The 113551-nt window shown below is 65.3% G+C and carries 105 protein-coding genes, 2 tRNA genes and 2 pseudogenes (2 of these 109 running past the window's edge); 67 read left to right on the top strand and 42 right to left on the bottom strand.

The features are described from left to right. The 8 genes from gltX to CVN68_RS24035 form a co-directional block, all read left to right on the top strand. On the top strand, window positions 1-770 hold the 3' portion of the coding sequence (gltX, locus tag CVN68_RS14740; protein WP_100282870.1) for a glutamate--tRNA ligase. 565 nt of this gene lie to the left of the window's left edge; the window shows 770 of its 1335 coding nt (coding positions 566-1335); the start codon falls outside the window, past its left edge; it ends in the stop codon at window positions 768-770. A gap of 297 nt (window positions 771-1067) precedes the next feature. Beyond that, entirely contained in the window at window positions 1068-1646 is a 579-nt protein-coding gene (locus CVN68_RS14735) for an energy transducer TonB (protein WP_233503370.1), read from the top strand. Window positions 1647-1733: 87 nt separating this feature from the next. Beyond that, window positions 1734-2081 (top strand): hypothetical protein, encoded by a 348-nt coding sequence (locus CVN68_RS14730; RefSeq protein WP_100282869.1) that lies wholly within the window; start codon window positions 1734-1736, stop codon window positions 2079-2081. Beyond that, window positions 2078-3022 (top strand): bifunctional diaminohydroxyphosphoribosylaminopyrimidine deaminase/5-amino-6-(5-phosphoribosylamino)uracil reductase RibD, encoded by a 945-nt coding sequence (gene ribD, locus CVN68_RS14725; RefSeq protein ID WP_407695551.1) that lies wholly within the window; start codon window positions 2078-2080, stop codon window positions 3020-3022. Before CVN68_RS14730 ends, ribD begins: the two co-directional genes overlap by 4 nt. Next, window positions 3022-3630, top strand: coding sequence for a riboflavin synthase (locus tag CVN68_RS14720; protein WP_100282868.1), 609 nt, complete (start codon window positions 3022-3024; stop codon window positions 3628-3630). The genes ribD and CVN68_RS14720 overlap by 1 nt, the downstream gene beginning before the upstream one ends. Beyond that, on the top strand, window positions 3617-4753 hold the full coding sequence (gene ribB, locus CVN68_RS14715; protein ID WP_100282867.1) for a 3,4-dihydroxy-2-butanone-4-phosphate synthase: 1137 nt from the start codon (window positions 3617-3619) through the stop codon (window positions 4751-4753). Before CVN68_RS14720 ends, ribB begins: the two co-directional genes overlap by 14 nt. Then, window positions 4753-5172, top strand: coding sequence for a 6,7-dimethyl-8-ribityllumazine synthase (ribH, locus tag CVN68_RS14710; RefSeq protein ID WP_100282866.1), 420 nt, complete (start codon window positions 4753-4755; stop codon window positions 5170-5172). The genes ribB and ribH overlap by 1 nt, the downstream gene beginning before the upstream one ends. A 228-nt stretch (window positions 5173-5400) precedes the next feature. Then, on the top strand, window positions 5401-5652 hold the full coding sequence (locus CVN68_RS24035; RefSeq protein WP_233503368.1) for a hypothetical protein: 252 nt from the start codon (window positions 5401-5403) through the stop codon (window positions 5650-5652). On the opposite strand, the gene CVN68_RS14700 is transcribed toward CVN68_RS24035, so the two are convergent. Further along, entirely contained in the window at window positions 5640-6749 is a 1110-nt protein-coding gene (locus tag CVN68_RS14700) for an alkene reductase (protein ID WP_100282865.1), read from the bottom strand. The genes CVN68_RS24035 and CVN68_RS14700 overlap by 13 nt on opposite strands. Window positions 6750-6807: 58 nt before the next feature. On the opposite strand from CVN68_RS14700, the gene CVN68_RS14695 reads away from it, so the two are divergent. From CVN68_RS14695 to feoB, 4 genes are read left to right on the top strand one after another with little or no spacing between them, the layout of a single operon-like run. Next, the gene (locus tag CVN68_RS14695; protein WP_100282864.1) at window positions 6808-7758 is read left to right on the top strand and encodes a DMT family transporter; all 951 of its coding nucleotides are present in this window, start codon (window positions 6808-6810) and stop codon (window positions 7756-7758) included. Further along, window positions 7758-8414, top strand: coding sequence for a COQ9 family protein (locus CVN68_RS14690; protein ID WP_100282863.1), 657 nt, complete (start codon window positions 7758-7760; stop codon window positions 8412-8414). The genes CVN68_RS14695 and CVN68_RS14690 overlap by 1 nt, the downstream gene beginning before the upstream one ends. Before the next feature lie 55 nt (window positions 8415-8469). Further along, window positions 8470-8748, top strand: a complete 279-nt coding sequence (locus CVN68_RS14685; protein ID WP_100282862.1) for a FeoA family protein — start codon at window positions 8470-8472, stop codon at window positions 8746-8748. After that, window positions 8745-10601 carry a ferrous iron transport protein B gene (gene feoB / locus CVN68_RS14680; protein WP_100282861.1) on the top strand — a complete coding sequence of 619 codons (1857 nt, stop codon included), beginning with the start codon at window positions 8745-8747 and terminating at the stop codon, window positions 10599-10601. Before CVN68_RS14685 ends, feoB begins: the two co-directional genes overlap by 4 nt. Window positions 10602-10738: 137 nt before the next feature. On the opposite strand, the gene CVN68_RS14675 is transcribed toward feoB, so the two are convergent. Continuing rightward, a complete protein-coding gene (locus CVN68_RS14675; RefSeq protein ID WP_100282860.1) occupies window positions 10739-10912 on the bottom strand; it encodes a DUF4169 family protein in 174 nt (57 codons plus the stop codon). A 41-nt stretch (window positions 10913-10953) separates the two neighbouring features. Between CVN68_RS14675 and ssb the strand changes: the two genes are divergently transcribed. Together ssb and CVN68_RS14665 are read left to right on the top strand one after the other, a co-directional pair. Next, entirely contained in the window at window positions 10954-11523 is a 570-nt protein-coding gene (ssb, locus tag CVN68_RS14670) for a single-stranded DNA-binding protein (protein WP_100282859.1), read from the top strand. A gap of 46 nt (window positions 11524-11569) precedes the next feature. Further along, complete coding sequence (locus tag CVN68_RS14665; protein ID WP_233503367.1) at window positions 11570-12016, top strand: hypothetical protein; 447 nt, start codon at window positions 11570-11572, stop codon at window positions 12014-12016. Here the strand turns inward: CVN68_RS14665 and CVN68_RS14660 are convergent. The 5 genes from CVN68_RS14660 to CVN68_RS14640 form a co-directional block, all read right to left on the bottom strand. After that, on the bottom strand, window positions 12013-12870 hold the full coding sequence (locus tag CVN68_RS14660) for a pirin family protein (RefSeq protein ID WP_100282857.1): 858 nt from the start codon (window positions 12868-12870) through the stop codon (window positions 12013-12015). The two genes, CVN68_RS14665 and CVN68_RS14660, sit on opposite strands and share 4 nt — an antisense overlap. Further along, window positions 12867-13460, bottom strand: coding sequence for a methionine biosynthesis protein MetW (gene metW / locus CVN68_RS14655; RefSeq protein WP_100282856.1), 594 nt, complete (start codon window positions 13458-13460; stop codon window positions 12867-12869). The genes CVN68_RS14660 and metW overlap by 4 nt, the downstream gene beginning before the upstream one ends. Beyond that, the gene (locus CVN68_RS14650) at window positions 13457-13876 is read right to left on the bottom strand and encodes a GNAT family N-acetyltransferase (protein WP_100282855.1); all 420 of its coding nucleotides are present in this window, start codon (window positions 13874-13876) and stop codon (window positions 13457-13459) included. The genes metW and CVN68_RS14650 overlap by 4 nt, the downstream gene beginning before the upstream one ends. Then, entirely contained in the window at window positions 13873-15009 is a 1137-nt protein-coding gene (metX, locus tag CVN68_RS14645; RefSeq protein WP_100282854.1) for a homoserine O-acetyltransferase MetX, read from the bottom strand. Before metX ends, CVN68_RS14650 begins: the two co-directional genes overlap by 4 nt. A gap of 189 nt (window positions 15010-15198) precedes the next feature. Next, window positions 15199-16764, bottom strand: a complete 1566-nt coding sequence (locus tag CVN68_RS14640) for a flavin monoamine oxidase family protein (RefSeq protein ID WP_100282853.1) — start codon at window positions 16762-16764, stop codon at window positions 15199-15201. A gap of 66 nt (window positions 16765-16830) precedes the next feature. Here CVN68_RS14640 and hisC point away from each other — a divergent pair, with 66 nt between their 5' ends. Next, window positions 16831-17925, top strand: a complete 1095-nt coding sequence (hisC, locus tag CVN68_RS14635) for a histidinol-phosphate transaminase (protein ID WP_100282852.1) — start codon at window positions 16831-16833, stop codon at window positions 17923-17925. Then, window positions 17925-18833: a prephenate/arogenate dehydrogenase family protein gene (locus CVN68_RS14630; protein WP_100282851.1), complete on the top strand. Its 909-nt coding sequence runs from the start codon at window positions 17925-17927 to the stop codon at window positions 18831-18833. Before hisC ends, CVN68_RS14630 begins: the two co-directional genes overlap by 1 nt. Before the next feature lie 10 nt (window positions 18834-18843). On the opposite strand, the gene CVN68_RS14625 is transcribed toward CVN68_RS14630, so the two are convergent. From CVN68_RS14625 to ftsE, 5 genes are read right to left on the bottom strand one after another with little or no spacing between them, the layout of a single operon-like run. Continuing rightward, window positions 18844-19224, bottom strand: a complete 381-nt coding sequence (locus CVN68_RS14625) for a DUF3060 domain-containing protein (RefSeq protein WP_158298905.1) — start codon at window positions 19222-19224, stop codon at window positions 18844-18846. Between the two features lie 34 nt (window positions 19225-19258). Beyond that, window positions 19259-19987, bottom strand: coding sequence for a lysophospholipid acyltransferase family protein (locus CVN68_RS14620; RefSeq protein ID WP_100284426.1), 729 nt, complete (start codon window positions 19985-19987; stop codon window positions 19259-19261). After that, window positions 19987-20529, bottom strand: coding sequence for a YdcF family protein (locus tag CVN68_RS14615; protein ID WP_100282849.1), 543 nt, complete (start codon window positions 20527-20529; stop codon window positions 19987-19989). Before CVN68_RS14615 ends, CVN68_RS14620 begins: the two co-directional genes overlap by 1 nt. Next, a complete protein-coding gene (locus CVN68_RS14610; RefSeq protein WP_100282848.1) occupies window positions 20526-21410 on the bottom strand; it encodes a cell division protein FtsX in 885 nt (294 codons plus the stop codon). The genes CVN68_RS14615 and CVN68_RS14610 overlap by 4 nt, the downstream gene beginning before the upstream one ends. After that, the gene (gene ftsE / locus CVN68_RS14605) at window positions 21407-22108 is read right to left on the bottom strand and encodes a cell division ATP-binding protein FtsE (RefSeq protein ID WP_100282847.1); all 702 of its coding nucleotides are present in this window, start codon (window positions 22106-22108) and stop codon (window positions 21407-21409) included. Before ftsE ends, CVN68_RS14610 begins: the two co-directional genes overlap by 4 nt. A gap of 174 nt (window positions 22109-22282) precedes the next feature. Between ftsE and CVN68_RS14600 the strand changes: the two genes are divergently transcribed. Further along, a complete protein-coding gene (locus CVN68_RS14600) occupies window positions 22283-23104 on the top strand; it encodes an MJ0042-type zinc finger domain-containing protein (protein WP_100282846.1) in 822 nt (273 codons plus the stop codon). On the opposite strand, the gene CVN68_RS14595 is transcribed toward CVN68_RS14600, so the two are convergent. Further along, window positions 23085-24434, bottom strand: a complete 1350-nt coding sequence (locus CVN68_RS14595) for an MATE family efflux transporter (protein ID WP_100282845.1) — start codon at window positions 24432-24434, stop codon at window positions 23085-23087. The genes CVN68_RS14600 and CVN68_RS14595 overlap by 20 nt on opposite strands. A 130-nt stretch (window positions 24435-24564) precedes the next feature. On the opposite strand from CVN68_RS14595, the gene CVN68_RS14590 reads away from it, so the two are divergent. Together CVN68_RS14590 and CVN68_RS14585 are read left to right on the top strand one after the other, a co-directional pair. Next, window positions 24565-24651 (top strand) — tRNA-Leu (locus CVN68_RS14590). A 130-nt stretch (window positions 24652-24781) separates the two neighbouring features. Continuing rightward, window positions 24782-27760, top strand: a complete 2979-nt coding sequence (locus CVN68_RS14585; RefSeq protein WP_100282844.1) for a TonB-dependent receptor — start codon at window positions 24782-24784, stop codon at window positions 27758-27760. A gap of 12 nt (window positions 27761-27772) precedes the next feature. On the opposite strand, the gene CVN68_RS14580 is transcribed toward CVN68_RS14585, so the two are convergent. The 13 genes from CVN68_RS14580 to flgB all read right to left on the bottom strand — a co-directional run bounded on the left by CVN68_RS14580 (window position 27773) and on the right by flgB (window position 38431). Next, entirely contained in the window at window positions 27773-28732 is a 960-nt protein-coding gene (locus tag CVN68_RS14580) for a flagellar motor protein MotB (RefSeq protein ID WP_100282843.1), read from the bottom strand. A 4-nt stretch (window positions 28733-28736) separates the two neighbouring features. Further along, window positions 28737-29600, bottom strand: coding sequence for a flagellar motor stator protein MotA (motA, locus tag CVN68_RS14575; RefSeq protein WP_100282842.1), 864 nt, complete (start codon window positions 29598-29600; stop codon window positions 28737-28739). A gap of 102 nt (window positions 29601-29702) precedes the next feature. Beyond that, window positions 29703-30596: a flagellar hook-associated protein FlgL gene (gene flgL / locus CVN68_RS14570; protein ID WP_100282841.1), complete on the bottom strand. Its 894-nt coding sequence runs from the start codon at window positions 30594-30596 to the stop codon at window positions 29703-29705. Window positions 30597-30605: 9 nt separating this feature from the next. Then, window positions 30606-31946 carry a flagellar hook-associated protein FlgK gene (gene flgK, locus CVN68_RS14565; protein WP_100282840.1) on the bottom strand — a complete coding sequence of 447 codons (1341 nt, stop codon included), beginning with the start codon at window positions 31944-31946 and terminating at the stop codon, window positions 30606-30608. After that, window positions 31943-32275: a rod-binding protein gene (locus CVN68_RS14560; protein WP_233503366.1), complete on the bottom strand. Its 333-nt coding sequence runs from the start codon at window positions 32273-32275 to the stop codon at window positions 31943-31945. Before CVN68_RS14560 ends, flgK begins: the two co-directional genes overlap by 4 nt. After that, window positions 32272-33366, bottom strand: coding sequence for a flagellar basal body P-ring protein FlgI (locus CVN68_RS14555; RefSeq protein WP_100282838.1), 1095 nt, complete (start codon window positions 33364-33366; stop codon window positions 32272-32274). Before CVN68_RS14555 ends, CVN68_RS14560 begins: the two co-directional genes overlap by 4 nt. Window positions 33367-33380: 14 nt before the next feature. Then, on the bottom strand, window positions 33381-34076 hold the full coding sequence (locus tag CVN68_RS14550; RefSeq protein ID WP_100282837.1) for a flagellar basal body L-ring protein FlgH: 696 nt from the start codon (window positions 34074-34076) through the stop codon (window positions 33381-33383). 10 nt (window positions 34077-34086) lie between these two features. Then, window positions 34087-34875, bottom strand: coding sequence for a flagellar basal-body rod protein FlgG (gene flgG / locus CVN68_RS14545; RefSeq protein WP_100282836.1), 789 nt, complete (start codon window positions 34873-34875; stop codon window positions 34087-34089). Window positions 34876-34891: 16 nt separating this feature from the next. Beyond that, complete coding sequence (locus CVN68_RS14540) at window positions 34892-35635, bottom strand: flagellar basal body rod protein FlgF (protein ID WP_100282835.1); 744 nt, start codon at window positions 35633-35635, stop codon at window positions 34892-34894. Window positions 35636-35643: 8 nt separating this feature from the next. Further along, on the bottom strand, window positions 35644-36948 hold the full coding sequence (locus tag CVN68_RS14535; RefSeq protein ID WP_100282834.1) for a flagellar hook protein FlgE: 1305 nt from the start codon (window positions 36946-36948) through the stop codon (window positions 35644-35646). A gap of 18 nt (window positions 36949-36966) precedes the next feature. Next, window positions 36967-37662: a flagellar hook assembly protein FlgD gene (locus tag CVN68_RS14530; RefSeq protein WP_100282833.1), complete on the bottom strand. Its 696-nt coding sequence runs from the start codon at window positions 37660-37662 to the stop codon at window positions 36967-36969. Window positions 37663-37664: 2 nt separating this feature from the next. Next, window positions 37665-38075 carry a flagellar basal body rod protein FlgC gene (flgC, locus tag CVN68_RS14525; protein ID WP_100282832.1) on the bottom strand — a complete coding sequence of 137 codons (411 nt, stop codon included), beginning with the start codon at window positions 38073-38075 and terminating at the stop codon, window positions 37665-37667. Window positions 38076-38077: 2 nt separating this feature from the next. Beyond that, a complete protein-coding gene (gene flgB, locus CVN68_RS14520) occupies window positions 38078-38431 on the bottom strand; it encodes a flagellar basal body rod protein FlgB (RefSeq protein WP_100282831.1) in 354 nt (117 codons plus the stop codon). A 211-nt stretch (window positions 38432-38642) separates the two neighbouring features. On the opposite strand from flgB, the gene CVN68_RS14515 reads away from it, so the two are divergent. From CVN68_RS14515 to CVN68_RS14480, 8 genes are all read left to right on the top strand, one after another. After that, window positions 38643-39290 (top strand): motility protein A, encoded by a 648-nt coding sequence (locus CVN68_RS14515; protein WP_100282830.1) that lies wholly within the window; start codon window positions 38643-38645, stop codon window positions 39288-39290. Further along, entirely contained in the window at window positions 39244-39780 is a 537-nt protein-coding gene (locus CVN68_RS14510) for a flagellar motor protein MotB (RefSeq protein WP_233503365.1), read from the top strand. Before CVN68_RS14515 ends, CVN68_RS14510 begins: the two co-directional genes overlap by 47 nt. 53 nt (window positions 39781-39833) lie before the next feature. Next, the gene (locus CVN68_RS14505) at window positions 39834-40355 is read left to right on the top strand and encodes a flagella basal body P-ring formation protein FlgA (protein ID WP_100282829.1); all 522 of its coding nucleotides are present in this window, start codon (window positions 39834-39836) and stop codon (window positions 40353-40355) included. A gap of 68 nt (window positions 40356-40423) precedes the next feature. Further along, window positions 40424-40714 (top strand): flagellar biosynthesis anti-sigma factor FlgM, encoded by a 291-nt coding sequence (gene flgM / locus CVN68_RS14500; protein ID WP_100282828.1) that lies wholly within the window; start codon window positions 40424-40426, stop codon window positions 40712-40714. Further along, window positions 40701-41012 carry a flagellar protein FlgN gene (locus tag CVN68_RS14495; protein WP_100282827.1) on the top strand — a complete coding sequence of 104 codons (312 nt, stop codon included), beginning with the start codon at window positions 40701-40703 and terminating at the stop codon, window positions 41010-41012. The genes flgM and CVN68_RS14495 overlap by 14 nt, the downstream gene beginning before the upstream one ends. Before the next feature lie 61 nt (window positions 41013-41073). Further along, the gene (locus tag CVN68_RS14490; RefSeq protein WP_100284424.1) at window positions 41074-41961 is read left to right on the top strand and encodes a flagellar biosynthesis protein FlgJ; all 888 of its coding nucleotides are present in this window, start codon (window positions 41074-41076) and stop codon (window positions 41959-41961) included. A 42-nt stretch (window positions 41962-42003) separates the two neighbouring features. Further along, a complete protein-coding gene (gene flhA / locus CVN68_RS14485; protein ID WP_100284423.1) occupies window positions 42004-44043 on the top strand; it encodes a flagellar biosynthesis protein FlhA in 2040 nt (679 codons plus the stop codon). A gap of 29 nt (window positions 44044-44072) precedes the next feature. Further along, window positions 44073-44807, top strand: coding sequence for a sigma-70 family RNA polymerase sigma factor (locus CVN68_RS14480; protein ID WP_100282826.1), 735 nt, complete (start codon window positions 44073-44075; stop codon window positions 44805-44807). 2 nt (window positions 44808-44809) lie between these two features. On the opposite strand, the gene CVN68_RS14475 is transcribed toward CVN68_RS14480, so the two are convergent. Further along, a complete protein-coding gene (locus CVN68_RS14475) occupies window positions 44810-47452 on the bottom strand; it encodes a glycoside hydrolase family 3 protein (protein WP_199560088.1) in 2643 nt (880 codons plus the stop codon). A gap of 187 nt (window positions 47453-47639) precedes the next feature. Continuing rightward, complete coding sequence (locus CVN68_RS14470; RefSeq protein ID WP_100284422.1) at window positions 47640-48470, bottom strand: flagellin N-terminal helical domain-containing protein; 831 nt, start codon at window positions 48468-48470, stop codon at window positions 47640-47642. Between the two features lie 214 nt (window positions 48471-48684). Between CVN68_RS14470 and CVN68_RS14465 the strand changes: the two genes are divergently transcribed. From CVN68_RS14465 to CVN68_RS14370, 20 genes are all read left to right on the top strand, one after another. Next, complete coding sequence (locus tag CVN68_RS14465; protein ID WP_100282824.1) at window positions 48685-49929, top strand: sigma-54 interaction domain-containing protein; 1245 nt, start codon at window positions 48685-48687, stop codon at window positions 49927-49929. Further along, entirely contained in the window at window positions 49926-50276 is a 351-nt protein-coding gene (fliE, locus tag CVN68_RS14460) for a flagellar hook-basal body complex protein FliE (protein ID WP_233503364.1), read from the top strand. Before CVN68_RS14465 ends, fliE begins: the two co-directional genes overlap by 4 nt. 4 nt (window positions 50277-50280) lie before the next feature. After that, window positions 50281-51933, top strand: a complete 1653-nt coding sequence (gene fliF, locus CVN68_RS14455; RefSeq protein WP_100282823.1) for a flagellar basal-body MS-ring/collar protein FliF — start codon at window positions 50281-50283, stop codon at window positions 51931-51933. After that, a complete protein-coding gene (gene fliG / locus CVN68_RS14450; protein WP_100282822.1) occupies window positions 51930-52940 on the top strand; it encodes a flagellar motor switch protein FliG in 1011 nt (336 codons plus the stop codon). Before fliF ends, fliG begins: the two co-directional genes overlap by 4 nt. Beyond that, window positions 52933-53661, top strand: a complete 729-nt coding sequence (locus CVN68_RS14445; RefSeq protein ID WP_100282821.1) for a FliH/SctL family protein — start codon at window positions 52933-52935, stop codon at window positions 53659-53661. Before fliG ends, CVN68_RS14445 begins: the two co-directional genes overlap by 8 nt. After that, window positions 53655-54983 carry a FliI/YscN family ATPase gene (locus tag CVN68_RS14440; protein ID WP_100282820.1) on the top strand — a complete coding sequence of 443 codons (1329 nt, stop codon included), beginning with the start codon at window positions 53655-53657 and terminating at the stop codon, window positions 54981-54983. Before CVN68_RS14445 ends, CVN68_RS14440 begins: the two co-directional genes overlap by 7 nt. Further along, entirely contained in the window at window positions 54976-55404 is a 429-nt protein-coding gene (locus CVN68_RS14435; RefSeq protein ID WP_100282819.1) for a hypothetical protein, read from the top strand. Before CVN68_RS14440 ends, CVN68_RS14435 begins: the two co-directional genes overlap by 8 nt. A gap of 91 nt (window positions 55405-55495) precedes the next feature. Then, on the top strand, window positions 55496-56926 hold the full coding sequence (locus tag CVN68_RS14430; RefSeq protein WP_100282818.1) for a flagellar hook-length control protein FliK: 1431 nt from the start codon (window positions 55496-55498) through the stop codon (window positions 56924-56926). Between the two features lie 17 nt (window positions 56927-56943). After that, a complete protein-coding gene (locus CVN68_RS14425) occupies window positions 56944-57564 on the top strand; it encodes a flagellar basal body-associated FliL family protein (RefSeq protein ID WP_100282817.1) in 621 nt (206 codons plus the stop codon). Window positions 57565-57570: 6 nt separating this feature from the next. Then, window positions 57571-58515, top strand: coding sequence for a FliM/FliN family flagellar motor switch protein (locus CVN68_RS14420; RefSeq protein WP_100282816.1), 945 nt, complete (start codon window positions 57571-57573; stop codon window positions 58513-58515). Beyond that, entirely contained in the window at window positions 58512-58811 is a 300-nt protein-coding gene (gene fliN / locus CVN68_RS14415) for a flagellar motor switch protein FliN (protein ID WP_100282815.1), read from the top strand. Before CVN68_RS14420 ends, fliN begins: the two co-directional genes overlap by 4 nt. Further along, window positions 58811-59062: a flagellar biosynthetic protein FliO gene (locus CVN68_RS14410; protein ID WP_233503363.1), complete on the top strand. Its 252-nt coding sequence runs from the start codon at window positions 58811-58813 to the stop codon at window positions 59060-59062. The genes fliN and CVN68_RS14410 overlap by 1 nt, the downstream gene beginning before the upstream one ends. After that, entirely contained in the window at window positions 59062-59877 is an 816-nt protein-coding gene (fliP, locus tag CVN68_RS14405) for a flagellar type III secretion system pore protein FliP (protein WP_100282813.1), read from the top strand. Before CVN68_RS14410 ends, fliP begins: the two co-directional genes overlap by 1 nt. Before the next feature lie 3 nt (window positions 59878-59880). Then, window positions 59881-60150, top strand: a complete 270-nt coding sequence (fliQ, locus tag CVN68_RS14400) for a flagellar biosynthesis protein FliQ (protein ID WP_100282812.1) — start codon at window positions 59881-59883, stop codon at window positions 60148-60150. Between the two features lie 136 nt (window positions 60151-60286). After that, a complete protein-coding gene (gene fliR / locus CVN68_RS14395; protein ID WP_100282811.1) occupies window positions 60287-61054 on the top strand; it encodes a flagellar biosynthetic protein FliR in 768 nt (255 codons plus the stop codon). Continuing rightward, window positions 61054-62190, top strand: a complete 1137-nt coding sequence (gene flhB, locus CVN68_RS14390) for a flagellar type III secretion system protein FlhB (protein ID WP_100282810.1) — start codon at window positions 61054-61056, stop codon at window positions 62188-62190. The genes fliR and flhB overlap by 1 nt, the downstream gene beginning before the upstream one ends. A gap of 43 nt (window positions 62191-62233) precedes the next feature. Then, on the top strand, window positions 62234-63640 hold the full coding sequence (gene fliD, locus CVN68_RS14385; RefSeq protein WP_100282809.1) for a flagellar filament capping protein FliD: 1407 nt from the start codon (window positions 62234-62236) through the stop codon (window positions 63638-63640). Window positions 63641-63644: 4 nt separating this feature from the next. Next, the gene (locus CVN68_RS14380) at window positions 63645-64043 is read left to right on the top strand and encodes a flagellar export chaperone FliS (protein ID WP_100282808.1); all 399 of its coding nucleotides are present in this window, start codon (window positions 63645-63647) and stop codon (window positions 64041-64043) included. A 54-nt stretch (window positions 64044-64097) separates the two neighbouring features. Further along, the gene (locus CVN68_RS14375; protein ID WP_100282807.1) at window positions 64098-64946 is read left to right on the top strand and encodes a LytTR family DNA-binding domain-containing protein; all 849 of its coding nucleotides are present in this window, start codon (window positions 64098-64100) and stop codon (window positions 64944-64946) included. An 80-nt stretch (window positions 64947-65026) separates the two neighbouring features. Then, the gene (locus tag CVN68_RS14370) at window positions 65027-65779 is read left to right on the top strand and encodes a TraB/GumN family protein (protein ID WP_100282806.1); all 753 of its coding nucleotides are present in this window, start codon (window positions 65027-65029) and stop codon (window positions 65777-65779) included. A gap of 93 nt (window positions 65780-65872) precedes the next feature. Here CVN68_RS14370 and CVN68_RS14365 read toward each other — a convergent pair whose 3' ends face one another. From CVN68_RS14365 to CVN68_RS14330, 8 genes are all read right to left on the bottom strand, one after another. Beyond that, complete coding sequence (locus CVN68_RS14365) at window positions 65873-66544, bottom strand: glutathione S-transferase family protein (protein ID WP_100282805.1); 672 nt, start codon at window positions 66542-66544, stop codon at window positions 65873-65875. A gap of 45 nt (window positions 66545-66589) precedes the next feature. Then, a complete protein-coding gene (locus CVN68_RS14360) occupies window positions 66590-67012 on the bottom strand; it encodes a hypothetical protein (RefSeq protein ID WP_100282804.1) in 423 nt (140 codons plus the stop codon). A gap of 65 nt (window positions 67013-67077) precedes the next feature. Further along, complete coding sequence (gltB, locus tag CVN68_RS14355; protein ID WP_100282803.1) at window positions 67078-71583, bottom strand: glutamate synthase large subunit; 4506 nt, start codon at window positions 71581-71583, stop codon at window positions 67078-67080. Beyond that, window positions 71580-72347: a DUF2059 domain-containing protein gene (locus CVN68_RS14350; RefSeq protein ID WP_100282802.1), complete on the bottom strand. Its 768-nt coding sequence runs from the start codon at window positions 72345-72347 to the stop codon at window positions 71580-71582. The genes gltB and CVN68_RS14350 overlap by 4 nt, the downstream gene beginning before the upstream one ends. Further along, window positions 72344-73063 (bottom strand): hypothetical protein, encoded by a 720-nt coding sequence (locus tag CVN68_RS14345; RefSeq protein WP_233503362.1) that lies wholly within the window; start codon window positions 73061-73063, stop codon window positions 72344-72346. The genes CVN68_RS14350 and CVN68_RS14345 overlap by 4 nt, the downstream gene beginning before the upstream one ends. Next, entirely contained in the window at window positions 73060-74502 is a 1443-nt protein-coding gene (locus CVN68_RS14340) for an NAD(P)-dependent oxidoreductase (RefSeq protein ID WP_100282800.1), read from the bottom strand. Before CVN68_RS14340 ends, CVN68_RS14345 begins: the two co-directional genes overlap by 4 nt. Before the next feature lie 122 nt (window positions 74503-74624). Next, the gene (locus CVN68_RS14335; RefSeq protein WP_100282799.1) at window positions 74625-75425 is read right to left on the bottom strand and encodes an undecaprenyl-diphosphate phosphatase; all 801 of its coding nucleotides are present in this window, start codon (window positions 75423-75425) and stop codon (window positions 74625-74627) included. Window positions 75426-75494: 69 nt separating this feature from the next. Then, on the bottom strand, window positions 75495-76433 hold the full coding sequence (locus CVN68_RS14330; protein WP_100282798.1) for a complex I NDUFA9 subunit family protein: 939 nt from the start codon (window positions 76431-76433) through the stop codon (window positions 75495-75497). 151 nt (window positions 76434-76584) lie between these two features. Between CVN68_RS14330 and CVN68_RS14325 the strand changes: the two genes are divergently transcribed. From CVN68_RS14325 to CVN68_RS14300, 5 genes are all read left to right on the top strand, one after another. Then, a tRNA-Leu gene (locus CVN68_RS14325) sits at window positions 76585-76671 on the top strand. Window positions 76672-76900: 229 nt separating this feature from the next. After that, window positions 76901-78121: a tyrosine-type recombinase/integrase gene (locus CVN68_RS14320; RefSeq protein WP_100282797.1), complete on the top strand. Its 1221-nt coding sequence runs from the start codon at window positions 76901-76903 to the stop codon at window positions 78119-78121. Between the two features lie 865 nt (window positions 78122-78986). Beyond that, a complete protein-coding gene (locus CVN68_RS14315; RefSeq protein ID WP_100282796.1) occupies window positions 78987-80888 on the top strand; it encodes a hypothetical protein in 1902 nt (633 codons plus the stop codon). A gap of 11 nt (window positions 80889-80899) precedes the next feature. Then, window positions 80900-83548 carry an RHS repeat domain-containing protein gene (locus CVN68_RS14310; protein WP_100282795.1) on the top strand — a complete coding sequence of 883 codons (2649 nt, stop codon included), beginning with the start codon at window positions 80900-80902 and terminating at the stop codon, window positions 83546-83548. Between the two features lie 592 nt (window positions 83549-84140). Further along, on the top strand, window positions 84141-84683 hold the full coding sequence (locus tag CVN68_RS14300) for an RNA 2'-phosphotransferase (protein ID WP_100282793.1): 543 nt from the start codon (window positions 84141-84143) through the stop codon (window positions 84681-84683). 45 nt (window positions 84684-84728) lie between these two features. Here CVN68_RS14300 and CVN68_RS14295 read toward each other — a convergent pair whose 3' ends face one another. Further along, entirely contained in the window at window positions 84729-84938 is a 210-nt protein-coding gene (locus tag CVN68_RS14295) for a helix-turn-helix transcriptional regulator (protein ID WP_100282792.1), read from the bottom strand. Window positions 84939-85345: 407 nt separating this feature from the next. Continuing rightward, window positions 85346-86125 (bottom strand): LuxR family transcriptional regulator, encoded by a 780-nt coding sequence (locus tag CVN68_RS14290; RefSeq protein ID WP_158298902.1) that lies wholly within the window; start codon window positions 86123-86125, stop codon window positions 85346-85348. Between CVN68_RS14290 and CVN68_RS24490 the strand changes: the two genes are divergently transcribed. Both CVN68_RS24490 and CVN68_RS24485 read left to right on the top strand, forming a co-directional pair. Beyond that, window positions 86041-86484, top strand: a complete 444-nt coding sequence (locus CVN68_RS24490) for a transcriptional regulator domain-containing protein (protein WP_407695509.1) — start codon at window positions 86041-86043, stop codon at window positions 86482-86484. The genes CVN68_RS14290 and CVN68_RS24490 overlap by 85 nt on opposite strands. Window positions 86485-86599: 115 nt before the next feature. Further along, window positions 86600-87031, top strand: a complete 432-nt coding sequence (locus CVN68_RS24485; protein WP_407695508.1) for a DNA -binding domain-containing protein — start codon at window positions 86600-86602, stop codon at window positions 87029-87031. 80 nt (window positions 87032-87111) lie between these two features. Here CVN68_RS24485 and CVN68_RS14280 read toward each other — a convergent pair whose 3' ends face one another. Beyond that, the gene (locus tag CVN68_RS14280) at window positions 87112-88197 is read right to left on the bottom strand and encodes an IS110 family RNA-guided transposase (RefSeq protein WP_100282789.1); all 1086 of its coding nucleotides are present in this window, start codon (window positions 88195-88197) and stop codon (window positions 87112-87114) included. Between the two features lie 722 nt (window positions 88198-88919). Between CVN68_RS14280 and CVN68_RS14275 the strand changes: the two genes are divergently transcribed. From CVN68_RS14275 to CVN68_RS14265, 3 genes are all read left to right on the top strand, one after another. After that, on the top strand, window positions 88920-90671 hold the full coding sequence (locus CVN68_RS14275) for a ParB/RepB/Spo0J family partition protein (RefSeq protein WP_100282788.1): 1752 nt from the start codon (window positions 88920-88922) through the stop codon (window positions 90669-90671). A gap of 55 nt (window positions 90672-90726) precedes the next feature. Further along, window positions 90727-90948: a sigma factor-like helix-turn-helix DNA-binding protein gene (locus CVN68_RS14270; protein ID WP_100282787.1), complete on the top strand. Its 222-nt coding sequence runs from the start codon at window positions 90727-90729 to the stop codon at window positions 90946-90948. Window positions 90949-91031: 83 nt separating this feature from the next. Next, window positions 91032-91937, top strand: coding sequence for a HEPN domain-containing protein (locus CVN68_RS14265; protein ID WP_100282786.1), 906 nt, complete (start codon window positions 91032-91034; stop codon window positions 91935-91937). A gap of 126 nt (window positions 91938-92063) precedes the next feature. On the opposite strand, the gene CVN68_RS24030 is transcribed toward CVN68_RS14265, so the two are convergent. After that, window positions 92064-92141, bottom strand: coding sequence for an excalibur calcium-binding domain-containing protein (locus tag CVN68_RS24030; RefSeq protein ID WP_233503719.1), 78 nt, complete (start codon window positions 92139-92141; stop codon window positions 92064-92066). 554 nt (window positions 92142-92695) lie between these two features. Between CVN68_RS24030 and CVN68_RS23680 the strand changes: the two genes are divergently transcribed. The 5 genes and pseudogenes from CVN68_RS23680 (at window position 92696) to CVN68_RS14240 (ending at window position 97920) form a co-directional block, all read left to right on the top strand. After that, the gene (locus CVN68_RS23680; RefSeq protein ID WP_199560086.1) at window positions 92696-92953 is read left to right on the top strand and encodes a hypothetical protein; all 258 of its coding nucleotides are present in this window, start codon (window positions 92696-92698) and stop codon (window positions 92951-92953) included. Continuing rightward, window positions 92950-93933, top strand: a pseudogene (locus CVN68_RS24480) (DUF3363 domain-containing protein). The gene CVN68_RS23680 and the pseudogene CVN68_RS24480 overlap by 4 nt, the downstream one beginning before the upstream one ends. A gap of 508 nt (window positions 93934-94441) precedes the next feature. Continuing rightward, window positions 94442-95887, top strand: a complete 1446-nt coding sequence (locus CVN68_RS14250; protein WP_100282784.1) for a Shedu immune nuclease family protein — start codon at window positions 94442-94444, stop codon at window positions 95885-95887. A gap of 262 nt (window positions 95888-96149) precedes the next feature. Further along, window positions 96150-97031 (top strand): type IV toxin-antitoxin system AbiEi family antitoxin domain-containing protein, encoded by an 882-nt coding sequence (locus tag CVN68_RS14245; RefSeq protein WP_100282783.1) that lies wholly within the window; start codon window positions 96150-96152, stop codon window positions 97029-97031. Next, window positions 97024-97920 (top strand): nucleotidyl transferase AbiEii/AbiGii toxin family protein, encoded by an 897-nt coding sequence (locus CVN68_RS14240; protein WP_100282782.1) that lies wholly within the window; start codon window positions 97024-97026, stop codon window positions 97918-97920. Before CVN68_RS14245 ends, CVN68_RS14240 begins: the two co-directional genes overlap by 8 nt. Before the next feature lie 153 nt (window positions 97921-98073). On the opposite strand, the gene CVN68_RS14235 is transcribed toward CVN68_RS14240, so the two are convergent. Further along, window positions 98074-99528 (bottom strand): RES domain-containing protein, encoded by a 1455-nt coding sequence (locus CVN68_RS14235; RefSeq protein ID WP_100282781.1) that lies wholly within the window; start codon window positions 99526-99528, stop codon window positions 98074-98076. A gap of 208 nt (window positions 99529-99736) precedes the next feature. Between CVN68_RS14235 and CVN68_RS14230 the strand changes: the two genes are divergently transcribed. The 5 genes and pseudogenes from CVN68_RS14230 (at window position 99737) to CVN68_RS24330 (ending at window position 105304) form a co-directional block, all read left to right on the top strand. Beyond that, on the top strand, window positions 99737-101113 hold the full coding sequence (locus CVN68_RS14230; RefSeq protein ID WP_100282780.1) for a ferredoxin reductase domain-containing protein: 1377 nt from the start codon (window positions 99737-99739) through the stop codon (window positions 101111-101113). Between the two features lie 319 nt (window positions 101114-101432). Then, window positions 101433-103133, top strand: a complete 1701-nt coding sequence (locus tag CVN68_RS14225; RefSeq protein ID WP_100282779.1) for a DNA methyltransferase — start codon at window positions 101433-101435, stop codon at window positions 103131-103133. 953 nt (window positions 103134-104086) lie between these two features. Beyond that, a complete protein-coding gene (locus CVN68_RS24335) occupies window positions 104087-104338 on the top strand; it encodes an Arm DNA-binding domain-containing protein (RefSeq protein WP_324869982.1) in 252 nt (83 codons plus the stop codon). An 18-nt stretch (window positions 104339-104356) separates the two neighbouring features. Next, a pseudogene (locus tag CVN68_RS24475) lies at window positions 104357-104608 on the top strand (phage integrase central domain-containing protein); the annotation flags it as partial. 75 nt (window positions 104609-104683) lie between these two features. After that, complete coding sequence (locus CVN68_RS24330) at window positions 104684-105304, top strand: tyrosine-type recombinase/integrase (RefSeq protein ID WP_324869980.1); 621 nt, start codon at window positions 104684-104686, stop codon at window positions 105302-105304. 166 nt (window positions 105305-105470) lie between these two features. Here the strand turns inward: CVN68_RS24330 and CVN68_RS24210 are convergent, their stop codons facing one another. Beyond that, window positions 105471-113551, bottom strand: the 3' portion of a protein-coding gene (locus tag CVN68_RS24210; protein WP_100282777.1) for a calcium-binding protein. The gene runs 1483 nt beyond the window's last position; only the last 8081 of its 9564 coding nucleotides appear in the window; the start codon falls outside the window, past its right edge — the gene reads right to left on this strand; it ends in the stop codon at window positions 105471-105473.

Raw genomic sequence — 113551 nt, 5'->3', positions numbered from 1 at the left:
CGGTGGTCGACGATATCGACATGGCCATCACCCATGTCGTGCGCGGCGAGGACCATGTCTCGAACACAGCGACCCAGCTCCAGATGTTCGCTGCGCTGGGCAGCAATCCGCCCGCGTTCGCACACGAAGCATTGCTCGTCGGCAACGAAGGCAAGCTGTCCAAGCGGCTCGGCTCGCTCGGCGTCGATCATTTCCGCCAGAGCGGCATCGAGCCACAGGCGCTGGTCGCTTTGCTCGCGCGAATCGGTACCAGCGATCCGGTCGAACCGCATGTCGATCCCGCGCCGCTGATCGCCGGCTTCGATTTCGCCCGATTCGGCCGTGCACCTGCGCGATTCGACGAAGCCGAGCTCGCCCAGCTCAACGCGCGCATCGTTCACCAGCTCGGTTTCGACGCCGTCGCGCAACGCCTGCCGGACGGCGTGACGTCGGAAGCGTGGGAGGCGATACGGCCCAATCTGGCCAGTATCGCCGAAGCCGCGGACTGGTGGCGCGTGGTCGAGGGGCCGATCGAGCCCGCCGATCTCTCGCCTGAGGATCGCCCCTTTCTGGCCCAGGCGGCGGAGACGGCGGCGCAGATCGATTGGTCGGCCGATCCGTGGCATGCGCTCACCGGCGCGCTCAAGGGAGCGACCGGGCGCAAGGGGAAGGCCTTGTTCCTGCCGTTGCGGCTCGCGCTCACCGGGCGCGAACATGGGCCTGACATGGCCAGGCTGCTCCCGCTGATCGGTCGCGACGCCGCGCTCGCACGGTTGCAGGCAGCGCGCTGAACGGCCGGGACTCGTCCTCCCCGTCGTCCGGCGAAGGCCGGGATCCCGAACCGCAAGCGCCCGCGTGACTCGGGGCTTCGCCTTCGCCGGGTCACGATTGGCGCGCCGATTTCGTCCTCGCATGAAATCTGTTTACGGCTTGAATGTAACGTTGTATCATAACAACGGCCGGCGATCAGACCGGCGCAGGAGATGGAGTGCAACGTCATGTATGCAGAACATCGTTACATGCCGCGCCAGTCGCGCGGGGTCAGCTTCGGCGCCGCTTTCGCGATCAACGGGGCGATCGTCGCGGGAATGCTCTTCTACCTCGCGCCCAACGTGATCGCCATGGGGCCGGAAAAGCCGATCCCGGTCATCGACATCTCCAAACCGCGGGTGCCACCCCCCGAAAAATCCAGAGAACTGCCGAAAACGGAGCGCATGGAACCGACTGCGCCACTTCCGACGATCCCCAAGCCGATCATCCTCACGCCCACCGGCCCGATCATTGACGGCACCGACAAAATCTATCCGCCGCAGCCGCCATTGCCACCCGCGCCGACCGGCGAGCCGAACGTCGGCGAGCCCCCGGCCCCGTTGCCGCCGCTCATGGCCGCGGCGCAGGATCCGCGCTTCATCAAGGACTTCCAGCCAGCCTACCCCGCCAGTGAGCTTCGCGCCCAGCGCGACGGCGCGGTCAAGATTCGGGTGCTGATCGGAGTGGACGGGCGAGTGAAGGCGGCCGAATCGGTCACCGCCACCAGCGACGCCTTTTTCGAGGCGACGCGGCGTCAGGCGCTGTCGAAATGGCGCTTCAAGCCGGCTACCCGTGGCGGCGTGCCGCAGGAAAGCTGGAAGACGCTGAGCGTGCGGTTCGAGATCAAGAACCAGTGATTCACGCCTCGAAATGCCGGTCGCAATAGCGCCCGGCCGGCGCGGGGGTTTGCCCTGGAGCCCCCGCGTCCTTATCTTCCCGAGCAAATGACCTTTCTCAACAGATTCTCGCCGCTCGTGGCCTATCGCGACCTGCGTTTCTTCCTCGCGGCGCGCAAGCGCCACGAGCTCGGCTTCATGGCGCTCTCGCTCGCGTTGACGCTGCTGATCCTCTGGGCGTTCGTGAAGGATTCGCATTTCGAGAAGGCGTACGAACGCAATATCATCTATGTCGAACAGTGGCCGATCACGCGCACCGACGAACAGATCCGCGCGCAGCAGAAGATCGATCAGGCCAAGAAACACATCCAGCAGGCCGAGCTGAAGAAGCGGCGCGAGGCCAAGAAGGCCGAGTTCAAGCGACTCGACGACAAGCTCGAATCGTGGGGTTTCTGAGCGACGCGCGCTGGATAAGCGCGGCGCTGGCGCTTTCGGAACGCACGCGGGGGCGCACTGCTCCCAATCCGAATGTCGGCTGCGTGCTGGTGAAGGACGGTCGCGTCGTCGGACGCGGCTGGACCCAGCCCGGCGGTCGCCCGCATGCCGAAGCGATGGCATTGGCGGAAGCCGGCGAAAAGTCGCGCGGCGCGACTTGCTACGTCACTTTGGAGCCGTGCGGGCATGTCTCGCCGCGCGGTCCTGCCTGTGCCGAGCTGCTGGTCGCTGCCGGCGTTGCCCGGGTGGTGATCGCGCTCGGGGATCCTGATCCGCGCACCAATGGTCAGGGCGTCGCGAAGCTACGCGGTGCCGGGCTCGTGGTGATCGAGCGCGTCGCGGAAGATGCCGCCCGCGCGGCGATGGCCGGCTTTCTGACGCGGCAGGTACGGGGCCGCCCCTTCGTCACGCTCAAGCTCGCCACGTCGCTCGACGGCCGCATCGCCTTGCCCTCAGGCGAGAGCCGCTGGATCACCGGACCCGAGGCGCGCGCCCACGCGCATCTCGAACGCGCCCGGCACGAGGCGATCCTCGTCGGCCGCCGCACGTGGGAAGTCGATCGACCTCGCCTCGACGTTCGATTGCCAAGCCTCGAAGGGCGCGCGCCGCGCCGCCTCGTGCTTTCGTCCACGGGAGACCTCACCCGTCCGTCGGATATCGCCAGCCTCGAGGGCGTCGACCATCTCCTTGTCGAGGGCGGTGCCGAAACCGCGGCCGGATTCCTGCGCGAAGGTCTCGTCGATCGCCTGCTGCTCTATCGCGCGCCGATCCTGATCGGCAGCGGCAAAGCCGCGCTCGGCGATATCGGTCTCACCGATCTGCCCGCCGCGCATGGCCGCTGGCGGTTGATCGATACGCGCACGCTTGGCAGCGACCGGCTCGAAGTCTACGCGAGCAACTGATGTTCACGGGAATCGTCACCGATATCGGCACCGTAGCCGCCGCCACGCAGCAGGGCGACATGCGCGTCGAGGTCTCCACCCATTATGACGTCGACACGATCGATCTCGGCGCGTCGATCTCCTGCTCCGGCGTATGCCTGACAGTGGTCGACAAGGCGCCTGGCCGCGTCGCGTTCGACGTTTCGGCCGAAACCGTCTCGCGCACCGCCGCAGATATGTGGACCCAGGGGCGTCGGCTCAACCTCGAACGCGCGCTCAAGCTGGGCGACGAGCTGGGCGGGCATATCGTCACCGGCCATGTCGACGGGATCGGGACCGTTTCCGAATGGCGCGAGGAAGGCGGCTCGCACCGGTTGACGATCGCCGCCGACAAGGAACTCGGCCCCTATGTGGCCGCCAAGGGCTCGCTCACCGTCGACGGCGTCTCGCTCACCGTGAATTCGGTGGAAGACACGCCTGCGGGCGTAAATCTCATGCTCAACATCATTCCCCATACCGCCGCCGTCACTACATTCGGAGCATTGCAACCCGGGCAGGCGGTCAACCTCGAGATCGACGTGCTTGCCCGTTATCTCCAGCGCATGGAGTCGCTTCGTGGCAAAGCCTGAACTCGCCCTTCTCAAGCACGGTTTCCTGTCCTCGCCCGAGGAACTGATCGACGAGGCCCGCAACGGCCGGATGTTCATCCTGGTCGACGACGAGGATCGCGAGAATGAAGGCGACCTCATCATCCCCGCCCAGATGGCGACTCCCGACGCGATCAACTTCATGGCGCGGTTCGGCCGCGGGCTGATCTGCCTCGCGCTCACCAAGGAACGCGTCGACCAGCTTGGCCTCGACTTGATGTCGCGCAACAACGGCACCCGCCACGAGACGGCGTTCACGATCTCGATCGAGGCGAAGGAAGGCGTCACCACCGGCATCTCCGCCGCCGACCGCGCCCGCACCGTATCGGTGGCGATCGATGCGTCGAAGGGCGCCGAGGCGCTCGTCTCGCCCGGTCACGTCTTTCCGCTCGTCGCGCGCGACGGCGGCGTACTGGTCCGCACCGGGCACACCGAAGCCGCGGTCGACGTCGCCCGGCTGGCCGGGCTCAATCCCTCCGGCGTGATCTGCGAGATCATGAAGGATGACGGGACGATGGCGCGGCTCGACGATCTCGTCGCCTTCGCGCAGTTCCATAACCTCAAGATCGGCACGATCCGCGATCTGATCGCCTATCGCCGCCGGCACGACCATCTCGTCGAAAAGCGTGCCGAGGCGCGGTTCACCAGCGAATGGGGCGGCGAATGGACTGCGCTCACTTTCTGGAACAAGGCAACCGAGAGCGAGCAGGTCGCCCTCGTCAAGGGCAAGATCGATCCGGCCAGGCCCACCTTGGTGCGGATGCATGCGATGTCGCCGTTCAGCGACCTCTTCGGCGAAGGCGGCTGTCGTGGCGGGCTGCTCCGGCGCTCGATGGAGATCATCGGCGAAGAGGGCGCCGGGGTGGTCGTGGTGATCAACAAGCCGCGCCCCGACCAGTTCAGCGTCGCGCTCCAGGCCAGGGCCGGGACGCTCGAGCCCAAGGACATGGACGAATTGCGCGATTACGGCGTCGGCGCGACGATCCTCACCGAACTCGGCGTGCAGGACATGATCCTCCTCACCAATACCCACCACACGCTCATCGGGCTCGACGGCTATGGCCTGTCGATCGTCGGCGAGCGCGCAATCGATACGGATGTTTGATGGCCCGCATTCTCATCGTCGAAGCCCGTTTCTATGCGGAGCTCAACGACATGCTGCTCGACGGCGCGCGCACGGCGCTGCAGGAGGCGGGGCATGACTATGAGATCGTCACAGTGCCCGGCGCGCTCGAAATACCCGGCGCAGTCGCGCTTGCGGTCGAGACGGGGCAGTACGACGCCTATGTCGCGCTCGGCGTGGTGATCCGCGGCGAAACCTATCATTTCGAGATCGTCGCCGGCGAAAGCGCCCGCGGGCTGATGGCGCTGGCGCTCGACGGCGTGCCGATCGGCAACGGCATCCTCACAGTCGAGAATGAAGAGCAGGCGTTGGTCCGCGCCGATCGCGAGCAGAAGGACAAGGGCGGCGAGGCTGCCAAGGCGGCGCTGGCGATGCTCGCGCTCAAGAGCCGGTTCGGCTGACGCATGCAGGTGCCGCCCCCCCGCTACAAAGTGGTGGAGCGCGGGCGCCGGCTGGAAGTGATCGACACGCGAACGGGGAAGTCGGCTTCTTCTCAAATTCCCCTCCCGCCCGCGGATGGGGTCAGGGGAGGGGCTATTGGAGCCGCCCCCCGCGATCTGACAGGCCTTCCGACTCCTCCGGCAAGCGGGAGGGGAGCGAAAGCGGATGGAGCAGGGATCGATTCGGGCGTGTTCGTCACGAAGCGCTGGTTCGACGACAAGGCCCCGCGCACGATCCGGATGAATTATGCGAACCGCGCGCGCCTGCTCAACCTGCGCTGGGTCGCGGCGGGCGCCATCGCATTGCTCGTCGTGCTGAGCTTCTGGTTCTGGCCGCTGGCGATCATGCTCGTTGCCGCGCTGGCGTTCGGCCCGAAGCTGCGCATGCAGCTCCGGGCCGCCAGTACCGGCTGGCTCGACGGGCTCGATCAGGCCGCCTGAGAGGCATCCCAGCGCGGATAGTCGGTATAGCCCTCGGCCCCGCCGATATAGAACAAATCCTCGCGCTGCGGATTGAGCGGCAGCTTCTTCGCCAGCCGATCCGGCAGATCGGGATTGGCGAGGAAGGTCCGGCCATAAGCGATCGCATCGGCCTCGCCCGAATCGAGCGCCGCTTGTGCGTCGTCGGCATGGTAATCGGCGTTGAGCGCCAGCGGACCCTTGAACACCTTGCGCATCACAGGATGGACCGGCGGATGATCGGGCACGCCGCGCGTACCATCCGGGCGCGGCTCGCGCATCTCGAGGAAGGCAATGCCGATCTCGTCGAGCTTCGCCGCCGCCGCTTCGAACAAAGGATGTGGATTGCTGTCGTTGACGCCCTGCACTTCACCATTGGGTGAGAGCCGCACGCCGGTGCGGTCGCCGCCGACGGTATCGACCACACGCCGCGTCACCCGGTCGAGCAGCCGGATGCGATTGTCGATCGACCCGCCATATTCGTCGTCGCGGAAGTTCGAATTGTCGCGCAGGAACGAATCGATCAGATAGCCATTGGCGGCGTGGATCTGCACGCCGTCGAACCCGGCGCGGATCGCGTTTCTCGCGGCGTTCTCGTAATCGTCGAGGAGCCCGGGGATCTCGTCGGTGCGCAGCGGCCGGGCCTCGGCATAAGGCCGCTTGATCTCGCCGCTATCCTCGGCCGGATAAGTGCGCACGCTGCCCGGGGCGGTGTTTGCCGATGCCGACACCGGCGCCTCGCCGCCGAGAAAGTCCGGATGGACCAGCCGGCCCATATGCCAGAGCTGCGCGACGATCCGGCCGCCGGCGTCGTGCACCGCGGCGACCACCGGCTTCCATGCCTCGACCTGCTCCTCGGTCCACAGCCCGGGCGCATAGGCCCAGCCGAGCCCCTGCTGGCTGATTCCGGTCGCTTCCGAGATGATCAGTCCGGCCCCGGCGCGTTGCGCATAATAGTCCGCCATGATCGGTGTCGGCACATGCGCGCGGGTCGCACGGCCGCGGGTGAGCGGCGCCATCAGGATGCGGTTCGGCAAATGGATCGCGCCGAACTGGATGGGATCGAACAGGCTGGGCATTGGAAAGAAGTACCTTACTGACTTGTGACCTCCTGCAGATAGGACGCTACAGGGCGCTATGCAGGACGTCCGCTCCCCAAGGAAAACTTGTGCCGTCAGAAGCCATGCGGCGACGGCGCTGATCGCTTTGGTGGTCGCCAATATCGCGCTCGCTTCGGGAGCGCTGTTCGTGCGCCTGACCGATGTCGGTCCCGTTGCCGCAGGTTTCTGGCGGCTCGGCATCGCGACTCCTTTGCTCTTCGCCGCCGCGGTGGCGATGGGCAATCGGCCGGTCCGGTCCTCCCGTGGCTTGTGGGGCGTGCTGACTATCGCCGGCCTCGCTTTTGCCGCCGATCTCGCGAGCTGGCATCTCGGCATCGTCCGCACCACTTTGGCCAACGCCACGCTATTGGGTAATTCGGCGACTCTGCTGTTCCCGATCTACGGCTTCATCGCTGCCAGGATGTGGCCCTCGCGCCTGCAGGGACTGGCGCTGGCGCTCGCCGCGATCGGCGGGGGATTGCTGCTCGGGCGCTCGGCGAGCCTTTCTTCCGAGCATCTCGCCGGCGACCTGTTCTGCCTGTTCGCCGGCCTGCTTTATGCGATCTATTTCATTCTGATGGCGCGGGCACGCGAGCGGCTGGCACCTGTCCCCGCGCTCGCTTTGTCGTCGCTAGCGACGATCCCGCCGCTGCTGATTCTCGCGCTCGCGCTCGGCGAGCAAGTGATGCCGGGCAATTGGTGGCCGCTGATCGCGTTGGCGGTGGTCAGCCAGCTGATCGGTCAGGGCTGCATGATCTATGCGCTGGGCCACCTGACTCCGCTCGTGATCGGGATCGCGCTGTTGATCCAGCCGGTGGTCGGAGCGGCGTTCGGCTGGGCGCTTTTCGACGAGCGCCTCGCGGCGGCGGACATGTTCGGCGCGGTGCTGGTCGCGGCGGCACTCGTTCTGGTGCGGCAGAGCGGCGCGGGAGAGCGCGCCCGGGCACAAGCGCTTGCGCCCGGCGCCGGGGAGCCTAAATCGACATGATGGACCTTGCAGACGCAACGCTCGACGAACTGCGCGACGCGCTCGCGCCGGCGATCGCCGCCAACGCCGCCTTTGATGGCTGGAACAATGCCGCCCTCGATGCCGCCGCCGATAGCCTCGGCGTGGATCATGACGTCGCGCGGCTTGCCTTTTCCGCCGGGTCGGTCGCGATGATCGACGCCTGGTTCGCCAGCGTCGATCGGGCGATGGCTGCGCGTTTCACGCCCGATGCGCTCGCCGCGATGAAGATCCGCGCGCGGATTACGGCGCTGGTCGAGACGCGGCTCGAGATACTGGCCGCCAATCGCGAGGCGTTGCGCCGCGCGATCGCGGTCCTTGCCATGCCGCAAAATGCCGTGCGCGCCGCAAAGCTCGGCTGGCGCTCGGCCGACATCATGTGGCGGCTCGCCGGCGACACCGCGACCGATTACAATCACTATACCAAGCGCGCGCTGCTCGGCGCGATCTATGCGGCAACGATTGCGGTGTTCCTGCAGGACGACGGCCAGGACCATGCCGAGACCCGCGCATTCCTTGCCCGCCGGATCGAGGGCATCATGAAGTTCGAAAAGGCCAAGGCCGGCTTCCTCGCCCGCACCGCCAATCGGCCCAGCCTGTCGCGCTTCATCGGGCGGCTGCGCTACCCGGTGGTCTGAACTCCGGCACATCCCCTATAGCACTTCCCGCAGGTTATTGATAATGACTCGCAGCATGAACGTCGCCGCTGCGATTCCCCAGCCTGTCCGGCTCGCCACCTTGCCTCGTCTGGAGCCCGGAACGGTCTCGGCGGTCGATTGGCATCTGCTTTCCGAACCTGAGGGGCGCCGCCTACGTGAACTGGGCCTCGACGAGGGCGTCGAAGTCGAGTTGCTCCATCGTTCGAGCTTTCTCGGCCGCGGGCCCGTCGCCTGCCGGATCGGCCGCATGACCGTGGCGCTGCGCCGCCACGTCGCCGCCGCGATTCACGTGCTCCCGAACCCCGCATCATGAATCAGGCACCGTTGGTTGCGCTGGTCGGCAACCCCAATGCCGGCAAGAGCGCCTTGTTCAATGCATTGACCGGGGCGCGGCAGAAGGTCGGCAATTATCCCGGCGTCACCGTCGAGCGCCACGCCGGGCGCATGGCGCTGCCCGATGGCCGTCCGATCGAATTGCTCGATCTGCCCGGCGCCTATAGCCTCGATCCCTCTTCGCCTGACGAGCAAGTGACTCGCGACGTACTGGTCGGTCGCCAGGCGGGCGAAAGGCTGCCCGACGCGATTATCACTGTGATCGACGCCTCGAACCTCGATAATCACCTGCGCTTCACGCTCCAGTTGATCGCGCTCGGCCTGCCGATCGTCGTGGCGCTCAACATGGTCGATCTCGCCGAGCGCGACGGCCTCGTGCTCGATGCCGAAGCCCTTGAGCGCGAACTCGGTGTTCCGGTGATCCCGACGGTCGCGGTGCGCAAGCGCGGGATCGAAGCGCTCAAGGAGCGGCTCGGCGAAGTGGTTCGCACCGTTCATGCGGTGCGCCCAGGCGCCGGCGTCCAGCACGACATCGTCGTGCTCCAGCGCCGCGCCCGCCAGATCGCCACTGCGGTGACCATCTCCGAGACCGCTGCACGCCGCTGGACGCACCGGCTCGACGCGGTGGCGCTGCATCCGGTTGCGGGGACCATATTGCTGCTCGGCATCCTGTTCGTGATGTTCCAGGCGGTGTTCGCCTGGGCGACTCCGCCTGCCGATGCGATCGATGCAGGCTTTTCGTGGCTCCAGGGCACGATCAAGGACAATATGGCCGATGGGCCACTGCGCTCGTTGCTCACCGATGGGGTGATCGCCGGCGTCGGCGCGGTGGTGGTGTTCCTGCCGCAGATCCTGATCCTGTTCGCCTTCATTCTCGTGCTCGAGGCGACCGGCTATATGGTCCGTGCCGCCTTTCTGATGGATCGAGTGATGGCGAGCGTCGGCCTGTCGGGCCGCGCTTTCATTCCCTTGCTGTCGAGCTTCGCCTGCGCGGTCCCCGGCATCATGGCGACGCGTACCATCTCGGACGAGAAGGACCGGCTGACGACGATCCTGATCGCGCCGCTGATGACCTGCTCGGCGCGGCTGCCGGTCTATACGATCATCATCAGCGCGCTGATTCCGAACAATGCAGTGCTTCCCGGGATCGGATTGCAGGGCCTCGTATTGTTCGCCCTCTATGTGATGGGCATCGCCGGCGCGTTCGGCGCGGCGTTGCTGCTCCGCCACACCGTCACCAAGGGCGCGACTTCGGGCTTCATGATGGAGATGCCGAAATATCAAATGCCCCGGCTGCGCGATGTGCTGCTCGGCCTGTGGCAGCGCGCCGAGATATTCCTCAAGCGCGCCGGCACGATCATCCTGCTGACCACGATCGTGCTTTGGGCGCTGCTGAGCTTCCCCAAGCCGCCCGCGGGCAGCAATATCTCGCCGGTCGATTATTCGATCGCCGGGCGCATCGGCAACGGGCTGCAGACGGTGGTGGCGCCGATCGGCTTCAACCGCGACATCGCGCTGGCGCTGATCCCGGCAATGGCCGCGCGCGAAGTCGCGGTCGCCGCGATCGGTACGGTCTATGCGATCGACGATCCGGAGGGCGATGCCGGACAGGAAGCGATCCGCGCCAATCTCCGAAAGAACTGGACCCTGCCCACTGCGCTCGCCTTCCTGATGTGGTTCGTGTTCGCGCCGCAATGCATTTCGACGATCGCCGTGACCCGGCGCGAAACCAACGGGTGGAAATGGCCCGCCTTCATGGTCGGCTATCTGTTCGTGCTGGCTTATGTCGCGGCTGGGATAACCTATTGGAGCGCGGTCGCGCTGGGGCTCTAACATCAGGGCTTGCAATGTAGGATTTCGCCTGCTTGGCTGGCGCGGTCGGCGTTGGCGACAGTGAAGCAATGTGCTCGCGCCCGAGCAATTATGTTACGTGATGAATCGCGTTTCCGTGAACCGAGTCAATTTAAGCACTAATCGCGTTTCGAATCGTCGAGCGTTTTCGCGATCCGCGCCTTCTCGGCGGCGTCGGCGGCCTTTTCCGATTTGGTTCGGCCGAAACGTACGCGATTTTCCTGTGCACGGATCGGCTTCTCGGCCTGTGCCTTGGCCTTGCGTGCCTTGTTCAGGTTGATGATCTCAGCCATATCGTCGGTTCACGGATTTACAGATTTCGGAGCGAGTTTCCATGGCCGGCAGCGTCAACAAGGTCATTCTGGTCGGCAATCTCGGGCGCGATCCCGAATCGCGGTCGTTCCAGAATGGCGGCAAGGTGGTCGAGCTCCGCATCGCCACGTCCGAAAGCTGGAAGGACCGCAACTCGGGCGAGCGCAAGGAAAAGACTGAGTGGCACACGGTCAAGGTCTTCAACGAAGGCCTCGCCAACGTCGCCGAGAAGTATCTGCGCAAGGGCAGCAAGGTCTATATCGAAGGCGCGCTGACCACCCGGAAGTGGCAGGATCCCCAAGGCAATGACCGCTATTCGACCGAAGTGGTGCTCCAGGGCTTCAATTCGGTGCTGACCATGCTCGACGGCGCACCGGGGCAGGGCGGCGGCGCGGGCCGCAGCAGCAGCGGCGGCGGCGGCGGCGAGGATTGGGGCGCCGGCGGCGGCGACGAATTCTCGGGCCAGTCGTCGAGCCGCGGCACTAGCGCAGGGGGTAGTGGCGGCAACTTCAACGGCGGCGGCCAGAAGAGCGGCGGCGGTAATTTCGGCGGCGGCTTCCCCGACGATCTCGACGACGACGTGCCGTTCTGAGCAACCTCGTGGCGTCCACATCGTTGCGCCTTCGAAGGGGATGACGATGCGACACCTGATTGCGAGTTCCGCGCTCCTCCTCGCAGCCTGTGGCGGCGGCGGTTCGTCGGAGACGACGAGCGATCCGACCGGGCAAAACGTCGCCGCGGCGGCAGCCAACGGGACGTCGGCGGCGATCGCGGCGGCGGTCGATTGCTCTAACAAGCCCGATTTCGTGCCGGTCTATGAAGGCGCGCAGGTCACCACTTGCGTGTCGAGCGCCGACGGGACGCCGCGCCATGTCAGCGGCACGATCGTCTATCTGGTGAAGGCGGAGCCGGCCAAGGTGCTCGGCTGGTCGCGCGCGCAGGCCAATGCCTCGGGGCTCGGCCACCGGCTGTCGACCCCGACCATGTATTCGGCCGGCGAGGATTCGAAGCGCAGCCTGCTGATCGTGGTCGAGGCGATGAACGGTGGCACCCGCGCCACCGTCAACTGGGGCAGCGGAGTCTAGCCTTCGACGATCTCCGCCACGCCGAATTTGCCGGCCTGATAGTCGGCGAACGCCTGCCGGATCTCCTCGGCGCTGTTCATCACGAACGGTCCATGCGCGACGATCGGCTCGTCGATCGGATCGGCATGGCCAAACACGAACAGTGCCGGCCCGGTGGCGGTGATCGTCACGCTTTCGCCCTCGCCGAGCTGGGCGAGATGAAATTGCGGCACCTCTCGTCCCGCCACGTCGATGCTGCCACGCGCCGCATAGAGGAACACGTCGCGGCCGCGCAGACCGTCGAAGGTCACGCTGGCGCCCGGCTGCGCCTCGACCCAGCTCAGGAACACGCCGGTCAGCGACTCGATCGCGCCCCGGCGGCCCTGCCATTCGCCCGAGACGAGGTGCACCGTCGCGCCCTCTGCCTCGATTGCAGGAATGCCGTCCGCCTGCACCCCGACATAGCGCGGCGTGGTCATCTTGAGCCGCGCCGGTAAGTTCAGCCAGAGCTGGAGGATCTCCATCGGCCCGCCGTCACGTTTGAAGCCCTCGGGCGAAACCTCGGCATGGATGATCCCGCGCCCGGCAGTCATCCACTGGACTCCGCCGGCGCGGATGATGCTCTCATGCCCCGCCGAATCGGTGTGCGCGAGTTCGCCGTCGAGGATGAAGGTTACTGTCTCGAAGCCGCGATGCGGATGCGGGCCGAAGGGCAGGCCGCGATTGCCTGGCGGGTAATTCTGCGGCCCGTGGTGATTGAGAAACAGGAATGCGCCGACATTGTCGACACCGGGCCCTGGCACCGGGCGCCGCGTCACCAGATCGCCGATATCGTCGCGCCGGGCGGGATGGACCGAAGTGACGCTGCGGCTCATCGGTCCTTCCGCAGCAGGAATACGGCATGCTCGGCGAACAGATTGGCGAAGCCCGAACCCGTGTGCTGATCCCCCGACAGAAACCAGCATTCCTCGACCGTAATCTCGCGCGCTTTCACCAGCGCGCGGAAATCGTCGACCGTCACGTGGTGGATGTTGGGCGTCGCGTACCAGGCGATCGGCAGCAGCCGCGTCACCGGCATCCGCCCGCCGAACAGCAGCGACGTACGCGCCCGCCAATGCGCGAAATTGGGGAAGGAGACGAAGGCGCGCCGACCTATGCGCAGCAATTGATCGAGCACCCAATCGGGCCGCCGCGTCGTCTGCAGCGTCTGGCTGAGGATGGCGTAGTCGAAGCTGGCGTCAGGATAATCGGCGAGGTCGCTGTCGGCGTCGCCCTGCACCACCGACAGGCCCCGCGCCATCGCCGCGGAGACATCGGCGGGATCGAGCTCGAGTCCGCGCGCATCGCAGCCGCGCTGGTCGCGCAGCGCCGCCATCAGCGCGCCGTCGCCGCAGCCGACGTCGAGCACCCGGGTCACCGGCTGGACGTTGGCGGCGATGATCGCGAGATCGGGGCGCAGGCTCATCGCGTGTAGATATCTGGAATGTCGCGGACCATCAGCCGGTCGGGGTGCGGGTATGCTTCCCAGCCGAGCTTGGCGTAAAGCGGCTGCATGTCGCGGGTGAACAGCGCCCAGCGGCGCAGCCCCTGCAATTCGGGGTGATCTTCAAGCGCCTCGAGCATCTGTTCGGCGAGCCCGCGGCCGCGATGTCCCTCGAGCACGAACACGTCGGCGAGATAGGCGAAGGTCGCACGATCGGTGATGACGCGCGCAAATCCTACCTGCGCTTGGTCGTCATACGCGCCGACGCAGAGCGAATTCGCGACTGCCTTCTCCACGATTTCGCGCGGGATACCCTCAGCCCAATATGAGCGCACCAGATAGCCATGGATGACGTCGAGCTGCTGATCTTCGGGATCGAACGATATGCGGTAGTTCATTGACGATCTCCCGCGCCGAGGAAGCCCGCGATCACCCGGTCGAGCTCGGGGTTTTCGAGGAGGAAGGCATCGTGCCCGAACGGCGATTTGAGCTCGACAAAGCTCACCGGGGCACCCGCAGCGTTGAGCGCGTGGACGATCGTGCGCGATTCGCCAGTGGGGTAGAGCCAGTCGGTGTCGAAGCTGACGAGGCAGAAGCGCGTGTCGCCGGTGAAGGCATTGGCGAGCGTGCCGCCATGCTCCTCGGCGAGGTCGAAATAGTCGAGCGCGCGCGTGATGTAGAGGTAGGAATTGGCGTCGAACCGGTCGACGAAGCTCAGGCCCTGGTGCCGCAGATAGCTCTCGACTTGGAAATCGGCGTCGAACCCGAAGGTCTTGGCTCCATCCGGTTTTTCAGGGCGGCTCTGGAGTTTCCTGCCGAATTTGGCGGTGAGTCCGGCTTCGGAAAGATAGGTGATGTGCGCCGCCATCCGCGCCACCGCGAGCCCCGAGGCAGGAGGATCGTTGTCGGCATAATAGTCGCCGCCGCGCCAGCGATGATCGGCCATGATCGCCTGTCGCCCGACTTCGTGGAAGGCGATGTTCTGCGCCGAGTGCCGCGCCGCGCTGGCGATCACCACTGCCGAAGCGACGCGTTCGGGGAAAGTCGCCGCCCAGCTCAGCGCCTGCATCCCCCCCATCGATCCGCCGACCACGGCGAACAGCTGCGCGATGCCGAGATGATCGAGCAGTATCGCCTGGGCGCGGACCATGTCGCGGATGGTGATCACCGGAAAGCCCATCGCCCAGGGCTTGCCGGTGGCGGGGTTGACGCTCGCCGGCCCCGACGAACCGAGGCAGCTGCCGAGCACATTGGCGCAGACGACGAAATAGCGGTTCGTGTCGATCGGCTTGCCGGGGCCTACCATCCGCGCCCACCAACCCGGCTTGCCGGTCACCGGATGCTCGGAGGCGACATGATGGTCGCCGGTCAGCGCATGGCAGACGAGGATCGCGTTGCCCGCATCGGGCGCCAGCGTGCCGTAGGTCTCATAGGCGATGTCGACCGGCGACAGCAGCACGCCGCCGTCGAGCCTGAGCGGCCCGGGCAGCGTCGCGGTACGGCTCAGGCCAAAACGCGGATCGTCAAACATGAGGGTTCGGTTAGGGGGTGCAGCGCGAGGTGGCAACAATGCACCGCGAGGCGGAGCGACGCCGCGCGCCCGGTCCGTTTCATCGAGACCCGCCATTGGGCGAGCAAGAACGCCGGAAGGTCGCGCATCGGAACGCCGAATTGCTGTTCGGGATCGGCGCGGAGGCGTTCCGCGCGGGCATGCCTCTGGCTAGGCCGCCCTTGCCACCTTCCGCCCGCCGCTGATCGCCTCCGCCGCAACCCGTCCGGTCTGGGCACCGCCGTTCATATATCCGGGATAGGCTTCGGAGAGATGCTCGCCGGCGAAGTATATCCGCCCCGCCGCAGGCACATGGCGCTCAGCGGGGTCGTCCGATTCGACGCAGAGCAAACGGGCGAAGCGCGTGATCTGGCCGGGTCGGAAATTGACATAGGCCCCGAGCGTCAGCGCCTGCGCATGCCAGTTGGTTTGGGCGAGGGGGCCGGTAAAGGCCTGCGCGAGCCCGGGTATCGCCGACGCCGCGCCCTCGGCGAAGCGCGCGGCGAGCGCAGAGGACGCCTCGGCCTTGGCACGCCGCACTTCGTCGCCGCCGAGAAACCAAGTCCAGACCGGCGCGGCGCCGTCGGCGCGGTGAACGCTGCCGTCCCAGCCGAGCGCCCAGCCGGCATCGGCCCGGGTCTGCCAGAGTTCGCCTCCCACCCCCATCGGTCCGCGCCACGGCGTATTGCCGGCGCCTGCCTGAATCTTCTCGTTATGGCCCAGCGCCATTTCGGCGATGAATTGACGCCAGATCGCCGGCAGCGGCACGCGCCAGTCGATCTGGCGGAGCAAAGGCGCCGGCACCGCGACGATTGCCGTCTCCGCCTCTTCGGTCGATCCATCGAGGAAGGCGAGGCGCACGCCGGCGCTTGCCCGCTCGATCCGCGCCAGTCTTTTGCCCGTGGTGATGCGATCGGCATAATGCGTCGACATCACGTCGATCAGCGCGCTGCTGCCGCCCTCGATCACAAAGCGCTCGTCCGATTCGCCGAGCACTTCGATTCGCTCGCCGTCGACCGTCGGCAGGTTGAACACCAGTTCGACTGCAGAGGCGTAAGCGGGCTCGACGCCATATTCGGTGCGGCTGGTCGCCTCCATCAGCTGCCGCACCCAAAGCGGCGCCATCAATGCGCGATGCTTGTCGAGATATCCCGCGATCGACATCCGGTCGAGTTCGGCGGCGACGCGGTCGAAATCCTTCTCGAGCCGCGCCGAATCCTTGTCGATCTGCGCGGCGATCGGGCGCAGCGCCTCGGCGAGCTCGGAATCGGTCAGCAGCCGCCCGTCGCCGAGGATCAAGGTGCGGTGCGGCTCGGCCTTGCGGTCGACCAGCTTGATGGCGAAGCGCTTGCACAGCGCCTGGATGTCGGCGTGATCGGTGTTGACCAATTGCCCGCCCACTTCGAACCAGGTGCTGCCCGCCGGCCGATGCGTGAACATGCGCCCGCCGGTGCGGTTGCGCCCTTCATAGACATGCGCGTCGACGCCCGCCTCGCGCAGGTGATGCAGTGCGCTCAGCCCGGCGATGCCGCCGCCGATTATCGCCACGCGGCCCCCGGCAAAGGCATGCGCCGGGCGCGGCAGCGTCGTGGCCAGCCCCGCCGCCGCGATTCCCTTGAGCAGAGCGCGCCGCGTCGCGCCCGGGGAGCCCGGCACCGGCGGCTTTTCGCCCGCCTCTGCGAGGTTGCGCGTCCGCGCCGTCGCCAGCGCGCGCCATACCATGCTGCTGCCCCGCATCGTCCCCTCCGTGCCCGCTTACGCCGAGCTTGCCATTGGAAGGCCATTCCGCCAAGCCGCGCGACCATGGATGCACCCGTTCCCAATCGCTGGGTCATGGAGATCGCCCCCTATGTGCCGGGGCGCTCGACCACCGATTCCGGCACCAAGGCCGTGAAACTCTCCTCGAACGAGAACCCGTTCGGCACGCCGGAGGTAGCGCGTGCGGCCTTTGCGGCGGCCGCGTCGCAGCTCGAACGCTATCCCGATGCCAGCGCGGCCGAACTGCGCGAGGCGATCGGCGCGCATTACGGGCTCGATCCGGCGCGGATCATCTACGGCACCGGATCTGACGAAGTGCTCCATCTTGCCACCGGGGCTTATGCCGGTGTCGGCGACGAAGTCATCTATGTCCGCTACGGCTTCGCGGTGTACGACATCGCCGCGCGCCGCGTCGGCGCGACGCCGGTGGTGGCGCCCGACACGGACTATGCCAGCGACGTCGACGCGATCCTCGCTTGCGTGACCGCGCGGACCAAGCTGATCTTCATCGCCAATCCGAACAACCCGACCGGCACTTATACGCCCCGCGCCGACATCGCCCGGCTCCACGCCGCGCTGCCGCCGCACGTGCTGCTGGTGATCGATCAGGCCTATACCGAATATCTCGATCCCGAGGACGATGACGGCGGGCTCGATCTCGCCCGCAACACGAAGAATGTGCTGGTCACGCGGACCTTCTCAAAGATCTTCGGGCTCGCCTCGGAGCGGGTCGGCTGGGGCTATGGCGCGCCGGAGATGATCGACGCGATGCACCGCATCCGCGCGCCGTTCAATTTCAGCACCGCGGCGCAGAAGGCGGCGGTGGCAGCGCTGGGCGACCACGCGTTTGTCGAGCGCAGCTATCGCCATAATCGCGCGTGGCGGGGCTGGTTCGCCGATCAGATCGAGGCGATGGGCAATAAGGGGCTGCGCGCGGTCCCGTCCAAGGCCAATTTCCAGCTCGTGCTGTTCGAAGGCGAAGTGACCGCCGAGCACGCATACAAGGCGCTGATGGAGCGCGGCTATATCGTCCGCTGGCTGCCGGGGCAGGGGCTGCCGCACGGGCTGCGCATCACCATCGGCACCGAGGACGAGATTCAGGGCGTCGCCGCAGCGATCCGCGAGATAATGGGGGCCTGATGCTGCCGTTCAGCCGCGTCGCCGTGATCGGACTGGGCCTGATCGGCTCGTCGATCGCGCGCGGCGTCCGCCAGCACATGCCGAGCGTGCGCGTCACCGGTTACGACGCGGATCCGGCGGTCCGCGAGACTGCAGTGCGCATCGACCTGTGCGATGACATCGCCGACACCGCCGGCACAGCGGTGATCGACGCCGATCTGGTGGTGCTCTGCGTCCCCGTCGGTGCGATGGGGGCGGTCGCGGCGGAGATCGCCGCCGATCTGCCCGCCGATGCGATCCTCAGCGATGTCGGTTCGTGCAAGGAAAGCGTGATCGAAGCGGTCCGCGCTGCGTTGCCCGACGCGGTATTCGTCCCTGCGCATCCCGTGGCAGGCACCGAGAATAGCGGGCCGGAGGCAGGCTTCGCGTCGCTGTTCCACCATCGCTGGTGCATCATCACCCCGCCTGAAGGCACCGAGCCCCTTGCGATCGAGCGCGTCCTCGAATTCTGGCGACGGCTGGGCGCCGAAGTCGAGACGATGGAGCCCGCGCACCATGATCGCGTGCTCGCGGTCACCAGCCACTTGCCGCATCTGATCGCCTATACGATCGTCGGCACCGCTTCGGACCTCGAGGAAGTGACCGCGTCCGAGGTCATCAAATATTCGGCGGGCGGCTTTCGCGACTTCACGCGGATCGCGGCTTCCGACCCGACGATGTGGCGCGACGTGTTCCTCGCCAATCGGGAGGCGGTACTCGACATGCTCCAGCGTTTCTCCGAGGATCTGACCGCGCTCCAGCGCGCGATCCGCTGGGGCAAGGGCGACGAATTGTTCGAGCTGTTCAGCCGCACCCGCGCCGTCCGCCGCTCGATCATCGATTCGGGCCAGGACGACGCCCGACCCGATTTCGGCCGCTCGCACGATTAGGCGCTGCGGGTCAGTTCGCTCCGACGCGCCGTACGTCGTTTCCGACGCCCGAAAGGTCCATTCGCGGCGCTCCGGTCGACCGCCAACGGATCTTGTGATCGGACCCCGCGACGACGAGCACACCTTTCGGGGCTATCGATACGGTCACGACATTGTTGTTGCCCGACACGTCCAAGGCCGCGCAGGTCCCGGTGAGCGTGATGACATGATCGGAGCCGAGGATGTCCACCCGCCGACCGTCGCACTTTATGGTCCGCTTGTGTCCGTTGCCGCTCACTTCGATGTGCTGCGCGTCGATCTCGATCGCGCCGACCGCGTCTTGCGAGCGGGTGGCGGATAAGGTGACCGCGGGAGCGACGCATCCGACAAATGCGGCCGCAGAGAAGATCATGGTCCGAAAATAGGGCAAGGTTAGTCTCCACATTTCAGGTTCTAGGGGCTGGTGTTTCTTCGAGGGCCTCCGGTCTCGACGGCCCGTTGATTGCGTTGATCTCGCGGTGAACGTGCGCCTCGATCTCTTCGCGCTTCAGGCCCGTCGGAATCGGTTCGCCGAACCGGAAAGTCACCAGCCCGGGCAGCATCGGGCCGTGCTTCGGCCAGACTCTCGCGGTATCGAGCGCGATCGGCACCACCGGCAGTCCGACCGCGCGGTACAGCCCCGCCAGGCCCGATAGCACGGGCGGTCTCTCCCCCATGGCCGAGCGCGTGCCTTCGGGGAACAGGATCACCGAGCGTCCTGCGGCACCTGCTGCCTTGGCCTCGCGCATCATCTGGCGCAGCGCCGACGCCGCGCCGCTGCGGTCGATCACGATCACGCCGTAGCGCCGCGCCGCCCAGCCCCACACCGGGATGCGGGCATATTCCTGGCGCATGACCACCGCTGGCGCGTCGAGCATGCGGACCAGCTCGAACGTCTCGAAGAACGATTGGTGCTTGGCCGCGTAGAGCGCGGGGCCGGCCAGCGGATTGCCCTCGATCCGGGTACGGATCCCGGCGAGGTTGCGCGCACACCATGCATGATATTGGGTCCAGAGCAGCACCCAGCGGCGAAACGCGCGCTGGCCGAACAAGGCTGTCACCGGCGCGAGCAGCACGATCAGCGCCGACAGGCCGTAGAATGCGCTCTTGAACAGAATCGGCCGAATCCCATCCATCAGCCGGCGCCGATCCACAGCGCGATCCGCCGGACCAGGAATTTGTGATATTCGCGGAACAGCACGCGCCAGCCCGGGCTGTTGGGTCCGCTGCGCACCGCATCACCGACTACCTCGACATCGCCACCCAGCGTGCTGCGCAATTCCATCCGCGCGCGCGGCATGTGCCAGTCGGTCGTCACCAGCCGCACCGATTTGAAGCCGTGGCGCTGGACCCATTTCGCGGTCTCGTCGGCGTTCGAGCGGGTGTCGACCGCCTGCCAGCCGAGATCGATGCAGCACGCCATCAGCTGGCGGTCGATCTTGAACTGCACCGCCAGCTCGACCGGGCGGACATCGGGATCGACCCCGCTCACCAGCATCCGCTTCGCATCGCCGGCGCGCAGCACTGCGAGCCCGCGGTCGATCCGCCCCCCGCCACCGGTCAGCACGACGATCGCATCGGTCTTGCGGCCGTCGAGCGGCTTGCCGAGCGAGAACAGGAACAAGGCGAAGCCCAGCGCCCAGGCGAGCAGCAGCAGCAGGCCGATGCGCCAGATCACAGCCGTTTGCCCAAGGTGCGCAGCACCGCGACTCGCGCCGCGAGCGTCGAGAGCAAGGCGAAACCCAGCGGCAGGAGCAGCAGCAGGAACCAGTCGCGCTGCTGGAGTGCGATGCCGCCCAGCATTTCGGAGCCGACCGCGCGCAACCGCGCCTGCAGAAACCAGACGAGCATCAAAGCCGCCGCGGTGCCGGCGATCCCGCCCAGCAGCGTGTCGAAAGCGATGCGCCGCTGAAACAGGCGGGCGATCTGAACGTCGGTCGAACCCAGCATGTGGAGCACATCGATCGTGTCGCGGTGCGTGTCCAGCCCCGCGCGTGCGGCGAGCAGCACCACCGCGGCGGTGGCGCCTGCGATAAGCAGCATCAGGCTCACCGCCAGCCAGCTCATCGTCGCCATGAAGCTGCGCACCGGCGACAGCCATTGCGCGTGGCGATCGACTCGCGCGCCCGGTGCGATCCTCCGCGCCGCCTGCTCGATTGCAGCGAAGTCGCCGCCACGCGCCTCGACGTCGATCATTGCCGGCATCGGCAGATCGGGGTCGAGCCCGGCGTCGCCCAGCCACGGCTTGAGCAACCGGGCGAGATGTGCGCGATCGACTTCGCGGACGCGAGTCACACCGGGGAGCTTTGCCAGCGTCGCCACCATCGCCGCCGCCTGGCTGTCGCGCAGGCTCGCGATCGGCTCGACGATCTGGACCGTCAGTCGCCCCGAAAGTTCGCGATCGAGTTGTGCGGTTGCGGCGAACATGCCCAGCCCCAGCGCGCCCGCGAGCACGGTGAGGAACAGCATGATCGCCATGATCCACGTCATCGCGCGCGTCGACCGGCCTTCGTCGAGCAGGCGCCGGTCGGCGGCATTGGGGCTGAGGCTCAGGATCATGACTGGCCCGGCGGGTTGCGCAGCACCCCGGTGGGATCGCTCAATTTGCCATGTTCGATCCGCATCATCTGGGCGTTGGGAATGCGGTGGAGCAAATGGAAATCGTGAGTCGCCACCACCACGGTTGTGCCGAGCCGGTTGAGCGATTCGAACAGATAGAGCAGCCGCTCGGCCATTTCGGGATCGACGTTGCCGGTCGGCTCGTCGGCGACGAGCAATTCGGGCCGCGCGATCACCGCCCGGGCGATCGCGATGCGCTGCTGCTCCCCGCCCGACAAGGTCGGCGGCCTGGCGCGCCCGCGCTCGGTGAGCCCCACCCAGGCGAGCATCTCGCGCACCGGCGCCTCGATGTCGCTCTCCTGCACCCCCGCGACGCGGAGCGGCAGCGCGATATTGTCATAAGCGGAGAGATGCGGGACCAGCCGGAAGTCCTGGAACACCACGCCGATCCGGCGGCGGAACCCCGGCAGCCTTTGCCGCGGCAAGGCGCCGGCATCCTCGCCGAACAGCCGGATCACCCCTCGCGACGGCCGCTGGGCGAGGTACAGCAATTTGAGCAAAGACGTCTTGCCCGCGCCGGACGGCCCGGTCAGGAAATAAAAGGATCCGCTCTTGAGCGTGAAGCTGACGTCCGAGAGCGTCTCGGTACCCGTGCCATAGCGCAAGCCGACATTCTCGAACTGGACGATATTGGCCATTCGCCGGCGCCGGCCGCTCCTTGCTTTCAGGTGGCGGACGGCATCGCACAGGCGAGACCCGGGCTCAAGCGATGGCGGCATGCATGACGCAAGCGAGACTCTTGTAGGCCCGATTCGTTACAGCTAGAATCGCGCCACCTGGCCAGTGGGCAGCCGGGCGGGTGAGACGCTTAGATGATCCTCGAATGCAGCCAGTGCCGGACCCGGTACCTCGTTCCCGATAGTGCGATCGGAGCCGAGGGCCGTACGGTGCGGTGCGCCAGCTGCAAGCACAGTTGGTATCAGGCGCCCGCCCTCCTCGACCGCACGACGCGGTCGGTGCCGGCCGAGAGCCGCCCCGCGCCTGCTCCGGCGGCGGCACCCGCGCCGGTGTCTGCCGTCAGCGTGAAGGCTAGTCCGGTCCGCGCACAAATAGCCGAAGCCGCGCCTGTGCCGGTCGCCGCGCGGTCTGCGCGGCCCGAGCCCCGCGCCGAGCCGCCTGCACCGCGCGTCTACGAAGACCCGCTTGCCCAGACGCCACCCGAATACGACCCGTTCGCGCCGCCGCCGCGGTTCAAGCCGCGCCGCAATCCGGCGAAGCGCTGGACCGCCGCCGCGGTGATCGCCGGCGTCTCGATGCTGCTCGGCGCTGGCGCCATCCTATATTCGGGCGCGCCGGGCATCGCCGCCCAGCTCGGCCTCGGCATCGGCGGCGAGGCCGAAACGCCTTTGCGCTTCACCGACAAAAGCGTCGAATTGCGGCCGATGCCCAATGGCAGCGAGGCGTTTGTCGTCTCGGGCAAGGTGATCAATCCCACCGGCGAGCAACAGCGCATCCCCGATATTCGCGTCGAGCTGCGCGATGGCGCCGACCAGCTCGTCTATAGCTGGCGGATCACGCCCGAGAATCGCGCGCTGGGGGCCAAGGCTTCGCTCGACTTCACCGGGGCCAAGCTCGACGTGCCGCCCAACGCCAAGGTCGTAGAACTCAGCTTCGCTAGCGAGATCGGCGGCTGACCCAGCCGAGCCGCAGGCCGTGCAGCAGTGCGGCCGTCATCATTCCCAATCCCGAGGCGAGCACCAGCCCGTTCGGTCCATAGCCACCATGCACCAGCAGCACGCCCAATCCGCCGGTGATCACGAAGAAGGCGATGATGCCGTTGACGCCCGCGATCACCTGATCGCCGAGCGAGCGCAGGGCATAGACGAACACCACCTGCACCCCGTCGAACAGGATGAACGGCGCCCATAAAACCAGCATCGCCGCAGCGAGATGATGTACTGGCCCGGTCGCGGGGAAGATCGCGACCACGGGCAACGCCAGCGCGATCAGCAGCAGCGACAACAGCCCGGTGGCCAGAGCCGCCAGCATCGCCGCGATCGCGGTTCGCCGCGCCGCTTGTTCAGGCACGCCTTCGCCCATCGCATTGCCGACCCGCACGCCGGCGGCGGAGCCGAGCCCCAGTGCCACCGCGAACGTGACGTTGTGGATCGAGAAGACGATCTGGAAAGCATGCGCGGTGGTCGTCCCGAGCCGGGTCGATAGCGCGATCAGGATCGCGAAGCCGATGAGCTCGAGCCCCGAGGCGATGGCCGGCACGAGCCCGAACCGCGCGAGCCGCCATGCCCCGCTCCACGATTCCCGGCTGCCGAGCGCGGAAAGGTCGTGGACACCGCGCGAGGCGGCGCGCGGCAGGGTCCAGGCTGCGCCCACCATGCCGACCGCCCCCAATGCCGAGGCGATCGCAGTCGCCAATGCGGCGCCGGGCGCTCCCATCCCGGCCATGCCGAACTGTCCGGTCGCGAAGACCCAGGCGAGCAGCGCATTGAGCGGCAGGATCGCGAGATTGACGACGGTGACGCGGCGTGGCCGGCTGACGCCTTCGAGGAAGAAGCTCACCGCGATCATGATCAACTGGAACGGATAAGCGAGCGCCATGAGCTGCACGACATGCGCCGCGGCGGGAGCGATGTCGGGCGCGACGCCGAGGCCGATCAGCATCGGCTCGGGCCACAGGAACAGCGCGCCGCCGCTGACCAGCCCCAGCACCAACGCGAGCAGCAAGCCCTGGTGCAGCACCCGACCGGTCTCGCGCAGCTCGCCGGCGCCGTCGGCGCGCGAGACATAGACGAGGATCCCGGTGAGCCAGCCCAGCCCGACCACGATGCCCGGGAAAGTGAGCGATCGGCTTGCTCCCAGCGCCGCCGCCTCGCTCGTGCTCACCAGCCCGACCACCGCGACGTCGGTCACATGCAGGATCGTCCAGTTGAGGCTGGTCAGCACCACTGGCCAGGCAAGGGCAAGGATACGGCGCATCTCGGCGGAGAGGTTGGGGGAGAGCAACATGGCGGGGCCGCCGCCTGTAGGGGTATCTGCGGATTAGTGAAAGCGTGCGGCGATGGCTTGCATGCCTCCAAACGCTTTGCTAGGGGCCGCGCCTTACCAGACGCCGGGACCTCCCCGGCGAGTTTCACGTGCGGTCGTGGCGGAACTGGTAGACGCGCAACGTTGAGGTCGTTGTGGCCGAAAGGCCGTGGAAGTTCGAGTCTTCTCGACCGCACCAGAAACCCCCGGGCGCCGCGGCGCGGCCCCGATTTTCTCCAGCCTTGGCACAATTTTGCGACAAGTCGCTTGTAGCGAGCGGTTAATGCCGGCCCGTGCAGGGTCGTGCCTGCATGTGTCGGGAGTGAGCAATGGTGAAGTGGGGATGCGCGATCGGTGCGCTGATGGTCGGTGCGCTGCCGATGGCAGCACAAGCGCAGGACCAGGCGGTGCCGGCGCCGCAACCCGTGCCGACCTCGGCGCAAGCTGCCCCTGCGGCCGCCCAGTCGGCGTCGCAGGAAGATCCCGAAGAGGCGCCCGCCGAGGACATCGTCGTCACGGGCACCCTGCGCGGCGCGGTGCCGGGCGACGTCAAGCCGGAGGTCCAGCTCGGGCCGGCGGAGATTCGGGCATATGGTGCTTCAAACGTCACTGAATTGATGAACGCGCTGTCGGCGCAGCTCGGCAGCGGCTCGGGGCGGGGCGACGAACAGCCGGTGATCCTGCTCAGCGGCCGGCGCTCTAGTCTCGCCGAAATCCGCAACCTGCCGACCGAGGCGATCGAGCGGATGGACATCCTGCCGGAGGAAGCCGCGCTTCAATTCGGTTATGGTGCCAATCAGAAGGTCGTCAATTTCGTGCTGCGGCGCCGATTCCAGGCGCTCACGACGGTATTCGAAGGGGCAATGCCCACCGCTGGCGGCAATTCCGGCGAGGGGTTCAACGCCAACCTCCAGAAGATCGGTCGCAACGAGCGGCTTGAGCTCGACGTCAAATATGGTCAGAATTCGGGTCTGCTCGAGAGCGAACGCGGGGTTTCGCGCGCTACCGCGTCGTTGTTCGACATCCGCGGCAACGTCACCGGTTTCGACGGGGGCGAAATCGATCCTGCGCTGAGCGCGATTGCCGGGCGTCCGATCACCGAGGCGGGCGTGCCGGCGGGCGCGGACGGCTCTGCCCCGACGCTTGCCGGATTCGCCGGAACCGCCGGCACGCGCAACGTCAGCGATCTCTCCCCCTATCGCACGCTTTCCGGCGGGGGGGCCGCGCGGCAGTTCGGCGAGAACACCGCGCCGCTCAGCGGCACGCCACAAAAGAATTTCGCAATCACCGGCACCTACACGCCGGCGATCTCGGACAAGGTCAGCGCTGTCGCGACCGTGGGCTTCACCTCGAACCATAGCGATTCGCTGCTCGGCCTGCCCAGCGCGACGCTGCTTCTGCCGGCGGGCAATCCCTTTTCGCCGTTCGCGAATGACGTGCAGCTATATCGCTATTACGATAATCTGGCGCCACTAACGCGCTCGAGCGACAATCGGGCGATTACCGGCAATCTGAGCGTCAACGGCACCAGCTCGCCATGGCTCGCCAGCTGGAATTGGTCGCTTCAGGCGGACTACCAATACCGTGAGACCAAGTCGGTCACCGCCACGGGGATCGAGTCCGCCGCGGCTCAGGCGTTGCTCGATGCGGACGATCCCGGCTTCAATCCGTTCGGGCCGATCGCTTCGTCACTGGCGATCCTGCGGCCCGACCAGATCTCGAAATCGAACCGGAACCGCGCCAATGTCGATTTCTCGACATATGGTGCGCTGTTCAAGCTACCTGCCGGCGACGTGCGCGCCAGCGTGCGCGTGCTAGGCCGGACAGAAGACCAGCACAGCGTATCCTCCATCGCGAACCGCTTCCAGTCGAGCGACATCGGGCGTGACACGGGCAGTATTCGTGGCAACGTTACGTTTCCGCTCACCAGCCGTCGGACCGGCGTGCTCGATGCGATCGGCGACTTGTCGATCACCGGCAATCTGGAGGTCGAGCAGTTGTCCGACTTCGGCCGGTTGACCAGCACCACATATGGTCTGAGCTGGTCGCCGGTCCCACAGGTGCGCGCGAATATCAGCGTAGCGAACGACCGTAACGCACCCGACCCGAGCGAGCTTGGCGATCCGGTATTGGTGACGCCGAACCGGCGCGTGTTCGATTTCGTCCGAAACGAGAGCGTTGACATCACGTCGATCGCCGGGGGTAATCCGCTGCTGCAGGCTGAAAGCCGCCACGTATTCAATGCTCGGGTGAACATCCGCCCGCTGACCGAGACCAATCTCAACATCAACGCCAGCTACAGCGATTCGCGCTCCCGCAATCCGACTCTCGGCTTTCCGGGCGCCACCGCGGAGATCGAGGCGGCCTTCCCGGACCGGTTTACCCGCGACGCCGACGGGAGGCTCCTCAGCGTCGACTATCGGGCGATCAATGTGGAGCGGCGCGATAACGCCCAGCTGCGTTGGGGGATCGATCTCACCATCCCGATCTCCTCGCCCCAGGCCAAGCGGCTGCAAGAGCGCCGCACCGCCTTCCAGGCGGCGATGGCCGAATCGCGGCGCACCGGCCAGCCGCTGCCGCCGGAGTTCACTGCACAGCAGGAGCAATTCCGCCGCCTGGGCCAGCAGCAGAGCCTGTTCGGCAGCAACCAGCGCCGTCCCGGGCAGACGCAAGGTGAGGGCCAAGGCCAAGGCCAAGGGCAGCAGGGCCAGGATCGGAGCCGCGATCGAGAGGGGCAGGGGCCGGGCGCCGGCGGCTTCCGCGGCGGGCCCGGTGGTGGCGGTGGGCGAGGCTTCGGCGGTGGCGGCCGCGGGGGCTTTGGCGGCGGCGGCAACATCGTCCGCTTCACGCTCAACCACACCTGGATCCTCAAGGACGAGATCCTCATCCGGCAGGGATTGCCCGTGATCGATCGGCTCGACGGATCGAGCGCCCAAGCCGTGGCCGCGCACCAGATCGACGCACTGGCCGCGGTGAAGCGTGACGCCTGGCTGCTCCAGGCCACCGCCAATTGGCAAAGCGGATCGCAGCGGATGACCGGCGCGATCGGTAGCCAGACGCAGCTCGACTTCGGCAGTCTCGCAAGGATTGGCCTGCTCGCCGAGTTCAACCCCGGGCAGGATGTGGATTTCCTGCTAAAGCACCCTTGGTTCCGCGGATCGCGCATCCAACTCCGCCTCGAAAATCTGTTCGACGCGAAGCAGCGGGTGACCGATCAGAATGGCGAGGTGCCGTCGGCCTATGCCCCGAACCTGATCGATCCGCTGGGGCGCGTCGTCCGGCTGACCTTCCGCAAGCAGTTCTTCTAACCGAACGCGACGTCAGCGTGCGGCGAGTGTTGGCTGGCGGATCGAGCGACCGAAGCGCTCGCCTTTGCCCTGATCCATGATCCGCCGGTAGAGCAGGGTGATCGAGACGCGGCGGTTGCGCGGGTCGGTGGGGGTTTCGACGATCAGCGGCTCGCGATCGGCAACGCCTTCGATCCGTTCGAAGCGCAGCTCGGGCACGCCGCCGCCCGACAGCCGGCGGCGGGTCGCCTCGGCGCGGCCGCTGGAGAGCATCCAGTTGTTCATGTTGCGCGGGTCGCCATAGCCGAGGCTGTCGGTATGGCCGCGGATCATGATCGGGTTCTCCATACCCGCGATGCTCTCGGCGATCGTGCCGATCAGTGCGCTGGCATCGGTCACCAACGCCGTCGTGCCGAGATCGAACATCGAATAATTGGCGTCGTCGAGCAAGTCGATCCGCATCCCGTCACGCGTCGCGACGAAGCGGATATGCTTGGCGAGCTTGGCCAGTTGCGGCCGCGCGCGCATCTTGTTCTGGATCGCTCTGGCGGTGTCGTTGAAGTTCTTCTGGTCCTGCTCGGTCAGCGCGCGCTGGTCCTTGAGCGTGCCCTTCTCGCCGGTGCCGACATCCTTGCCGCCGACCCCGCCTACGGGCACGGTCAGCGACCTGGTGCCGGTCTGCGAGGCCTTGCCGGGATAATTGTCCTTGGCGTTGATCGCGTCGCCGCCGAACAGCCCGTTCGAGCCGGCGCTGTTCTGCCTGAGCTCGACGAGCGTCGGCGCGAAATAATCGGCAAGCGCCTTGCGCTGCTTCTCGGTAGTCGCGCCGAGCAGCCACAGCAACAGGAAGAACGCCATCATCGCGGTCACGAAATCGGCATAAGCGACCTTCCACGCGCCGCCGTGATGGCCGCCATGGCCTTCGACGTAGATCTTCTTGACGATGATCTTCGGCGGCTGGTTCGATCCGTGGGGCGCGCGCGCTGCAGCCATGACGTCAGCGTCCGCGCAGGCCGTCGAATACTTCGCCGAAATTGGGCTGGTTGGCGTGGGCGATGCCCGAACGCGCCGCCTCGATCACCAGGGGCTGCGGATGGCCGTGGAGCGAGGCGATGATGATCTGCTTGACGGTGTGATAGATCGCCGCGTCGGCGTCGATCACTTGCTGGAGCCTGGTCGCGAGCGGGCCGACGATGCCGTAGGCGAGCAGAACGCCGAGAAAGGTGCCGACCAGCGCTGAGCCGATCATCCCGCCGAGGATGCTCGGCGGCTTGTCGATCGAGCCCATCGTCTTGACCACGCCGAGCACCGCCGCGACGATGCCCAGCGCCGGCAGCGCGTCGGCCAGCCCCTGCAAGGTGGTCTGCGGGCTCTGCACTTCGTGGTGGTGGGTCTTGATGGCGTTATCCATCACCTCTTCGACCGCGTGGACGTCGAGCGTGCCCGAGGACACCACGACCAGCCGCAGCGTATCGGTGATCAGGTTGATCAGCGTGTGATCCGCGAGCAGCCGCGGATATTCGACGAATATCGCCGACGATGCAGGATCCTCGACATGCGGCTCGAGCGCGATCGGCCCTTCGGTTCGCAGCATCTTCATCAGCTTCGAGACGAGGAAGATCGTGTCGAGATAGTCCTGCTTCTTGTATTTGGGACCCTTGACGACTTTCATGAAACCGCTGCCCAGCGCCTTTAATTCCTTCATCGAATTGCCGATGATCAGCGCGCCGAGCGCGGCGCCGCCTATGATCAGCATCTCATGGGGGAGGGCGTGGAGCACGGGCCCTAGCGCGCCGCCGGTGATGACGAACCCGCCGAACACCATCGCAATCAAGACGACAAAGCCGATCAGCACAAACATGCGACTAAACTTCCCCCTGTGCCGCTACTCGGCCACTCGCTTTGGTAAACGACCGCTTCGCCGTAAGTTTGAGCGGAAAATCGTGTGCTTGGCTGCGACGCCTCAGAGATAGTCGAACAGCGACAGGCTGGAGAGCTTGGTGAAGCTCGCCTGGGTCGCCTGGAGGATCGTCAGCGTCTTCTGGAGCTCGGTGACAGCGACCGTCACGTCGGTGTCCTCGAGCGCCGAGCGCACGTCCTCGCGCGCTTCGCCGGCGGCGGTCAGCCGGTCGGTGTCGAGCTCGAGCCGCGCCGAGCGCGCGCCGGCCGAGGCCCGCGCCAGCGTCACGCTCTCCAGTGATCCCTTTATCCCGCCGAGCGCGGTGTTAGCTGCCGCCTTGACGTCGCCGCCAGCGCCCAGCGCTGTCGCGAAATCGGCGAGGACGGCAAACACGTCGCTACTTCCGGCCGCAAAGGCGCGGGTTCCTGTCACGGTTCCCTGGATGCTGACGCTCTCGCCAATCGGTATCGCCGAAGGCTCGCCGGTGCCGGCGAACGTGATCGATCCGTCGGCATTGCGGACATAAGCGACATCACCTGTCGCGCCGCCGAACAAGGGTTGGCCGCGTACGTCCCTGGTATTGGCCAGCCCGAAGAGCGTGTCGCGGATCGATTCGAGTTCCTTGCCGATCGCCGCGCGATTGGTGTCCGAGAGCGTGCCGTTTGCCGCTTGGGTGGCCAGCTCGAGCGCGCGGGTGATTTGCGCCTCGACGCTTTCGAGCGTGGTGTCGGTCTGTGCGAGCAGCCCCTGTGCCATGCCGATATTGGCGGCATAGGCGCCGTCGTCGGCGCTCTGCCGGCTGATCCCCTGCAGCCGCAGATAGGCGCCGGCATCGTCCGAAGGCGCGAGCAATTTCTTGCCGGTCGCGATCTGGATCTGGGTTCGGTCCGCCTCGGCGGTGAGCCGCGTCATCAGCGACGCGGGGCGATTATAGAGCTGCGAAGTCGCGACGCGCATGGGTCAGCCTCACCGGATCTCGAGGATGGAATTGAGCGTGTCGCGCGCGATCTGGATCACGCGGCTCGACGCCTGATAGGCTTGCTGGAAGCGGATCAGGTCGACCGCCTCCTCATCGACATTGACGCCTGTCGCCGCGGCGCGCTCCGAAACCGCCGAATCTCGCATCGCAGTCTGCGCCTCGGCCACCGACCGGCGCGCGGAGAGCGCGGCGGCGTTGGCCGAGGTGACGCTGGCGATCGTGTCCTCGAAGCGGCCGCTGCCGCGCAGTGCCTCCAGGCCGGCGAGATTGCCGTTGTCGCGGATGCCCTTGCCGGGCGCCGCGGCGGCGATGCCGCGCGGGTCGTCGAGCATGAGCGTGAGTTTGTAGGCGGGGTCGCCGGCCGCGAACATCGGCGCGCCGGCAGTGCCGTCGAGATCCTCGCCCGCCGCCTGGACGGTGTTGATGCCCTCGGCGAAGGCGGTCGCGAGTTTATTCACTTCGTCGAGCGCGCCGGCGATCCGCTCGGCACCCTCGGCGAAGCCGGCCAGCACGCCGCCGTTCGGGAACACCGGGCTGCCCTCGCCCTGGAAATGGAGCGTATAGGCGACGAGGCCTTCGTCGCTGCGCTGATAGGTGATCGCGCCGGTATTCTCGCCCTGGACCAGCACCGGACCCGCCACTCCGCCGACGCGGACGATCGCGCGGCCGGAAGTGTCGGTCGTCACCGAGACGTCGGTGATCGCGCTCATCTGTTCGAGCAGCCGGTCGCGCTCGTCGAGCAAGGCGGCCTGGCCGCTGGTGCCTTCCTGCTGGCGCCCGAGCCCGGCATTGACTCGACCGAGCGACCGGGCCAGCGAATTGAGCTGGGTCGCCGCGGCTTCGGCGCTCTTGTCGAGATCTTCCATCGCGCCGTCGAGCGCAGTGCCGGTCGCGGCGAAGGACGAGGCGATGCTCGATGCGGCCTCTAGCATCGCGGCGCGCGGCGCCAGCGAGGCGGGGTCCGCCGCCACGGCCTTGGCCGAATTGAAGAAGCCGGTCAGCCGGTCGCCAAGCTTGTTGCCGGTCAGCGATTCCTCGACTCGCTGGAGCCATGTTGCCCCGGCCTCGGTCCTGGCGAGATCGGCGGTGGCGGTGCGCACTTCGGCGGTCTTGTAGACGTCGGCGGCGCGCGTCAGCCCACGGGCGACCACGCCCATGCCCTGCGCGGTGCCGGTGGTGATCCCGGCAGGGGCGACGACTTCGCGGATGTCGGTGGTCCGGCGCGAATAGCCGGCCGTACCGGCGCTCGCGATGTTCTCCGACACCGTGGTGAGGGCGGTCTGATAGGCCTTGAGGCTCGACAGGCCGATCGAGAGCATGTCGCTCATGGCGTACCCCCTTCGGGCGGCGCGGCGGGTTCGAGCGCGGCAGATCTGGCGAGGAACTCGGTCATTGCCTTGCCGATGCCGATCGGCGCGTGCGCGGCCATCGCCTGGGCGAGCTGCTGGTCCTGCATGTCGCGGAACTGCTCGGTCGCCTTGCTGTCGAACAGCCCGTCGCCGAGCTTGGCCGCGCGCATCGACTTGAGCATCATGCCGGTGAAGATCGCCTCGAAGCGCTTGCCGGCGGCGTCGAGATTGTCCTTCGACGCCAGCCGCGACGTGTCGGTCGACACGCCGCCGGCGAGGTTCGCGATCGGGCTCGGCGCGCTGGTCACAGGATCACCAATTCGGCCTTGAGCGCGCCGGCCTCCTTGAGTGCTTCGAGGATCGCGACGAGGTCGGCCGGCGACGCGCCGATCGCGTTCACCGCCTTGACCACGTCCGCGAGCTTGGGCCCGGGCTGGATCAGGAACATCGGCTTCTTCTCCTCCTCGACGTTCACGGCGCTGTGCTGCTCCGTCACGGTCTCGCCCTTACTAAACGGCAGCGGCTGGCTGACATTTTGGGCCTCATCGATACGAACGGTGAGTTTACCATGTGTCACTGCGGCCGGGCTGACCCGGACCGCGGAGTTGATCACCACGGTGCCGGTGCGCGCATTGACGATCACACGCGCGCGCGCCTCGGCCGCCTCGACGGTGAGGTTCTCGATCTCCGACATCAATTCGGCGCGGACATCGGCGCCGGCCGGGGCCTGCACCGCGATCGACACGCCGTCGATCGCGCGGGCGCGGGCTCCACCGAAGCGGCTATTGATCGCGTCCTGTACGCGCTGCGCGGTAGTGAAATCGGCGCGGGCGAGGTTGAAGGTGAGAAAGGGGGCGCGGTCGAAGCCGGTGTCGACGACACGCTCGACCGTCGCCCCTTCCGGGATGCGGCCGCTCGACGGGATGTTGACCACGATCCTCGAGCCGTCGGCGCCTTCCGCACCGAGCCCGCCGACCGCGAGGTTGCCCTGCGCCATCGCATAGATCTGGCCGTCGGCACCCTGCAGCGGCGTCAGGATCAACGTGCCGCCGCGCAAGGACTTGGACTTGCCCATCGACGAGACGGTGATGTCGAGCTTCTGACCCGGCTTGGCGAAGGCCGGCAGTTCGGCGGTGATCATCACGACCGCGGCGTTCTTGAGCGCGGGGCTGACGCCCGGCGGCAATTGCAGGCCGAAGCGCGAGGCGACGCCCTTCATCGACTGGACGGTATATTCCAGATTGTCGTCACCGGTGCCCGGCAGACCGACGACCATGCCGTATCCGGTGAGCTGGTTGGTGCGGATGCCCTGGAAGCCGCCCAGATCCTTGACGCGCTGCGCCTGCGCGGGCGCGATGACCAGCGTGGCGGCGAGAAGGGCGATGACGAAACGGATCATGTTGCGGGCTCCGCTCAGAAAGGGCTGAGGATCTGGAAGAACCGGCTCAGCCAGCCCTGACGGCTGGCGCGGGCGACATCGCCCTTGCCGGTGTAGGCGATGCGGGCATCGGCGACGCGGGTCGAGGCGACGCGATTGTTCGCGTCGATATCGGCGGTGCGCACGATACCCTTGATCTGGATGAACTCGTCGCCGCGGTTGAGCGTGACGCGCTTCTGGCCCTGCACCAGCATCGTCCCGTTGGGATAGACCGCGGCCACTGTCACGCTGACCTCGCCCGACAAGGCATTGGCTTGGTCGGCAGTGCCGGTCCCGGTGAAGTTGCGCGCGCCGCTGACACTGGCGTCGCTCTTGTTGAACAGGTTGAGCGCGCCGGTGGTCGGCGGCGTCAGCGAGAAGCCGCCGCCACTGTCGAGCTTGGTGCCCGCCGACTTGGAGGCGCTGGTGCGCTCGACGAGGACGATCGTCAGCGGATCGCCGACGCGGCGCGCGCGCATGCCCTCGTAGAGCGCGGCATAGCCGTCGCCTGCCTGGAAGATGCTGCCGTTCGCCGGCGCCGCCACGGGGACGGGCGCGGGAAGGGTGGCGGAGAAATCCTCCTTCGCCTTCTTCTTGCCCAACCCGAGGAACTGCGCCTTGGCGGGCGCGCTGGTGAAGGCGATCGCGGCGACGACGAGCGCGCCGGTGGCTAGGCCGGTGAGGAATTTCATCGCGGCCGCCTCAGATGTTCTGATTGACATATTTGAGCATCTCGTCGGTCGCCGAGATCATCTTCGAATTGACCTCGTAGGCGCGCTGGGTCTCGATCATGTCGACCAACTCCTCGACGACATTGACGTTCGAAGCCTCGAGCGCGCCCTGGCGGATCTTGGCGCGGCCGGCTTCGTTGGGCGCGCCGAGGCTCGCCGCGCCGCTGGCGGTGGTCTCGATCAGGAAATTGTCACCGGTCGCCTGCAGCCCGCCGGGATTGGGGAAGGTCGCGACCTGGATCTGGCCGAGCTGGCTGCCTTCGGTCTGGCCGGCGATCTGCGCCGATACGGTGCCGTCGGCGCCGATCGTGATCCCGGTGGTGCCCTCGGGGATCGTAATCCCCGGCATCACCTGATAGCCGTCGCTGGTCACCATCATGCCTTCGGCCGAGCGCGAAAAATTGCCGGCGCGGGTATAGCCGAGCTGGCCACCGGGCAGCTGGACCTGGAAATAGCCTTCGCCCTCCAGCGCGAGATCGAGTGACCCGCCGGTGTTCTGGAAGGTGCCCTGCGTCTCGACCCGGGCAGTGCCCTGGATGCGGACGCCGGTGCCAAGGTTGAGCCCGGTGGCGTATTTGGTCTCTGCGGTGCTCTGCGCACCCGGCGCGGTGACGACCTGATAAGCCAGCGTCTGGAACGAGGCGCGGTCGCGCTTGAACGCCGTCGTGTTGACGTTGGCCAAGTTGTTCGAGATCACCCGCATGCGCATGTCCTGAGCGTCGAGCCCGGTGCGCGCGATGTGCATTGCCGAGGAACCCATCGTCTAAATCCTTTCGTTACGCGGGCATCCGCATCAAAGATGCGGCGCTCTCGTCCATGGTCTTGGCTTCCTTGAGCAGGCTGGCCTGCACTTCGTAGCTGCGCTGGTTCTCGATCATGTCGACCAGCGCCTGAGTCAGGTTGACGTTCGATTGCTCGAGCGATCCCGCCGCGAGCTTGCCGTCGAGATCCTCGGGCAGCACTCCGCCGCCCTTGACGTGGAGCAGATTGTCGAGACCCTTGGCGGTCTGGCTGCCGGTGGGGCTGGCCAGCTTGATCCTGTCGATCACTTGCGGCTGGGTCGGATCGCCGCCCAGCGGCACGATCGAGACGGTGCCGTCCTCGGCGATCGCGATCGACTGGTGGGGCGGCACGGTGATGGGCCCCCCCGAGCCCATCACCGGGAAACCGTCGCCGGTTTCCAGCACGCCAGAGGCCGCGACCGACAAATCGCCGCGCCTCGTATAGGCTTCGCTGCCGTCCGCGGCCTGCACCGCGATCCATGAATCCGAAGTCACCGCAACGTCGAGCGGCCGCGCGGTCTGGACGATCGTCCCCGCCCGGCGGTCGAAATCCTCGACCTCCTCGGCGGCGAGCTGGCGGGTCTCGAGGCCCGAGCCCTGCAACACCAGCCTGTCGAAATTGACGCGCTCGGCCCGGAAGCCGATCGTCGACGCGTTCGCGATGTTGTTCGCGATCGTCGACTGCGCGGCCATCTGGCTGCGCAGCCCCGACATTGCAGTGTAGACGAGGCGGTCCATGGTCTAGCTCAGCTGCGGATGTTGAAGATGGTTTGCGAGATCTGGCTCGCGGTATCGAGCGCCTTGGCGTTGGCCTGGAAGTTGCGCTGCGCGGCGATCAGCCCGACCAGTTCCTCGGTGATGTCGACGTTCGAGCGCTCGACCGCGCCGGCCATCAGCCCGCCGAACCCGTTTGCGCCCGGCTCGCCGAGCCGCGGCTCACCCGAGAGGCCTGAGGCCGACCAAGTGCTGCTGCCGAGCTGGCGCAGACCGGTGGGGTTGGAGAAGCTGGCGAGCACGACCTTGCCCAATGCCTGGCTGTCGCCGTTGGAGAAGCTGGCGCGCACCGTGCCGTCATCGGCGATGGTGACGCCCTCGAGCTGACCGACCGGCGAACCGTCCTGCGAGCTCGCATCGATGCTGAACGGCGAATAGACCTGCGTCGTCGCGTCGCCGAAATCGAGCGTGATCATCTGCTCGGTGGTCGCACCGGGGGCGAGGAAGCCGAGAAAGCTCGTCGGCCCTGCCGGCGCGGTGAGCTTGCCGGTCCCGTCGAAAGTCATCGCGATCGGCTCGATGTCGTCGGGATCGGTGCCCGAGTTGAGCTGTTTGTCGCCGACGAACGAATAGGCCGTCCAGTCGCTGGTCGGCTCGGCGGTGGTCGGCGTCGTCTCGCGGACGAAATAGGTGGTCAAGGTCAGCGCGTTGCCATTGGCGTCGTAGATCGTGGTCTGCGCCGAATGATTATAGGTCGCCGGATCGAACCGGTCGAAGGCATAGGGCACGTCGGTCCAGCGATCGTCGTCCGACGGGATCACCGAATTGGCGTTGAGGTTGAGCGACAGGGTGACGTCCTCGGTCGCCTCGGGCTTGCCGCTGATCTGGGGCAGGCGCAGGCTGACCGTCGAGGCGATGCCGGTGGCGACCACCGCGCCCGAACCGTCGACCGGATAGACCTGCAATTTATTTCCCTGCGCATCGACGACATAGCGGTCCGAATCGACGAGGAAGCTGCCGTTGCGGGTGAACGACACATTGTTGCTCGCGTCGCTGCCCTTGACGATGAAGAAGCCCTCGCCCGAGATCGCGACGTCGAGCGCCGACGAGGATTGCGTGAAGCCGCCTTGGCTGAACTGCTGGCGGACCGATTTCACTACCGTGCCCGAACCGACCATCTGGGTCGGGTTCGAATTGGAGGTGGAGGCGATGACGTCGGCGAATTGCGTGGTCGAGCGCTTGAAACCGTTGGTCGAGACGTTGGCAAGATTGTGCGAGATCGTCGACATTTCGGTCTGGGCAGCCTGAAGCCCGCTGAGTGAAGTGAAGAAGGACATGTGCGTTACTCCTTGGGGTCAGCCGACTTGCCAGATGGCGTCGAGGGGGACCTGGCCGATGCCAGGAAGCGTGAGGACGGGCTTGCCGTCGGATCCGAGCGAGACGGTGGACACCGGCGCCCAGACGAGCGGGGCGGCATCGACCTTGGCGCCGGCGTTGAGCGCGGCGACCTTGACGGTGTAGGGGCCGGGGCCAGCCGCTTCGCCGTTGTCCAGCTTGCCATCCCAATCAAAGGCGACGGCGCCCGCGGCCTGCTTTCCGAGCGCGATCGTCTTCAATGGCTTGCCGTCGGCATCGCTGATCGCGACGTTGACGTCGGTAGCGTCCTTGGACAGCGCGACTGCGCCGGCGATCCCGCCGGACTCGCGCGGATACGCGATCGAGCCTTCGGTCAGCACGGTCTTGCCGACATAGCCGAGCGCGTCGCCGAGCGAAGTGCCGCCCAGCTTGGCCGCAATCGCCTTCAATGTCGTGCTCATCTCGGTGATGCCGGAGAGCGATGAGAATTGCGCCATCTGGGCGACCATCTGGGTGTTGTCGACCGGCTCGAACGGGTCCTGATTCTTGAGCTGCGCGGTCATCAGCGTCAGGAAGTCGCTCTGGTCCATCTCGGTCTTGCCGAGGCCGGACGTGTCCTTGGTGCCGTTGGAGGTCGCGCTCGACGCGCCGTAGCGGTTGACGCCGAGAGTCTGCAGCGTGCTATCGAAATCCATGATCAGCGACCCAGCTTGAGGGTGTCGACGATCAGCTGCTTGGCAGTCTGCATGACCTCGACATTGTTCTGATAGGTGCGCGACGATTCGAGCATGTCGACGAGCTCGCGGGTCTCGTCGACTGCGCTTTCCCAGACATTGCCGTCCTTGTCGGCGAGCGGATTGCCCGGGTCGTAGCGTTTGGTCGGCTCGGCGCCGGCGGTGACGATCTGCTCGACATCGACCGTTGACAGGCCCGAAGCCTCGTCGAACGCGCTGCGGAACACCGGCTTGATCGTGCGGTAGGCGGCCTCTGGGCTGGAAGCGACGGTGCCGGCGTTGGCGAGGTTCGATGCGGTGGTGTTCATCCGCAGCAGTTGCGCGGACATTGCGCGGCCGGAGACCTGGAAAATCGAGAGCGGCGGGTTACCCATGCTCATTCTCCCCTGAGCGCGCGCGTAATCGTCGAGATGCGGCCGTTCAGGAATGACAGGGTCGTCTGATAGGCGACAGCATTCTCGGCGAAAGCGGTCTGTTCAGTGGCGAGCTCGACGGTGTTGCCGTCCTGGCTCGGCTGCAGGGGCACGCGGTAGAGCGTCGCGGCGTCCATCGCGGCATCGCTCGAGCCGCCCGGCGTCTCGATCGCGGCGAGCGCGGTCTGGAAGTCGACGTCCTTCGCCTTATAGCCGGGCGTGGATGCGTTCGCGATGTTCGACGCGAGCACGCCCATGCGCTGCGAGCGCACGGCCAGCGCTGCGCCGTGTACGCCGAAGAGGCTGTCGTTGGGCATTGCACGTCTCCCGCACAAAAGTTCGGGCGTGTCGATGCAATGGCCGTGCCAGTTTTCTTGCGCGGCGTGCCGGATGCTCGAGAGGCCTCTACGGGCCGGGCGAGCGGCAAAGCCTTGCCGGTCGGGTGGCAATAGGCTGCCGTGTCGCCGGCGGCAGCGTAGCGTAACAGGGAGCGCGCCGAATTGGCCCGGGCCTTGCAAACGTGAGCGCATGGATTTCGCGCCCTTCCTCGATCCGATTGCGCTGGCCATCGTGCTGGGCGGTACCGTGGTCGCCGTGCTGCTGCGGACACCGCTGGGCGATCTCGGCCGCGGGGTCGCCGCGCTTCGCACGCTCTGTCGGCGGGGCTTCGATGTCGAGCCGTTGCTCGCGCAGGTCGCCGCCTTCGGCCGCATCGTCCAGCGTCACGGCGTGATCGCGCTCGATCGCTCGGTGATCGCCGATCCCGATCTTGCGGCGGCGGTCGCCGCGATCGTCGATGGCGCTTCGCCCGAGCATGTCTCGGCATTGCTCGACCAGCGCCGGCTCGCCCGGTTCGAGCGGCACCGCGCCGTCGCCGACCTCTGGACCGGTGCGGCCGATATCGCGCCGGCGATGGGGATGATCGGCACGTTGATCGGGCTCGTCCAGATGTTCACTGCGATGCGCGATCCCAAGACGATCGGCGCGGCGATGGCGGTGGCGTTGCTCACTACGCTCTACGGCGCGATCGTCGCCTGTCTGATTGCGACCCCCGTGGCATCGCGCCTCAAGCGACACGCGCGGCACGAGGCGCAGGAGCGCGCTCGGCTGGTGACGCCGCTCGCCGAACTTGCCGCGATTCAGCCCCGCCTCGGCGCGCGCGAGCTCGCGGCGTGACGCTCGGGGAGCCCCCCCCGCGCGGCCGATCTGGCTGACCACGCTTGCCGACCTCGCCTTGCTGCTGGTCGGCTTCTTCGTGCTGCTCCAGGCCAATCAGGTCGATCCGAACACGCTCGCCGCCGGTTTCCGCGCGGGCTTCGGAGCCAAAGAGAATGCGCCGGTGATGCCGGTCGATCTCGCTGCAGTGAACGGGTTCGCGCCCGGCTCGGCGCAGCTCCCGGATGCCGGCGCTGCGCTCGCCTGGGCCCGCGTCGCCGCCGCCGATCCGCGTACGCGCCTGCGGATCATCGGCGAAGTCGACGGCAGCGCCGGCGACGTCGACTTGCTCACCGGCAGCGGCCCGATCCTCGCGGCCGATCGCGCCCGCGCAGTCGCCGCGATGCTCGTCCGTTCCGGCGCGGTAGCACCCGGACGCATCGCGATCGCCACTGCGCGCGGCCAGCGCCGCGCCGTTCTTTCGCTCGGCTATGACGGAGGCCGGCAATGATCTGCCGCCCGGCAACCCGGCCTTGCCGTTCAGCTTCGCTCAAGGAGATTTCCATGCTGCTGTCCTTGGCCCTCGCAGCCGCCACGCCGGCCGCTGCGCAGGATTTCCAGTCGACTTTCGTGCTCGACACGATCGTCGCGCAATTCACCGGCCAGCCACTCGGCGAGCAGGGCGGGGCACGCACGCCGGTCGACAAAAGGCTCAAGCTCCAGTCCTGCGCCGCGCCGCAGCTCGAATGGCGCAGCGCGGCAAAGGATACCGTGGTGGTGCGCTGCATGGCGCCGGCGTGGCGGATCTATGTGCCCGTAAACGCGATCCCGCAGCCCAGGACCGCACCGGCCGTCCTTGCCCAAGCACCGGTTGTTCCGGTGAAGAGCGCGCCGGTGATCCGTCGTGGCGATCCGATCACGGTCGAGGCCGGTTCGCCCGGCTTCTCGATTACCCGCGACGGCATCGCAATGGGCGACGCCGCCCCGGGGGCGCGGCTGATGGTCAAGGTCGACGACAAGAAACCGCCGATCCAGGCGGTGGCGCTCGAATCAGGGCGGGCGCGGCTGCCCGGTTGGGCCGAGTGATTTTTTTCTAAAGCGTTTCCGAACGCGGCCGTTCCTATCGCTGCAGGAAGTTCTCCGAGGAAGCAGCAATGGTGGATCCCATCGGCAACAAGGCAGGCGTGGTCGCGGACCGCCGCATCGCGCCGGTCGCTGCCGCCGCTCCGGTTGAAGCGGCCAGACCGGTCGCGAACGCGGCGCCGGTCGAATCGACCGCCGTCCAGCTGTCGGGGGCGATGGCCGCCAAACCCCCGGTCGACGTCGAGCGCGTCGCCAAGATCCGCAAGGCGATCGAAGACGGCAAATTCCCGATCTATCCGACGACGATTGCCGACCGGCTGCTCGCGCTCAAGCTCGAATGGAGCCCCAATGACCCGGCGTGACGCGCTGATCGTGGTCATCGAATCGCTTCACGCCGAGATCGCGGCGCTGAAGACCAATGACGTCGTGGCGCTGGAGACGGCAACGCAGGCCAAGCTCGCCGGCATCGACACTGTCGCGATCTACGATGGCGAGGCCCCCTCGCCGGAAATCAAGGCGCTCGCCGCGGAGGCGCATCGCCTCAACGAGACCTGCCGGATCTACGTCAATCTGATGGCGGCAAATGTCCGCCGCCGCCTGCAACTTCTTTCCGGCGAGGTGGCCCCGGCCTATCGCCCCGGGGGATACGCGATCGCCTGACGGCTGACTGGCACGCTCCTTGCTGCTCCGGTTCTACCCAGGGCAATCGGATCACAGCTCGATGAGCATCGTATCGGTCACTTCAAAGGCAGGCATCCAGACGGCGATCGCCGCCGCCAGCCGCAAGACCGGAATCGACTTCAGCTATCTGCTGGGGCAGGCGCAGGTCGAGAGCGGCATGCGCGCCAATGCGCGCGCCACCACCTCCAGCGCCACTGGCCTCTATCAATTCATCGAGCAGAGCTGGCTCGGCGTGATCAAGGACCACGGTGCCGAGCATGGGCTCGGCTGGGCGTCGGATTCGATCCGCCAGACCGCCAGCGGCCGTTATGTCGTCAGTGACCCCGCGGCGCGCCGCGCGATCCTCGACATGCGCAGCGATCCGCAGACCGCGGCGTTGATGGCCGCCGAGCATGCCTCGGACAACAAGGCCGCGCTCGAGCAGAGGCTCGATCGCCCTGCAACCGGCACCGATCTCTACATGGCGCATTTCCTCGGCCAGGGCGGCGCGAGTAAGTTCCTCGGCGCTATGGCCGCGAACCCCGATCGCACCGGTGCGGCGATGTTCCCGGCCGCCGCGCGCGCCAATCGCGACATCTTCTATGCGAGCAATGGCCAGCCACGGACGCTGAGCGAGATCTACAGCCGCTTCGCCGGCAAGCTCGATCAGGGCGCCGCCGCGGTCGGTGCGACGGGCCTCGCCTCGGATAGGCTCGACGATCTCTCCAGTGGGCTCGATGCTTTCGGCACCGGCATCGGCGATACCGAAATCGTGCTCGGCAACAATGCGGTCGATAGCGATCGCCACTGGATCGAGACGACGCTCGCGCAACTCAAGGCCTCGCGCGGCGGCACTGAAATGGCCGGCGGCGAGCGACTGAATCCGCTTCGGCCGACCCCCGAAACGGCCAAGCTCGCTTATCTGATGCTCGCGAAACTCGGGGCCTGACCGGTGAACGGACTGACCCTGCCCGCCGGCCTTGGCCCGGCGATGCGAAGCTTCTCGCTACCGGGCGCGATCCTGCTGCTCGTCGCCTTGCTGGTGGTGCCGATCCCGGCCTTCCTGCTCGACGTCTTCTTCATCATGAACATCATGATCAGCCTTGCGGTGCTGATGGTGGCGCTCAATGCGCAAAAGCCGCTCGATTTCTCCGCCTTCCCCACCGTTTTGCTGTTCGCCACCTTATTCCGCCTCGGCCTCAACGTCGCCTCGACGCGCGTCGTTCTGGTCAACGGGCATGAAGGCGGCGCGGCGGCCGGCCATGTCATCGAAGCATTCGGCACCTTCCTGATCGGCGGCGACTATGTCGTTGGCATTGTCGTCTTCGCGGTGCTGATGATCATCAACATGATCGTCGTCACCAAGGGCGCGGGCCGCGTTTCCGAAGTCGCCGCACGCTTCACCCTCGATGCGCTGCCCGGCAAGCAGATGGCGATCGACGCAGATCTCAACGCCGGGCTGATGACGCCCGACGAGGCGCGCGCCCGGCGCATCGAGGTTTCGACCGAAGCCGATTTCTACGGTGCGATGGACGGTTCGTCCAAGTTCGTGAAGGGCGACGCGATCGCCGGGCTGCTGATCCTGGCGATCAACATCGTCGGCGGACTGATCCTCGGCGTGGTCAGCCATCAGATGGCGGTGGGCGACGCCGCGCAGGCCTATATCATGCTTGCGATCGGCGACGCGCTGGTCGCGCAGCTGCCGGCGCTGGTGCTGTCGATCGCCGCCGCCGCGATCGTCACCCGGGTCAATTCGAAGCACGACCTCGCCGGCCAGATCGGGAGCCAGTTCGGCAGCCACAAGACCTGGACTCCGGTCGCAGTGATCCTCGGTCTGCTCGGCGTGATGCCGGGCATGCCGCATCTAGTGATCCTGCCGGCCGCCGCGGCCGCCGGGTTTGCGGCATGGAAGCTGCGCGCACACGCCAATCGCCCGCCGCCGCCCGAACCCGCGGCCGCGCCCGCCGACCTCTCGAAGATCGGCTGGGAGGAAGTGATCGACAACATGCAGGTGATGCTCGACATCGGTTACGGCCTCGTGCCGCTGGTCGACGAGCGCCGCGGCGGGCCGCTGATGGGGCGGATCACCGGGGTGCGACGCCAGCTCTCCAAGGATCTCGGCTTCGTCGTGCCGCAGGTCCGGGTGCGCGACGATATCAACCTCGCGCCGTTCACCTATCGCATCGTCATCGGCGGGGTCGTGGTCGGCGAGGATAATGTCGCGCCCGACGAGATGCTCGCGCTCGATACCGGCCAAGCCGTCGGCAAGCTGCGGGGCAAGCCGGTGCGGGACCCTACCTTTGGGCTCGACGCGGTGTGGATCGCCAGCGGCGATGCCGATGCCGCAACCGGCGCGGGCTACCTCGTCGTCGATCCGGGCACCGTCGTCGCCACCCATCTCAACCACGTGCTGATCCAGAACGCCGCCGATCTGCTCGGCCCCGACGAAGTCCAGTCGCTGCTCGACGGGCTCAAGGAGCGCGCCGCGTCGCTGGTCGCGTCGCTCAGCCCGCAGCCGGTGCCGCTCACCACGCTCACCACGGTGCTGCGCGGACTGCTCCAGGAGAATGTGCCGCTCAAGGAATTCCGCCGGATCGCCGCCGCGATCGCAGTCGCCGCGCAGAAGACCCTCGATGCCGAGGAGCTCCTCGAGCTGATCCGCCCCGAGCTCGGGCCGCTGATCATCCAGCGATTGTGCGGGATGCGCGAGCCGCTGCGGGTGATGACGCTCGAAGGCCAGCTCGAAGCTTTGCTCGGCCAGGCGGTGCGTTCGGACCCGTCGCGACGCCACACGATCGAGCCCGATCTCGGTCGCCGCATCGCCGATGCGCTCCAGTACGCCGCCGCGCCGCTGATCGCGGAAGCCAAGCCGTTCGCGCTCGTCGTGCAGCCGGCAATCCGCGTTGCGATCCGCAAGCTGGTCAAATCCATCCTTCCCGACACGCCGGTGATGAGCTTCTTCGAAGTGCCCGAGGACAAGACCGTCGAAGTCGTCGCGGTGATCGGTGCGCCGGAGGCGCTGCCCGCATGAACGCCACTTCCTCCAGGAACCTCAAAGACATGGCTTCTCTGGCATCCGCGCCGCTGACCTATGACCGCATGCCCTCGCCGCAGCGCGACGCTGAGGCGATGGTCCGCAAACATCTGCCGCTGGTGCGCCGCATCGCGTGGCACGTCCATGGTTCGATGAGCTCGATCGTCGAGGTCGAGGATCTGATCCAGATCGGCATGGTCGCGTTGATCGAGGCCGTGAGTGGCTTCGAGGATCGCGGTCAGGTGACGTTCGAGCAATATCTCGTCACGCGCGTGCGTGGCGCGATGATCGACGAACTGCGCCGCCAGGCGACCCTTACGCGCGGTGCCATGCGGCGGCGGAAAGCCTATCAGGAGACGGTATCCACGCTCGCTGCCGAACTCGGCCACGCGCCGGGCGATGCGCTGGTCGCCGAGAAGCTCGGCGTGACGCCCGAGAAGCTTCGCGCTGAATATGCCAACGCCGAGGCAGTGCGCTTCGACTCGATCGACGACATGTATTCGGACGAATCGCCATGGTTCATGTCCGAGGAGCCCGACGCGTTCGACCAGCTCGCCGAGGGTGACCAGCGCGGAGCGCTGATCGCCGCGATCTCCGAACTGCCGACCCGCGAGGCGCAGGTCATCCAGCTTTACTATGTCGAGGAACTCAACCTCGAAGAGATCGGGCAGGTGCTCGGCGTCGGCGCCGCCCGGGTGTGCCAGATCAAGGCTGGAGCGCACGCCCGCCTCAAGCGCGCGCTCCAGCGGCGTCTGGGTTGAGCCTATTTGGGCAGCACCGCGCCTGCCGTGACCGCGATCTGCGCGGCGACGCCCGCCGCCGCCGGCAGCCCCGGCCGTCGCACCGGCTGGCCCCCGCCGATCCACAGATCGGCACGACCTGGCACCAGCCGGCGCACGCCCTCCGCATCCACCACGCTCAGTGCCCGTGCATCGAGTTCGAAGTCCACGCGGCGCGTCTCGCCTCTCTTCAAACGCACCCGCTCGAATCGCTCGAGCGCGCGGACCGGTGCGCCGGCGGTTCCAGGATGCGAGACATAAAGCTGCGCCACCTCGTCGCCGTCGCGCGCGCCGGTGTTGCTGATCTCCACCGACACAGTGACCTTCCCGTCCGCGCCCACCCGGGCATTGCTCAGCCTCGGTGCCCGATAGCGGAAGCGCGTGTAGCTTAGCCCGTGTCCGAACGGATAGAGCGGCTCGCCGGTGAAATAACGATAGGTCCGCCCGGCCATGCGATAATCGGAGAAAGACGGCAGCTGCCCGGCTGATTTGTAGAAGGTCACCGGCAACCGGCCCGCCGGACTGAAGTCGCCGGCGAGCAGCCCGGCAACGGCATGTCCGCCTTCGCCGCCCGGATACCAGGCCTCGACGATCGCGGGAACGTGGGCGTCAGCCCAGTTCACTCCGAGCGCGCTGCCGTTCATCAGTACGAGCACCAAGGGCTTGCCGGTGGCGTTGACGCGTTCAAGCAATTGCTGCTGCGGCGCCGGCAAATCGAGGCTGGTGCGGTCGCCGCCGGCGAAGCCCCGCGCCTTGACCTTCATCTCCTCGCCTTCGATCCGCGCCGAGAGCCCACCGACGAAGACGACGAGATCGGCTTGCTTTGCCGCGGCAATGGCCTGCTCGCCGCCGGCGCTCTCGGGGCTCCACAAAAGCTGCTGGTTGCTGCGCTGGCCGCGCTGAAAGCCCTCCACCCGCAGCGGGTATTTTCGGCCCTTTTCGAGGGGGATATTGCCCGAAAGGATCGAAGGCGCGTCGCCGACGCCCCATTCGTCGACCACGAGCTTGTCGCCCACCCAGACGCGGTAACCATTCTCGCTGGCGAACCGGAAGCCATAGTCGCCGGTTTCGGGCGCGACGAGCGTGCCGGTCCAGCGCGCCGAGGTCTCGCGGTCGCCGAGCCATTCGAACCGTGCATTCGGCACGGTCTTCGTCTCGGTAACCGCGCCTTCGAGGTTGGTGCCGTTGAAGAACTCGACCTTCAGCCCGCGCGTGGTGCAGCCGGCATCGACGCACAGCACATCGTCGGGCACCGGTATCTCGGCCCTCCCGATCAACCCCGTTCCGGGCACATGAAGAATCTTCGCCCTAGGATAGCGCGCCCGGATGCCGTCAAGCACCGTCACCGGCTTCGAGGGGGTGCCATAATAGTTGCCGACCAGCGCGTCGAAGCTGTCGGCGTTGGGACCGATCACGGCGATCGTCTTCGGCTCGCTCTTGATAGGTAGCAAATCGCCTTGGTTCTTGAGCAGCACCATCGACGCTTCGGCCATCTTCCGCGAGAGCGCGCGATGCTTGGCTGTGTCATAGTCCCTGGCAGTGATGTCGGGGAACGGAAGCTGCGGGTCGAACAGCCCCAGCCGGATCCGCGCCTCGAACAGGCGCTGCAGCGATCGGTCGACCACTGCCTCCGGCAGCTGCCCTGACTTCACCGCTGCGACGATATTCTCGGGCTCGGTGGTCATGTTGTTGCGATAGTCGCCGCAGATCAGGTCCATGCCCGCTTTGAACCCGAGCGCGACGCCCTCGACCGCTGTCTTCGTGTAGTGCAGCGCATCCTCACGATAGATGTTCGCCGCCGCGCCGCAATCGGACACGACATAGCCCTTAAAGCCCCAGTTCCTGCGGAGTCGTTCTTCCATCAGGAAGCTGCTGGCGCATCCGGGGACGCCGTTAACGGCGTTGTACACGCACATGATCGATTCGACCCTGCCCTCGGTCACGGTCGCGCGGAACGCGGGCAGATAGGTGTCCTCAAGGTCGTGCGGGGTCGGATGAACGTCCTCGCGGTGGCGGTTGCTCTCGGGGCCGCTATGCACCGCGAAATGCTTCGAGGTCGCCACGGTCTTCAGGAATTTCGAGTCGTTGCCCTGCAGCCCGGTGATGAAGGCGATCCCCAGCCGGCCTGCCAAATAGGGGTCCTCGCCATAGGTCTCCTGTCCGCGGCCCCAGCGCGGATCGCGGAAGATGTTGATGTTGGGCGACCAGACGGTCAGCCCGCGATAGAAATCGCTGCCCCCATCGGGATGCCGCCGTTCGAGATATTTGGCGCGGAATTCGGTTGCGATCGTATCGCCGACCTGGTGGAGCAGCGGCGCGTCCCACGATGCGGCCATTCCGATCGCCTGCGGAAAAACGGTGGCGATGCCGGCGCGAGCGACGCCGTGAAGGCCCTCGTTCCACCAATTATACTGCGGCACCCCCAGCCGCGGGATCGCGGGCGCAGTATGGCCGAGCTGGTGCGCCTTTTCGTCGAGAGTCATCCGCGCGATCACGTCGCGGGCGCGCTGCTCTGGGGTAGCCGAAGGGTCGCCGAGCTTGTCTGGAGCGGCGGTCTGCGCGCTCGTCGGCGGCGCCCATGCACTCGACGCCAGCAGGGCAAGCGCGATCCTCAGCTTCCTCGTCACCTTCGGCCTCTCCATTTTGTTTGAGGCGAGGCTAGCGCATTTCTGTTAGCGCTACCAGATGGCGGAAGGCAAGGAAAACCCCGGCGGTCGCGTGGACCACCGGGGTTCCTCTTGCGCACTCTCCAACACGGGAGAGGTGACCGGCCGCGGTGCCTGTCAGGGGGGTGACACCCCGACCGGCACGCGCTTAACGGAGCAGCGAAAGAACCGTTTGCTGGCTCTGGTTCGCTTGGGCGAGCATCGCCGTCGAAGCCTGAGACAGGATCTGTGCCTTGGCGAGCGCAGTCGTCTCGGCCGAGAAATCGGCGTCCTCGATGCGGCTGCGCGCGTCCGACAGGTTGGTGACGTTGGTGGTCAGATTGTTGACCACCGATTCGAGCCGGCTCTGCGACGCGCCGAGCGTGGCGCGGGCGGTGTTGACCGCGGTCAGCGCGGTGTCGGCATTGGTCAGGGTAGTGCCGGCATTGGCGACGCTGTCGACCTTGAAATCGGCGGCTTCGAAATTGTCGCTGTCGAAGAACGCCTTGGTCAGCGCGACCGTGTCGGCGCTGTTGATGCCGACCTGGATGTTGACGTCGTCGCTGGCCGTGTCGGTCGCGGCATAGTCGAACACTGCAACGCCGTTGAACTTGGTGTTGGTCAGGATCGACTGGATCTGCGTGGTCAGCGCAGTCGCTTCCTTGTCGAGGTTGGCGCGGTCGGTGGTGCTGTAGGTGCCCGAGGCCGACTGGACCGCCAGCTCGCGGATGCGCTGCAGCATGTTGCTCACCTCGTCCAGCGCGCCGTCGGCGGTCTGGGCCAGCGAGATGCCGTCATTGGCGTTGCGGATCGCCTGGTTCATGCCGCGGATCGAAGCGGTCATGGTCGAGGCAATGGCGAGGCCGGCGGCGTCGTCCTTCGCGTTGTTGATGCGCTTGCCGGTCGACAGCCGCTCCATCGCGGTGCCCAGCAGCTTGTTCGCCGAATTCGAAGCGTTCGAAGCACGCAGCGAGGCGATGTTGGTTCCGATAACAGTCATGTTCATCTCCATGCTCGTCGGCTTCCCGCGTCCCCCCTGAACGGGAGCCCGGAGCCGCCAAGCCAAGGAACGGCAGCGCATTTCCCGGCTTAAGCAAAAAATCGTCCATCGCGCGCGCGTAGACGCGCCGGAACCGCAGAAGTGCGTCCGTACGTAGTTTTACGGCGAATTAACCAACCTTCCCCCACACAGCCTCCACAACAGGGGGTCACACATGCGCTCGATCGTTCCTTCGGCAGCGGTTCTCCGGCAGAAATACGCTTTGGTCTCCGCGCTCCGCGCCCAAGGCTTCGCGATCGGGTCGTGCGAGGACGGCAAGCCCGGCGCGCAGGATCTGTTCCTCGTCGCCGACGGCGAAGTCCCGCCAGCGGCAGCCCGCACGCTGATCCTCGGTGAGGGGGCATGCACCGCGATCCCGTTCCGCGACGGCAATCCCGCGCGGCTGACCTATGGCAATGAAGACGCCGCGATCGGGGCCGGCTTTGCCAGCGCGATGGCACGAGGGGCGTACGAGCCGGTCGCCGCCGATCCCGAGAGTCTCGCCTTGCTCGCGCTCGCCGAACGGGTCGCGGCTTCCGACATCACCGTGCTGATCAACGGCCCCACCGGCACCGGCAAGGAAGTCCTCGCCAAGACGATCCACATGGGCTCGACCCGCCGCGCCGGCCCGTTCGTCGCGATCAACTGCGCCGCGCTGCCCGAGACGATGCTCGAGGCGATGCTGTTCGGCCACCAGAAGGGTTCGTTCACCGGCGCATCGTCGGGGGGGCAGGGCTTCTTCCGCGCCGCCAATGGCGGGACCTTGCTGCTCGACGAGATCGCCGAGATGCCGCTCGGGCTCCAGGCCAAGATCCTCCGCGTGTTGCAGGAGCGCGAAGTCGTTCCGATTGGCGGCACGGTACCGGAGAAGATCGACGTCCGCGTCATCGCCTGCGCTAATCGCGACTTGCAGGGTGAAGTCACCGCCGGCCGGTTCCGCGCCGATCTCTATTACCGGCTCGCCGTTTTCCCGCTCGCCACCAAGGCGCTCGCCGAGCGCCCGGGCGACATCGCCGCGCTCGCCGCTGCGATGGTGTTGCGTCACGCGGGCACCCGCAATTCGCTGCCGTGGATCACCCCGGAGGCCGTCGAGATTCTCGGCGACCATGATTGGCCGGGCAACGTCCGCGAGCTCGAGAATGTCATCCAGCGGGCGTTGCTGCTCGCGCCGGGCGATGTGATCGAGCCAACGCATCTGATCTTCGATCGCCGGCCGGAGATGCGGCAGGAACGCCCCGAAACGCTCAGCAACATCGTCCAGATGCACGAGTTTCAGGCGATCCGCGAGACACTCGCCGAGTGCAACGGCAGCCGGATCGAGACCGCCAGGCGGCTCGGCATCTCCGAGCGCACCTTGCGCTATCGTCTCGCCAAGGCGCGCGAACAGGGTGAAGACATCGCCCAGGCGATCTCGGCATGAGCGCCGTCACTGCTCCGATGAGCGTCGACCGTGTTCTCGCGCTGCGCTCGCAGATCCTCGAGCGCAACGCCGCGCTCAGTCGCGCCCAGCAGGCGCCGGCGCCGACCGCACCTGAGGAAAGCAAGCCGGCGAGCTTCACCGATACGTTTCAGGACGCGTTCAAGTCGGTCAATCAGGCGCAGGCCCAGGCCGGGGCGCTTTCCGAAGCCTATGAACGCGGCGAGACGATCGACATCGCCAAGGTGATGCTTGCCCGTCAGCAGGCCTCGGTCGGCTTCGAGGCGACGCTACAGGTCCGCAACAAACTTCTGTCCGCTTACAAGGACATCATGAGCATGCCGGTCTGATCCGATGAGCAACACACTCACACCCACCACCACCGCCGGCACCCCGGCCCGCGGCCCGCTCCAGCAACTCACCGGCCTGCTCGGCCAGCCTGCGGTCAAACGCAGCCTGCCGTTCGTCTTCCTCGTCGGGCTGGTCCTCGCCGGCTTTCTCGCCTGGTCGATGGTGTCGACCTCGCCGCAGCGCATCCTGTTCGCCAATGTGGGCGACGCCGACAAGGCGGCGATCTCGTCCGCGCTCCAGGGTGCGAGCATCGCGAACAGCATCGACGCCTCGGGATCGATCACCGTCGCCGAGGACGATTACCACAAAGCGCGGATGCTGCTCGCCAGCGAAGGCCTGCCCAAGGCGGCGCCCGGCGGCTATGCGATCCTCGACAATTTGCCGATGGGGGTCAGTCGCGCAGTCGAAGGCGAGCGCATGCGCCAGGCACGCGAGACCGAGCTCGCCCGCTCGATCCAGGAGATCGACGCGGTTGCGGAGGCGCGTGTCCATCTCGCCACGCCTGAGGCTTCGGCCTTTGTCCGCGATCGCGCCGCGCCTTCGGCCAGCGTCATCCTCAAGCTCCAGCCGGGCCGTGCGCTGGCCGACGCGCAGATCCGCGCAATCGTCAATCTCGTCGCCTCGTCGGTGCCGGGCATGCAGCCCGATGCAGTGACGATCGTCGACCAGATGGGCGCGCTTCTGTCCAAATCGGGCGGCAAGGACGGCGCCAGCGCCGGCGACACCCGCATCGACTTCCAGCGCCGCGTCGAGGACAAATATCGCGAACAACTCGCGCAATTGCTCACGCCGATGATCGGCGTCGGCAATTTCACGGCGGAGGTGCAAGCCGATGTCGATCTCGACGAAAGTCAGGCCACCCGCGAAAGCTATGACAAGCAGGGTCAGGTGATGCGCGCCGAGCAGGGCGCATGGACCGGCACCTCGAAGGACGGCCAGGCGCCCGGCGGCATCCCTGGCACGCTGTCGAACACGCCGCCGCCGGCGAGCACCCTGGTGGCGCCCAATGCGGGCGGCGCCACGGCTTCGGCGACACCGACCGCGCCTGCGCCGCCGCCGCAGACGAGGCAGAGTGACAGCTTCACGCGCACCTATGAGACCGGCAAGGAAATCTCGGTCACGCGCGCCACCCCCGGCAATGTACGCCGGCTGTCGGTCGCGGTGCTGTTGCGCGAGGAGCCGGGCAAGCCGCGCGGCATTGCCGAGATCAACCAGATCAACGAGCTGGTCCGCGCCACCGTCGGCTATAACGCCCAGCGGCAGGACCAGGTCACCGTGGTCAGCCGCAAGTTCAGCGCCGCCGCCGATGCCGGCAAGACGGGGGCCGCCTGGTACGAGGCCGAATGGGTGCCGATGGCCGCGCGCAACACCACCGCTTTGGTGATTGCCTTGCTTGTCCTGTTTCTTGGCGTACGCCCGCTCACCAGGGCGCTGCTCAAGAAGCGCGATGACGCCACCCAGCGCCCCGGCCTGCCGATCGGCAATCCCAATGGCGAGGGCGTTCCCGCAGCGGTCCCCAGCGTGTCGATCGACATGCTCGAGGACCGTGGCAACAGCTATGACGATCGCGTCGGGCTGGTCCGCGGTTTCACCCGCGAAAATCCGGCGCGGGCCGCGCTGGCGGTCCGCGACATGATCAAGGCGGACGCGGCATGAACGCGCTGCGCAGCTTCAACGGCGTCGAGCGTGCCGCGGTGCTGATGATGCTGGTCGGCGAGGAGGAAGCCGCGGCGATCCTCCAGAAGCTCGATCCCGACGAGGTCCGCGATCTCGGCAAGGCGATGTTCACCGTGGCGGACGTCAGCGAGGCCGAGGTCGACCAGGTGCTCGACGATTTCGTGTTCAAGGCGCGGGGCCGCTCCAGCGTCGTGTTCGATCCCCGCCCGCAAATCGCCGGCATGATGACGAGGGCGCTCGGCAGCGAACGGGCCGAAGGCGTGCTCGCGCGGATCATGCCGCCCGCGGCCAATGCCGGGCTCGAGCAATTGCAATGGTTCGAACCCGAGGAGATCGCCGCCATGATCGCCGAGGAGCATCCGCAGATCGCTGCAGTATTGCTCGTCCAGCTAGATTCGGAAGTCGCCGCGCAGGTGTTCGATCACTTGCCGCAGGACGTCCAGCCGCAGATCCTGCGCCGGGTCGCCAAATTGGGACCCGTGCCCCCGGAGGCGATCGAGACGCTGAAGACGATGCTCGCCAGTCGTGCCGCCGGCGGCCGCAAATCGATCGGACTCCAGCTCGGCGGTACGCGCGAGGCTGCCAAGATCCTGTCGGGCGCCCGGAAAGTCACCGAGCAGCGCGTGATGCCCAAGCTCGCCAAGATCGACCGCGAAGTCGCAAAGGCAATCGAGGAGGCGATGTTCGTCTTCGACAATCTGCTCGAACTCGACGACAAGAACCTGTCTACCCTCATCCGCAGCGTCGACGCCGACGCGCTCACCAAATCGCTCAAGGGCGTCGAGGAGGATGTCCGCAATCGCTTCCTCGGGTGCATGTCGAGCCGCGCCGCGGACGGCATTCGCGACGAGATGGAGGCGCGCGGGCCGATGAAGCTCGCCGACGTGCTCGAAGCGCAAAAGGTGATGATCGGCATCGCGCGCGGCCTCGTGAAGGACGGCACGCTCCAGATGCCGGGCAAGGGCGGCGACGACGATTATGTCTGAGTTCGCTCCCGGCTTCACCAGCCGCATGCAGGCGGCTGCGCATGTGCTTCATCGCGCGTTCGGTGAGAGTGCCGCATTTGCCGCCGCCGATATCGGCAGCATCGGCCGCCGTGGCTTCGAGGAGCCGGCGCCGGTAACCCCACGTCATTTTTCGCCCGCCGATCCCGGCACCAATCCCACCGAAGGCTGGGACCCGTTCGTGGCCGAGGCGCCCGCCAGCCCCGTCAGCTTCACCGATCCGATCGCCGCCGCGCGCGAGGCCGGCTTCGCCGAAGGCCGCGCCGCGGCGCTCGCCGAAGTCGAGGAAGCCCGCGCCCGCGAGGCCGCGTTGCTCGATCAAGTGTCCGCAGCGCTCGCCGCCGGCGCGCATTTCGATCGCGAGCGGATGGCCGGGCATCTCCGCCAGACCGTGCTCCATCTCGTCCAGCGGATGATCGGCGATGCCGGAGTCGCCCCCGACATCCTCGCCGCGCGGATCACCGCCGCGGTCGACCTGCTCGCCGACGGCGCTGAATCGGCGCTGTTGCGGTTGCACCCGGACGATGTCCCGCTCGTCCAGGGCAAGCTGCCCACGACGATCTTCCCCGTCGGCGATCCACACGTCACGCGCGGCAGCTTCGTCATCGAAAGCGCTTCGACGATCGTCGAGGATGGCCCCGAAATCTGGCTCGAACAGCTGGCGCACGCGATCGATCGCGTTCCGATCCCGCCGGCATGCTGAACAAGTTCACCGACGACTATCTCGACGGGCTGGGCTGCCGCGACTTCGCGCCGCGCGCCAAGGTCTCGGGGCGGCTTTCGTCTTATGACGGGCTGCTGATGGAGGCGGTGGGCCTCGCGCTCCCCGTCGGCACGGTCTGTGCGATCGGCGACGGCGCCAGCCGGGTCGAGGCCGAAGTGATCGGCTTTCGGGCTGGCCGAACCTTGATGATGAACCTCGGCGGCCCGGCCGCCTTGCTCCCCAATGCCCCCGTCCGGCCCATCGGTCCTCCCGGCGAAGCCGAAGTCGGTGCCGCATTGCTCGGCCGGGTGGTCGACGGCGCCGGCAAGCCGATCGACGGGCTCGGTCCGATCCGGGGCGCGGGCAAATGGCCGCTCGCGGGCAAGCTCCAGTCGCCGCTCGATCGCGGCAGGGTGCTCCAGCCGCTCGACGTCGGCGTCCGCGCGATCAACGGGCTGCTCACCATTGGCCAGGGCCAGCGCGTCGGGATCATGGCCGGCTCGGGCATCGGCAAATCGGTGCTGCTCGGCATGATCGTCCGCGCGGCGCAAGCCGATGTCGTGGTGGTCGGGCTGATCGGCGAGCGCTCGCGCGAAGTCGCCGATTTCCTCGAGACCAAGGTGTTCGGTGCCGCGCGCGCCCGCTCGGTGGTAGTGGCGGTCCCCGCCAATCACTCGCCGGTGCTCCGCATCCGCGGCGCATTGCGCGCTACCGCGATCGCCGAGAGCTTCCGGGCCGAGGGCAAGAAGGTCCTGCTGATCATGGATTCGCTGACTCGCGTTGCGCATGCCGGCCGCGAGATCGGCCTCGCGCTCGGCGAGCCGGCCAGCGCGCGCGGCTATCCGCCGAGCGCCATCGCGATGCTGCCCAGCCTGATCGAACGCGCCGGCACCTGCGTGTCGTCGGGCGGCTCGATCACTGCGATCTACACCGTGCTCGCCGATGGCGACGACGGCAACGATCCGGTCGTCGACAGCGCCCGCTCGATCCTCGACGGGCATATCGTGCTCAGCCGGGCGCTCGCCGAACGCGGGGTCTATCCCGCGATCGATCTGGGCCCTTCGGTCAGCCGGGTGATGACCGACATTGCCGGCAAGGATCACCTTCATGCCGCGCGCGTGCTGCGCCGGCATCTCGCGACCTATGAGGAAAATCGCGATCTCGTGCTGATGGGCGCCTATCGCCCCGGCGCGGATTCCGAGATCGACGCCGCGATCGCCTGCCACCCCGCAGTGATGGAGTATATCCGCCAGAGCGCGGACGAAATCGTCAGCTTGCCCGATGCCGTCGCCGAGCTGACCGGCGTGTTCGGCGATGGCTAGGACCGCGAAGAAGCTCGAGCGGCTGCTTCGCGTGCGCACGCTCCAGCTGGATCAGGTCCGCGCCGCCGAAGTGCATGCGCGCACCAGGGTCGATCAGGAGCAGACGCTGCGCGAGCGTATCGCCGCGCTGGCCGACAATGTCGCGCCCGTCGCTGCGCCCGCGCCCACTTTCGCGACCTCGCTGATCGCGGCCGCGCATTATCGTGATCGCCTCCACCAATCCGCACACGCAGCCGAACGCCGCGTCGTCGTCGCCAGGCAGGGACTGGAGACGGCACGTGCCGCGACGCGCGAGGCACATCGCGACCAGAGTGCGATCGAGAAGCTGATCGAGCGCGAGGATGCCAAGGCGGCGCTCAAGGTGTTGCGCGAACTCGAGGCTTTGCCGGCCAATGCGAGAAAACGGCACGATATTTGCTGAACTGCGGTGACCAGTTTCACCCGGGGTTTCGCACTTGATCCAGCTTTCGTCGCTCCTTCCTGTTGTGCCGCACGGGCCGGTTCGTCCCGCCTTGCTCGCATCGGGAGCCGCCAGCAGCTTCGCGCTCGCTTTGGGCGCGCTGGTGCTGCCGCGGGCTGACGCGCCTGTGGCGGAGGGCGACGGCGACGCGCTGCTTCCCGGGCGGCAAATGGTTGCAGATGCCGGCAAGGATTTGCCGGAACTGCCGACCACCGCCGATAGCGACAGCGCCGAAGAGCAGGACGCCCCCAAAGACGGCGCCGACATCGCTTTCGCATGGTTCGCGATTGCACCAACTCCGGAGCCAGTGCCTTCGCCACCCGGTGTCGCAGCTGCCGTTATGGCCGTCGCGATCGAGCCGGAAGGTCCGGCGGCTACAGAAGCCGTCGCGCTCCCCGGCTCCACCGCGCCGCTGCTCGGCGAAGCCGACGCAGACGTCGGGACGCCGACCGCTTCGGTTGCCCCGGAGGCCACGGTGGAGTCCGTGCTCGCCCGTTTGCCGACCCCAGCCTTTGCCACGCCGAAGCACGCGGAGGCGCTACCGATCCCGACCGGGGAAGCGCCGGATATTGCTGGTCCGAAAGCTCCCAAACCCGCCTGTCCCGCGGCCGAAACCGCGGCGGATGCGGCACCCTTGATCCCGAGCGCGACCGTGGCCAGACCCGTCGCTGCTACCGTGCCGGGCGCACAGCCCGTCCCGCGAGCCGAAGGTGCCGCGCTGCCACCGGCCGTAGTCGAGCTAGCCACTCAACTCCCCTTCGTGCTTCACGAAGCATCTGTACGCGCGCTCGAAGCCGCGATTCCGCCCGCAAAGAGGGCGTCCGAACAGGTGCGGAGTGCGCCGGGTCCCTCGAAGCGGGCACCGACGATGCAGCCGCTTCGGTCTCCCACCGTGGCCGCGCCGCTCCTGACGCCGATCCCCTTGGCGATCGAGGGTGCGAGCGCCGCTGGTACACCCGCCGCATCCGCGCCTCTGCGCCCGGCAACGGGGGTGGAATCCGCGGCGCTTGCCATCCTTGCTCCGGCCGCCGACGCCGCGCAGCCGCAAGCAGCGCCCGCGCCCGTCGACGTCCAGCAGGCCGCGCTCGACACGCGCCGTCAGGAATGGGTGGGAAAGATGGTCGAGCATATCGAGGCGCTGCGCGACGCCGCGCCGGTGCGCGAGACGCGGCTCAGCCTCGCGCCTGAGGCTTTGGGCAAGGTCGAGGTGTCGATCCGCTGCGAAGGCGACCGCGTCCACGTTCATTTCACCACCGAGACCCAGGCCGCGCGCCAGCTGATCGCCGACGCCCAGCCGCGGCTCGGCGAGCTTGCCGAAGCACGCGGGCTCAAGCTCGGCCAGACCAGCTTCGAGAGCGGCACCGCCGGGCAGGGAGCCAACCGCGACAGCCGCGAGCAACCCGCCCAGCCGCAATCGCTCAAGCCGCACCCCGCCAATCCCGAGTCCGCCGTCGGCCCTGCCGACGATGACCGCATCGCCTGAGCGCAACGGAGACCATCATGGCCGACAAGACCGACGCACAAACAGCGCCCGCGAAGGGCAAGAGCAAGAAGCTGATGATCATCCTCGGCCTTCCGATCGTGCTGCTCGGCACGGGCGGCGGCGCCGCAGTGTACGGCATGCAGGCGGGCTGGTTCAGCGTGAAACCCGCCGGGACCGATTCGAACGAACCCCGGCTCCTGCCCAAGAGTGAAGAGAAGCGCGCCGCGCTGAAGGGCGAGGGCGGCGGTCATGGCGAGGAAGGCGGAGCCTCCGAGGGCGGCCACGGCAAGCCCACCCCCAAGGGGGAAGGCGGCGACAAATACGCCTCGAGCTATTATCCGATGGAGAAGGAGTTCACTTCCAATCTCCAGGACAGCGTCCACTTCATCCAGGTCGGCATCGCCGTCTCCACGCCCTATGACGAGCGCGTCCTCGAGAACATCAAGACCCATGAGATCGCGATCCGCTCGCAGGTGCTGATGGCATTGGGCGAGACCAGCGAGGACGAGGTTTTCACCGCCGAGGGCAAGCGCCACATCCAGGACCGGCTCGCCAAGGCAGTCAACGCCGTCCTGAAGGAAAAGGAAGGTTTCGGAGGCGTAAGTAACGTCTACTTTACCAATTTCATTGTTCAGTGAACGGGCATGGTTAACGCCCCTTCAGACATCGGCAGCGTCGAACGGCGAGAGCGCCGCCGGGCCAGCGCGGAACACGCGCCGGCTTTGGGCAGCGCGAACCTCAATCCGTTCGGCGATCTCGTCACGCTGCAGCATCTGAGCGCGCGGCTGGCGAAGGCGCTCAAGCCGGTGTTCGACGGGGTCCTCCGCGCCGATCTGCGCTGCTGGGCCGAGCCGCTCGCGGTGCAGCGCTGGGCCGATTACCGCGCCGAGCGTGGGCATTGCCTCACTGCGTGGCAGCCGCTGACGATGGGCAATGCCCGGGCGCGGGTCCAGCTGGCGCTCGACGCGAAGCTGGTGCTTGAGATGCTCGACGCATTCTTCGGCGGAGACGGCGAAGCGCCTCACCCGCTCCCCATCGAATTCACCCCCGCCGCCGAAACTTTGGTCGGCCGCCTCGCGAAGATGCTCGCCGCGCCGCTCGAAGCCGCCTGGGAGCCGCTCACCCGCGTCGCCTTTCGCGCGGTCGAGGGCGCCAATCTCGCCGCTTTTCCCGAGCTTGCCGGCGATGATCCGGTGATCGTCACGCGCTTCGGCATCGCCGTGGGCGAGCGCAAGCCTGCTTTCGTCGACATCCTCTACCCCGTCGCCGCGCTCAAGCCGCATGGTGCCGCGTTGACGGTCAAGGTTCACGGCGTCCCCGCGGAAGTCGAGCCCGAATGGCGCAGCGGTCTCACCCGCGCAGTGATGGGGGTGCGATTCCCGGTCCGCTCGGTGCTCGCCGAGCCGGTGGTCCCGCTCGGCCTGCTGCTCGATCTCAAGCCGGGCGACGTGATCCCGATCGATTTCGGCCCCGAGGTTCCGGTGATGGTGGCGTCGCGCCGCCTCGGTACCGGCCTCGTCGGCACTGCCAACGGCCGCGCCGCCGTCCGGCTTACCCAACTCGAGCTCAGCGAAGAGGATTTCCGATGAACGACATGGCCGGGGGTTTTCCCGTCGATACTTCGGTGGCCGCCAATTTCCGGCTGCTCCAGGATGTTGACGTCAAGCTGACCGTCGAAATCGGCTCGACTTCGCTGTCGCTGCGCGAGTTGCTCGCGCTCGGCGAGGAAAGCGTGATCGAACTCGACCGCGACGCCAATGAATTGCTCGACATCTTCGTCAACGGCACGCTGATCGGCCGCGGCGAAGTCGTCACCGTCGGCGAGAAGTTCGGCGTCCGCATGACCGAATTGGTCAGCCCGGAGAAGCGGACCGCGCGCGCATGATGTGGTCGTACATCCTCAAGCTGGTGATCCTGCTGCCGCTGGTTTGCGGGCTGCTGATCGGCTGCCTCTATGCGTGGCGCAAGCTCGAGGCGCGGCTGCCGAAGAACCAGGGCACCCGAATGGTCCAGGTCAAGGAAACGATGATGCTCGCGCCCGGCCTCCGCCTCGCGGTGGTCGAATTCGAAGGGCAGAAATTGCTCGTTTCGGTCAGCCGTAGCGGCGTCACCCTGGTCGACAAGGCGCAAGGCTGATGCTCGCGCGGCTTTCGGCTCCCCGCTCGGTCGGCGGGCGCGCGGCCCTGTTCGTCGGGCTGCTGGCGTTCTTCATTCTCTTTGCCGCCCCTGCATTCGCGCAGGGCGTGCCCGCACCCGCCCCCACACCGGGGGTAGGCGACGCAGTCGATCGTGCGCTCGGTGATCTCGGCGGCGGCAATGCACCGCTCAGCCTGTCGCTGCAGGTCCTCATCATCATGGGCCTGCTCACCGTGCTGCCGGGCATCCTGCTGATGATGACCAGCTTCACCCGGATCATCATCGTGCTGTCGGTGCTGCGCCAGGCGCTCGGTCTCCAGCAGACGCCGCCCAATCAGGTGCTGATCGGCCTGTCGCTCTTCCTGAGCTTCTTCGTGATGTCCCCGGTGATCAACCAGGCCAACACCACTGCGATCCAGCCTTATGCAGCCGGCCAGATCAGCGCGACCCAGATGATCGCCGGCACCGGCGAGGCGCTCCACGGCTTCATGATCAAGCAGACCCGCAACCGCGACGTGAAGATGTTCGCAGACATGGCCAAGAGCGGCCCTTATGCCAAGCCGGCCGACGTGCCCTTCTCGGTGCTGCTCCCGGCCTTCGTGACCAGCGAATTGAAGACCGCGTTCCAGATCGGCTTCCTGATTTTCCTGCCCTTCATCGTCATTGATCTCGTCGTAGCCACCGTGTTGATGAGCCTCGGCATGATGATGATGTCGCCGACGATCATCTCGCTGCCGTTCAAGCTGCTGCTGTTCGTGCTGGTCGACGGTTGGGCGCTGACCATGGGCAGCCTCGCCGCCAGCTTCGGGACCTGATCCATGGACGCCGATTATTTCCTCACCGTCGCACGCGAGGCGATGTGGATCCTCGCGCTCGCCTCGGCGCCGATCCTGATCCCGGCGCTGTTGTCCGGCCTGATCCTCGGCATGGTCCAGGCGGCGACCTCGATTCAGGAGCAGACGCTCAGCTTCGTCCCCAAGCTGATCGTGGTGGCGGTGAGCCTCGTGATCTTCGGCGGGATGATCCTCGGGCTGATCGGCGATTTCACCACGAGCATCTTCGAACGCATCCCGGATCTGGTGAAGTGACTGTGCTGGCCGTTTTCGCTCCCCTTCCGCTTGCGGGAGGGGTCGGGGGAGGGGCTGTCCCTCTTCCCCGTCGTGCGTATTCTAGGCCAGCCCCTCCCCTAACCCCTCCCGCAAGCGGAAGGGGAATCTGGCAGTGATGGGCTTCGGCCTTGCGATCGAGCCGCAGCTCTGGACCTTGCTGTTCGCGATGGTGCGGATCGGCGCGGCGTTCATCGCGGCTCCCGTGTTCAGCGCCGTCGCGATCCCGCTGCCTGCACGCATCGCGCTCACCGGTGCGATCGGCGTGCTGGTGATCAACACCACGCACATCACGCCGCCCGCCGAGATCTTCTCGCTCACCACGATGCTCGCAATCGCCGCCGAAGCGCTGGTCGGCCTCGCGCTCGGGTTCGTCCTCCAGATCGCCTTCGCCGCGCCGATGGTCGCCAGCGAAGTCATCGGTATGTCTATGGGGCTGGGCTTCGCCAACGCAGTCGACCCCAATAGCGGCCATTCGACCCCCGCGCTTGGCCAGTTCCTGTCGCTGTTGCTGACTCTGCTCTTCCTCGCGGTCGACGGCCACCTCGTTCTCGTCGACCTCGTGGTGCGCAGCTACGAGACGATGCCGCCGGGCGTCTGGCTCGCGCCCGAGCGGCTCCTCGGCATCGCCTTGTTCGGCGGCTATGTCTTCCTCGCCGGGCTGCTGCTCGCGCTTCCGGTCGGCTTCCTGCTGCTCTGCCTCAACGTCGTGGTCGGCATGCTCAGCCGCGCCGCGCCTGCGCTCAACCTGTTCGCGGTCGGCCTGCCTGCCAGCCTCGCAGTCGGCGTGGTGGCGATCCTGCTCGCGCTCCCGGCGATGGGCGACTATCTGCTCGTCATCATCCGCGAGGCGCTGGACGCCGCGTCCCGGCTGGTGCTCGGCTGATGTCGGAGAGCTTCGGCGAAAAGACGGAAGCCCCGACAGCCCGTCGCAAGCGCAAGGCGGTAGAGGAAGGCCAACTTCTCAAATCGAAGGATTTCGGCACCGCATTGGTGATCCTGATCGGCTGCGTGTGGATGGCGTTCCTCGGCCCGTCGCTGATCGGCGCGTGCAAGGAAGTGATGACGGCGAGCTTCTCGTTCGGACGCGGCGATGTCGAGCATTTCGAGCCGTGGCGGCCGCTGGCATCGGCGGGATGGAAGCTCGCGCCGTCGCTCGGCGGGCTGTTCGCGCTCAGCGTGATCGCCGCGATCCTCAGCCAGGCCGGGCTTGGCTCGATCGGCTGGAACAACAAATTGTTCGCTCCCAAGGCTTCGCGGATCAATCCCGCGTCGGGCCTCAAGCGAATGTTCGGACCCACCGGTTGGATAGAGCTCGGCAAATCGCTGCTCAAAGTTCTGCTGCTCGGTGCGATGGGTGCGTGGATGCTACGCTCGATCACCCGCAGCACGCTCGGCCACGTGTCGTCGGACCTTCACGGTGCGGTCGGCTCGCTCGGCGGACAGTTTCTCGCCTTGATGTTCGTGATGGCGGCGGGGCTGCTGATCATCGCCGGCGTGGACTTGCCGATCCAGATGATCCGCCATTTCCGTCAGCTCCGCATGACCAAGCAGGAGGTCAAGGAAGAGCATAAGGAATCCGAAGGCTCGCCCGAGCTCAAGGCGCAACAGCGCCAACGGCAGCGCGAGATCCTCAAGGGCGGTTATCGCAAGACCGTCGCCACCGCCCATGTGGTGCTCACCAATCCGACCCATTTCTCGGTCGCGCTTCGCTATGACCAAGGCAAGGATCAGGTCCCGGTGGTGGTGGCCAAGGGCCGTGGCCAGACCGCGCTGGCGATCCGTGAGCTCGCCGCCGAATTCGCGGTGCCGGTGCTCGAATATCCGCAGCTCGCCCGCGCGGTCTATTACACCAGCCGTGAAGGGCAGGAGGTTCGCGACGATCTCTATCACGCCATCGCGATCGTCCTCGCCTTCGTCTTCGGGATCAACAAGCGCGCCGGCGGCAGCCTGCCGTCGGTCACCGTCCCGCCGGGCGCCTTGTTCGACGAAGAGGGCCAGAAAATCGAGCGTCCGGCCTAAAGCGCGGCACCGCGCTGCCGCTTAACGGGACAGGGGAAAACCGATGGCCATCGAATCGATTGCGAAGACGCTGGGAACCGGTTCGGGGGTCGACGTCACTGCGCTCGTCACCGGGCTCGTCGAGGCGAGCTTCGCCAACAAGAACAAGGCGCTGACTGCGAAGAGCGAGACGCTCACCACGCAGATTTCCAAGGTCGGCGAACTCAAGAGCACGATCAGCGATTTCGCGTCGGCGCTCGCCGCGCTCACCAGCGGCGGCACGCTCGCCACCCAGCCGACCAGCGCGCGCAGCGACGTGCTCACCGTCACCCGGCTGGCCGGCGCCGACCTCACCGGGTTCAACGCTTCGGTGGAGGTCCGCCAGCTCGCGCAGGGCCAGGTCGCGAGCACCAACGCGTTCGCTGGCGGCAAGGACAGTGTGATCGGCACCGGCACGCTGACCCTGACCTTCGGCAGCGCGACCGTTGCGGGCAATGCGATGACCGATTTCACTCCCGGGCCGGCCGCGCCGATCACGATCACAGTCGATGCGGCGCACAACACGCTCGATGGCGTGGCCAAGGCGATCAACGCCGCCAATGCCGGCGTCACCGCCTCGATCATGACCGACGCCAGCGGCGCGCGGCTGGTGGTCAAGGGCGCGAGCGGCGCGTCGCAGGCCTTCGAGCTCACCGGCACCGGCGATCTCGCCCAGCTCAACATCGGCCGCACCGCTACTGCTTCGCAGGTCAACAGCATTGCGCAGGACGCGCTTCTCGCGCTCGACGGAGTCGAGACGCGTTATGCGACGAACAGCGTCTATGGGCTGATCGAAGGGGTGCGCATCGATCTCGTCTCGGCCGCGGTCGGGACCAGGGTCGCGATCGGTGCCAGGCCGCCGACCACCGAAATCAACCAGACGATCACCAATTTCGTCGAGACCTATAATGCAGTCTACAAGCTGGTGAAGGCGGCGACCAATGCCGTCGACGGGCCGCTGCGCGGCGATCCCGCCGCCAAGGACCTGCTCCGCCAGCTCAAGGGGATGACGCTCGCGACTTTGTTGCCCGACGCTGCGGCCGATACGCCGAAGGCGCTCGCCGATATCGGCATCGCCACCCAGCGCGACGGCATGCTCAGCGTCGACACGGCGCGGCTGGCAAATGTCGTCACGTCGTTTCCGAGGAATGTCGAGGCGATCTTCGCGCAAGGGGCCGGGCTCACCAAGGCGCTCTCCGAGATCGCGAGCAAGGCGACCAACAAGGACACCGGCCTCGGCGTCAGCCAGGCCAATTATGAAAAGGCGCAGACCAAGGTCGCCGACGAGAAGGAAGACGTCCTCGCCGCGACCGAGAAGTTGCGCAGCCGCATGACCCAGCAATTCGCCGCGATGGATGCCAAGGTGGCCGCGTACAAGTCGACGCAGAGCTTCCTCGAGCAGCAGGTCAAGGCATGGAACGGCGGCGATTGACGTCATGACGCGCTACGCCACCCCGCTCGCCAATCCCGCCGCCACCTATCGTCAGGTCGATCTCGCCGGGCGCACCAGCGGTGCCGATTCACACCGGCTCGTCGGTCTGCTCTACGAAGAGGGGGTTGCCGCGCTTCGGGCCGCCGCCTGTGCCGCCGAGACCCGCCGGTTCGCGATCAAAAGCGAGCGCGTGGCGCGTGCGACGGCGATCCTGTTCGCGCTCGAGGCGGGGCTCGATTTCGAAAAGGGCGGCGAAGTCTCGCGCACGCTCGCGACCTTTTATCACGGGCTGCGCCAACAGGTGTTGCAGGCCAGCATCGGTACCGATCCCGAACCCTTCCGCGAAGCCGCGGCGAGTCTCGAGGAAATCGGCGGCGCTTGGGCGAGCGTTCGGGCTTCTTGATCAAGAGGAAGCCTGGGCTGACAGCGCGCTAACGAGTGGCGTAGGGAAGCTTGCATGAAAGGCAGCGCGCCAGTCTGGGTGATTCCCCCTTCCCTCTTTCGGGTGCGAGGCCTGCTTCTCATCGGTGTGCTACCGTGGGTCGCGCTCACTTCGCTCGTCATGCTGCAGAACCAGATCCTTGCTGCGCTACAGCAGCGTCCGCAGCCATTTTTACCGGCGCTGGGCTACACCGCCGCGATCTACTCCGCCTGGGCGCTGCTCGGCCCTTTGCTCCTTGTTGTGGCACATCGGATTCTGGCCGCCGGCGGCTCGCGGGGCATCCGCGCTGCGATGCTGGTATCAGGGCTGCCTGTAGCGCTCGCGTTTCACGTGGGGCTGTTCAGCATCCTCTACTGGCCTGTTTATGGGCGGAGTTTCGCCTCACCGGGCGAGATGGTCCCCTATGTCCTTGCCGCCAATCTCGATACGGGCGCGCTCGCTTATACGGCCATCGTGGCGATCGCCGTCGAATATCGCCGGCGCTCGGCCGCGGCCCCCATAATGGAGTCGGCGCACGCGCCTCTTTCGTCGGCAATCGACGGACTCTGGGTGCGTACCGGCGGCCGCCGACAGCACGTCCCTCTCGAGGCGATCGAATGGGTTGCGACGGCCGGGGACTATGTCGAGGTCCATACGGGTGCGGGCACGATTCTCGTCGACAGTTCGCTCTCGGCGCTCGGGACCGCTTTGCCCTCGACCGATTTCGCGCGCGTGCATCGTACCGCGATTGTCCGACTGGACAGGGTGCGTGCGGTTCGGCGCCTCGGGCGCGGCGATGCGCTTCTCGAACTCGCCGGTGGAGCCACCGTTCGTCTTAGCCGCCGGTATCGACGGGCGCTCTCCGGGTGGGCGGCGCTGGACTGATTGTCCCGGTCGGCGCAAAGGCGATCCCGCTCGGCGATTTGGCCGTGCCTGCGTTGCGCGGTTGCCGCAGACCCTGTCCCATGACCCGCTCCCTTCAGCCGCTGGCGTTCGTCGCCGCCCTTCTCGCTATGCTTCCGGCGCATGCCCAAACCAGGCCACGTGGCGACGAAGTGCTGGTGCTCGGCGCCCTGCACGGCCTGCACGCACGGGAAGAAAGTTTCGACTATGACCAGCTACGCCGCCTGCTCGAGGCATTTCGGCCCGATGTCGTTGTGCTGGAAGTGCGTCCAGACGAGCTGGTCGGGCGCACGGATACTCCCGGTCGTCCGGAATATCCTCAGATGATCTGGCGCTGGCTCGACAGTGCCGGAGTCGAGGCCGTGGCAATGGAGCCCGGCGGACCACGCTTCGCGGAGCTCGCGGGGGCGGCGGGAGCTGCCTTCGCGGCGCTCGGCCGAAACGATCCCCAAGGTGCAACTGCCCTGACGGCCTTCGACGAGGCGCTGGAAACCGCGCTGCTCGCTTATTGGCGGCGCGCCAGTCAGACTCAGGACGAGACGACCGCGCGCATGGTCGACAGCCATGTCGCGCTCCGTGCCGCAATCGTCGGCCCTGCGTTCGTAAAAGTGCAGTCTGCGTGGGACGATGGGATGGCGGAGGTCGTGACGCGCACGGTCCAGTCGAGACCAGGCAAGCGGGTGCTGGTGATCGGCGGCTATCGCAATCGCGGCCAGCTCGAGAATGCGGTCCGCAAGGTCGCCGCCGCCCGAATTGTCTCGTCCTCGTCGTGGGTAGCCCAGGTCGAGGCGCCTCGTAGGCCTGCGAGCAACTGATGAGCAAAAGGGGCGCCGCTGCGGGGCCATCGCGCGGATCCCCGGGCGAACGACAGCGATGTCGACCGGCTCGTCGGCCCGGTCGTTCGCAACCTAGAGATCCAGCTTCTCGTAATCCGCCGGGGGCGCGATGCCTTCCATCCGCTCGGAGAGTAAGGGGCGGAAGCTTGGCCGGCTCTTCATGCCGATATACCAGCGCTTGGCTTGGTCGTGGCTCTTCCAGTCGATCCCGCCGAGATAATCCGCGATCGAGATCTGCGCCGCGGCGGCGAGGTCGGCCAGGCTCATCGTCGGGCCGGCGAGCCAGGTGCGGTGATCGAGCAGATAGTCGATATAATCGAGATGCGCGACTGCGGCCTTCATCGCCTCGCGCAGTGCCTTGGCGTCGGGCGCCACCTTGTGCACCACACGCTTGATCATGCGCTCGTGGAGCAAGGGTGCGGTGATGTCGCTGTAGAAATGGTCGTCGAACCAGATCACCAGCCGGCGGATCTCGGCGCGATCGGTGGCGGTGCCGCTGATCATCGCGTTCTTGCTGACCGTCTCCTCGAAGAATTCGCAGATCACCGTCGAATCGATCAGTGTGACGCCACGCTCGGTGTCGACCATCACCGGCACCTGGCCGGTCGGGTTCAGGTCGAGGAACTCGTCGCGCCGCAGCCACGGCGATTCGCGCACCGGCTCATAGCCGATTGCCTTTTCGCCGAGCAGCAGGCGGACTTTGCGCGAAAACGGACAAAGCGGGAATTGAAGGAGCTGCCACATGCAGCCCGTATCTACTGCGGACGCGCGGCGCGTCCAGCCGATGCGTCAATTATCCTCCGAGTAGGCCTCGATCGCGCCTTGCAGCGGCGCCAGCGCGTCGCGAAGCCGGTCTGCCGTCCGCGCCAGCTCGGCACTCATCGCCAGCGCATCACTGGTGACTGCGCCGACGGCGCCGACCGCGCGGCGCGTCCGCGCATGGAGCTTGGCTTCGAAATGCGGATCGCGGCGCCGTTCGACGTCGCGCAGCGTATCCGACGGGCGGATGTCCGCGTCGGGATCGGCATAACGGGCAAGCGGCCCTACCTTGGTATCGAGCACGATCCCCGCCAGCGCGCTCATCGCCATTGCGACGCCTTCCTGCACCATCGGGTCGTTGAGCCGGCGCACCGCTTCGGCCTCGCCCCGCGTTTGCGCGGCGGCGGGAAGGGCGATTGCGCATAGAAGGGCGGCGGTAGAGACCAGACGCATGACATTCTCCCGAGTCGTCAGGAACGCTTATATATCATTCCCAACACCTTAGCACAGGCTGAACGTCACTCGGCGGCGACGGCCTCCACCGCGTCCGAGAGCGGCTGGGGCAGCCGGGTGAGCATCTCCTTCGGCACCACTTGCCAGAAATGCCCGACCGCGCGGTCCCAATCCTCGAGGATTCCCTGCGACCATTTGCTGTCGGTCGCCGCGGCATGCGCCTCAACCAGTCCGCGAAGCTTGTCTTCCCAATGCGCCGAGGCCAGTCGCTGCCAGACGATGCTCTCGGGATTGGCGCGGCCTTCGAAGCTCGCATCAGCGTCATAGACGAAGGCCATGCCCCCGGTCATCCCGGCGCCGAAGTTCATGCCGACCTTGCCGAGCACCACCGCGGTGCCGCCGGTCATATATTCGCAGCCGTTGGCGCCGCAGCCCTCGACCACCACTTCGGCACCCGAATTGCGCACCGCGAAGCGCTCACCCGCCTGGCCCGCGGCGAACAGCCGGCCGGAAGTCGCGCCGTACAGCACGGTGTTGCCGATGATCGTATTGTCCTGGGACGCGAGCGGCGAACTCACCATTGGGCGGACGACGATGACGCCGCCCGACAATCCCTTGCCGACATAGTCGTTGGCATCGCCGAACACTTCGAGCGTGATGCCCTTGCACAGGAACGCGCCGAGCGACTGGCCTGCGGACCCGCGCAGCCGCACCTGGACATGATTGTCGTTGAGCGTCGACATGCCGAATTTGCGGGTGACCTCCGACGACAGCCGGGTCCCCACTGCGCGGTGCGTGTTGCGCACCGAATAGGTGAGCTGCATCTTCTCGCCGCGCGAGAATACCGCCGCCGCGTCGCGGATCATCTGCGCGTCGAGGCTGTCGGGAACTTCGTTGCGGAAGGTCGACAGGCTGAAGCGCCGGTTGGCATCGTCGGCATCGACTTTGGCGAGAATCGGGTTCAAGTCGAGATCGTCGAGATGCTCGGCGCCGCGGCTGACCTGGCGGAGCAATTCGGTGCGCCCGATGATCTCGTCGAGGCTGCTGAAGCCGAGCTTGGCAAGGATCTCGCGCACTTCCTCGGCGATGAAGGTCATCAGATTGATCACCTTTTCCGGGGTGCCGACGAACTTCGCGCGCAGCCTTTCGTCCTGCGTGCAGACGCCGACCGGGCAGGTGTTCGAATGGCACTGCCGCACCATGATGCAGCCCATCGCGACGAGGCTGAGCGTGCCGATGCCGAATTCCTCGGCGCCGAGGATCGCGGCGATGACGATGTCGCGCCCGGTCTTGAGCCCGCCATCGGTGCGCAGGGTCACCCGGCCGCGCAGCCCGTTGAGGGTGAGTGTCTGATTTACTTCGGTCAGCCCCATTTCCCACGGCGTGCCCGCATATTTGACCGAAGTCTGCGGGCTCGCGCCGGTGCCGCCGACATGGCCGGCGACGAGGATCACGTCGGCATGCGCCTTGGCGACGCCAGCCGCGACCGTGCCGATCCCCGCCGAGGACACCAGTTTGACGCAGACCCGCGCGCGCGGATTGATCATCTTGAGGTCGTAGATGAGCTGGGCCAAATCCTCGATCGAATAGATGTCGTGGTGCGGCGGCGGGCTGATCAGCGTCACCCCCGGCGTCGCATGGCGCAGCTTGGCGATGAACTCGGTCACCTTGAAGCCGGGCAGCTGGCCGCCCTCGCCGGGCTTGGCGCCCTGGGCCACCTTGATCTCGATCTCGTCGCACGCGCCGAGATATTCCGCGGTCACGCCGAACCGTCCGGAGGCGATCTGCTTGATCACCGAATTGGCATTGTCGCCATTCTCGTACGGCGTGTAGCGTAGCCGGTCCTCCCCGCCCTCGCCCGAAACGGCCTTGGCGCCGATCCGGTTCATCGCGATCGCCAGCGTCTCGTGCGCTTCGGGGCTGAGCGCCCCAAGCGACATGCCCGGCGTCACGAAGCGCTTGCGGATCTCGGTGATCGCTTCGACCTGGTCGATCGGCAGGCCTTCGTTGGGGAAATTGAACTCGAGCAAGTCGCGCAGATAGACCGGCGGCATGTCGCGCACCCCGCGCGAGAATTGCAAATACGAGGAATAGCTGTCGGTCGAGACCGCCGTCTGCAGCAGATGCATCAATTGCGCCGAATAGGCATGCGTCTCGCCGCCGTGGCGCTGGCGATAGAAGCCGCCGATCGGCAGCGACGCGACTGCGCGATCGAACGCCGCTTCGTGGCGCATCATCGCGTTCAAGTGGAGCGAGGCATAGCCTTCGCCCGAGATCTTGGCGGGCATGCCGGGGAACAGATCGTTCACCAGCGCCCGGCTCAGCCCGACCGCTTCGAAATTATAGCCGCCACGGTACGACGAGATTACGGCGATCCCCATCTTCGACAGGATCTTGAGCAGCCCTTCGTCGATCGCCTTGCGGTGCCGCTTGAGGCATTCGGCGAGACTCAGATCGCCGAACAGCCCGCGTGCCTGGCGGTCGGCGATCGAGGCTTCGGCGAGATAGGCGTTCACCGTGGTCGCGCCGACGCCGATCAGCACGGCATAATAATGCGTGTCGAGGCATTCGGCAGTGCGGACGTTGACGCTGGCGTAAGAGCGCAAACCGCGGCGAACGAGGTGGGTGTGCACTGCGGCGGCGGCGAGCACCCCGGCAATCGCCACCTTGTCGGTGCCGAGATGCTCGTCGGTCAGAAACAATTCGGTGCAGCCGGCGCGTACCGCCTGTTCGGCCTCGTAGCGGATCCGTGTGATTGCGGCGCGCAGCCCCTCGGGGCCGCTTCCGGTCTCGAAGGTGCAGTCGATCTCGGCGCACTGGCCGCCGAAATGCGCGCGTAGCCGATGCCAGTCGGCATTGGTCAGCACGGGGCTCTCGAGCACCAGCACGGGACTCTTGCTGCCCTCGACGTCGAGAATGTTGGCGAGGTTCCCGAACCGCGTCTTGAGCGTCATCACCTGGCGTTCGCGCAGCGAATCGATCGGCGGGTTGGTCACCTGGCTGAAGTTCTGCCGGAAGAATTGGCTGATCAGCCGCGGCTTGTCCGAAATCACGGCCAGCGGGGTATCGTCGCCCATCGAGCCGATCGCTTCCTTGGCGGTCTCGACCATCGGCGCGAGGATCAGCTCCATGTCCTCGAGCGTCTGCCCTGCCGCGACCTGCCGCCGGGTCAGCTCGGCACGGTCGTAATAACCGCCGGTCTCGGCTGCGGGCAGATCGTTCAGCGTGATGAACTCGCCGATCATCGCGGCATAATTCGCCTCTCCGGCGATGCGGTCCTTGATCGCCATGTCGTCGAACAGCACGCCGTTTTCGAGATCGACTGCGATCATCTGCCCCGGGCCCATCCGGCCCTTGGCGAGGATGGAGGATTCGGAAATCTGGACCATGCCCGTCTCGGAGCCGACAATGAGAAGGCCATCAGACGTCTGGGTATAGCGCAGCGGACGCAGTGCGTTGCGGTCGACGCCGGCAACCGCCCAGCGGCCGTCGGTCATCGCCAGCGCGGCGGGGCCGTCCCACGGCTCCATCACGCTCGCCAGATATTTGTACATCGAGAGGTGGCTGGCGGGGGTGTTGTCGTCCCACGCCTCGGGCACCAGCATCAATTTGGCGGTCGGCGCGTCGCGCCCCGAACGGCAGATCGCCTCGAACACCGCGTCGAGCGCGGCCGTGTCTGAAGCTCCCGCCGGAATCACCGGCTTGATGTCCTCGCTCTGCTCGCCGAACGCGAGGCTCGCCATCTTGATTTCGTGGCTGAGCATCCAGTTCTTGTTGCCGCGGATCGTGTTGATTTCGCCATTGTGCGCGAGGCAGCGGAACGGCTGCGCCAGCCACCATTGCGGGAAGGTGTTGGTCGAATAACGCTGATGGAAGATCGCGACGCGGCTGGTGAAGCGCTCGTCCTTGAGATCGGGATAGAATTCGCTGAGGCTCTCGGCGAGGAACAGCCCCTTGTAGATGATCGAGCGGGTCGACAGCGAGCAGATGTAGAAGCCGCTGATCTGCGCGGCGATGACGCGCTTCTCGATCCGGCGGCGGATGAGGTACAGGTTCTTCTCGAACTCGGCGGCGTCGACTTCGGCGGGCAGCGGCCCGGCGATCATGATCTGCTCGATCTCGGGGCGGGTCGCCTGTGCCTTCATCCCGATCACCCGAACGTCGACGGGCACCTGACGCCAACCATAGATGGTGTAGCCGGCCTCGATGATCTCCGATTCGACGATCGTGCGGCACGCCTCCTGCGCCCCCAGATCAGTGCGCGGCAGGAAGATCATGCCGACGGCGAGGCGATTCGGCATCACGCGGTGACCGCCGGCGGCGATCGCGTCGTCGAAGAATCGCACCGGCAAGTCGACATGCAGGCCCGCGCCATCGCCGGTCTTGCCATCGGCATCGACTGCGCCGCGGTGCCACACTGCCTTCAGCGCATCGATCGCCGACTGGACGACGCGGCGCGACGGCTGGCCGTCGGTCGCGGCGACCATGCCCACGCCGCAGGCATCGCCTTCGAACTCGGGGCGGTACATGCCTTCGTTGGCAAGGCGGGTGCGTTCGGATTCACTGGTCATTGCTTGGTCTCGACCTCGGTGTCGGTGTCGCCCTCGGACTTGGGCGGCGGCGGCAGGTGCGCCGTCTCTTTCTCGACGCGCTTCATGATCTCGGGCATCGCGCGCATCATCTCGGGCATGGATGCGGACATTTCCTGCAGCATCTCGGGATCCATGAAGGTCAGCAGATAGTCCTTCGCGAACGCGGCGCCCGACGGCGTGGCGAAGAACACGTCCATGTCGCTCAGCTGCTGCAGCGTGAAACGCCGGGCAAAGGCCTTGCCGACAGCCGCCCGGACGCGCGGCTCGAGCTTGTCCATCACCTTGCCCATTTCCTCGCCCATCACGCGCGTCATGATGGTCATGCGCTCGCGAAAAGCGGGATCCTTCTCCGCCGCGAGCTGCTCGAGTGTCTTGCCGCTCTTGTCTTTCTCATCCAGATCGGCAGCGGTCATCCCGCTCATCCGGGCAATCATCGCGTCCATCATCTGCGGGAAGGCGTCGCGCATGATGCGCAGGTAAATCCCCTGCGGGACGAGCTTGGCGACCACCTTTTCGGCAGTCGTCAGTCGCGCCGGATCCGCTGCCACCACTTGCGGAGCGGCCCGTGCCGGCACCGCATGGGGCAATGCGGGCGCCAGGATGATTCCCGCCAACAGTCCCTTCGCAACGCGGCGCAACGCCTGGCGGTCGGGCGCCGCAACCATGCCGATATAGCAGGCTTCGCCTCCGAGCTCGCGGCGGTGCATGCCCTCGCGGGCGTGGCGCTGATGCTCAGGGGTCATTTATCAATCCCTGCTGATGGAAAAGGTAGCCAGCTTTTCTCCCCGCTGGCGATGACATAGTTGTTGGCCGCCCGATCTGCGGCGGCGAGCGCGCGCTTGGTCAGATCCGTCGTGGCGGCGGCCTTGGCATTCCCCACTTCCCGCAGGAAGCCATCGAGGCGGCCGCCGATTCGCCGGCCGGCTGGCGTAGTCGAGAACTCAGATAGCCTTTTGGAAAGCCGCGATTGAATTTCGGCTCCGTGCCCGGTCCGAAATGTCCTCTGCATGGCCATGGTGGCAGTTTCCCCAACGCGGACCTCGGCCGGCAAGGTCGCCATGTCAGCCACACTTGGGCGCAGCACGGCTGCGAATGCGGTCAGATCGGCGTCGCTGAACTGCGTCCAATGCGCGCGCGCCGCCATTCGGGCAGAGGCAAACCGTTCAGGAAGTGCCTTAGCCATTTCGCGCGTGGCGCCGGCAACCATTGCATCGCCGATGCCCGGATAGACCTTCTCCAGCTGTTGGCCCTCAGGGGTAGACAGCAAACCCGAGTGAATCGTCGCGGCTAGCGCCGCATCCAATAGCCGGGCCGAGAACTGCTCATAAAAAAAGCCCTCAACTATTGTGGTCAACGCGATTTCTCTAGGCGAAGCCGTTGAATGGGTAGCGAGCGGCGCAGTAGGCGCCGACTGCGCGGGGCCTGCGATCATCAAGGCTAAGACTGAGAACAGGCTCACGCCGCGACCTTCTCGCTGAGGGCCTTCGCCTTCATCCAAGCATGCATATGCGCCGCGACGTCGCGGCCGTCGCGGATCGCCCACACCACCAGGCTGGCGCCGCGGACGATGTCGCCCGCCGCGAACACGCCTTCGATGCTGGTCATCATCGATTTGCCGTCGGTGCGCAGTGTCCCCCAGCGGGTGACGCCCAGCGCCTCGGCGCCGAACAGCCGGGGCAGATCTTCGGCCTCGAAGCCGAGCGCCTTGATCACGAGGTCTGCCGGCAGCTGGAACGCTCCACCCGGATCGACTTCGGGCGCGCGGCGGCCCGAGGCGTCGGGCGCGCCGAGCCGCATCTTCGTCGCGCGCACGCCGGTCACCTTGTCGCCGCCATCGAACGCCTCGGGCGCCGAGAGCCAGACGAACTCGACGCCTTCCTCCTCGGCATTGGCGACTTCGCGCTGCGAGCCCGGCATGTTGGCGCGGTCGCGGCGATAAAGGCACTTCACCGACGCCGCGCCCTGGCGGATCGCAGTGCGGACGCAGTCCATCGCCGTGTCGCCGCCGCCCACTACCACGACATGCTTGCCGTCGGCGTTGAGGCTGCCGTCGTCGAACGCGGGGACGGTGTCGCCGAAGCTCTTGCGGTTGGAAGCGGTAAGATAGTCGAGCGCCTCGATCACGCCCGAAGCGCCGACCCCCGGCGCCTTGATTCCACGCGCCTTGTACACGCCGGTGGCGATCAGGATCGTGTCGTGCCGCGCGCGCAGTTCATCGAGCGTCGCCTCGCGGCCGACTTCGAAGCTGGTGTGGAAGACGATCCCCGCCTCTTCGAGCCGGGCGACTCGCCGCATCACGATGTGCTTCTCGAGCTTGAAGCCCGGGATGCCATAGGTCAGCAGTCCGCCGGCGCGGTCATGCCGATCATAGATATGGACGTCATAGCCCATCTCGCGAAGATACTCGGCGGCGCTCAGCCCCGCCGGCCCCGCACCGATCACGCCGACCGATTGGCCGCGCGCCGGGCCGACCCGGACCGGCTCGACCCAACCTTCGTCCCACGCCTTGTCGGTGATGAACTTCTCGACCGATCCGATCGTCACTGCGCCATGCCCGGAGAATTCGATCACGCAATTGCCTTCGCACAGCCGGTCCTGCGGGCAGATGCGGCCGCAGATCTCCGGCATGGTCGAAGTGGCGTTGCTGAGTTCATATGCTTCGCGCAGCCGGCCTTCGGCAGTCAACCGCAGCCAATCGGGGATGTGATTGTGCAGCGGGCAATGCACCGAACAATAAGGCACCCCGCATTGCGAGCAGCGCCCGGCCTGTGCCTCGGCATCGGGCACGGCATAGCGTTCCGCAATCTCGCGAAAATCCTCCGCGCGGAGTTCAGCCTCGCGCTTGTCGGGATATTGCTGCCCGCGCGCTACGAATTTGAGCATTGCATCGTCTGCCATGCCCGCGCCCTATCCAAGGGAGCAGGATAAATAAAGCAGCAATACTGACCTATTAAGCCACTTTATTCTGGGCTAACAGGCGAAACGTAAGATTGTTGCGCCTGACTATGGCCGCTTTGGACCTATCTCATACCTAGCCACAGCAGAGCGGCAGCACCGGCCACGATTCGGTACCAGGCGAAAGGCGCGAAACCATGGCGCGTCACGATCGCCAGAAACGCTTTCACTACTGCGAGCGCGACGATGAAACTCACGACGAATCCCACGGCGATCAGCTCGAGGCCATCGGCGGTGATCGCGTCACGGTGCTTGTAGAGCTGGAGCACGGTAGCGCCGGTCAGTGTCGGCAGCGCGAGGAAGAAGCTGAAATCAGCGGCAGTGCGTCGGTCGACGCCCAGCGCCATCGCCCCCATGATGGTCGCCCCCGAACGGCTCACGCCCGGGATCATCGCGAGGCACTGGACCAGCCCGATCTTGATCGACTGCCCCGTCGACACCCCCGAAATACCCAACACATTCTCGGTCCGCGCGAACCGCTCGACGACGAGGATCGCAACACCACCGACGATCAATGCCCACGCGACGACCACGGCGTTCTCGAGCAACGCATCGATCTGGTCGCCGAAAGCGAGCCCGAGCACGACGGCGGGGAAGAAGGCGATCAGCAGGTTGCGGACGAACGCGACTGATGCCGGCTCCCATTTGAGCAGCCCTTTGAACACCGCGAGAAAGGTGCGCCAATAGAGCACGACGATGGCAAGGATCGCGCCTGGCTGGATCGCGATGTTGAACACCGCCCATTGTGCGGCGTCGTAGCCCATCAGCTCGCTCGCGAGGATCAGATGCCCGGTGGAGGAGACGGGGAGGAATTCGGTGACGCCTTCGACGATGCCGAGCAGGATCGCGACGAGAAATTCGGTCATGGGCAAAAAGGCCTCTCGGTCACGCGCGCCCCGGCGCGTGGCCGGTGCGCTGGGTCATGCGGAGTCGCGTCAGGCAGCCGCGCCGATCTGGGCGAACCGGCCATGTCGGCGAAAGCGCACCAGCCAGCTCGGCGCCACGCTGGCAAGCGGGGTCGGCGCGATGCCGAGCTGCGCGAAGCCCTCGGCACCGGCAGAGACGACATTGTCCCGCTGGAGCATCCGCCACTGATCGCTGGTGATCGGCGCACCCGGGAGTGCGCCCAACATCGCGACGAGGCTACCCAATGCATCGGGAAGCTCGATGAACCGCGCGTCGCGTCCGATAGCGGCTGCGATCCAGCGATAGAGCGCGCCCATCGTCACTATGTCGGGGCCGCCGAGCTCGTAGATGTGGCCGCCATGCCGGGCGGGATCGGACAATGCCTTGACCGCCGCCATTGCCACGTCGGTGACATAGACCGGCTGGAAGCGCACGCCGGTGCGCAGAACGGGCACCAGGGGCGCGACCGCGATCATCGCAGCGAATCGGTTCACAAAGGCATCCTCACGGCCGAACACCACTGCCGGGCGCAGGATCGTCGCGTTGGGAAAGGCTTCACGCACTGCGCGCTCGCCCTGCGCCTTGGAGCGGCCATAAGCCGCCGGCGAGTCGAGATCGGCGCCCAGCGCGGAGAGATGGACCAGCGCATGGACGCCGTTCCGCCGCGCCGCCTCGGCAATGTTGCGGGCGCCGTCGACATGGACCTTCTGCATCGCGCCGCCGAAGGTGCCGGCGAGATTGACCACCAGATCCGATCCTTCGATCGCGCGCGCGATCGTGTCGGGCCGGGTCACATCGGCCGCGACGAACTGGGTCTGGCCGAGGCCGCCCAATGGCTTGAGGAACCACGCGTCCCGCGGTCGCTTCTGTGCGATTCGCACGCGCGCACCTGCGCGATAGAGCTCCTGGGCCACATAGCGCCCCAGAAACCCGCCGCCGCCGATCAGCGTTACCAGCCTGTCTTTCATGCCTGCCTCTTGAGCCTCATGCGAGCCGCCCCCATGCCGCGTGGCCACGCAAACGGCAAGCGGTGCGGGCGATGGACGGAGCCGTGCTCGCGGTGGCGACGCGGTGTTGACAGCCGCCCGACCCTCCAATAGAGCGCGCCGCCTACCCCGTGCCCAGATGGCGGAATTGGTAGACGCACCAGCTTCAGGTGCTGGCGCTCGCAAGGGCGTGGAGGTTCGAGTCCTCTTCTGGGCACCACTTACCTATCTCAAGGCATCCCGCCCCATCGACAAAAACGGCAGAAAACTGCCACTTTTGCTCGGTTCGGTGCGAAAATGTCCGAGTAGGTTTCAGTCGATCTCAGGGCCACAAGGGCCACCTTCGGAGCCAGATATGGCCCCGGAAAATCTGGTGGCCAGAGGGGCCATATCGAGGGATAAAAGTGGTCGCCATCCGAACAGAACCGATCGAATCGGGAGTTTGGCATATGGCTTTGAAAGATCTGGAAATCCGCGCCCTCAAGCCGAGGGATCGCATCTACAAAAAAGCGGACGAGCGCGGCCTCTACATCGAGGTGCATCCAACAGGGTCGAAACTCTGGCGCTTCAAGTTCACTTTCCTCGGCAAGGACAAGCGCATTGCGTTCGGCCGTTACCCTGAAATTGGTCTGGCGGAGGCGCGTCAGAAGCGAGATGAGGCACGGCAGAAGCTCCGTGAGGGCCTGGATCCTCTGTTCGAACGGAAGCGGGAAAAGCTGCTGGCGGCATACAGCGCGGCGAACACCTTCGACCAAATCGGCAAGGAGTATATCGCAAAGATGGTCGCCGAGGGCCGCGCCGATACCACGACGGCCAAGGCCAACTGGCTACTCGAGCAGCTCAGCCCGTTGGCGGGCCAGCCCATCGGAGACCTCAAACCGATTGACGTGCTGGCAGCTCTCAAACGAATTGAAGCGAAGGGCAAGTACGAGACCGCACGGCGATGCCGGTCGTTTGCGGGGCGTGTATTTCGGTATGCCATTGCCACGGCGCGAGCGGAAAGTGATCCTACGGCGTTTCTGCGTGGCGCCCTAATAACCCCTAAGACGACGCACCACGGCGCTATTCTCGATCCAGCGGGCGTAGGTGAGTTGCTGCGCTCGGTAGACGCTTATACCGGCCACCACATCACCCGGCTGGCTGTGCAGATATCGCCCCATGTGATGGCCCGCCCTGGCGAGCTTCGTCAGGCATTATGGCCCGAGTTCGATCTGGAGAATGCGGTTTGGCGCATCCCCGCCGAACGCATGAAGATGCGGCGACCGCATGCCGTCCCGCTGTCCCGACAGGTGCTGGCATATCTCGCGGAGCTTCATCCCCTGACGGGGCCGGATGGATATGTCTTCCCGGCATTTCACACCTCGCGCCGCCCACTCAGCGAGAATACCGTCAACCAGGTGTTTCGTCGCCTCGGCTATGCCGCCGGAGAGGTTACAGCGCACGGCCTTCGCACGACTGCGTCTACACTTCTCAATGAAAGCGGCATGTGGAGCGCCGACGCAATCGAACGTTCGCTCGCCCATGCGGACAAGGATGCTGTGCGCGGCATCTATAATCGCGGTGCCTATTGGGAGGAGCGCGTCGCCATGCATCAGTGGTGGAGCGACCATCTCGACACGCTACGGGCCACTGTCACCGACGTGGCTTCGGCGAAACGTTCGTGGGCATGATGCTGTCGCAAGGTCGTGAACGGCCGCTGGCGGTCCGGTTCTGAGCCTGGCGGTGCGACAATTGAATGGCCGAAAGTGGGCCGTTAGCGGCCAGGCAGCTTTTGAATGCCCGGCACGCGAAAGCAGTCCTTCATTCGGTGAACATCTGCACGTTTGATGAGACGCCCGAGAACCCGAGACAATCGGTGCCGCGTTGAGAGGGCTCGAGCCCGGCGGATCTTCCGGCGAACTTGAAACAGCAAGCCGGCTTCCGGAAAGTACGGGGGCAAGAAACTGCGCGTTGACACGATCAATGCCATGGTCACAGATGGCACGTGGGGACAGCGGGGGGGCAGCGAGTGAGTTTACGAAAGTGCGTGGTCGGCGGTGCAGCCGGCATGTTGATTGCCTCCGGAAGTCTTGCCGGGACAACCCAGGAAGTCACCGCTTACGAATATGACTCGCTTGGTCGGCTGGCTCACACCAGCAACACCGGCGGTCCGAACAGCGGAACCGTGACCGGCACCTGCTTCGACAAGGCAGGGAACCGTGTTCAATATGTGGTGAACACAAGCGGCCTTCCCACGTGTGCGACACAGCCGACCAGCATTTCCGCACCTGATGGGGCGCAAGGCGGAACGGCGACGAGACCCAACGACCAGCAAACAGTTCGCGAACCAAGCGCGGGCAATTGACAATCCTGCGTTCCGGTCAGCGCAAACTGTTGGCACCTGCTGCTACCTGCATCACAGTCACCGTCTCCCGGAGGCCTATGCATCCGCTTTTGTTCAATTGTGCCGCGATCATGGTTGCCGGGGGCAAAGAATCCTGGCGCAGCGTCCGCGAAATGGGCGGGCGGGATCGACAGTCCGCCTGAGCCTGACAAATGTTCTTCAGTTTCGGAAATTTGCCCATGATTTTTGCAAAAAATGGCCGGTGCCTGGCGTATGCCCTCCTGCTTTCGGCGAGCCTGGCCGGTCCGGCGTACGCACAATACGCCCCGCCGCCGCCGCTCAGCACCTCGAGTCCAGAGGGGGTGAATTACCGGAGCGGCTCCTATTCCTACAGCGATGGCGACCTGGCGATCGGAGGAAGTGGCGGCGAGGGGCTCAGTCTCACGCGGACGTACATGAGTGCGATCGATGTGCCCTCGGATATCTTCATGGGTGCACGAGGCTGGACGCATAGCCTGCAGGGATATGTCACCGCGGCACCTATCCCAACCGGGCCCGGCGAAGATCCTCCGCTCCCTGGCCGTCAGCCTTATGTTTACACCGTAACCATCGGCGGGCGCTCCGCCACGTTCGAGGGCGGCAGCCGCTACAAGCCGAATGTGACCACCACGGGAGGGCCGGTGGGCACATACTACCCAACCAGCACGCCGAGCACGCTCGTATTCAACGGGACCACCGGCGCCGGATATTATACCTTCACGGATTCGGACGGGACGGTAGTCAACTTCACGACCGGTGCAGGGGGATACATCTCCAATCTGACGATGCCGAATGGCACGCGCTGGGATTGGACCTACGGGTCGGACAACCGGATCAAGAGCGTCATCAGCAATCGCGGCTGGGCGATCCTGTTCAATGGCTATACCACCGTCTGCGCTGTGAACATGGCAAGCGTCTACGTCAATTCGACTTCGAGTTGTCCGGCGAATGCGCAGACCGTGACCTATGCCTACACCCCCGGGAGCTACAACAGCGCCGCAAATCTGCTGGTGTCGGCCACGAAAGCCGGGGCAGCCACCACCTATACCTACACGGGCGCTGACAAGCTCGGCTGTGTCAAGCTTCCCGGGCAATCTGTTTGCGCCATCCAGAACACCTATTTCGCCTGCCCCAACGATCCGGCCAATTCCTATCCGATCCAGCCACAAGCCAGGTTGCGGGACCCGGTCATTTCGCAAACCGATGCGGCCAGCAGGACCATTACTTACGCCTACGCAACGAACATGCAGGCGATTTCCAACAACAATCTGTATCTGTGCAACAGCTACAACGGGGACGCGAACTATTGGACGGTACTGGATTCGAATACGCACATCACAACGAACTACGGAACCGCAAAGGATGTGCTTGTCGATCCGTCCAGCAGCGTGGCCACCATCGCCGACGAATTGGGGCGCCCCTTCAAGATCGGGATAAGCTCGTTCGGACTGGACCTCGTCAAATTCCCGGAAGGGAACGAAGATCTGGCCGTACGGGATCAACAGGGTAATGTGCTTGGCAACAAGCGGACCCCCAAGCCCGGCTCCAGCCTTCCCGTGCTGGAACCCGTCATCGGTTACCCGGCGAGCTGTGCCAATCCAAAGACTTGCGGCAAGCCCGAATATGTAATCGATCCGGCAGGTAATCGCACGGATTTTACCTATGATCCCAATCACGGGGGCGTGCTGACCGCGACTGGTCCGGCGGTGAACGGCATCCGCTCGCAGAAGCGTTACGCCTACGCGCAATACTATGCCTGGATCAGGAACAGCGGCGGTGGCTATTCGCAGGCCACGACACCCGTCTGGCTGCTCGCCGAGGAGCGGAGCTGCCGCGCCACCGCTACGACAGGCAACGCCTGTGCTGGCGGTGCTGCGGACGAAGTGGTGGTCGGTTATGACTATGGACCCGCCACGGGCGCCATAGGCAACAACCTCTTGCTGCGGGGTACTCTCACGACAGCGCAGGACGCGGATGGCGTAATCCGCAGCGTCCGCAGTTGCTCCGGATATGACCAGGAAGGCAACCAGATCTGGACAACCAGCCCGCGCGCCGGTTTGACCAGTTGCTACTGAAGGAAGCGCGCATGCGTAATCTGATTGCATCCGCGCTCGCACTGGCGGCGCTATGGCCACAATCCGTCTGGGCGCAGGCCTCGGCCTCGCCGTTCACCAGTGCCACGCGTTATGACGCCGAGCGCCGGGTGACCGGGACGATCGCACCCGATCCTGATGAGACTGGTCCGCTGCACCATCTGGCGGTGCGCAACAGCTACGATCCGGCAGGGCGTCTGGTGAAGGTCGAGAAAGGCGAACTGGCGTCCTGGCAGCCCGAAACGATGGCGCCGGCCAGCTGGACGGGGTTCACGGTCCAGCAAACCCTCGACACGACCTACGATGCCGCGGGCCGGAAGCTGAAGGAGAGCGGGTCCTCCGGTGGCACGGTCTATCAGGTCACTCAATACAGCTACGATACATCCGGACGGCTCGAGTGCACTGCAGTCCGCATGCAGCAGGCGGTGTTCGGGTCGCTGCCGGCAAGCGCCTGTTCGCAGAGCGTGAGCGCAGCGCCGTTCGACCGCATCATGCGAAATGCCTACGATGCAGCAGGGCAGCTGTTGCAGGTGCGCAAGGGTGTCGGAACGAGCCTCGAGCAGGCCTACGTCACCTACGACTACACGCCGAACGGCAAACAGTCGTTCGTCGTCGACGCCAATGGCAACAAGGCGCAACTGGTCCATGACGGGTTCGACCGTCAGGTGCAGTGGCAGTTTCCGTCGAACGGAGCCTCTCCGTCAGGCTTCAATTCCGCGACGCCCGCCACCGCGCTGGCCACTGCGGGCACGGTCAACACCAACGACCGCGAGGAATATGGCTATGACGCCAACGGCAACCGTACCAGCCTGAGGAAGCGCGATGGGCGGACGTTCGCCTATGGCTATGACGCCCTGAACAGGCTCACCAGCAAGATCGTGCCGGATGCCTGCGTTTCCGGCTATGCCTGTACGAACGTTTCAGCGAGCGCCACGCGCGACGTTTATTACAGCTACGACCTGCGCGGCTTGCAGACCTCGGCGCGGTTCGACAGTCCGGGCGGCGCCGATGCCGTGATCAACGCGTATGATGGCTTCGGCCGGCTGGGCAGCAGCACGACGAGCATGGGTGGCTTCAGTCGAACCTTGGACAGTGCCTACGAAGACGACGGAACCCGCGCACGTCTCACCCATCCCGATGGCAACTACTTCAGACATCATCGGGACGGACTTGGGCGGCTCCGTTACGCAGACCTCAACAGCACCTCGCCGCTTTTCTACCCGCCCTATGATGCCTCGGGGCGCGTCATGGCGATGAAGCGCTGGAATGACGTTACCGGAAACTGGGCGAACCCTTCCACCTACGGATACGACGGTATCTCGCGGCTGACGTCCATCGCCAATGCGTTCACCAGCGCCGGGTACAACGTGACCGTGGGCATGGGCTACAACCCTGCGAGCCAGATCGTCAGCCGGACGCGCGATAACAATGCATACGCGTTTTCCGGTTATGTAGGGGTGAACCGCAGCTACGCGGTGAACGGCCTCAACCAGTACAACTCGGCCGGCGGCGTCTCCTTCGGCTATGACTCCAACGGCAACCTGACCGCCAGCGGCAGCACCAGCTATACCTATGACGCCGAGAACCGCCTCGTGGCGGCGTCGACCGGCGCAAGCCTGGTCTATGACCCGCTCGGGCGGCTGTTCCAGACCTTCGGGGGCAGTGCGGGGGTCACGCAGTTCCTCTACGATGGCGACGAGTTGGTTGCGGAGTATAACAGCTCGGGAAGCGTGCTGCGCCGCTACGTGCACGGGGCCGGCGACGACGATCCGCAGGTCTGGTATGAGGGCGCAAGCGTATCCTCACCCCGCTATCTCTACGCCGATCATCAAGGCTCGGTCGTGGCAGTCACCGACAGCGCCGGCAACGTCCTGCACGTCAATGCCTATGACGAATACGGTATTCCCAATGCCACCAATGCCGGGCGCTTCCAGTACACCGGCCAGGCTTGGATTCCCGAGCTCGGCATGTACCACTACAAGGCCCGGATCTACTCGCCGACCCTTGGGCGGTTCCTGCAGACCGACCCAATCGGGTACGATGATCAGGTTAACCTGTACGCCTACGTCGCAAACGATCCCTTGAATATTCGGGACCCAACGGGAATGTGTGGTCCACTCTGTTTGATTCCTTTCGTACCCGAGTTGGCAGCCGCGGCCAGCGCCACCGCCACTCTACTGACGGGGGCGCTTTTTGGACCGCCTCGGCCCGTTGAAATGCGGCGACATGGTGAGGATGCGCGATCGACGCCGCAAGCGGCCGCTTCGACGCAAACTCGGCGGCGAGATGTATATAACGTCACAGTACAGATCCAAGGAAAAGCTTTGACCACGGGCGGTCTTCCGATGGATAAAAGCGGATCAAGAACGGCATCGACTCCTTTAGTTAGCTCCAGACCAATCACCGCTAACGATGTGCGCACCGGACTGAACGCAACAATGTCTCAACTTAATCCCAGGGATCAAGCCATGGTCCTCTCGTCGGGAGCATATGAAAAAGCGCTAAATAAGATTGGAGCCGCAGAAGCGGCAGGCGGCGTCAATGGTCAAACCAATTTGAGTCATCCCGGAATGTTCGGCGGCAGCCAATTGCGCGTGGACATACAAATCAATACTCCCAACACCAACCTCGTGCCGGAGTAGAATATTTTGCCCGAATCTCTAACGCCAAATGAATTTTATCGGATAATTAGACAGTATTTTACTGAGCTGGCTGAGGAGAAAAGAATAGCTATAGCGCCGTATTATGGACAGATGGTTAACGTCAATCTTACCGGCACGATATATTTTGAGTTTTTCAATGAAAGGATATTTGTCGTCCGACTGCAGGATGGAGGCGAGGAGAGGCGGCAGTGGTATATTTCGAATTTCCAAATATACGGGAAGTCTAGGGATATGCTCTCTGTAGCAACTGATTGCGCTCTTGAAGATCTTCCCACGCTATGGGAGACTCGATTTCGATGGATTGATCAAGGGGAGTTGCCCGAAGAAATAGATTGAGATTAGAATGACGGGGAAAGGGAGGGCTGATCGGCCGGGACTGGACTACCTAGTTCGCCTTCAGAGAAAGGGCCGGTTTTTCACACCGTGCATTACGCGCATTGGCGCGGAAAGCTGTGTTGATGAGCTCACTCTTGGCGTTGCGCGCCAGATCGACACGGTGGCAGCCGAGGAATGGACGGGGGCCGATGTGACGATTGCCTGAAGGCAACCCCGCCGGCCAAGGAACCAGACGATGGCCAACGACATACGCCTCTCCAAAACGCTGTCGCTTTGGCTAGGCCACAAGCCCGAGGCCGCCGGTCTGACGCTCGATGCCCAGGGTTGGACCGATGTCGACCCGGTGCTCGCGGCACTCGTCCACAACGGCATGGCCTGCGATTGGCAGGACCTGCTTCGGATCGTCGATGAGAGCGACAAGCAGCGCTTCGAGCTTTCGAGCGACGCCGCCAGGATTCGCGCGCGGCAAGGGCATTCGGTGACAGTGGAGCTGGATTGGCCCCGCACATCTCCGCCGGACCTGCTCTATCACGGCACGGTTGCGAGCGTCCTCCCGGCGATCCTGGCGGAGGGGCTCAAACCGATGCGCCGCCACCATGTCCATCTGTCACCCGATGTGGAAACCGCGACCAAGGTGGGTGCGCGGCGTGGCGCGCCAGTGATCCTGGCGATCCGCGCCACGGCGCTCGAACAGGACGGGCATGCATTCTTCCTGACCAGCAATCAGGTTTGGCTAACCGAGCATGTCCCGCCGGAGTTTATCGAACGGCTGTCCTAGTCGCACAGGATCCAGCGCCGTTCGCGTTGGTGTCGCGCGACGGGTTCAGACGCCCTCCTCCGCTGAATAGAACATCGGATTGTGCAGCCAGGCATTGATCGCGGATTCGCGCCAGCCGGCGCAGCGTGTGCTGATCTTGATCTGCCTGGGAAAGCTTCCCTGCTGCATCTTGCGGTACATGGTCGCCCGGCTGAGACCCGTGCGCTGGAGTACGGTTTTGATGCGGAGGATCCGGTCGGGGGCGTCGGTCTGCATTGCTATCACCTTGCATCTGGTGCGCCGCGATGACGCGGCTTTGGCAGAATGAGGTCAGGGCACGCGTCCGGGAACCGAGCTTAGGGGCGCGCTTCGGCCCTGTCTGGCCACCTATGGCGTATTGCGTCACGTGGTCCGGGTGCGAATTCGGTCTGTTGGGTTTCAGGGCGTCTCACTCCTGCGGCGTGACCGCGCTCTACGCCGCTGCCGCGCCGCCGAGTCGCTCTGCGGCGTCCCGGTCCGTGCGGATGACGATCGCCTGACGCATGCGCCGGCGAGGCCGGCGGACGGAACGCGGGGATCAGCTGGGCGCGCACTGGCGGACCGCTGCGAAGCGGCCATGAGTTGCGAGCCTTGGTATCTAGGTTGCGCGCTCGATCCGGCGGGAAGGCGCGCAAATCTGATCGTCAGGGGTCTTGGATCTCTCCGGGAGAGATTTCGCCCCGGAGAATCGCCTCGACAACGAGCGAGGTGCGCTTGGAAACTTCAAAACGCTCTCGAGCCTGCTTGAGATGCTGAGCGACAGTCTCCTCGCAGACCCCCAAAATCTTTCCAATCTCCCAGTCCGTTTTCCCTCTCGCCACCCACAAAACGCAATCGCGTTGACGATCTGTCAGATGGCGTGGACCGCCGGCGCGTTCCACCTGACCTGTCCCAAGCCTTCGTGCTCGATCGAAGGCAAAGAGCCCAAGCAGTTGAAGCTCAGCAAGCCGACCGTGATCGATTGTGGCTCCATTTGACTTCGCAAAAGAGCACGAACCTGCGGGCTCTCCGGGGACGTTCGCCGGAATGGTGACCCCGTCGATTAGACCAGCCGCCCTCCCAAGGCGCAGTGTTTCGTTCTCATCGTCGGTAAGGCACATCATATTTGAAAGTTCAGACCAGTAAAATGCATGGCAGCCAAGGCGGCTCGCCCGGCGAATAGGGTCGGCGCCAGCGAGCGCATATTGGTCGTAATGTTCGACCCAATCCGCGGGATAGCTGTGCAGCCGTACCGCCTCGCCCGTGGGACCTGTCGAGTGCTGGGTGAGCGCGAAATAATCAAACCCAAGGCAGTGCGTCAGATCCCTGAGGATCGCCGTAAGGTGATCTTCACTTCCAGATGCCTGAATCTCTCGAACTGCGCTTTCCAGCGCCAGTGCAGCGCACATGCCGTTTGCTCCCGCGAGGATCATTTCGACATTCAATATTGGGCCATATCATGCCGAACTCTCTGCATGAAACAAGCTACCCTTTTGCGGAATACCGAAGCGCGGCGAAGACCTTACCAACCGGCTCTCGCGAAACGCTATCAGGAGCAATCGAGGTGGAGCCATTCGATTGGCAAGCAGCAGCCGACAGTTACGCCTACCTGGCCGGAATGGGGCACGCCGGAATTATGTGGGAATTCCACCGTCGGGACGCGGGCTATCTTGCTTGGCACGCCGCCAAGCGAGCTGATACCGGCTTGTGGGATATGAGTGCGCTAGACTGGGGCCTTCACTTTCGCGGAAGATCCCGCGATCTCCGCCGATCGAGCAACGATCATCTGGTCTTCGGATCTTGATCCGCGAACGCTAGAGGTCGTAGCGTACCCAACGTCCCCGGAGGATCCCGAAGGGATATCGCTCAATACCCTAGGCCTTCGACTCTCTTGCGCAGATGGCGCCGAAGTCCATCACGTGGTCCTGTCTGACGGGCGCCACCACCTTCGGCTTGACGTGCGTGGAGATTTCTCAGTGCGAGAGCCTCGAGCATATCAATATAGGCTTCACGGCATCAAGCGCGCACGACATGAACTCGCCAGCCTTCGAACTTTCCTCCGACTCTGCGCCGGTACGAAACTTCCCAATGCTTCCTGCTCCGATGTGCTCAAGCGGGAACGGCTCATAACGCTCCTTCGCGTATTCGACGCTCTATCGGCCGGCGCGTCCCAGCTAGAAATCGCGAAGTCACTTTACGGCGAAGCGCGAGCGCGAGAGGAATGGCGCGGCCCCTCCGATTCAATGCGGCTGCGAGTGCGGCGCCTGATCGCACAGTCACGCTTGCTCGGACGTGGCGGGTATAAGCAGCTGCTCACCGAGCGTCGGGGGAACGACCTCGCCTTGAACTGACGGACCCGGCTTCAGCTTCGCAGCAGTCGGCTGATGACAAGCCACTCCTCGAAGTCCGGGTCCGTCTCGCCATGCGGGGCTCAACGCATGGAACCGCATGACGACTCTGGGGCGGGCGCGGGAGACGAGCTGAACGGCTGCCCGCTTCGCCACATACTTAGCATCAATATCGCAAGCTTCCTCGCCACCGCTACCTGCGCTCGCCGATGCCCGATGCGAGCAACGAGAGTCCGACCCCAAGACCGCAGCGCTGTCTCTTGGTGCGATAGACCGAGGATGACTCGCGCGGCCATCACGAGATGCGATCGCGTCATGCGATTACCCATTCTCGAGATTCCACACCGCTTGGACATCGTGCCTGATGAATGAATACGGGGAGTGAGGCCAAGATACGCTCCGACATCGGCGGCACTGCCGAACCTGTGAGGGTCCTCGATCAATGAATAGAACGAAAGTGCGCAGATCGGTCCGACGCCGGGAATGGTGATGAAATTGCTGCAGACGGGATGCTCGCTCGCAAGGGTGCGGAATTTCGCGTTCAATGAAGTGAGGTAGTGTCTCGTGGCCTCGCCGAGCGCTGCAAGGGGCTCGACGTCTACACTGAGATCCAGATTTTCTTCACTCTCGACCCGTTCCAGCTCCCGACTCACAGCCGTTCGGAAGCCTATATCGGAGCGGATCGAACCGAACTTGCCGCCATGTTGTTCGAACATCGAGCGCAGCGCGCCTTCAATGGCCACTCTTTGCCGGACGAGTTGCTGTCGTAGGGCAAGCTGCGCGCGCAAACGCTGGCACTCGACACCTTTTAGATGCACTCGCGGAACCGCGTCCCTAGCCAAACGGGCGATTTCAGCGAGTCCTTTTGCGTCGTTCCGATCGGTCTTGTTTCGATTGAGAGCGAGTATCTTGCTTGCGGCTCGCGCTTCGAAGATCGCCACCGGATATTGCGCGGCTCTGAGTTTTCTGACGAGGTTGTGGCCGGAGCCAGCCTCAACCCCTATCAAAGAGATCGCTTCCTTAGGGAAATCGCTCAAGACGCTCTGTATGGCTTCAAGCGTTGTCTCTGCCAGCGCCTCCCGCTGAACCTCGCCGACAGCGTTAAGCACGCAGATCGAGGATCGATAGGAGCCGAGGTCAAGCCCGACCCAAAGGCGAAGATCTGTCATGGCCCGATCTCAAAAACGTGGTCCCGGCGCCAACTTGAGGCAAGGACACTTGCGGCGCCTTAAGCAAAGTTCCGGCGTCCGGGACTCACGTGGCGTTGAGCCACCAGGATAATAGGACAGCTGATCGACCACCGCTATCAACATTCATTCTGCAGGCCTGCCTTTGCGTCTTCCCCCACGCTGTAGAACACGGGACTCTTCAGCCACACAGCGGACTCGTTCCAGCCGGCGCACCGGGCGCTGATCTGACGTTCTGGGGGATGCCGGCAAATGGAACGCGGGGACCAGTTGAGCGTACACTGGCGCTTCTTGCGAAGCCGCCAGGGGTCGCGAGCCTGTCGCTTCCGCGTGGCACACTCGATCCGGCCGGAAGGCGCGGCGGCGGCTGGCGCACAGGTCCGCGCGCACGCCGCCACGACGGCCGGCCGGCTTCGAGAGCGCAGCTTTTGGGGAGCTTCGTTGAAGCTCGGCAGCGCTGCGCGCTGGTGACTGCGGTCGCCGCGCGGGCGCGGCGGCGTTGCCTCCGGCACCTGAAAGGCGGGGTGGGCGTCGCTGCCCTCTAGTCCCGCCGCGGCGTGCCGCAACTTGGGCTTCGCCCAAGTCCTCCTCTCCGTTCCGGCCCTTGCGGGTGCGGCCCGCCTCTGCCGGCGGGACTGCCGGTCCGCTCCTGCCGCCCACCCCGCCATTCCGGCGCCGGTTGCGGTGGTTTGAGGAGAAGGAAGATGGAACTCAGGCATATCGCACTCGCTAATCTTTGCATCTCGGCTGCCAACATGCGGGCCAGGGGCAAGCCGGACCTGTCGCATATCCTGCCGTCGATTCGGGCGCGGGGGGTGCTGGTGCCGTTGATCGTACGGCCAGCTGAGGGTGACGGGCGGTTCGAGATCGTTGCGGGCAAGCGGCGCTATCATGCAGCATTGACGGTTGCGGAGGAGAGCGGCGGGGAAGACTCGCTGCCCTGTGCCGTCATGGCGGCGGGCGACGACGCGGCGGCGCTGGAGGCCTCACTGATCGAGAACGTCGCGCGGCTCGACCCCGATGAAGTAAATCTGTGGGAGAGCTTCACGCGGCTGGTCCGCGAGGGGCGCTCGTCCGAGGATATCGCGCTGACCTTCGGACTGACCGAGCTACAGGTGAAGCGCACGCTGGCGTTGGGCAATCTGCTGCCACGCATCCGTGGGCTCTACCGCAGGGGTGATGTGGATGTCGCGACCGTGCGGCATCTGACCCTTGCCTCCAAGGCGCGGCAGCGCGACTGGCTGGCGTTGCTCGACGATCCCGAGACCTATTGCCCGACCGGGCCTCAGCTCAAGGCATGGCTGTTCGGCGGCGCGTCGATACCCGTCAGCGCGGCGCTGTTCGACATGGCCAATTATGCTGGTGAGATCGTCTCGGATCTGTTCGGCGAGGAGCGCTATTTCGCCGACACCGCCAGCTTCTGGGCGGCGCAGACGCCCGCCATCGAGGCCAAGGCCGACGGGTATCGAGAGGTCGGATGGCGCGAGGTGGTCGTGCTTCCAGCTGGCGAAACCTTCCGCAGCTGGGAGCATGAGCGTTGCCCCAAGCGCAAGGGCGGCAAGGTGTTCCTCGCGGTCAGCGCGCGAGGCGAGGTGACCGTTCACGAGGGCTATATCTCACGTCATGAGGCGCAGAGGCGCGCCAAAGGCGAGGTCAGCCAAGACGAGAAACCGGTTCGACCTGAGATCAGCGCGCCGATCCAGAACTATGTCGATCTGCACCGGCACGCGGCCGTGCGCGCCGATTTGGCCGATCAGCCGTCGCTCGCGTTGCGGGTGATGGTCGCGCATGCCATTGCCGGTTCGCCGCTCTGGAATGTCCGCATCGAGGACCAACGCGCGACGAGCGATGCCATCGCGGAGAGCGTCGAAAGCTGCGCGTCCGAAGCGCGATTCGACGAGAAGCGGCGGGCGGTGCTGGCGCTGCTCGGCTTCGATCCCGAGACCCCGACCGTGACCTGCGGCTATGACGGCGAGCAGGGTTTGGCGGGCCTGCTGACCCAGTTGCTCGACCTTCCCGACCCCGCGCTGCTCGATATTCTCGCTATCGTCATGGCCGAGACGCTGGAGGCTGGAAGCGTGCTGGTCGAGGTGCTGGGACCTCTGCTCGGCACCGACATGGCCAAAATCTGGCAGGCCGATGACGCGCTGCTCGATCTGATCAAAGACCGCGAGGTGCTTGGCCATGTGCTGGCCGATGTGGCCGGCGATGAGGTCGCCGTCGCCAACGAAGGCGCGACCGGCAAGGTGAAGCGCAAGATCGTCCGTGATTGCCTGACTGGTGAGAATGGCCGTGCCAAGGTCGAGAGCTGGGTGCCGAAATGGATGGCGTTTCCGCCTTCCGCCTACACCGCGCGCTGTGGTGTCGGCACCGTCAGCCGAGCCGCCAAGGTCGCCGACCTGCGTGTGCTCGTTGCCCCGCAGGTCGAGCCGCAGCCGCTCCAACAGGCCGCGTGAGCGCACGTCCGGCGGCCACCGCGCCGCCGGATTTTCCTGAACCTTGGAGGACATCATGACCGATGATCCTGACCCCGTGACCTTGCAGCGGATTGAACGGGCGGTCCGGAAACTGCCCCGGCTGCGGCGCGAAATCTTCCTCGCCGCCCGGCTCGATGACATGAGCTATATCGAGATCTCCGAGCGTACCGGGCTCGCGGTGTGGGAAGTCGAGCGGCACATGGCGAAGGCTTTGGCGAGCATCGACCGCCGCCTGAACACCTCGTCGAGACGCTGATGGCGCGCCGCTGATCCTTGCTCGCCGGGCTCTGGCCCGGCGAGGTTTTGCGCTTCTCGCAACGCCGGTTACGAGTGCTTCTCATGAAGAACGAGTTGGATCATCTCCCCGAGCGGCAACAGAGCGAACTGGCGCGTGTGCGTGACATTCTGCTGGAAGAATTCGACAAGGCGATTGCGACCGCGACCAAGCCGCACAAGCGCGACGGCAAGGTCTACAAGATCATCCTGTTCGGCAGTTATGCTCGCGACGATTGGGTCGATGAGCCCGAGAACGGCTATCAGTCCGATTTCGATTTGCTGATCGTCGTCAGCCACGAGGACCTGACCGACATCGCCGATTATTGGTACGTCGCCGAAGATCGGATCGCCCGCGACCTCGGCATCGCGCGGCCGGTCAACATCATCGTCCATTCGCTCGACGAGGTGAATCAGGCGCTCAAGCGCGGCGAGTATTTCTGGACCGACATCGCCCGTGATGGCGTCGCGCTTTACGAGTTGCCCTGCCACCCGCTCGCTACGCCGATGCCGCTCAGCGCGTCAGATGCGTATTGGATGGCGCGGGAGTATTATGACCACTGGTTTGAAAGCGCTGGACGCTATCTCGCTACAGGCGTCAGCCACACCGAAAAGGGTTGGAACAACGAGGCCGCCTTCGAGCTGCACCAAGCCAGCGAGCGGTACTATATCTGCTTCCTTCTGGTGCGGACGCTATACTTCCCGCGCTCTCATAACATCAAATTCCTCCGGTCACTGGCGGAGGACAAGGACCCGCGTTTGGTTGAGGCATGGCCTCGCGATACGAAGCTGGATCGAGCTCGATTTGAGCGTCTGAAGCGCGCGTATGTCGAGGCGCGTTACTCGGCGAGCTACGCGATTTCCGCCGAGGATTTGCAGGCGCTCGCCGCATCCATCGCCCGTCTCCGCGACATCGTTGCAGCACTCTGCGAGGAGCGTCTGACGGAGTTGCGAACAGCCGTCAGCGAGTAATTCCAACCTGCAGTTGGTCGCCGCGTCTCTTCAAAACGCAACGCTATTCGCGATCGATCGCGCTCTGCGCGGCGTCTAGGCGCGCACGCGATTGGTCGCGCAGCATCTGCCAATCGGGCGGCACGGCTACCGATATGGTTCGCAGGCGAGGCCGTCACTATCGCCATCCAAATCTTCGCGATAGCCGGGTTCGCCACGGCGCATCGGCGCCACGCCTGCAGCCCGCGCTTCGTCGCATCTCGCGTAGAAAACCGCTGTCTCTCTCGCTTTCAGCGCCTCCGGGGACAGTGTCGATTGCGCCCAAAGCGACTTAAGATCGGGTGCGAGGAGCCACGTCGCGGCGCCCGTAATCAGCGAGAGTGAGACCACTGTTCGCCGGAAACTGCCACGGCTTTCCTGACGCTTCGGAGTATGGCGGCGCCGCGCGGGTGCACGTCTGGCTGATGAGCTGCGCTGCATTATGACATGGTCGCATCGCACGCTTTCGAAACCGTTGATGATTGCACCATTTCGGGCTGATCGCGTTCAAAAGGCGGGAATTTGAGGGGCCTCGGCGTAAGGCAAGATAAAGCTGCGGCACCGGTGGTGCCGCAAGTAGTTGTCTGCACATCGTTTTTTGGAAAAAAATTTGGCACTGGTCTTCGAGCGACAGTGTCGTTTTTGCCGGAAACCGCGGAATTTCGCGGGGTTCGGCGGCACGGTTTTCAGCGCCGGCCAAGCGCGCCATGCTGGTTCGAAACCCATAGCTGACTGCCATCATGGCCGACGAAGAAGAGTTCGAGCCGCGGCTCGGGCGCATGCGCAGCACCGGCGGCAAACGCCCGCGGAAATATCTCGGGCGCGTGCTCGCGGCGGCCAATCTGGCGGGCGGCGGCGCGATGCCGTTCGGCGGCCGCAGCAAGGCCTTCAGCGGCAGCAGGATCGGCCGCGGCGCCGGGTCGGTCGCGTCCTTGCCAGTCACGGTACTCACGCCGCCTATCGATCGCGCCGTGTCGTCCTCAAGGCGAGCTGTATAAACTGGCGGCTGGCATCCGGCTTCGACGACACGCTACGGCGGCTGGGCGAACGCGGTGACATCGTCCGCACGATGCAGCGCGAATTCACGCGTCGCCGGCTGGAGCGCGCGCCGGCCGATCAGGTCATCTACGATTCTGCCGTCGAGGCACGGCCGCTGGTGGGAAGGGTGATGGCACGCGGTCTCGCCGACGAGCATGCCGATCGCCATTACCTGATCGTCGACGGGATCGACGGTCGCAGCCACTTTGTCGACGTGGGAAAGGGGGCGGTCCTCGATTTCATGCCCGAGGGCGCAGTCGTGCGCATCGAGGCGCTGCGGGCCGAGGTGCGGGAGATTGATCGGACGATCGCTGCGGTCGCGGCGGCCGATGGCGGACGCTACGATATCGACGCCCATCTGCGCCACGATCCCAGCGCGACCGAAGCGTTCGCCGAGACCCATGTCCGCAGACTCGAGGCGATGCGCCGGCTCGGTTCGAACCTCACCCGCGAGCCCTCGGGCAATGGACCATCTTCGGCGACCATCTTGACCGGGCTGCGGCGTATGAAGCGAAGCTGGTGCGGGGCCGGCCCGTTGCGGTCGAGATCCTGTCCCCGCAACCGCTGTCGCGGTTGGTCGAGGCGGACGCGGCGACCTGGCTTGATCGCGGGCTGGTCGCAGCCGAACCTCTGCCGCTGCGCGAGGCAGGGTTTGGCGGCGAGGTGCGTGAGGCGCAGCAACGCCGGCGACAGTGGCTGATCGCGCTGGGTCTTGCCGAGGGATCGGAGAGCGCGACGCGCTATCGGCATGACCTGCTGGCGGCGCGTCGATCTGGTCAGCGGGCGCTTCGCGCTGATCGAGTGCGTGCACGATTTCACGCTCGTGCGATGGCGGCCGGGGCTCGAGCGGCATATCGGCAAGCCGGTGTCCGGAATCCTGCGCGGCGACGGCATCAGCTGGACGATCGGGCGGGGGCGGGGCGGGCCTTCGATTTTCTGAGCGCACGCGACGGGCGGCGCCGGACCGTACGACCTCGCACCTCGAGCACTCCCGCTTTGCGCGTGTTCGTCGACTGACGAAAGGGACCGTTGGTGCTGGGCGCCTTTCGGGGAGGCGTGCCTGGAAAGCGGAGATCGTCGGGTGAGGCGGCGGATGCGCCGGTGCTGGCTCGGCATGCTTCAACATGGAGGGCGCAAGCAGGCATCGACGAGGTGGCGTGCGCGACTTTTGGCCAGTTCCCGCCTACCCGGTCGCCAACGTCACGCGGACACGCACGAGCGAAGCCTCTCCGCTTCGCAGAGGCGGCGGGCGCGCTTCTCGCCCGCAGACCATCGGCCTCATGTGTTCAGCAGGTCCCGAGCAGGGGAGCGTGGTCACTGCACGACTGGATCGTTCCGGAAGAGAAATGCTAGAGCCGTTCGCGTATCGCGTTCCTGCATCGCGGCAGGTCCCACGCGCGACCACGTAGCGCCGATGCCGATCTCGCGCGCAAGACTGGAGAGTTCTCATGGCAGCAACCGATTTCGACTTGCTGCTGGATGCTACCAGTATCGGCATGGCCTATACGCTGCAGATGAGCAGGGTGATCAGCCGGATCGCGAATCCGGAGCTGAAGCCCTCTGAAAAGTTGCCGAACCGCCTGCTGTTCGAAGTGCATATCGGCGAAGACGAACTGATCACCTACCCGACCTACACGCGACCGACGGAACGCTTTCTCACCGGCAAGTACGCGCCGCTCAAGTCGATAAGCTTCGCGCTGACCGAGCCCTATACCCCGCCCGAGACCCGCGAGGAGGCGATCGCCTTTCTCGACGAGCGCCTGCCGCCCATGTTCATCCGCGATCCTGCCTATGGCCTCGGTGTCACCACCCTGATCGCGCCGTTGCTCAATGTCATTCGGGATATCGACGGAATTGCCCATCTGGCGATCGGTCCGGACGCGACGCGGATTGAGGGCGATATCTTCCACCTCAATTCCGGCGACTATGAGGATCTGCGGCTGCACTTCGGGCGGGTCGCACGCAATTACCAGAACGAGAGCCGGATCGAGCGGACGATCGCCGCCAACGATATGCTGCTCCACGCGCTCGACGCGACGCGCTTTCCCTTGCAGGGCCGGCCCTATCAGGCGGGCACCATTCACAAGCTGCTGGGCGGCCCGCAGCTGGCAGGTACCGCTCTCAGGGGCAAGGACCGTATCGGCGTGGCCCGGGCTGCAGCAGCCAATGCCAAGGTGCTGGCGCAAAAGGATCCGCTCGAATTCGCCGCCCTGCAACGCGACATCCAGCTGGTCAGCCTCGAGGCGCTGATCGCGCGTTTTCGGGACCTGATGGCCGAGAACGCTTCCGAGCCGCGCTGGCAAACGCTGTTCGATGCTAATCCCTTCATCCTGTCGATGGTGTTCGGGTATCCGGTCGTCCTTGTCGCGAGCGGCACGCCGGTGGGCGGCATCCGCTTTGGCGGCAATGGCCAGAAGTTCGCCGATTTTCTCTACAAGAACGATCGAACCCAGAACGCCGCGCTGGTCGAGATCAAGCGGCCCGATACCGAGCTGGTCGGGCCTCTCTATCGTGGCGAGGTATGGCCGCCGCACGGAAAATTGTCGGGCGCCATCACCCAGGTGCTCGACCAGCGCGCCAAGTTCATCAAGACGTTGCCACTGCTCAAGGACAATTCGGACTATGCCGCCATCGAAGCGCATGCGGTCGACTGCGTCGTGGTCGCCGGCCGTACGCCGGAAAACCGCGACAAGCGCGCGGGCTTCGAACTGTTCCGGAGCCAGTTGAAGGATGTCCGGATTGTCACCTTCGACGAGCTGCTCGCAAAGCTCGAGCTGCTACGCGACCTGCTCGCGGACACCGGCGATACGCAAAGCGGCAGCGGGGTTGGCGCAGCTGGGGATGAAGCCGGGTTTGACCAGCCGTACGACGATGAAGATCGCGCAGAGGGCTGATGTGCTACCAATTTGCTCGTGTTCATCAGGCTCGCAGCGGCAGCATACGCTTCTCCCCAAGCGTGGGAGAACCGGGCAGCGTCGTTTGCTCGGCGGGCGTTTGGAACCAGTCCGGGATGTATACGTCCTTAGGACGTATACATCCCGGACAGGCTTCTGGTCAACTGACTCTGGATCTTTGGAACGATCGGCCGGCGGCAAGCGCGTTGACATCGTACAGCACACCCTATACGTCCTAAGGACGTATAGGGTGTGCTGTCGTATGAACCTGAACGACGCTCTCGAACTGGCGCTGATCGAATCGGATATGCCAGTCATTACCGATTACGAGTTCTATCGGCTCGGTGCACGGATTTATGCGGAACGCAGCTGGGACGGCGTACCCCTGTCGCGCTTACCCGCTGCCTGGGACCACGACCGCATGCGCAACGCCCAGCGCCGGCTGAGAGCCCGGCAGGCAATCGCCCCTGACGCCGATTTTCGCCTCGGCATGTGGCGGGTGGTCCAATCGACGCGAGCGGGCTCGGCCGAAGAGGTCGCTTCGATCGCCGACCCCTTCTGCTATGTCTCGCATCTATCCGCCATGGAGCGCTACGGCCTGACGGATCGCAGCCCGGAGGCACTGCATCTCTCGACCCCCACGCGCCGGATCTGGAACGAGTTGCGAGACGAGCGGCTCGCCGCCGATCGCCTCGAGGGGGATCACATTGACGCTCCGACGCTCGTACGCTTCGGCTTCAAGGACAAGGTGCGCCGCCGCCCCGTGATCGTCCACGAGACCAGCCACCCCGCAACGCCGACGACGCTCAGCGGGGAGCGAACGCGCATCACCGATATTGGACGGACCTTCGCCGACATGCTGGACGCGCCCGCATTGTGTGGCGGGATACGCCATGTGCTCGATGTATGGGATGCTCAGGCGCTCAACTGGAGCGATGCGATCATCGCCGGGGTCGATAGTCTCGACAGCAAGATCGCTAAGGTGCGCGCAGGGTACATCTTCAACGAGCGGCTCGGCATCGAGGACGAGCGGATCCAGAAATGGGAGGCCTTCGCGCAGCGTGGAGGCTCCCGCAAACTCGATCCCGATGGGCTCTATGCCCCCATCTTCTCGGAGCGCTGGATGATCTCGATAAATGCTTGAGGGTCTCGAACCCGGCGGCCCGGCGGAGATCGTCGACGTCGACATCCGCGCTTGGGTGGAGGCGGCCCGTGCGAACCCCGTTCTGTACCGTAACCGCCAGGTAACCGAGATCGTGCTGGCGACGATCGGCCTCACTCCTAGCCTCGCGACGACGCTCGTTCTCAAGGGCGGTGCGCTCATGGCGCTGGCCTTCAAGAGCGAGCGGGTGACCGGCGACGTCGATTTCAGCGCGTCGGTGGGCCCGGCCGACTATGACAAGATGTTGGTGCAGGAGCTCAATGCGCAATTGCCGCGGGTTGCGATCCAGCTCGGATATCTGGATCTGATTTGCCGCGTCCAACGGGTCATAAAGCGGCCGCGCCCACAGAATTTCGAGAATATGGACTTCCCCGCGCTGCTGGTCCGGATCGGCTCGGCCGTTCGGGGCGGCCGTGAGCAGGCCCAGCTCGAAGCCGGCCAGGCGACCCGCGTGGTTGATGTCGAGATCAGCTTCCGCGACCAGGTTTATCAGTTCCAGGAGCTCAACCTCGCAAACGCGGGCGCCGCGGTACGCGCCTTCACGCTCCATGAGATAATTGCCGAGAAGCTGCGGGCGCTCCTGCAGCAACCCGGCCGCGATCGCTATCGTCGGCAGGACGTTTACGACATCGCCTTCCTCCTCGACGATCATCCCCTGCAGAAGCACGATCTGGAGCGGATTCACGAGACGCTAGTCGAGAAATGTGGAACGCGCGGGATTACGCCGACGGTGGGATCGCTGGCCGATCCCGAAGTGCGCCGGCGTGCGGAGGCAGACTGGGGCACGCTCAAGCTCGAGCTCGCGAGCTTGCCTCCATTCGATGAGCGCTATGCGCGGATCGAAGCATTTTACCGGTCGCTTCCCTGGTGACCGCTGCTAGGCCGCTCCCTACCTGGCCGGTTTAGGCGCAGAAATGAGGATGCCGACATCGCGTTGACGAACGATGCCGCAGGTGTTCAGGTTGTGCATAATTACATCACGCCCGGCGATCCTCGCAAAAATGCCGCGAGAGACGCTCATCGATCAAAACAACCCGTGATCTTCCCATTCGTCGAACTCGACCTGGATTGGGTGAGTGACGTAGCGAATGCCATCGACGCGGATGCGCGACACTTCATGATCGCCAAGCCGGAGCGCTGGGCCGAGGTCGGGCACCCGGTCTACGGGTTCGAGCAGCCCCGCGAGCCAGTTGTCGTCGTTATTAGGGTCATTTGCTGGCGCATCAACATCGGCGCCGGCCTGCGGCTCAAAGGTGATCCAATCCCGGTCTTGCTGATCTTCTTCGTCGGCATCCTCGTCGCTGCGCGCCGGGCGGTGGTGGAAATAGCGGATTTTGCGCTCGGTCTCCTCGTCTGCGCCCTCGACGGAGGCGGCGTTCGGGAATAGCACGACGTTATTGGCGGAATCGGTGATCTGCGCCGAGCCGAACACGATGCCGTCGATGCCCGGCTCGGCGCGCGACCAGAGATATTCGGCGATGACCTGGGTCGGCAGGTAGTCGAGTGTCTCCCGTCCCGGGATGACCGCGCGCCTGACCTCGGCATGGAAGCCGCGCATGAATGCCGAATAGGCCATGCGCTGGGCGTAATGCTCGTCGAAATAGCTCATCCGCTCGGGATCGGCTTCGAGCCGGGTCAGGTCGAGCACGCGCAACGGTCTCAGGATCTCGAACCGGCCGACGATCGCGAACCCGCCCACCGGGGTGCGCAGTTCAGCGACGCAGGTGTCCCGGTCGAACGAGCCGTAGAACACGCTGATCCCCGCAGCATTCATCCGTCCTGACCCAGCAACGCCGGGTGGTGGGGCGCCGAGCCGGCGGCGGCGCTGGCGGTAGATCTTCTCCTGCTCGCCGCGCTCATTGGCGTCCCGGGCGCGGAAGATGTGCGTGTGGTGGGTGTCGGGGCCGATCGTGCTTATCGCGCTGCCCGGCGGCCATTCTTCTCGCAGGATCGGGCCGAAGATCTCGTCGAGCACATGCGCGCTTTGATCAAGGAAGAAGCGCCGCTGATGCTTCAGCTCATCGCAGAAGCTCTCCCACCCGCGCCCGAACCAGTCATCCTCGGCGTCGAGGATCGTGTAGACGTCCGATGTGTCATCATAATAGTCGAACCCGCCATCGTTGACGTGGAAGCGGTGGCGTTCGGCGAGGGCGGAGACGAGGTCGCGGCCGATCTCGTCGGTGTCGGCCTCGAGGATCTCGGTCATGATTTGGCTGGGGTATTCGCCATTCGGCGCCCAGTCGGGATTGCCATCGCGCACCACGAACCCGGCCTCGGCCTCACCCACGATGTTCTGGAACACCGGATCGACCCGGCGGGCGAGATCGTCGAGGCGGATCGCCGCCCTGCGTATTCGGCAATAGCTGCAGGTGCGCCGCGGTTGCTCGGCTCGAATCTCGGCGCTGACGATATCTTCGCCGATGCATTGCCAGCAGACGTTCAGCGGCGCTTGGCGGTTACGGCGGATCGGACGGTGCATCGCATCAATTCATCATCGCGGAGGGGCGATCGCAAGACAATTCACGAGCGCTACTTGTGACCGGGCAAGATGAACCAATCTCCTATACTGTGGCATCGCGGCGGGAAGCGACGCCAGCGGGGGAGGCGCGGATCTGAGCAAGATTACATCGGCAATCCGGTTCTCCCGGCATTTCGGCATCGATCCGGCGCGGCTTGCCGCGGCCGGCGTGCTCGATCCGACCCTCAATGTCGACACCGCATTGTTCATCGATCCGATGCTCCTCGAGCACAGCAGCCATGCCGAGATCCGCGAGGGCGCGCGCGCTTCGTATGAGAGGCATTTCTCCATGGCGATCAAATTGCTCGCCGCGGCCAAGGGGAAGGGCGACGTGGCCTGGCGGAATGCCGAGCGCCTCCTGTCCTTTCCAGAGATCAACGGCACCTGCCTTGGCTATGGCACCACCTCGGTCGCCGGGAGCGGATCGGGGCCGCAGGCGACCGCGAGCTTGATAGAAACCGCCCGCGACATCGTAGCGCTCGGCGTCAGCGACCCTGACCTCTTCGCCGCCTTGGCACTGTTCGAGGAGGGCTTCGGTCCGGACCGCATCAGCGACATGACCACAAACGTGATCTTCGAGGATCTGCTGGCGTTCAATGCTCGCGTCCTCGCCACGCTCGACGTGCCGGTCCAGGTCCACATGATCCGTTTGAAGAATGGCAAAAGCTATTCCGCGAAGCTGCCCCCCAACCCGTTCATCCGCGGCAATGGCCCGATCATCCTTGTGCCGGCGGACGTCCTGCGTGCCCTGCCGATCGCCAAAGACTGGGCCGATATCAGTACCGCCGCCTCGCACAATGCCGAGCTGCGCTCGCGAGTGAACGATCATGTCGCTGCGCTCTGGCAGGCAAAGACGCTCAAGGACAAGGACGAGCTCAAGCGCTGGGCCATGTCAGGCACGAGTGCGTTCGAGACCGTGCTCGAGATGCTGCGGGGGGCCAACCCGAAGCCCTATGATATGGCGGGCGATCCGTTCGGCGAGCTCGTCTGGCGCCGCATCGCCGAGGAGATCGCCGCCAGCGAACCACGGTCGATCTCGCCGCTGCGGTCGCCAGATGCCGCCGGCGTCTGCGCGGTCGTCGAAGACATCATTGCCCAGTTTCGCTTCCTGATTGAAGACCGCCGTCTGTCGGAGGAACTCTACTATCAGGGCAAGCCACGACCGGAAAAATCAGCGCAGCGCCTCTTTTTCGCGATCGCCTATGCCTATTGCAAAGCGAACAATATCGACCTCACGCCCGAGGCCGATACCGGCAATGGCCCTGTCGATTTCAAGCTCTCGACCGGGTTTTCCGGACGTGTCCTCGTCGAAATCAAACTCTCGACCAACACCAAGGTCGTCGCTGGCTACTCGAAGCAGCTCGAACGCTATCGGGAGGCCGAGGAGGCGGCTGCCGGCTATTATGTCGTGCTCGATGTAGGTCAGATGGGCCGGAAGCATGAACGGCTGATTGCGGTGCGCAACGATGCCATGTTGGCGGGACAAAAAGTGTCGCCGATCGAGGTGATCGATGGAACGCGCAGACAGTCGGCGAGCAAGCTCTGACCTGCGCCGTATCGTTATCGATGCGGTGGCACATTCAGGCGTGAGCATTTCACGACGGTTTATTCCGGCGTCGCTCCCCAACGGGCAATGGGCAACCGCCCTCAATACATCACCAACAGTGCTGCTGAGAGGCGGCTTTCGGAGGCATTCAAGTTTGCGGGCAATGACCGATTTTGGGGCGCAAAGCTGTCGCGACTCCCATCCAGCGGCACTAGCGAGACAACATTGGACAACGAGGCTCCATTGTGGCTGCTGTCGTTAACCCATTTCTCCAATACGTCTGATATACCTACCTGTTCTGGCTACGGGGGAGGCTAGTTTGCGGAAGCTGTTTTTTGGCGACAATCTCGACATATTACGCCAGCACGTGGTGGATGAATCCGTCGACCTTATCTATCTTGATCCACCCTTCAACTCGAAGAGCGATTACAATCTTCTCTTTCGCTCTCCTGACGGAAATGCTGCCTCCGCGCAGGCGTTAGCTTTCGAAGATACGTGGAGATGGGGACTAGCTGCAGAGCAAGCCTTTCGGGACATCGTCGCCCACGGTGGCGCGCCTGCTCGCCTTATCGGTTCGCTTCGGCATTGGATGCAGGAAAGCGACGTCATGGCCTACCTGGTTATGATGACCGTGCGCCTCATCGAGTTGCACCGTGTATTGAAATCTACTGGTAGCCTCTACCTTCACTGTGATCCGGCTGCGAGCCACTACCTAAAGATGATGCTAGATGCCATTTTCGGACCTTCGGCCTTTAAGAGCGAAATAGTCTGGAAGCGTACTAACGCGCGTGGAACCACGGGCAAATGGCCAGCTCTCCATGACATTCTGCTTTTCTATACCAAGACCGATAGATTCCACTTTGAAGCTCAGAAAGGCGCAGGCGATCCAAATCGAGTGCCTCATACTCTAATCACCGGACCTGACGGTCGCAAGTATCAGACGTACGAGTTAACTGGCCCAGGCCGGACACTCGAGGGCGAGAGTGGCCGCGAATGGCGTGGGTTCGACCCATCTCGCTTTGGTCGCCATTGGGGCCAAAGCGAAGCCGAGCGTGATCGCCTCGACTTCCAGGGTCTCATTCACTGGCCTTCAAATGGTGGTTTTCCTCGACGTAAGGCAGAAGAGGCGTTCGACCCGGCGGCAAGGCTAGTCACAGTTGGCGATGTGTGGATCGATATCGACCGCCTCAACCAGACCGCAAAGGAGCGTCTGGGCTATCCGACACAGAAGCCTCTTGCCTTGCTGGAGCGCATACTTGAGGCATCGAGCATCCCCGGCGATCTGGTCCTCGATCCATTCTGCGGTTGCGGCACTACAGTCCACGCCGCCGAAAAACTCGGTCGAGGATGGGTCGGAATTGACGTAACGAATTATGCGGTCAAGCTTATCAGCGAGAGGCTTTCTGCGTCCTTTGCTGATCTGCGGATAGAGATCGATGGTCGTCCCCAAGACTATGCCGACGCTGTGGCGTTGGCCGAGCGCAACAAATATCAATTTCAGTGGTGGGCCTGCGACATCATTGGCGCGCAGCGCTACCGTGATCGCAAGAAGGGGCCGGACGGGGGTGTCGACGGTGAAATACTGTTCTTGAACGGACCGCGAGGTGTTGGCCGTATTATCGTGTCAGTGAAGGGGGGCAAGACGGTCGGCGTGGATGCGGTACGAGAACTGCGCGCCGTGGTGGATCAACAAGGCGCGGATATGGGCGTTCTCGTTTCACTTGCAGATCCGAGTAAGGACGCGGTGAATGCCGCACTTTCGGCTGGCGTAGTCCGCACGGTTCATGGCGAATTCCACAAACTGCAACTCGCCCCGATGCGAGAACTCTTCGAAGGTCGTCGTCCGCGCCTCCCCGTACCGGCTCCAGCCGCTTTGCTTCGGCCGCCGAAGGGGCCAAAAAAGAAGGCTGACAAACAACTTAACTTCACCTTCGCCTTTGGCGGTCACAATTATCAGCGACCTGCCAGCGAAGACGGAGTGGTGTTGGATCCAGGCCTGCTGGTCGGGAGAGGTGGCTAATTTCGCACGTGAGGACGAATCCGCCGATCAACGGTAATTGCGCAGGCCGGTTGATTTTCGGCCGCTTTCGGAAGCAGCATCGACGCTCGAACGACCGAAATTGGGGCGCATTCCAGACCGGCAGGTCGCACCGAAAGCTGCTCCTGGGCCGTGAGCCGCCGATAGCTTTCACGATCGACGACACACGGGAGGCGACCAGTCTTAGTGCGGCGCAATCGAAACACCGCCCTTATGCTCAGGCTGGCCCTTGGCTGCCTCGATCGTGCTGGTCACTGCCTTGCCTCCGGCTAACGCCATCGTGACGATGGCTGCCAACGAGCAGACCAACGCGAGAGCGTACAGAGCCGCCCCTGCCTTGGTGTGACCTGATTTTATAAGATCTCGAACAACCGAAGCCGTAGCCTGCCACATCCACCTGCTCATAACCGCAAACCTCAGCAAGCGACCGCTTGCGCGATCGTCGTTGTTGGGGGCCCCTCGGGTTTCGGTTTGTCGAGTTACAGGTTGGCGTGGTTCGCGGTTTTCGAGTTTCGGAGTTACAACGGAGGCCCGTACTCCGGACATGGACTGGCTAAGCCAGATTTCAAGCTGGCGTTGTGGTTCCTTATCATAGGTACTGAATGAGAATAGTTGACACGATTTAGCATGAAATGTAGATTATCTGGGACTCCATCCAGTCACGTACAAACAAGTCGGGTCATAATTTGGGTCTTGTTAGAATTTCTATTTTGACTTTCTGATATTTATTTAAATGCTTATTTAGAATTATCGAGTTCTCTTCTGGCACCAGGTACCCCCTTTCAGGGGGTACCAAAACCTCTCCCAAAACTTGAAAAAACCACGGTTTTCTGCCATAAACTGGGTCCGGAAGGCCCGCGGCGTGCCATTGCATCCCAGTCCGATGTTGGCACGATCGTTGGTACTTTCCGGGTACCAACACGGGAGATACCAACATGGCTCTCACGGCACTGGAAGTCCGCTCCGCCAAGGGCAAAGAGCGGCCGTATAAGGTCAGCGATTCAGGCGGCCTCTATCTCTTCATACAACCATCAGGGCAGCGCTATTGGCGCCTGGCCTATCGGTGGGGAGGCAAGCAGCACACCATGGCGCTTGGTGTTTATCCCGACGTCGGCCTCGCAGACGCGCGCGAGAAGCGAGATTCGGTCCGCAAGATTCTCGCTGAGGGCAGAATCCTGTCTCCGTAGCGAAGGAAGAGGCGTTCGCTGCGAGGATGGCCGAGCAGATCACCTCCGGGTGGCGCGGAAGAGTGGCACGGCAAGTGCGAGCGCGAGGGGCTCGCGAAGATCACTCTGCAGAAGCAGAAGTGGCTCCTCGACTTTGCCTATCCCGAGCTTGGCTTCCGCCCGATCAATCGGATTTCGGCGCATGAGGTCTACGAGGTGCTGCGCGGCATCGAAGCCAAAGGACATTATGAGACGGCGCGCCGCTTGCGGGGCACTTGCGGAAGTATCTTTCGATACGCTGTAGCGATCGCCCGCGCTGAACGCGACGTATGCGCTGACCTACGCGGCGCGCTCATCACCCCGAAGGTGAAGCATCTCGCAGCGATTACAAAACCGGCGGAGGTCGGTGACTTGATGTGCGCAATCGACGGCTTTGACGGATACCGCGTGACACACGTCGCACTAAGGCTAGCGCCTCACCTTTTTGTCCGACCCGGCGAACTGCGTCATGCTGAATGGGGCGAGTTCGACTTTGGTGAGCGGGTGTGGGCGATTCCCGCTGACAAGATGAAGATGCGTCGCCCTCACTATGTGCCACTGTCAAAGCAGGCGTTGGCGATCATCGAAGAAATCAAGCCGGTTAGCGGCAAGCATCGGCACCTGTTCCCCTGCCAGGGCAAGCGTGACCGTCCCATGTGCGAGAACACACTAAACTTGGCTTTGCAGCGCCTGGGATACGGCGGCGGCCGCATGACCACACACGGATTTCGCGCAATGGCGAGCACTTTGCTCAACGAATCCGGGCGCTGGACGCCGGATGCCATCGAGCGACAGTTAGCTCATGTGGACTCCAACGCCGTGCGTCGAATTTACTCACGCGGCGACTATTGGGACGAAAGGGTCCGAATGATGCAGGCGTGGTCTGACGAGCTCGATCGTTTGCGTGCTGAGGCCCTAACTCGGAGGAACGAAAAGGACGCCGCTTGAGGCCCCGATACTCGAGGTGGCAGCAGCACCAAGTCCGCAGCGCTCCACGCGAGCTCCCTAGTGAGCGGCGTCGCCGGCGAGTTTGGACGCCAATATTGGTTTGTACCTCCGAGTGACGTCGCGCCCTCGTCGGTTTCCGGCAGGGACGCGGCGCATCCGACGGCGCTCAAACCAAGTGGAAATCGTCTATGCGAGGCGCCGTGTGGATCCCGCCTGCTTGCCAATTCTCCCACCAGATCGGGACATTCGCTCCACCTTCCGCGCCGCCACTCGATGTGAATTCCGATGCTGTGCCCTGCGCGAGAAGTGTCGGGTCGAAATCGCCATTAGCGAAGCGGAGCCAATCGATATTCTGCAGGATGTCGGTCCCGTCGCGCCCACCGACGAGATCGCGCACCTCGAACGTGTAGTTGCCGAGGTCGCTAATCGCATATTCTGACGATATCCCTGCAAAGCCGGCTACGTCTAAACCTCCGTCCTCGCCGGTGACCTGGGTCGCGAACAGTCGCACATTGTCCAAGGATGCCCCGGCATTGTCCGTCGACCCGGTACCGACGAAGCGCAGGCTGTTCGTACCCGCGGTAGCTACGAGATCAAACTGGCGCGCAACCATCGCATTGCCGATCTCGGCACCATAAGTCGCGGCCAGAACCCCGTTCCAGTAAACTTCGAGCCCGCCGCTCGATCCTGCCCGATTGGCGTGATCGAACTGCAGACGAAGAACCTGTCCCCCGTCTAAACCGGTGAAGCTCTGACTCACGTCCATGTTGCTGCCGCTGCCTCCCGCCGAGTCCATGTCGAGCCAATAACTGCCCTCGGTGGGCGCCACGCCGTTCCCGGCATTGGCCTGCTCGAACGGCTGGCTGTTGGCCCGCGACCAGCCCGGCAACGTCGCATTCGCCATTCCCCAGCTGCCGCTTCCAGTCACGGTGCCCGATTGCTCGAAGCTGCCGTTCACCACCAAGTTCGCTCCCACCGCGACGAGGCCGCCCGCGGCGACTGCGCCGCCATAGAGCGTGTCGTCACCTGCCCCGCCCTCAAGCAAGTCGTCTCCGAGGCCGCCCGCGAGGATATCGTTGCCAGCTTGGCCGTGGAGTGAGTCCGCCGCCGAGGAGCCGGTCAGCGAATCTTCTCCTTCAAGCGCCCAAATCTCGGCGCCGCCCGCAGGGGCCTCGATTGTGTCGTTGCCGTTGGTGGTGCCGCGCAGCAGTGCGTTCATCCCAGCCTCGTCCAGGATGGTGCCGTCGGCGAATTCGAACCGCTCGATGCCGGCGTCGCCCCAGGTCTGGTTCTCGATCAGGATCGAGCCTTGGGCGTTCTTGAAGGTCAGCCGCAAATGGCTGCCATCGGAGGTCACGCGGGACGCGATCAGGTCGCTCGCGGCGATGCCGGCGCCGAAGATCAGGCGGTCGAAGCTGCCGTACCAGCCGACATAGTCGTTGATCACGTCATTCCCGTCGCCGGGGTCGTAGACGAAGACGTCATCGCCTTCGGCACCTACCAGCCGGTCGTCGCCAACCCCGCCGATCAGCCAGTCATTGCCCTGGAAGCCTTGCAGCAGATCGTTGCCGCCGCGGCCGTCGATCGTCTCGCCGAGGCCACTGCCGTTGATCGTCTCGTCGGCGCTCGTTCCCTGCCCGGCGAAATAGGCCGCGTTCAGGGTGGCGGCATCCCACTGAGTCCCGTCGGCAAACTTGACGAGGTCGACGCCCCATTCGCGGCCGCCGTAAAACTGGTTGTCGAGCGTAAGCGAGCCGCCGGCCTGGGTGAAGGTGAGGGTCATGTCGCTTCCGTCCGCGGAGCGCGAGAAGCTGACTTCGGCAGCCGTGAGCCCGGCGCCCAGCTGCACTTCGTTGTAGCTGCCCCAATAATAGGTATATTCGCTGACCGCGTCGTTTCCCCCACCGGCGGCGTAGACATAGGCATCGTCGCCATCGCCGCCTTCGAGCCAGTCGTCGCCGATGCCGCCGTCGAGCCGGTCGTTTCCGCCGGAGCCGCGCAGAGTATCGTTGCCGGCCGCGCCGAACAGATTGTCGTCCCGGCCGCTGCCGTCGATCACGTCGTCGCCGGCGCTGGTCTGGCTCGCGAAGAACCTGGCATCGATCGCGGCGGTGTCCCATTCGGTGCCGTCAGCGAAGCGGAGCACATCAATGCCCCATTCCCGGCCACCATAAAGCTGGTTGTCGAGCGTGATCGAGCCGCCGCCGGCAAAGCTGAGGACCACGTCGTTTCCGTCGACGCTCGACCTGCTGAAGGAGACGTCGGTTTGGGCGATCCCGGCGCCGAGCTGGAGTGTATTCCAGCTGCCCCAATAGTAAGCGTATTCGCTGATGATATCGTCGCTGCTGTCGGCGGCGTAGAAGTAACTGTCGTCACCGTCGCCGCCCTCGAGTCGGTCGTCGCCGCCGCCCCCGTCGAGCGTGTCGTTGCCGCCATTGCCGCGCAGCACGTCGTTGCCCGCGCCGCCCGCCAGCGGATCATCGCGTCCGCTCCCCTCCAGCACGTCGTCGCCCGCAGTGGTGAGCGAGGCGAAGAAGCGGGCATTGATCTGGCTCGCGTCCCATTCGACGCCGTCAGCGAAGCGGATCAGGTCGATACCCCACTCGCGCCCGCCGTACAGCTGGTTGTCGAGCGTGATCGAGCCGCCACCGGCGAAGGACACTACGATGTCGTTGCCGTCCACAGCCGATCGCGACCAACTGATCTGCGACCCGTCGAGACCGGCGCCGAGAGTCAGGACGTTATAGCTGCCCCAATAATAGGTGTATTCGCTGATCGTGTCGCCGCCGCCGCCCACCGCGTAGGTATAAATGTCGTCGCCGTCGCCGCCTTCGAGCCGGTCGTTGCCCGCGCCGCCGTCTATCGTGTCGTTACCGCCATTGCCGCGCAGCAAATCGTTGCCGCCGCCGCCCGACAATTGATCGGCGAGCGAAGTGCCATCGACGACGTCGTCGCCCGGCGTGCTGGCCCCGCTGGTCATCAGATTGGCGAGCGTATCGGCGGTCCACACCGTGCCGTCAGCGAACTCGACGAAATCGAGCGTCCATTCGCGGCCGCCGCTGATCTGGTGGGTGAGCGTGACGCTGCTCGCGCCGTTCTGGACGACCAGGACCATGTCGTCGGCATTTATGGTCGAGCGCTGGACCGAGACGTCGGCGGGGCCGATCCCCGCACCGAAGATCAGCCGGTCGCCGCCGCTTCCCCAATAATTGACATAGTCAGAGATGACATCGTCACCGTCGCCGATGTCATGGATATAGGTGTCCGCGCCGCGGCCGCCCTCCAGCAGGTCGTCCCCGAGCCCGCCGTCGAGAAAGTCGTTGGTATAGAAGCCGACGAGATGATCGTCGCCACCGGTCGCGCGGAGCAATTCGAGCTGGACATCATCCTTGGTCTTGATCGTACCGTCGGCGAGGGCGAAATTCTCCACGTCCCACCAGGTGGTCGTGCTCGTGTCGGTGATTGTCGACCATTCGCCGCCGATTGTCAGGCTGTCGGCGGTCCCGGCGATGGTGATCGTCAGCGCGTCGCCGTTGCGGGCGAAGACGAGGTCGCTCCAGGCGATATCGGCGCCGAAGCGGACCGTATCCTCCTCGCCGAGATTGCCGTCGGTCAGCGTCTCGCGGACCTCGTCATGGCCATAGCCGCGGCCGAACAAATAGGTGTCACCGCCATCGCCGCCTTCGAGAATGTCGTTGCCGGCGCCGCCATCGAGCGTGTCGCCGGTCATGAACCCGAACAGATGGTCGTCGCCCGCAGTCTTCTGCGCCTCGAGAACGACCTGCTGGATTTCCTGGCGGATGAGCGTCGTTCCGTCGGCGAACCGGAAGCGGTCGACATCCTGCCAGGTGAACCAGCTGCCATAGTTGAACTGGCCAGTGATCTGGAGCGTGTCGCCGGTGTCGAGGATCGTGATCAGCAGATCGTTGCCCGACCGGACGAAGCCGAGGTCCTCCAGCGTTATCCCCGCGCCGAAGCGCAGTTCGTCGTCCTCGGAAAGATTGGCGGTAGTGAGCGACTCGCGGATCTCGTCCTGGCCATAGCCGCGGCCGAAGACATAGATGTCAGCGCCGTCACCCCCTTCGAGAATGTCGTCGCCGGCGCCGCCGTCCAGGGTGTCGGAGCGGAAGGTGCCGATCAGGTGATCGTCGCCGGGCGTGCCGCCGAGCAGCCGCGCAGCGATCTGGAGGTCCGATACGGTGGTGCCGTTGTCAAACACGAAGCTCTCGATGTCGTTCCACGCGAACCAGTTGCCGAAACTGAACTGGCCTGCGATCCGCACTGAATCGCCTGTATCAACGATCGTGACGATCAGGTCGTCGCCGTCGCGCGCATAGGCGACGTCTTGGGGAAGTACTCCCACTCCGAAGACCAGGCTGTCGCCGTCGCCCAGATTGGTGTTGGTGACGGTCTCGATGATCGTGTCGTGCCCCGAGCCGCGCCCGAAAAGATAGGCGTCGCCGCCATTGCTTCCTTCGAGCACGTCGTCGCCTGCGCCGCCGTCCAGAATGTCCGCGCTGTCGAACCCGATGAGATGATCGTTTCCAGAGGTCGGCGTGAGTAGGCGGACCTGAACGTCGGTCGCCGTCCATTCGACTCCGTTGGCGAAGCGGAACAGCTCCACATCGTGCCAGGTGAACCAGGCCGAATAGGCGAATTGGCCAGCAACGGTCAGCGTGTCGCCCGAACCCGCGAGCGTCAGGATCAGATCGTTGCCATCGCGCGACAGCAGCACGTCCGCCGGCAGCACCGTCGGCGCGAATGCGACGATGTCCTCGTCGCCGTACAGCACGTTGCTGACGCTCTCCTCGATGCGGTCATGCCCCGATCCGATGCCGAACACATAGGTGTCGCCGCTTTCGCCGCCGCGCAGGATATCGTCGCCGGCGCTTGCCTCGAACCGGTCGGAAAGCGTGAACCCTTCGGTCACGTCGTTGCCAGTGGTCGTCTGTGCAGCGATCATCCGGCGGTTGAGCTCCTGCCAATTCCAGATCGTGCCGTCGCCGAAGCGGACTTCCTCGATGCGGCTGGTCGGGATCGCGCCGAACACCCCGGTCTGGATATAATCGTCCTGGCCTTGGAGCGTTACTGCATCGCCGGTAGTGCCGACCGTCAGTGTGATCGCCGACCCGGCGCGGGTGAACACGATGTCGTCCGCGTCGATGGCCGGCCCGAACTGAATGTTGTCGATCGTCTGATCCACGGTCAGGAAGCCGTCCCCGATCAGCGTCTGGTTGTCGTCGAACACCGTGTCGTGGCCGTCGCCGGCCTTGAAGACATAGCTGTCGCCACCGCCGCCGCCCGAAAGCAGGTCGTCGCCTTTGCCGCCGACCATGGTATCCGCGAGGATGTCGCCGCGGAGCCGGTCGTTCGCCGCCGACCCGGTGGTCACGATCGCCTCGATATCCTGCCAGGAATAGGCCGAATTGTCGGAAAAGGCGAACCACTCGACCCGGTCGAACCATTGGGCGCCGAGCACGCCGGTCTGGAAACTGTTGAACTGGCCGTCGACGGTCAGCGTCTCGCCCGTTGTGACATTGGTGATCACTAGATCATCGGTGTCGTAATTGCGCGCGAACACCAGCGTGCTCGGATCGATCGACGGGTCGAATCGCACGACATCGGCGCGAACGGTGAGGCTGATGCCGCCCAGCCCGACACTGATGTCGATATAGCGCGCGTGCTCGCGAATAATGTCGTTGCCAGCACCTGCTCCCCAGCCATACGTATCGGCGCCGTCCATCCCGATCAGCACGTCATTGCCCGTGCTTGCCCCAAAGATATCGTCGTCGCCGAACCCGCGGGTCTCGTCATTGCCTGCGGTCGTCGCCTGGCTGATCAGCAGCTGTTGAATGTCTTTGTTCGACCAGGCGTCGCCCAAATCGCGGAAGGTAAACACCTCGATACGGCTGTTGAGCGCCAGTCTGTCGTTGTAGCCGAGCGACGAATAGCCGAACTGGCCCTCCACGAGCAGCGACTGGCCGCCGGTGCCAATCGTCACCAGCAAATCGTCGCCGCCCGAGCCCGCGCGCGCGAAGACGAGTCCGTCAGGTGCGATGCCGTCGCCGAACACCACCACGTCTGCGGCTCGGAGCAGCACCGTCGACTGCACGTCGTGGATGACGTCGTGGCCTTCGCCGCCGTTGATCACGTAGAGATCGGCGTCGTCGCCACCCTCGAGGCGATCGTCGCCGAGCCCACCCAGCAGCACGTCCGAATGCATCGTCCCGATCATCTGATCGTCGCCGTCGGTGCCGGTTCCAACCGCGCTCATGATCTCCGGCGTCTCGAACACGGTTCCGTCAGCAAACTGGATTTCCTCGACACCCTTGTTGGTGCTGAGCAGTACGTCCGAAGACAGCGGCACGACCGGGGCGAACTGGCCGGTCACGCGTACCGTCTCGCCGGTGGCCGTAACGGTGATCAGCAGGTCGTTGCCGTCGCGCGTGAGCTTGACGTCGTCTGGGTTGAGGAAGGCGAAGCGGATCCGGTCTCCGGCCGGCTGCGCCTCGATATCCTGAATGACGGTGTGGCCGATCTGGGCGCCGAAGATATAGACGTCCTGGCCGCCACCGCCGATCAGCGTGTCGTCGCCGCCGTTGCCGACGTAGATCGCGGTATCAGAGGCGGTGCCGCGCGACAGCGTGTCGTTCGCATCGGTCCCGACCCTGAGATTGTCGAGGCCCAGTGCACCCGCTAGCGCGGCAAAGTCGAGCGTTGGTGCCGCCTCGTCGATCGCGCGCAGCAGCTGCGCCGTAATGAAGTCCGCGCGTACCAAATTCGCATCGGTGCGCCGCATGCCGTCCGCCATCGCACCGAGCAAAGGCGCCCAGCCCTGCCACTCGGCAAGCGCCTGTGCGGGGTCGGCCGGCAGGTCCGCCAGCAGCCCTGAATAGAGGTCAGCCAAAGCGGTCGGCGTGTCGGCGACCAGCAGGTCGAGATCAGCACGGTAGCTGATCCCGTCAAAGGCGTCGGCCATCGGGCCCTGCACGATCAGGCGCAAGGTGAGCCGCGTCACCTGGTCGGTCCAAAGCGCTTCTATCTCGGCCAGATTGCCGGTCTGCACCACACCACCGGCGTCGCGCGGCATTAGCGTGTAGCCGCTATACTGCTCGAGAAAGGCGAGCTTGCGCGCATCGAAGCCGTTGGTGCCGATGGCATCCGCGGCGACGCCGTCGACGCCAGCCCAGTCGTACAGGATGGCCTCGGCGCCTGCCTTCAAGACGTGGAGATCGTTGGTGGCGAGCGCGACGAAGTCGGCGACGCGGGCCTCGAGCCCGGCATGTCCGGTCATTGCCACGCGGAGGTCCTTGAGCCCGCCAAAGCCCTTGAGCTGCGGAAGCACTTCCGCCGCCGCGCTAACGTGGCTGTCGCCGAGCCACCGCGTCGCGGTCTCGTTGATCTGCAGCGCGACGTCGGCGATGCCGCGCGTGCTGCCGTCAGCGCGCGTATAGCTGCCGGTGGCGGCAATCGCATTGCCGCCGATCGCCGTCGGTTCGGCCGGCGCGGTGCTGGCAAGCGAGATCGAGATGATGCCGAGCTCCGCGAGCGACTTGAGCTCGCCGGCATCCGAGACACCGTCCTGGTCCAGGTCCTGCCACACGCGCAGGCTGCTAAAGACTGCGTCGGCGGAGTCGATCCGGCCGTCGGCATTGGCGTCGAAAAGCGCGAGCGCGGCGAAGCCCGACATCGTCCGGTTGCCAAACAATTCGGTGACGTTGTCGATCGTGCCATTGCCGTTGCGATCCAGCGCGAGCAGCCCGTCCTCGCCGCGGACCCAGCCCGTCCGTTCGCCAAACCCGTCGGCGTCGAATTCGAAAAAGGCCTTGCTGTTCCCCTCTGTCGTGAGCTCGAAGCCGTCACCGTCGAGGTCGAGCACCAGCGGATCGAACCCGTTCAGCCCGATCCCGAAGCCAGCCTTGAGCGCCAGATTGACGAACTTGCCGATGCGTCCCAGCGACGCGCCCGAGCCGTCTCCGACCCCTGCCTCGAACACCGTGATTCCGGCTGTGCCGACCCCGCTGTCGAGGTCGACATGATAGTCGTGGATCACGCCGGGCGCGGTCTGGCCCCAGAGGTCGACGAGCAGATTGCCTTCGGAGTCGAGCTGGTAGCGGGCGAACTTCATCGTTGCGACGTCGATGAAGAAGGCGGCGGTCATCAGCACCGAGTTGCCGATCACCGGGAAAGCCGTCAGCAACGAGGAGAAAGGCGACCAGTAAGCGGTATGGCCCTCCATCCACCATT

Source organism: Sphingomonas psychrotolerans (assembly GCF_002796605.1).
In the GTDB taxonomy this organism is placed as follows: domain Bacteria; phylum Pseudomonadota; class Alphaproteobacteria; order Sphingomonadales; family Sphingomonadaceae; genus Sphingomonas; species Sphingomonas psychrotolerans.
Note: the sequence above shows the minus strand (reverse complement) of the source record. Positions and strands in the feature narration are given on the sequence as shown.

Bases quoted from the DNA above. Each gene is read 5' to 3' on its own strand.
- CVN68_RS14640 (WP_100282853.1), bottom strand. From the start codon at position 16,764: ATGCGGGGCAGCAGCATGGTATGGCGCGCGCTGGCGACGGCGCGGACG.
- CVN68_RS14295 (WP_100282792.1), bottom strand. From the start codon at position 84,938: ATGCAGACCGACGCCCCCGACCGGATCCTCCGCATCAAAACCGTACTC.
- fliQ (WP_100282812.1), top strand. From the start codon at position 59,881: ATGGACGCCGATTATTTCCTCACCGTCGCACGCGAGGCGATGTGGATC.
- CVN68_RS14370 (WP_100282806.1), top strand. From the start codon at position 65,027: ATGACCCGCTCCCTTCAGCCGCTGGCGTTCGTCGCCGCCCTTCTCGCT.
- CVN68_RS14330 (WP_100282798.1), bottom strand. From the start codon at position 76,433: ATGAAAGACAGGCTGGTAACGCTGATCGGCGGCGGCGGGTTTCTGGGG.
- CVN68_RS14300 (WP_100282793.1), top strand. From the start codon at position 84,141: ATGGCCAACGACATACGCCTCTCCAAAACGCTGTCGCTTTGGCTAGGC.
- CVN68_RS14550 (WP_100282837.1), bottom strand. From the start codon at position 34,076: ATGAAATTCCTCACCGGCCTAGCCACCGGCGCGCTCGTCGTCGCCGCG.
- CVN68_RS14595 (WP_100282845.1), bottom strand. From the start codon at position 24,434: ATGTTGCTCTCCCCCAACCTCTCCGCCGAGATGCGCCGTATCCTTGCC.
- CVN68_RS14625 (WP_158298905.1), bottom strand. From the start codon at position 19,224: ATGATCTTCTCTGCGGCCGCATTTGTCGGATGCGTCGCTCCCGCGGTC.
- metX (WP_100282854.1), bottom strand. From the start codon at position 15,009: ATGTTTGACGATCCGCGTTTTGGCCTGAGCCGTACCGCGACGCTGCCC.
- CVN68_RS14360 (WP_100282804.1), bottom strand. From the start codon at position 67,012: ATGCGTCTGGTCTCTACCGCCGCCCTTCTATGCGCAATCGCCCTTCCC.
- feoB (WP_100282861.1), top strand. From the start codon at position 8,745: ATGAATCAGGCACCGTTGGTTGCGCTGGTCGGCAACCCCAATGCCGGC.
- CVN68_RS14335 (WP_100282799.1), bottom strand. From the start codon at position 75,425: ATGACCGAATTTCTCGTCGCGATCCTGCTCGGCATCGTCGAAGGCGTC.
- CVN68_RS14515 (WP_100282830.1), top strand. From the start codon at position 38,643: ATGGATTTCGCGCCCTTCCTCGATCCGATTGCGCTGGCCATCGTGCTG.
- fliP (WP_100282813.1), top strand. From the start codon at position 59,062: ATGCTCGCGCGGCTTTCGGCTCCCCGCTCGGTCGGCGGGCGCGCGGCC.
- CVN68_RS24335 (WP_324869982.1), top strand. From the start codon at position 104,087: ATGGCTCTCACGGCACTGGAAGTCCGCTCCGCCAAGGGCAAAGAGCGG.
- CVN68_RS14235 (WP_100282781.1), bottom strand. From the start codon at position 99,528: ATGCACCGTCCGATCCGCCGTAACCGCCAAGCGCCGCTGAACGTCTGC.
- CVN68_RS14695 (WP_100282864.1), top strand. From the start codon at position 6,808: ATGCAGGACGTCCGCTCCCCAAGGAAAACTTGTGCCGTCAGAAGCCAT.
- CVN68_RS14675 (WP_100282860.1), bottom strand. From the start codon at position 10,912: ATGGCTGAGATCATCAACCTGAACAAGGCACGCAAGGCCAAGGCACAG.
- CVN68_RS14315 (WP_100282796.1), top strand. From the start codon at position 78,987: ATGTTCTTCAGTTTCGGAAATTTGCCCATGATTTTTGCAAAAAATGGC.
- CVN68_RS14660 (WP_100282857.1), bottom strand. From the start codon at position 12,870: ATGAGCCGCAGCGTCACTTCGGTCCATCCCGCCCGGCGCGACGATATC.
- CVN68_RS14265 (WP_100282786.1), top strand. From the start codon at position 91,032: ATGAAGAACGAGTTGGATCATCTCCCCGAGCGGCAACAGAGCGAACTG.
- CVN68_RS14240 (WP_100282782.1), top strand. From the start codon at position 97,024: ATGCTTGAGGGTCTCGAACCCGGCGGCCCGGCGGAGATCGTCGACGTC.
- metW (WP_100282856.1), bottom strand. From the start codon at position 13,460: ATGAGCCTGCGCCCCGATCTCGCGATCATCGCCGCCAACGTCCAGCCG.
- flgB (WP_100282831.1), bottom strand. From the start codon at position 38,431: ATGCCCAACGACAGCCTCTTCGGCGTACACGGCGCAGCGCTGGCCGTG.
- hisC (WP_100282852.1), top strand. From the start codon at position 16,831: ATGGATGCACCCGTTCCCAATCGCTGGGTCATGGAGATCGCCCCCTAT.
- CVN68_RS14610 (WP_100282848.1), bottom strand. From the start codon at position 21,410: ATGATCCTGAGCCTCAGCCCCAATGCCGCCGACCGGCGCCTGCTCGAC.
- CVN68_RS14445 (WP_100282821.1), top strand. From the start codon at position 52,933: ATGTCTGAGTTCGCTCCCGGCTTCACCAGCCGCATGCAGGCGGCTGCG.
- CVN68_RS14440 (WP_100282820.1), top strand. From the start codon at position 53,655: ATGCTGAACAAGTTCACCGACGACTATCTCGACGGGCTGGGCTGCCGC.
- CVN68_RS14720 (WP_100282868.1), top strand. From the start codon at position 3,022: ATGTTCACGGGAATCGTCACCGATATCGGCACCGTAGCCGCCGCCACG.
- CVN68_RS14555 (WP_100282838.1), bottom strand. From the start codon at position 33,366: ATGATCCGTTTCGTCATCGCCCTTCTCGCCGCCACGCTGGTCATCGCG.
- fliD (WP_100282809.1), top strand. From the start codon at position 62,234: ATGGCCATCGAATCGATTGCGAAGACGCTGGGAACCGGTTCGGGGGTC.
- CVN68_RS14425 (WP_100282817.1), top strand. From the start codon at position 56,944: ATGGCCGACAAGACCGACGCACAAACAGCGCCCGCGAAGGGCAAGAGC.
- CVN68_RS23680 (WP_199560086.1), top strand. From the start codon at position 92,696: ATGGCCGACGAAGAAGAGTTCGAGCCGCGGCTCGGGCGCATGCGCAGC.
- CVN68_RS14530 (WP_100282833.1), bottom strand. From the start codon at position 37,662: ATGGATTTCGATAGCACGCTGCAGACTCTCGGCGTCAACCGCTACGGC.
- flhA (WP_100284423.1), top strand. From the start codon at position 42,004: ATGCGAAGCTTCTCGCTACCGGGCGCGATCCTGCTGCTCGTCGCCTTG.
- CVN68_RS14280 (WP_100282789.1), bottom strand. From the start codon at position 88,197: ATGACAGATCTTCGCCTTTGGGTCGGGCTTGACCTCGGCTCCTATCGA.
- CVN68_RS24030 (WP_233503719.1), bottom strand. From the start codon at position 92,141: ATGCGCCGTGGCGAACCCGGCTATCGCGAAGATTTGGATGGCGATAGT.
- motA (WP_100282842.1), bottom strand. From the start codon at position 29,600: ATGTTTGTGCTGATCGGCTTTGTCGTCTTGATTGCGATGGTGTTCGGC.
- CVN68_RS14375 (WP_100282807.1), top strand. From the start codon at position 64,098: ATGAAAGGCAGCGCGCCAGTCTGGGTGATTCCCCCTTCCCTCTTTCGG.
- CVN68_RS14320 (WP_100282797.1), top strand. From the start codon at position 76,901: ATGGCTTTGAAAGATCTGGAAATCCGCGCCCTCAAGCCGAGGGATCGC.
- CVN68_RS14540 (WP_100282835.1), bottom strand. From the start codon at position 35,635: ATGGACCGCCTCGTCTACACTGCAATGTCGGGGCTGCGCAGCCAGATG.
- fliE (WP_233503364.1), top strand. From the start codon at position 49,926: ATGAGCGCCGTCACTGCTCCGATGAGCGTCGACCGTGTTCTCGCGCTG.
- CVN68_RS14630 (WP_100282851.1), top strand. From the start codon at position 17,925: ATGCTGCCGTTCAGCCGCGTCGCCGTGATCGGACTGGGCCTGATCGGC.
- CVN68_RS14620 (WP_100284426.1), bottom strand. From the start codon at position 19,987: ATGGATGGGATTCGGCCGATTCTGTTCAAGAGCGCATTCTACGGCCTG.
- CVN68_RS14480 (WP_100282826.1), top strand. From the start codon at position 44,073: ATGGCTTCTCTGGCATCCGCGCCGCTGACCTATGACCGCATGCCCTCG.
- CVN68_RS14470 (WP_100284422.1), bottom strand. From the start codon at position 48,470: ATGACTGTTATCGGAACCAACATCGCCTCGCTGCGTGCTTCGAACGCT.
- CVN68_RS14250 (WP_100282784.1), top strand. From the start codon at position 94,442: ATGGCAGCAACCGATTTCGACTTGCTGCTGGATGCTACCAGTATCGGC.
- CVN68_RS14495 (WP_100282827.1), top strand. From the start codon at position 40,701: ATGACCCGGCGTGACGCGCTGATCGTGGTCATCGAATCGCTTCACGCC.
- CVN68_RS24490 (WP_407695509.1), top strand. From the start codon at position 86,041: ATGCCTGAATCTCTCGAACTGCGCTTTCCAGCGCCAGTGCAGCGCACA.
- CVN68_RS14490 (WP_100284424.1), top strand. From the start codon at position 41,074: ATGAGCATCGTATCGGTCACTTCAAAGGCAGGCATCCAGACGGCGATC.
- CVN68_RS14380 (WP_100282808.1), top strand. From the start codon at position 63,645: ATGACGCGCTACGCCACCCCGCTCGCCAATCCCGCCGCCACCTATCGT.
- CVN68_RS14270 (WP_100282787.1), top strand. From the start codon at position 90,727: ATGACCGATGATCCTGACCCCGTGACCTTGCAGCGGATTGAACGGGCG.
- CVN68_RS14685 (WP_100282862.1), top strand. From the start codon at position 8,470: ATGAACGTCGCCGCTGCGATTCCCCAGCCTGTCCGGCTCGCCACCTTG.
- CVN68_RS14435 (WP_100282819.1), top strand. From the start codon at position 54,976: ATGGCTAGGACCGCGAAGAAGCTCGAGCGGCTGCTTCGCGTGCGCACG.
- CVN68_RS14340 (WP_100282800.1), bottom strand. From the start codon at position 74,502: ATGGCAGACGATGCAATGCTCAAATTCGTAGCGCGCGGGCAGCAATAT.
- flgG (WP_100282836.1), bottom strand. From the start codon at position 34,875: ATGGGTTCCTCGGCAATGCACATCGCGCGCACCGGGCTCGACGCTCAG.
- ssb (WP_100282859.1), top strand. From the start codon at position 10,954: ATGGCCGGCAGCGTCAACAAGGTCATTCTGGTCGGCAATCTCGGGCGC.
- CVN68_RS14600 (WP_100282846.1), top strand. From the start codon at position 22,283: ATGATCCTCGAATGCAGCCAGTGCCGGACCCGGTACCTCGTTCCCGAT.
- flgK (WP_100282840.1), bottom strand. From the start codon at position 31,946: ATGAGCGACATGCTCTCGATCGGCCTGTCGAGCCTCAAGGCCTATCAG.
- CVN68_RS14735 (WP_233503370.1), top strand. From the start codon at position 1,068: ATGCTCTTCTACCTCGCGCCCAACGTGATCGCCATGGGGCCGGAAAAG.
- CVN68_RS14535 (WP_100282834.1), bottom strand. From the start codon at position 36,948: ATGTCCTTCTTCACTTCACTCAGCGGGCTTCAGGCTGCCCAGACCGAA.
- flgM (WP_100282828.1), top strand. From the start codon at position 40,424: ATGGTGGATCCCATCGGCAACAAGGCAGGCGTGGTCGCGGACCGCCGC.
- CVN68_RS14585 (WP_100282844.1), top strand. From the start codon at position 24,782: ATGGTGAAGTGGGGATGCGCGATCGGTGCGCTGATGGTCGGTGCGCTG.
- CVN68_RS14580 (WP_100282843.1), bottom strand. From the start codon at position 28,732: ATGGCTGCAGCGCGCGCGCCCCACGGATCGAACCAGCCGCCGAAGATC.
- gltB (WP_100282803.1), bottom strand. From the start codon at position 71,583: ATGACCAGTGAATCCGAACGCACCCGCCTTGCCAACGAAGGCATGTAC.
- CVN68_RS14650 (WP_100282855.1), bottom strand. From the start codon at position 13,876: ATGAACTACCGCATATCGTTCGATCCCGAAGATCAGCAGCTCGACGTC.
- CVN68_RS14465 (WP_100282824.1), top strand. From the start codon at position 48,685: ATGCGCTCGATCGTTCCTTCGGCAGCGGTTCTCCGGCAGAAATACGCT.
- flgL (WP_100282841.1), bottom strand. From the start codon at position 30,596: ATGCGCGTCGCGACTTCGCAGCTCTATAATCGCCCCGCGTCGCTGATG.
- CVN68_RS14700 (WP_100282865.1), bottom strand. From the start codon at position 6,749: ATGCCCAGCCTGTTCGATCCCATCCAGTTCGGCGCGATCCATTTGCCG.
- flgC (WP_100282832.1), bottom strand. From the start codon at position 38,075: ATGGGTAACCCGCCGCTCTCGATTTTCCAGGTCTCCGGCCGCGCAATG.
- CVN68_RS14350 (WP_100282802.1), bottom strand. From the start codon at position 72,347: ATGACCCCTGAGCATCAGCGCCACGCCCGCGAGGGCATGCACCGCCGC.
- CVN68_RS14420 (WP_100282816.1), top strand. From the start codon at position 57,571: ATGGTTAACGCCCCTTCAGACATCGGCAGCGTCGAACGGCGAGAGCGC.
- CVN68_RS14505 (WP_100282829.1), top strand. From the start codon at position 39,834: ATGCTGCTGTCCTTGGCCCTCGCAGCCGCCACGCCGGCCGCTGCGCAG.
- CVN68_RS14665 (WP_233503367.1), top strand. From the start codon at position 11,570: ATGCGACACCTGATTGCGAGTTCCGCGCTCCTCCTCGCAGCCTGTGGC.
- CVN68_RS14275 (WP_100282788.1), top strand. From the start codon at position 88,920: ATGGAACTCAGGCATATCGCACTCGCTAATCTTTGCATCTCGGCTGCC.
- CVN68_RS14730 (WP_100282869.1), top strand. From the start codon at position 1,734: ATGACCTTTCTCAACAGATTCTCGCCGCTCGTGGCCTATCGCGACCTG.
- ribH (WP_100282866.1), top strand. From the start codon at position 4,753: ATGGCCCGCATTCTCATCGTCGAAGCCCGTTTCTATGCGGAGCTCAAC.
- fliR (WP_100282811.1), top strand. From the start codon at position 60,287: ATGGGCTTCGGCCTTGCGATCGAGCCGCAGCTCTGGACCTTGCTGTTC.
- CVN68_RS14690 (WP_100282863.1), top strand. From the start codon at position 7,758: ATGGACCTTGCAGACGCAACGCTCGACGAACTGCGCGACGCGCTCGCG.
- flhB (WP_100282810.1), top strand. From the start codon at position 61,054: ATGTCGGAGAGCTTCGGCGAAAAGACGGAAGCCCCGACAGCCCGTCGC.
- ftsE (WP_100282847.1), bottom strand. From the start codon at position 22,108: ATGGCCAATATCGTCCAGTTCGAGAATGTCGGCTTGCGCTATGGCACG.
- fliF (WP_100282823.1), top strand. From the start codon at position 50,281: ATGAGCAACACACTCACACCCACCACCACCGCCGGCACCCCGGCCCGC.
- CVN68_RS14365 (WP_100282805.1), bottom strand. From the start codon at position 66,544: ATGTGGCAGCTCCTTCAATTCCCGCTTTGTCCGTTTTCGCGCAAAGTC.
- CVN68_RS14410 (WP_233503363.1), top strand. From the start codon at position 58,811: ATGTGGTCGTACATCCTCAAGCTGGTGATCCTGCTGCCGCTGGTTTGC.
- fliN (WP_100282815.1), top strand. From the start codon at position 58,512: ATGAACGACATGGCCGGGGGTTTTCCCGTCGATACTTCGGTGGCCGCC.
- CVN68_RS14245 (WP_100282783.1), top strand. From the start codon at position 96,150: ATGAACCTGAACGACGCTCTCGAACTGGCGCTGATCGAATCGGATATG.
- CVN68_RS14310 (WP_100282795.1), top strand. From the start codon at position 80,900: ATGCGTAATCTGATTGCATCCGCGCTCGCACTGGCGGCGCTATGGCCA.
- fliG (WP_100282822.1), top strand. From the start codon at position 51,930: ATGAACGCGCTGCGCAGCTTCAACGGCGTCGAGCGTGCCGCGGTGCTG.